The sequence below is a fragment of the Neoroseomonas soli genome (assembly GCF_018129065.1).
Classification (GTDB): Bacteria; Pseudomonadota; Alphaproteobacteria; order Acetobacterales; family Acetobacteraceae; genus Neoroseomonas; species Neoroseomonas soli.
The window spans coordinates 1-93,649 of the sequence record NZ_JAAEDM010000010.1; the positions used below are offsets into that span (position 1 = coordinate 1).

Sequence of the window (93,649 nt, forward strand, 5' to 3'; positions counted from 1 at the left end):
GGCGACGCGCTGGCGGGCCAGGCCGCGCTCGAGTTCGGCGGCTTCCTGGGCAAGGCGGGCGGCGTCGGCCGCGGCGGCCCGCTCGGCCTCGGCGGCGCGGCGGGCGTCCTGGATGGCTTCGCGGGATGGCTGGGCGTGGGCAGGAGGGAGGGTCAGGGCGGCGAGGAGGAAGAACAGGAGGGCTCTGCCCCCCTGGCCCCCCGCCAAGGGCTTGAGGCCCTTGGAACCCCCGAATCTGGGGGAGAAAAGTATGCGCGTGCCGTCCGCGGGCCTGCCCACGGCACGGGGGTCCGGGGGCCTTTCGGCCTCCGGCGGGGGTCCCAGGGGGCGGCGCCCCCTGGTCCTACTCCGCGGCCACGGCCGCACGCGTCGTCCGCAGGAGCGACTTCCCCGTCATCGCCCCCGGCTGCGCCACGCCGAGCAGCGCGAGCAGGGTCGGCGCGATGTCGGCGAGTCGTCCATCCGCCAGCCCGGCGCCCTCGGGCGCGCCGAGCAGCATGGCCGGCACCGGGTTGGTGGTGTGCGCCGTGTGCGGCCCGCCCGTCGAGGGGTCGCGCATCATCTCCGCATTGCCGTGGTCGGCGGTGACGAAGAGCGCGCCGCCGGCCGCGCGGATCGCCTCCGCGATACGGCCGAGGCCGGTGTCCACCGCCTCCACCGCCTTGGTGGCGGCGGCCAGGCTGCCCGTATGCCCGACCATGTCGACATTGGCGTAGTTCAGCACGATCAGGTCGTAGGTGCCCGAGGCGATCGCCTCGACCGCCTTGTCCGTCAGTTCCGGCGCCGACATTTCCGGCTGCAGGTCATAGGTCGCGACCTTGGGCGAGGCGACCATGATTCGGTCCTCGCCAGGGTAAGGCGTCTCCTCGCCGCCGTTCAGGAAGTAGGTGACGTGCGGGTACTTCTCCGTCTCCGCCATGCGCAACTGCTTCAGCCCGGCCGCGGACACGACGGCGCCGAGGATGTCCGCCATGGACTGCGGCGCGAAGAGGGTGGCGAGGTGGGCGTTCAGCGCCTCGCTGTATTCCGTCATGCCAGCCGCGGTGGCGAAGCGGATGACGCGCTTGCGCGCAAAGCCGGCAAAGGCCGGGTCCAGGAAGGCGGTCAGGATCTGCCGCACCCGGTCGGCGCGGAAGTTGAAGCACAGCAGCCCATCGCCGTCCTTCATGCCGGCGTAGTCGCCGATGACGGTGGCGGGGATGAACTCGTCCGTCTTGCCGGCGGCGTGGGCTGCGGCGATGGCCGCCTGCGCGGTCGCGGCGCGCGCGCCCTCGGCCGCGGCCATGGCGTCATGGGCCTGGCTCACGCGCTCCCAGCGGTTGTCGCGGTCCATCGCGAAATAGCGGCCGATGACGGTGGCGATGGAGACGCCGGGAAGGCCGGCGATGTCGGCCTCGAACTTCGCGAGGAAATCCGGCGCCGCCTTGGGCGCGGTATCGCGCCCATCGGTCAGCGCATGGATCGCCACCGGAACGCCCGCCCCGGACAGGATACGCGCCAGCGCCACCGCATGGTCCTGGTGCGAATGCACCCCGCCCGGGGAGAGCAGCCCCACCAGGTGGCAGGTGCCACCCGAGGCCTTGAGCGCCGCGATCAGCCCGGTCAGCGCCGGCAACGCCGCGATCGATCCGTCGGCGATCGCATTGCCGATGCGCGGGAGGTCCTGCATCACCACGCGCCCGGCGCCGATGTTGAGATGCCCGACCTCCGAATTGCCCATCTGCCCGCCCGGCAGGCCGACATCGCCGCCCGAGGTGCGCAGGAAGGCATGCGGGCAGGAGGACCACAGCGCGTCGAAGGCCGGCGTGCGGGCCTGGCGCACGGCATTGTCGGCGCGGTCCTCGCGCCAGCCCCAGCCGTCCAGGATGACGAGCATGACAGGGCGGGGGCGGCTGGCGGACATGGCGGGTTCCTCGGTTCCGGGGCGGGATTTGCCCTCCCCGGGCTCCGCCCGCAAGGCCGCGGCGCGGTCACGGAGCGTACGGATTGCGCGGGACAGTGTCACCGCGCGGGCATGGGGGCGGCCTCGGCGGGAAGGGTCACCCCGCGACCAGGACCGGCACACCCATCAGCGCGCGGTGCCCATGCAGCAACGCGGCCCAGAGGATCAGCCCCGCGAGCGGCGCGATCCAGCCGATCTCCCGCGCCGCGAAGCCCGTGCGGCCGGCCAGGATCGCCCCGAAGGGCAGGATGGAGGTCGCTGCGGCGAAGCCGGGCCAGGCGTCGGGGTGGCGCGCCGCCATCTTGGCGTCGATCGAGGGCATGCCCGCGAGCGCCGTCACCAGGAAGGCGCCGAAGAAGATGACCGCCGCCGTGTCACCGTTGCCGATGACGTGAACCGCGGACCAGATGGCGAAGGACCACAGCATCGGGTGGCGGGTGACGCGCTGGATGCCTCTCGGCCCGCGCGCCAGCAGCGAGGCGCCGCCGACCGCCGTCGGGTTGCCGAGCAGCGAGCAGGCGAAAAGCAAGAAGGCCGGCAGCATCGCCAAGGCCAGGATCCAGCGCAGCCAGCCGGGGGCGAACCAGAGCGGTACCGTCTCCGCCCCCTGCCAGGCGCGCACCAGCAGCGCGATGGCGACGACGGAGGCGAGCGAGAAGGCCGCGCGGAACCCGCCTTCCCCGAGCCTCGCCACAAGCCTGCCGCGCAACGGGGTGCCGGCGATGCCGACATGCACACCGATCCAGACCAGCGCGGCGAGGATGAGCAGGGCCATGCCGGCAGTCTCGGCGCGGCTGGGCCCCGCCGTCCAGCGTCACGGCCGCCAGGCACGGTGATAGGGGTGGTTCTGGCGGATCGCCTGCGCGCGATACAGTTGCTCCGCCAGCATCCCCCGCACCAGGAAATGCGGCCAGGTCATCGGGCCGAGGGCGATGCGGCGATCCGCCCGCGCCAGCACGGAGGGGTCGAGACCCTCCGCGCCGCCGATGAGGAAGCAGGGCGTGCGGCCCGCCTCCTCCCATCGCGTGAGCATGGCCGCGAAGGCCTCGCTGTCCGGTGCCTCCCCGCCCAGGTCGAGCGCCACCGCCACCCCGTCCGCCGGCAGGGCGGCGAGCAGCGCGGTGCCTTCGCGGCGACGCACCTCCGCCGCGCTGCCGCGAGCCTCGGGGATCTCCGTGACCTCGGGCGGCGGGCGCAGCCGGGCGGCGTAGTGCGCGTAGAGCGCCGCCTCCGGCCCCGCCTTCAGGCGCCCGACCGCGATGATCCTAGTCGCGCGGGGCGTCGGTCGGGTTCCCGGCCGGCGGGCTCTCCGGTCCCCACATGCGTTCGAGCCGGTAGAGCTCGCGTGCATCGGGGCGGAAAAGGTGGATCACCAGGTCGCCGGCATCGATCAGCACCCAGTCCGGCGAGGCCTGGATCGAATCCCGCCGCAGATGCAGCCCGGCTTCGCCAAGCGCCTCGTCCAGATGCGTCGCCATCGCCTGGAGCTGCCGCTCGACCATGCCGGTGGCGATGATCAGGCGGTCGGCGTAGTCGGCGCGGCCGGTGACGTCGAGCACGACGATGTTCTCGGCCTTGTCGTCCTCGAGGCTCTTCACCGCCGCCTCGCACAGCAGGGCGAGGCGGTCGGGTGCGAGCTTCTCCCGCGTCCCGGAGCGCGCCGGGCGTGGGGCGGCAGACACGGCACCGGCACCCGCCGCGGCGGCGGCCAAGGGCGTCGCCGCGGGCTCGGCCTTGGCGGCGGTCGCAGTCCTGGCTTTCGTCGCGGTGGCGGCCCTGGGCTTCGCAGCTGGCTCGGCCTTGGCGGCGGTCGCAGTCCTGGCTTTCGTCGCGGTGGCGGCCCTGGGCTTCGCAGCTGGCTTGGCCTTGGCGGCGGTCGCAGTCCTGGCTTTCGTCGCGCTGGCGGCCCTGGGCTTCGCAGCGGGCTTGGCCTTGGCGGCGGTCGCGGTCCTGGCTTTCGTCGCGGTGGCGGCCCTGGGCTTCGCGGCGGGCTTGGCCTTGGCGGCGGTCGTCGTCCGGGCCTTCGTCGCGGCGGCGGCCCTGGGCTTGGCGGCGGGCTTGGCCTTGGCGGCGGTCGTCGTCCGGGCCTTCGTCGCGGCGGTAGTCCTGGGCTTCGCGGCGGGCTTGGCCTTGGCGGCGGTCGTCGTCCGGGCCTTCGTCGCGGCGGTAGTCCTGGGCCTCGCGGCGGGCTTGGCCTTGGCGGCGGTCGCGGTCCGGGCCTTCGTCGCGGTGGCAGCCCTGGCTTTCGCGGCGGGCTTGGCCTTGGCGGCGGTCGCGGTCCGGGCCTTCGTCGCGGCGGTAGCTCTGGGCTTCGCGGCGGGCTTGGCCTTGGCGGCAGCCGTCGTCCGGGCCTTCGTCGCGGCGGTAGCCCTGGGCTTCGCGGCGGGCTTGGCCTTGGCGGCGGACGCGGTCCGGGCCTTCGTCGCGGTGGCGGCCTTCGGCTTCGTCGCCTTGGCCGCCGGCTTCGCAGCCTTTGCGGCCGGCGTCGCCTTCCGTGCGGATGCCTTCGGCGCCGCGGCTTTCGCCTTCTTCGGTGCCGTCGTGGTCTCTTCGGTCTTCGGCGTGCGGGCTATGGCCCCCTCCTCTCGCCCGTGTGGTCCGCTGCCTTCGCCGCGCGGATCGCGGTGGCGGAGGCAGCGTGCTCCCGGGCCGGAACCAAGCACCAAGCGGCGTGACAAGCAAAGGATTCTGTCAGCACCGCTCCCGGTGACCGCCGGTGATGCCGCAGCACCTGCGCCGCCCGGCCCGCGAAAGCGTGCCGCGTCCAGCCCGGACGCGGCAGCACCGCGAGTGCCGTGTTGCGCGCAATGTTCCGCCAGCCCTTCCAGAGTGGCAGCTGCACCAGATTGTCCGCGCCGATGACAAAGACGAAGCGCGCGCGCGGGAAGCGGCGGCGCAGTTCACGCAGCGTCTCCACCGTGTAGCGCGTGCCGAGCGCGCGCTCGATGTCGGTCGCGATGACCCGCCGCCCGTCCGCGATGCGCCGCGCGGAAGCGAGCCGTTCCGCCAGCGGCGCCATGCCCTTCACCGGTTTCAGCGGATTGCCCGGTGAGACCAGCAGCCAGACCTCGTCCAGCCGCAGGGCGCGAAGCGCCATCCGCGCCACGTGCAGGTGGCCCTCATGCGCCGGATTGAAGGAGCCGCCGAGCAGCCCGATGCGGACCGCACGGGAATCGCCGAAGCGCGCCGGCGTCACCGCGTGCGGACGCTCACGCCGACCGGCTGCGCGGCGAGACCTTCGTAACGCACCGTGTAGGTGCGGCCGGGCTCCAGTGGCAGGGTCGGCGAATAGCCGGCGACGGACAGCACCTGCCCGGCCTCCAGCCGCCGCCCGGCGCGGGCAAGGTCCTCGATCAGGAAGGCGACCACGTTGAGCGGATGCCCGAGCGCGGCCGTGCCGGGCGCGCGCGCGCGTTCCTGCCCGCGATCGTCGACCATCGTCACCGTCATGCCGGCCAGGCGGTCCGCGAAGGCCTGCGTCGCCTCCACCGGGATCGGCGTGCCCATCACGCCGAGTCGCGCCCCGACATTGATGGCGAGCAGCTGCGGCCCGTCGAAGCCGCCGCTCAGCACCAGGTCGGGCAGTTCGATGTACGGGATCACGGCATCGAGGTGACGCAGGATCGCGAGGTGGTCCCGCCCTGCCTGATTGATGCCGTCGTCGCGCACGCGCACCAGCAAGTCGCTCTCGATGACCGGCACCGCGCCGAAGCGCGCCGGGATCTCCGCGCCGTCACGCAGGCTGATGGAACTTTCCAGCAGCACGCCCCGCACCGGGTGATTCACGCCGAAGCGCTGCTGCACCGGCGCACTGGTGAGACCCGCCTTGTAGCCGACCGGGCGGCCCCAATGCGCGCTCAGCATCTCGACCAGTTGCTCCTGGGCGCAGAACCCGTCCTCGAGCGACGTCATCCCGGCCAGGGGCGGGCTCGGCGTATTGGCGATCAGTGCTTCGGCGAGGCGCTCGATCGCCGCCGTCTCGGGGCAGGCCGCCTGCACCGCCATCGGCAAGGCGAGCAGGGCAGCGAGCAGGGGTGCGCGCATCGGTCGTTCCTCCGTCCTGTCGCGGATGCTACCGGCGCCGCGGGCGGCGCGGGAAGGGTGGTTCAGCGGAACGCCACGCTCACCGCGCCGAGGCCCGAGACGGAGAGCCGCCAGGTCTCGCCCGCGCGCGGCGCGAAGGGGGCGGGCGCGGCGAGCAGCGCGACGTATTCCCCCGCCCGCAACGGCCGGCCTTCCGCCGCAAGCTCACCCGCGAGCCGCGCGAGCAGGTCGAGCGCCGGCGTGGCGAGCCCGAGGGCGGGCAGGCTCGCCACCACGCTGCCATCGGACTGCAGCGTCGCATCGGCCGTGAGCGCCGCGGCATCGGCCACGGGCGCGGCGGGGCCGACGATGCCGAGCCGCAGCCCGAGATTCCCGGCAATCCGTTCCATCGCGCCCGTACCCCGCGGCATCGCCGCCAGGTCGAGCAATGCGAGGTAGGGGCTGGCTGCCTCGATATGCGCGACCAGCGCCGCGGGCGCGGTGGCCTCGGTGACGTCCCGGCCGATGAGCAGCAGCAGCCCCGGGGCGACCGCGGGGCGTGCGCCGAAGCGGGCTTCCATGGTCGCGCCGGAGCGCTCGCGCAGTGCCGCGTGGAACAGCGCGCCGCGCAGCGGCGGGACGGCGTCGCCGGCGATGGCGGCACCTTCGACATCGCCCCAGGGCTGGGCGAGCATCGCGATCAGCCGGTCCCGTGCGCAGAGCGCCTCTGCTTCCGTCGTCACGTCGAAGGGGGCAGGGACGCGGCGTTCGAGCAGTTCCAGGGCGAAGCGCGCGACGGTCGCCATGTCCGGGCATGCGGCCCTCGTCGGCGTGACGCCGGCGAGCAGCGCAGCCAGGACGAGGGCCCCCGTCTTCATGGCCGTGTCTGGCCGGTCCCGATGACGTGGTAGCGGTAGGTGCAGAGCTGCTCGACGCCGACCGGCCCACGCGCATGCAGGCGTCCCGTGGCGATGCCGATTTCCGCGCCGAAGCCGAACTCGCCGCCGTCGCAGAACTGGGTCGAGGCGTTCCACAGCCCGACGGCGGAATCGATGCCGTCGAGGAAGGTGCGCGCAGCAGACTCGTCCCGGGTGACGATCGCCTCGGTGTGCTCGGACCCGTAGCGGCGGATATGCGCGAGCGCATCGTCAATGCCGTCCACCACCTTCACCGAGAGGACGGCGTCGAGCCATTCGGTGGCGAAGTCCTGCTCCGTGGCCGCGGGCAGATCGGCGACGATGGCGCGCGCACGTTCCTCGGCGCGGAAGTCGCAGCCAAGGGAGCGCAGGTCCGCGACCAGGAGCGGCAGCAGCGAGGGCGCGATGGCGGCGTCGATCAGCAGCGTCTCGGTGGCACCGCAGACGCCGGTGCGGCGCATCTTGGCATTCGCCAGGATGCTGCGCGCCATGTCGTGATCGGCCGCCGCGTGGATGTAGGTGTGGCAGAGGCCCTCGGCATGGGCGAGGACCGGCACGCGCGCCTCCTCCAGCACGCGCGTCACCAGCCCCTTGCCGCCGCGAGGCACGATCAGGTCGATCAGCCCCGAGGCGCGGAGCATGGCCCCGACGAAGGCGCGGTCGGCGGTTTGCGCGACCTGCACCGCTTCCTCCGGCAGCCCGGCGGCACGCAGGCCTTCGACCAGGCAGGCATGGATCGCGGCGGCGGAGCGCGTGCTCTCGGACCCCCCGCGCAGGATCACCGCATTGCCCGATTTCAGGCAGAGCGCCGCGGCATCGGCCGTCACGTTCGGGCGGCTTTCGAAGATCATGCCGATGACGCCGAGCGGCTGTGCGATGCGGCGGATGACGAGGCCGTTGGGCCGTGCCCATTCCGCCAGCACCCGGCCGACCGGATCGGGCAGGGCGGCGACTTCCTCGAGGCCCTTGGCCATCGCCTCGATGCGCGCGGGCGTCAGGGTGAGACGGTCGCGGAAGGCGGCGGTGAGGCCGGGCGCGGCCTCGATGTCCGCGGCATTGGCGGCGAGCAGCGCGTCGGTCCGCGCGCGCAGCGCGGTGGCGGCGGCATGGAGCGCGGCGTCCTTCACCGGGGACGGCGCGCGCGCGATCGTGCCCGCGGCGGCGCGGGCGGCGCGGGCGGCGGTCTCGAGCTGGCGGGCGGCGTCCTGGGCGATGGCGTTCACGGCGGTTCCACTCCTGCCCGCCGGGACGGACGGGCGGCATTGCACGCGGTGGTCATAAGGCAAGCGCGCCCCGGAACATAGGGTGGCGCTTCGCGGGCGGCATGGGGTGCGGCCGGCAATATGGGCAAGCGTAACAACCTGGGCTGTGGCGCCGAATAGATCCTCGGCACGCAAACAGTGCCGTCGAAGCCCCCCCCGACCAAGGAGTCCAGGATCATGTCCACCCGCACCCTGCGCCTCGCCGCCATCTTGCTCGGCGGTCTCGCGGCGACGCCAGTGCTGGCCCAGACCGCCACCACGCCCACCCCGGCCTCCCCTGCGGCCACGGCCACGGCCCAGCCCCGGCGCTTCGCCATCTTCGTCGGCGGGGGCGAGAGCCAGCAGGTCATCTACGTCGATGCCAACATGGCGCCGCGCACGGCGGTCGCGGGTGCGCCCGCGCCATTGCCGATGGGGCCGCTGGAGGCGGTGACCATCGGCTACGGCGAGAGCGCCATGACCGTCTATGTCGACAACATGGGCCGCATGGCCATGCAGCAGTCGGCCCTCCGGAGCGCACCCGCCGCAATCGGGCAGCGGCAGGCGGTCTATCTCGGCGGCGGCGAGAGCGCGATGGTCGTCTATGTCCAGGAAGTCGAAATGACGCCGGCGCGCCGCTGAACGCCGCGTCGTGCCGGGCAGGCGGCGGGGCCCTGGCCTCGCCGCCGCGCCTTCATCGCGCCGGCAGGCGCATCCCGGCGATGCGGATGATGCCGTGCGGGTTCGGGCGGCCGGGCCGGATGATGATGTTCGCGGCGTCGTGGTCGCCGCGGCGGGTGGAGGCGAGCATGGTCCTCGCCTCCAGTGTCCGGATGCGGATGCCGAAGCCGCCTGCGGCCACCTTGGTCCGGAAGATCTGCGCGGCCTGCGCCTCGGCCAGGCTTTCAGGCTCGAGGCGAGGCTGTTGTGCCCGGCCGCGCGCAGCCGGGCACGGCCTGCGCTACTCCACGCGGATGCCGCTCTCGCGGATGATCGGCTCCCACTTCGTGCGCTCGCGCGCCCAGGCGCCTGCGAACTCCGCCGGCGTGGTCGGCATGGGCTCGAGGCCATTGCGGGCGAGGTTGGCGATCACCTCGGCATCCGCGAGCGCGGTGCGCATCGCGGCATTGAGCCGTGCGATGGCGGCCTCCGGCGTGCCGCGCGGCGCAACCACCGCATACCACCCCGGCACGTCGAAGTCCGGCACGCCGGATTCCGCGACCGTCGGCACCTCGGGCAGCAGGCGGGAGCGGCTGATCGTCGGCACCGCCAGCGCGCGCAGCCGCCCGGACTGCACATGCGGCAGCACCGAGGGCGCCGTGGCGAAGGAATAATCGAGGCGGCCCGAGAGCAGGTCCGTCGCGACCATCGCCCCGCCGCGGTAGGAAACCGGAATGGTCTCGATCCCGGCCATCTTGTCGAAGAGCAGGCCCGCAAGGTGCGGCCCGCCCGCGATGCCGCTGTGACCATAGGAAAGGCGGCCCGGCGCGGCCTTCGCCGCGGCGATGAGGTCCGCGACATTGCGCCAGGGGCGCTCCGCCGGGATCACCAGGATGTTGAAGAGGTCCACCGCGATCGAGACCGGCACCAGGTCGCGCTGCGGGTCGAAGGACAGGCGCATCACCATCGGGCTGACAACCAGCGCACCGATGGTCGCGAGCAGGATGGTATGCCCGTCGGCGGGGCTGCGCACCGCCGCTTCGGTCGCGATGTTGGACCCGGCGCCGGGGCGATTCTCCACCACTACGGGCTGGCCCAGCGCTTCCGCCATCTTCGGCGCGAAGGCCCGCGCGGAGATGTCGACCGCACCGCCAGGCGTGTAGCCCACCAACAGCCGGATCGGCCGGTTGGGGAAGCTGTCCTGCGCGAGGGCAGGGCGGGCGAGCGGCAGGGTGGCGGCGGCGATCAGTGCGCGCCGCGGCAGGGGATGGTTCATGGCATTTCGTCCCGGAGTCGCGGCGTGGTGTTTCGCACGACCCCGCGGTGCCACGGAAGCCCGGGGACTACAGCAGGACGAGATCGTCGCGGTGGATGATCTCGTCCCGGCCGCGCCAGCCGAGGAGTGATTCCAGTTCCTCGCTGCGGTGGCCGGCGATCAGGCGTGCGGCTTCGGCATCATAGGCCGAGAGGCCGCGCGCGAGTTCCTGGCCTGCCTCGTTCCGCACGCTGACGGGGTCGCCGCGTGAGAAATCCCCCTGCACGCCGCGCACGCCGGCCGGCAGCAGGGAAGACCCTCGGGCGAGCGCGCGCGCCGCGCCCGCATCCACCACCAGCGTCCCGAGTGGCGCGATGCTGCCTGCGATCCAGCGCTTGCGTGCGGTGCGTCCCTCCGGGGCCGGAAGGAACCAGGTGCAGCGCGCACCGTCCACCAGGGCCGCGAGGGGATGGTCGCGCTTGCCGAGCGCGATCGCCATCGCGCAGCCCGCGCCGGTGGCGATGCGCGCGGCGATCAGCTTGGTGCGCATGCCGCCGGAGGAATAGCCGGGCGGCGGTTCGCCACCCATGGACATGATCTCGTCCGTGATGCGCTCCACCGCGGGAATGTGCGCGGCCTGCGGGTCCTTGCGCGGATCGGCGGTGTAGAGGCCGTCGATGTCGGAGAGGAGCACGAGCGCGTCGGCGCTGATCATCTCCGCCACGCGCGCGGCCAGGCGGTCGTTGTCGCCGAAGCGGATCTCCGCCGTGGCGACGGTGTCGTTTTCGTTGATGACGGGCACGCAGCCGAGGCCGAGCAACGTGCTGATCGTCGCGCGCGCGTTCAGGTAGCGGCGGCGATCCTCGGAATCCTCGAGCGTCAGCAGCAGCTGAGCCGCGTTCATGCCGTGCGCGGAGAGCGCTTCCTGCCATGCGCCGGCCAGGCGGATCTGGCCGACGGCGGCTGCGGCCTGCTTCTCCTCCAGCCGCAGCTTGCGCCGGGTCAGGCCCAGCGCCCGGCGCGCCAGCGCGATGGCGCCGGAGGAGACCAGCACGACCTCCGCGCCGCGCTCGCGCAGCGCCGCGACATCGGCGGCGACCGAGGACAGCCAATCGGCGCGCGGCGTGGCCGTCGCTTCGTCCACCACGAGGGCGGAGCCGATCTTGACGACGATGCGCTTCGCGGCGGCGAGCGACGGGGAGGCGATATCGGACATGGCAGGCGCCTGTAGCATGTGGCGCCGCGGGCGTTCAGTCCCCGCGACGGTGCGCGGCGATGGTGTCGGCGAGGGCGCGCAGCGCGTCCGGCACGCCGTCCCCGGTCGCGCCGCTGATGACCAGCACCTTCTGCCCGCAGGCGCGCTCGAGCGCCTTGATGCGGGAGGCGCGGGCCTGCGCCGTCATGGCATCCGCCTTGTTCAGGGCGACGATCTCGGGCTTGTCCACGAGGCCGTTGCCGTAGCCGGCGAGTTCGTTCCGGATGGTTCGGTAGGCCTTCCCCGGATCCGCCTGGGTGCCGTCGACCAGATGGAGCAGCACGGCGCAACGTTCCACATGGCCGAGGAAACGGTCGCCGAGGCCGGCGCCCTCGTGCGCGCCTTCGATCAGGCCGGGGATGTCGGCGAGGACGAATTCCTCGGTCGCGTTGAGGCGCACCACGCCGAGCTGCGGATGCAGCGTGGTGAAGGGGTAGTCGGCGATCTTCGGCCTCGCGGCCGAGACGGCGGCGAGGAAGGTGGACTTGCCGGCGTTCGGCAGGCCGACCAGGCCGGCATCGGCGATGAGCTTCAACCGCAGCCAGAGCCAACGTTCCTCACCGGGCCAGCCCTTGTCGGCGCGGCGCGGGGCGCGGTTGGTGCTCGTCTTGTAGTGGGCGTTGCCGTGGCCGCCGTCCCCACCGCGCGCGATCACGATGCGCTTGCCCGGCGCATCGAGGTCGGCGATCAGGGTTTCCTTGTCCTCGGCGAGGATCTGGGTGCCCACGGGCACTTTCAGCACCACGTCCTCGGACCCGGCGCCGGTGCGGTCGGAGCCGGCGCCGTTGCCACCCTTCCGCGCCTTGAAATGCTGGGCGTAGCGGTAGTCGATGAGGGTGTTCAGGCCTTCGACAGCCTCGGCGACGACGTCGCCGCCCTTGCCGCCGTTGCCGCCGTCGGGGCCGCCGAACTCGATGAATTTCTCACGCCGGAAGGCGATGACGCCGTCGCCGCCGTCGCCGGCCTTCACCCAGACCTTGGCTTCATCGAGGAATTTCATGGTTCAGGGTGCCCGAAACGGAAACGGGGGCCGTGAGGCCCCCGCCAACGCGCAACGCGTATACGTGCGGTTACTCAGCGGCCTGGGCGTCGGCCACGACCGTCACGTGCACGCGGTCGTCGCCCCTGCGGACGAAGCGGACGCGGCCGTCGATCGCGGCGTGCAGGCTGTGCTGGCGGCCGGCATAGACATTATCGCCCGGGATCATCTTCGTGCCGCGCTGGGTCACGATGATGGAGCCGGCGTTCACGGTCTGGCCGCCGAACAGCTTCACGCCGAGGCGCTTGCCTTCGGAGTCGCGGCCGTTGCGGGACGAGCCGCCTGCCTTCTTGTGTGCCATGGCTTCTCTCCTTCCGCGATCAAGCCGCGGTGATCGCGGCGATGCGCAGCACCGTCTGGTGCTGGCGATGGCCGTTCTTGCGCCGGCTGTTCTGGCGGCGGCGCTTCTTGAAGATGATGACCTTGTCGCCGCGGTTCTGCTCGACGACCTCGGCGGTGACCGAGGCGCCGGCCACGGTCGGGGCACCGATGGTCAACCCGGCCTCGGTCGCGACGGCGAGGACGTCGTTGAAGGTGATGGTCGTGCCCGGGGCAGCGTCCAGCTTCTCGACCGCCAGGGTGGCGTTCGGGGTGACGCGGTACTGCTTGCCGCCGGTGCGGATCACTGCGTAGGTCATGACAGGTCCTGATGCCTTCCCGCCGCCCCGGAGGACCGGGAACAAACGAGCAAAACGCTTGCGGCGGAGCATGCACCCCGCCGGGAGCGGGGCGTATAGCGGCGGGCGGGGTCGCGCGTCAACGGGCGGGGGAGGAATTCTTCCGCGCGGAGCCTTCCGGGATGGCCCGACAAGGGGGGGCGTTGCTTCCGGGCAAGACTACCATTATAGGCCCGGACCCCGTGGAGAGGTGCCGGAGCGGTCGAACGGGTCGGTCTCGAAAACCGAAGTACGGGCAACTGTACCGTGGGTTCGAATCCCACCCTCTCCGCCAGTTCCCATGCGCGTCGCGTTCTCGGGTTGTTCGACGACCGCGCTGAGTGGCAGGTTTCCGCGAGGTTCTCGGGATAGGCCTGTTGACCACCAGAGCCCACAGACGCCTGAAAGTCGCTCTCCGGCGTCTGGTTCTCTCCGAACCTGTTGCCTTGGCCGATCAAGTACGCTTCTGAAAAACCTTGGTCAAAGGCCGATTTCGGCGCGCCTGGCACTGGTCCGAGTTCGCATTCCACTTGCCCAAGATCCGTACTTCGCAAGCGAACACTCGGTACGGAGCCGAAGCCGGGTCTGCGGATTACGCCGTGGTGCTGCGGCAGTCGATCAGACAAAACGCGGCGGGATGGTTTAGCGAGGGCGATTGCTCTCGGGTTAGTGGTGTTCCGTCAATTAACGCGCGATAATCTATCCGAGATGGCAACCTTCGACGACATCAAAGCCGGAGCGCGGCTTCGCGGTCTGGACGCCGCAGGCGTGGCCGAAATCGTCCAAGTGGCGAGGTTCGGCCCCGATGCGCTGAACCTGGTCTTCCGCGTGAACGGCCGCGTGGGCGAGCGGCTGGTCTATCGCGGGGAGGAGGCCGGCTTCGAGTTCCTGGAGGCAGGCCGAGCCTACGCCTTCGACGCTGACGGCAGCCTGCTGCGTCTCGCGTCGGAGGCCTACCGCCTCCGGTTAGCCCACCTCTTCGACCCCTACCTGGCCGTCAGCGCGTCCCAGATCGAGGCGCTCCCCCATCAGATCACCGCCGTCTACGGCGACATGCTGCCGCGGCAGCCATTGCGCTTCCTGCTCGCGGACGACCCGGGCGCCGGCAAGACGGTCATGGCGGGGCTGCTCATCAAGGAGCTCCTGATCCGTGGCGACCTGGAACGCTGCCTGATCGTCGCACCGGGGAGCCTCGTCGAGCAGTGGCAGGAGGAAATGGCCGAGAAGTTCGGCCTCCCCTTCGATCTCCTGTCGCGAGACCAGATCGAGAACTCGGTCACCGGCAACCCCTTTGCCGAGCGGAACCGCTTGATCCTCCGCCTCGACATGGCCGCCAGGTCCGACGAGCTGAAGGCGAAGCTGAACGCCGCGCCGGAATGGGACCTCGTGATCTGCGACGAGGCCCATCGCATGGCCGCGTCGTACTTCGGGGGCGAGGTCAAGGAGACGCAGCGGCACAAGCTCGGTCGGCTGCTGGGCGGCATGGCCCGTAACTTCCTGCTCATGTCCGCGACGCCGCACAACGGTAAGGAAGCGGACTTCCAGCTCTTCATGGGGCTGCTCGACGCTGATCGCTTCGAGGGACGGTTCCGCGAAGGCGTCCACAAAGCCGACGTCTCCGACATGATGCGTCGCCTCACGAAGGAGGAGCTCTACCGCTTCGACGGAACGCCCCTCTTCCCCGAGCGGCGTGCCTACACCGCCAGCTACGAGCTCTCGCCCGCGGAGTCGGCTCTCTATCAGGCCGCCACGTCCTATGTGCGAGAGGAAATGAACCGCGCCGATCGCTCCGGCGACGGCAAGCGGCAGAACAGCGTGGGCTTCGCCCTGCAGATCCTGCAGCGGCGCCTCGCTTCCTCCCCGGCTGCGATCCACCGCTCCCTGGAACGACGCCGCAAGCGCCTGGAGGAGCGGCTGCGCGATGAGAAGCTCCTGCGGCAGAATGGCGGTGTGCCACTCAGCCGCGTGCCTGTCCTGCCCAGCTTCGACGCCGACGACCTCGAGGATGCGCCCGGCGAAGAAGCGGAGGCCATCGAGGAGCAGATCGCCGACCAGGCGACCGCCGCCGCCACCCTCGCCGAACTCGAGGCCGAGATCGTCATCCTCAAGGATCTCGAAGCGCAGGCCCTGCGCCTCAAGCTGTCCGGCCAAGACGCCAAGTGGCGCGAGCTCGAGGCCATCCTCGACGACCCCATCATGCTCGATCCGGCGACCGGGCTGCGGCGGAAGATCCTGATCTTCACCGAGCCCAAGGATACGCTGGAGTACCTGCAGCAGAAGATCGCCGCCCGTGTCGGCGATCCGGCCTCGGTGGTCGTCATCCACGGCGGCATCGCACGCGAGGCTCGGCGCGCGGCGATCGCGGCCTTCAACTCCGACCCGGTCGTGCGGGTGATGATCGCGAACGACGCCGCCGGCGAGGGCGTGAACCTCCAGCGCGGCGCCCACCTCATGGTCAACTACGACCTGCCGTGGAACCCGAACCGCCTGGAGCAGCGCTTCGGGCGCATCCACCGCATCGGCCAGACCGAGGTCTGCCATCTCTGGAACCTGTGCGCGACCAACACCCGCGAGGGCGAGGTCTATCAGCGCCTTCTGGAGAAGCTGGAGCAGGCCCGGGCGGCCCTGGGCGGCAAGGTCTATGACGTCCTTGGCGAGCTGTTCGAGGGCCAGGCCCTTCGCGACCTCCTGGTGGACGCCATCCGCTACGGCGACGCTCCCGAGACCAAGAGCCGCCTGTTCCAGAAGGTGGACGATGCGGTGGACGTCGATGCGATCGAACGCCTGGTCGCCGAACGCAAGCTGACCTCGGAGGGCATGGATCCCAACGCGGTCGCCGCCATTCGCGAGGAGATGGAGCGCGCCCAGGCCCGCCGCCTGCAGCCGCACTTCATTGGCGCCTTCTTCCGGGAGGCATTCCAGCTCCTGGGTGGGCGGATTGCCGAGCGCGAGAAGGGCCGCTTCGAAATCCTGCGCGTGCCGCCGGTGCTCAAGCACCGTGATCGGCTGATCGGTCGCGGCGATCCCGTGCTGGACCGCTATGCCCGCATGACCTTCGATAAGGGTCTCGTGCCCGGCAAGCCGCAGGCCGAGCTCATGGCCCCCGGCCATCCGTTGCTCGACGCCGTTCTGGATATCATTCTGGAACGCTTTCAGCCGCTGCTTCAGCAGGGCGGCGTGCTGGTGGATGAAGGCGATGAAGGCCTCTCGCCACGACTGCTCGTCTACCTGGAGCACGCGATCCGGGACGGCCGGGTAGCAAAATCGGGCGAGCCCCGTGTCGTGTCGCAGCGCCTGCAGTTCATCCATCTCCGCGAAGACGGGACGGCCGCCGACGGCGGACCTGCGCCCTACCTCGATTGCCGCCCCATCACGGCCGAGGAACGTGATCTGGTCGCAGATGCGATCACGGCGCCATGGCTGTCGGGTCGCGTTGAAGAGCAGGCGCTCGGCTACGCCATCGCGAAGCTGGTCCCCGAGCACCTTGGCGAGGTGAAGCGCCGCCGGCTGGCCGAGATCGACAAGGTGGAGCGGGAAGTCAGGTCGCGCCTCACCCGCGAGATCAACTACTGGGATGCCCGTGCGGCACGGCTCCGCGAGGAGGAGCGCGTCGGCAAGGAACAGCGCATCAATGCCAGCAACGCGGAGGCTACGGCCCAGCGGCTCGTCGAGCGCCTGCACAAGCGCCAGGAGGAACTGGCCCGCGAGCGGCAGATCACCGCGTTGCCGCCGGTCATGAAGGGCGCCGCGCTGATCATCCCGAAGGGCCTCCTCGTTGCGCGGAACCAGCCGACGCGCACTCCCGTTCCGGCGGGCTTTGCGGAGGACGCGACCTCGCGCGCTGAGGTGGAGCGCCTTGCCATGGAGGCTGTCATGGCCGCGGAGCACGCGCTCGGGCATGTGCCGCGCGACGTCTCGGCCGAGAAGAAGGGCTGGGACATCGAGAGCCGCGACATGAAGTCCGGCCACTTGCGCTTCATCGAAGTGAAAGGGCGGCACATCGACGGCGACGTGATCATGCTGACGAAGAATGAGCTGCTGGCGTCACTCAACAGCCCCGAGGCATTCATCCTGGCCATCGTGCTCGTGGAGGCGGGGTTCGCCCGCGAGCCCGCCTATGTGCGCCGCTTCTTTCAACGCGAGCTTGGCTTCGCCGAGACTGCCGTGGCGTTCCATGTCGGCGACCTGCTTACGATCGCGGGGAGGCCCGGGTGACAGGGTCCGCCGCCCCGGAACTCCGGCTCGACCTGCTCTTGGGGCAAGTCATCCCCGATACGCGGGTTCTGGACGGTTCGCGCCAGTATCCCAAGCCAACGGCGCTCTCCGAGGTCTTCGACAAAGCAACCCATGTGCGGGGCCTGCTCTCAGGTCTCGATCACCGGGGGGTAGAGTGGCTTCGGCACGTCGCGAGCAAGCCAACCCTGGAGGCGTGCTCCATCGTATTGGGCCTGTATCCGGGGTGCCCGACCTGGGACGACGTTCTTCTTGACGCCCTCGACATCCAGCAGCAGTCCGCCGGACGGGTAAGCTTTCGTGTCCGTGCACGGCGTGATGGGTTGAACCGTCCAGGCAATCTGCTCTGGGTCAACCGGGGGGACGAACCCGGAGTTCTGGTGACCGGAAACCTCGGGAATGGCCTCATCACCTCCCGATGGGACGCGACCGATGCGAACCTCGTTCTGCCGCTCACTGACGTCGCCGAACAGGCACTCGTCAACTGGTTCGACTTGCTCCACGGCAACAGTCGCCCGTTGACACCTGACGCGGCGACGGCCCCGAGGCTCCGTCTTCCGGATGGCTCCGAGGAGGGCGCGCGCCTTTGGCGTGATTACCTCGCAAAGCTAGCCGCAGCTGAGGCGGAGCAGCCAGCCCCGGTCGTGGATTCGGAGACTGGCGCGGTCGACCACCCGACCGATCCGCCGCCGTCGAAGCAAGTGGTGACCGTGGCGGGCATCGTCCGGCGTATCTTCCCGCGACCCGATCCCGTCTTGTTGTCGCTGCAGGCCGCGCTGGCCAAGGGATCGCTCGTTTCACTGGATCGAGTGGATCGGATTCCGCCGCTCGATATGCCGATCCGTCCCGAGATGCTCGGTGAGATCGGCACGCGCCGTGTCGGTGGTGCATCGCGGCGTGTGGCTTACCGCGTCAGCCTGTTCGACGAGAAGACGCAGAAGCAGCTGAACAATCGGCACGGCGACGCCTCCACTCGCTTGTCGGCCTTCAGCTTGATGCTCCGCGACGGACAGCGCTGGATGCCGGAGAAGGCGTTCCCGCTTTTCGAGCAGGAGCTGGCGGCGTCGCATGAGAAGGCGACCAAGGCGCTTCTGGCGGCTATTGGCGGCAAAGCTGCAGCCGATGTCGTGACCGCGCTTTCCGACAAGGTCGCACGCGATCTGCGCGAATTGGCGAAGCAGGCCGGCCTGACCACCGCACCACCTGATAGTCTCCTGGATGAAGTGCTCGCCGGTCTACGGAAGCGGCTCGAAGCCCATCTGGGCAAGGAGGCTGCGCCCGGGATCGCCCGCATGGAGGCTCGGCTCGATGCGCGCGAGGATGCGCATCACTCCCCTTGGGGTACGGTCCAGACCTTCCTGGTCTCGGCAGCGCGGCTGCCGCGCGAGGTGATGAGCGACCCCTTCCGCATGCGCGGCCTGACTACCGAGGCCGACGCATTGCTGCGCGCCTTCGACATCTTCGGCGATGCTCTCGTGAAGCGGCATCTCGACGGCGGTCGGGTCGAGAATCAAGCCAGGCAGGAGCTGGAGATCATCGAGGAAATCCTGAGCAAAGAGACAGCCACGCCCTGGCACCGCGCCCAGGCGCTGCACCGGCTCATCACAGGCCAGGGCCCGGATGCAGTGCGCGCGGCGATGACCGAGGAAAGGACGCCAGCGGTCGCACTCACGCCGGGGAATCCACCTCAGTGAATGCCGGCCCGCCCGTCATGGAACGGCTGCTCAACGAGCGTGAGGCGATCTATACCCAATTTCATGGATCGTCCGCCGGGCCAGCACACTTTTTTCTCGATCAGAATGCTGAGGATTACGCCGCTTACTACACCGCCATGTACCTGATCCAAGATACCGGCGAGGCGATCTACACGCATGCCAAGCAGGGCTTCGCCGCGTCGAGCATGGCAGCCTACATCGAGTTCTGGGGCGTGATGCAAGCCACCCAGATCCAACAGGACGCCATCGTCGAACTTCGCCGCGCGATCGTCGGACCACAGCCAAGGCTCTCCCTTGGCCCGGGATGGAGGAAGCTCCGGGACTTTCGGAACCTCGTCGCGGGACACCCAGCCAACAGGTCCCACGGCGTCCCAGCCACTCAGCGCGCCTTCATGGGACGGACGCCCTACAGATACGATCGCCTGAGCTACGAGATGTTCGACGCCGCGGCGGCCAGAAACCCGTCGCCCGCCGCCGGACCTATCCCAGGGATCTCACACCCTGTCGTCGATCTGAGGCAGATGATCAGTGACTATGAATCCGAGGCGGTGCCGATTCTCGGCACTGTTCTCTCCTCGCTGCGCGCGCGTTGGCCCTGAAAGACGAGCATGTCCACTACCCCACGCAAGAAGCTCATCGAAGTCTCCATCCCGCTCGAGGCGATCAACGCTGCCTCGGCGCGGGAGAAGTCGATTCGTCACGGGCATCCCTCGACGCTGCACCTCTGGTGGGCGCGGCGCCCGTTGGCGGCGTGCCGGGCGGTGCTGTTCGCGCAGCTTGTGGACGATCCCTCCTCCTGGCCCGACCGCTTCCCCACGCCCGAGGCGGTAGAGGCGGAGCGGCGCCGACTGCACCACGTGATTGAGCGCCTGGTGCCCTGGGAGGCCTCGAACAACGAGGAGATCCTGAACGCGGCACGGTGGGAGATCGCGCGCAGCGTCGCCTGGGGCCTCGGCGAGGAGCCGCCGGCGAAGGAGGATGGCGCAGCCATCCTGGCCTACCTCCAGGCCAAGGCGCCGCCGGTCTATGACCCCTTCTCGGGCGGCGGCTCGATCCCGCTGGAGGCGCAGCGGCTGGGGCTGCGCGCCTATGGCAGCGACCTCAATCCTGTGGCGGTGCTGATCGGCAAGGCGCTGGTGGAGATCCCGCCGAAGTTCGCTGGCCTTCCGCCGGTGAACCCGGCGTCCCGCGCGGAGCGCGCGCGGGGCGGGCGCTGGCAGGGGCGCGGCGCGCAGGGGCTGGCCGAGGATGTGCGCTACTACGGCGCATGGATGCGGGAGGAGGCGGCGCGGCGCATCGGCCATCTCTATCCCGAGGCGACGCTGCCGGATGGCGGCAAGGCGACCGTCATCGCCTGGCTCTGGGCGCGGACGGTGCGCAGCCCGGATCCGGCGGCTAAGGGCGCGATGGTGCCGCTGGTATCGTCGTTCATGCTCTCGACCAAAGAGGGCAAGAAGACGTGGGTCGAGCCTCTGCTCGATCCCACCTCCCCCGATGGATGGCGGTTTGAGGTGCGAACCGGAAAGCTGAGCAAGGCAGACGAAGACCGCTTGAAGAGTGGGACGAAAACGGGGCGAGGCGGGTTCACTTGTGTTCTGACCGGTGCGGCGATCCCATTCGACTACGTTCGTAATGAGGCTGTTGGACAAGGACTCGGGCAGCGCTTGATGGCTGTCGTCGCGGAAGGTGCTCGATCGCGCATCTACTGCTCAGCCAGTCGGGACCAGGAAAGGGTTGCGCGATCTGCAGACCCGGCTTGGGGCCCCGAGGAGCTAGTTACGACCCCTAGTCACGATGTTGACCGTCTGCCGATGTATGGAATGCCGCGGTGGAGGGATGCCTTCACACCTCGCCAGCTTGTTGCGTTGACGACGTTCTCCGACCTGGTGGCTGAAGCGCGGGATACTGTACTGGCCGATGCGCGGGCAGCTGGACTACCTCATGATGGTCTAACGCTCGCCGAAGGAGGCAACGGAGCCGCTGCTTACGCCGACGCCGTCGCAACGTACCTTGCGTTCGTCATTAATCGCAGCGTGGATCGTGGATCGTCTATTTGCTCTTGGGACAGCAGCCCGAAGATGGAGGCGCTGCGCAATACGTTTGCCCGACAGGCACTGCAGATGACTTGGGATTTCGCAGAAGGTAGCCCATTCTCAAACTCGTCCGGCAACTTCATCTTCAATGTCGAATGGACCGCTGACGCGCTTAGCCGTGTCCCGGCGGTTGCGAATGGAGCGATCCACAACATAGATGCGGCCAAAAATTCCTTTCCGGTTCGACCAATACTTATCTCTACAGATCCACCATATTTCGATAACATCGGCTATGCGGATCTGTCCGATTTCTTCTACGTATGGATGCGCCATTCGCTTTCTGGCATTTGGCCTGACCTATTCCGTCGCCTGACTACACCCAAGGCTCGGGAACTGGTCGCTACTCCCTATCGGCACGGCGGAAAGAAGGAAGCGGAAGACTTCTTCATGCAGGGCATGTCGGAGGCGCTGGTCGCGATGCGCAAGGCAGCGATCGAGGACGCGCCGCTCGCCGTCTACTATGCCTTCAAGCAATCCGAGGCGGCGCAGGATGGAATCACCTCCGCCGGCTGGGCATCCTTTCTGCAAGCTGTGGTGGATGCCGGCCTTGCCTTGGACGGCACCTGGCCGGTGCGAACCGAGCTCGCAAACCGGATGATCGGCAGCGGCACCAACGCCCTCGCCTCGTCCATCGTTCTGGTGTGCCGAAAGCGCACGCAAGGTGCCAGCGTCGCAACCCGCGCCGAGTTTGTACGCGCCCTCAAGCGCGAGATGCCCGACGCCATTGCTGCCATCCGCAAGGCCGGCGTCGGCCCGGTGGACATGCAGCAATCCGTCATCGGCCCCGGCATGGGCGTCTTCACCCGCTTCGCCAAGGTGCTGGAGGATGACGACAGCGCCATGCCGGTGAAGACCGCGCTCTCCCTCATCAACCGCGTCTGGGACGAGATCGAGAACGAGCTCAGCGAGGCCTTCGACGCGCCGAGCCAGGTCGCGCTCGCCTGGTTTGCCACCTACGGCTTCGACGCCCGCCCCTCGGGCGAGCTCATCACGCTCGCCAACGCCAAGAACGTCCCGCTCGCCACACTCTTCGCTTCCGGCGTCTTCCAAGATTTGCGCGGAAAGGCCGGCCTCGTTGCGCGGGAGAACCTGCCCGCCGGCTGGTCCCCGACCAACGACAAGGCGCCCACGGTCTGGGAATGCGTGCAGCACACCATCCGCGTGCTGAACGCCGAAGACGGCGGCGCCGAGGCCGCCGCAGCGCTCGTCGCGCAGATGGGCCCTCGCGCCGAGGACGCCCGCGCGCTCGCCTACCGCTTGTTCGAGATCGCCACCCAGAAGGGCTGGGCCGCCGAGGCACTGGTCTACAACGCCCTGGCCCAGGAATGGCCGCGGCTCGCGGACATGGCGCCCGAGGTCATCGCGCGCGGCCCGGTGGCCGCGGCGCAAGCCTCGCTGTTCTGAAGGAGCCCGGCATGCGTTTTCGAGTGTTCGGCCCATTCACGATTCCGCGGAACACGAACGGCCTCATCTCGTTCAACAAGGACGCCAAGCGCGAGTTCTGGGAGGGCGTCGAGTCGGCGTGTGAGGGCGTCTCGTCAGGCTGCGGCTGCTACATCGTCGCGGCGGCTGGCGGGAACGGGGCCAAGCCCCACTATGTAGGCCTAACGGTACGGCGCTCGTTCAAGGCGGAGTGCTCCGCAGCCCACGTGATCAACCACTTCAATGAGGTTATCGCCGGGAAGCCCAAGCTTCGGCCGCAGCTCTTCCTCATCGCGAAGCTCACGCCAACCGGTCGCTTCGCAAAGCCGTCCTCGTCCGGACATGCCGACATCAGGTTTCTTGAGAACTACATGATTGGCCTGGCTCTCGACCGGAACCCGGAGCTGCGCAATCAGAAGCAGACCAAGCACCTGAAGGACCTCCACGTCGAAGGCTTCCTCAACACCGGCCAAGGCAAGCCGAGCCCGAGCGCGAGCAGCCTTCGAACTCTTCTCGGACGTAAGGCGGGCAAGAAGAAATGAGCGACGAAAAGGAAACGCTCCGCCGGGTGCAGGATGCCCTGTTCCACCTGCGCAAGGGGTTGGCGCCCTTCGTCGCCGCGCGGATGTCGCGCGCGCGCGGTCCCGACTGGCTGCGCCTGGCGAGCCGCGCGACGGGCGCTTCGCCGGATGAGGCGCTCGACGCCTATGGCCTGCTCAAGACGATGATCGACAACTGGCGCGATGCCTTCGACGAGGCGTTCAGCCGGAACGACAAGCACAAGGCCCGCAACTTCGCTTCCATGGCGCTCGAGGCGCGCAACGCTGCCTCGCACCTCGCCATCCCGATGGCCGATGACGAGGCGCTCCGCTACCTCGACGCCATCCATCAGCTTCTGCGCCTGGTGAAGGCGCCAGAAGCCGAGGTGGCCGAGGCGAAGAAGCTCTACGAGGCTCAGCGCCATGTCGGCGTTGCCGCGGCGCCCGCCACGCCGCAGCCCACGCCTGCGCCGCAGCGGCTGGAATTGCAGTCGGCGGATGGACCTGCGAAGGCCCTCAAGCCATGGATCGAGGTGGCGCTGCCCCACCCCGACGTCATCGCGAATCGATTTAAGGAGGCCGAGTTCGCCGCGGACCTCTTCGCGGTGGATGCGGGCCACGCGACAGACGGCTACGCCACGCCCGCGGACTTCTTCGGCATCACCTTCCTGACGGAAGGGCTGAAGCGCGTGCTGACCTCGGCGCTGCAGCGCCTGTCGGGCGCGGGTGGTGATCCGGTGATCGGCCTGCAGACCGCTTTCGGCGGCGGCAAGACGCACACCATGCTCGCCATCTATCACCTGGCGAAGCATCTGCGCGAAGGCGGCGACCCCGCCGCGCTCGGCGGCATGGCGCCCCTGGTCGAGAAGCTCGGAATTACTGCCTGGCCGAAGCCGCGCGTCGCCGTCTTCGTTGGTTCGTCGAAGGGGGCGGATGTCTCCTTGACCTTGGGTGGCGGCCCGCCCGTACGCACGCTGTGGGGCTACATCGCCTGGCGCCTGGCAGGTGAGGCTGGGCTGAAGCTGGTGGCGGAAGCCGAGGCTGCCCGCACCAACCCGGGCTCCGAATTGCTGGTCGCACTGTTCAAGCTGGCGGGACCGAGCGTCATTCTGCTCGACGAGCTGACGATGTTCGCGCGGCAGCTCGACGACGACCGCTTCGAGGCCTTCCTGTCCTTCATCCAGTCGCTGACCGAAGCGGCGAAGATGGTGCCGGGCATTCTCATTGTCGGGTCGCTGCCCGAGAGCCGTGCGGAAGCCGGTGGTCCGCGCGGCGTCGAGGCGCTGCTGCGGCTGGAGAAGGTCTTCGGCCGTGTCCAATCGGCCTGGCTGCCGGCCTCCGGCAACGAGACCTACGAGATCGTCCGTCGCCGCCTGTTCCAGCCGCTGGATGCGGATGGCGAGCGCGCCCGCGAGGAGACGATCAAGGCCTTCCACGATCTCTACAAGAAGAACCCCGCCGAGTTTCCGCCCGAGGCGAAGGAGCCGCGGTATCTCGAGCTGCTGCGCCTCTCCTACCCAATCCATCCGGAGCTGTTCGAGCGGCTGGCGAAGGACTGGTCCAGCCTCCAGAAGTTCCAGCGGACGCGCGACGTCATCCGCTTCATGGCGAACGTGGTCGGCGTGCTGTGGCACGGGCAGACGCGAGACCCGCTAATCACTCCGGCCCGCGTGCCGGTCGCGCATGAGAAGGTGCGCACAGGGGTGCTCTATCCCCTCGATCCGGCCTTTGGGTCTGTGGTCGACAAGGAGGTGGACGGCGACGGGGCGTTGCCGGCCCGTATGGAGGCCAATCCGTCCCGCCGAATCTCTCAGCTGCGGGCTGCCACGCGAGCGGCGCGCTCGGTCTTCCTGTGTTCAGCGCCGTCCGTCGGGCAGCCGAATGCGGGGCTGACAGGCCAGGGTTTGCGCTTGGCCTGCGCCGAGCCGGGCGATCAGCTGGCCATCTTCGGCGAGGCTCTACGCGAGCTCAGCGAGCGGGCGACCTACCTCTACGAAGAGGCCGGGCGCTACTGGTTCTCCACTCAGCCGACCCTGAACCGGCTGGCGGATGATCGGGCCAAGGCGTTCCTGGATCAGGTGCACGAGGTGGATGCCGAGATCGTTCGCCTCCTGACGGAGGATGCCGGGACAAAGGGCGGCTTCCATCGCGTCTTCGCCGCGCCCGATGACCCCGTGACGATCGATGAGGCACAGGCCCTATCCCTCGTCATCCTGGGGCCGAGCACGCCGCATGCCGGGAAGGGCGCGACGAAGTCGGCAGCGTCGGATGCGATCGCGGAGGCGCTGATGCGTTGCCGCGCGTCGCAGCGCCGCTTCCGCAACACGCTTCTGTTCGTCGCGGCTGACGAAGCGAACCTGGCGACGGCGCGCGAGGTGATCGCCAAGGCGATGGCCTGGGACTCCATCGTGAAGGACAGCCGCCTGCAGCAGCAGATGACGAATGCGCAGGAGGCGGACGCGAAGGACAAGGCGAAGACCCACGGTGACGGTGCGCGCCGTGCTGTCCGGTCCGCCTGGAGCCATGTCTTCTATCCGGTGAAGAGTGAGACGGCGGGAAAACCCTTCGACCTCGAGCACACGCTGATCTCGTCGCGCGACCGGGCCGCAATCCCGGCTGTCGTGTACGAGAAGGCGAAGGGCGACGGCATCGCGCTGGAGAAGCTCGGGACGGAGCGGCTTTGGCTGGCGCTGAGGCCTATATGGCCGGAGGACCGCGCCCATCTGCCGATCGCCGAAGTGGCGGATTGGTTTGCGTCCTACGTCTACCTCCCGCGGCTGCGGGATCGCGTCGTGCTAGAGAACACCATCCGCGACTCGGTGGCGAAGCTCGATCCCGAGTTCGGCTACGCCGATAGCTACGACGAGGCGACGGGGCGGTACCGCAACCTCGTCTGGGCGAAGAACCTCACCGAGCTCCCCTCCGCGAATGCGATCCTGGTGCGCGCAGCGGAAGCACGAGCTCAGCTCGCAGAGGCGCAGGCAAAGCCAGATGGAGTTCCCGCGGGCGCTGATCCGCGGCCGCATCCCGGATCAGGGAATGCGAATGGAGGGCGTGAGCCGACCGCCTCGCCCCCGACCTCGGCGCCACAGAAGCCGCGTCGCTTCTACGGTTCGGTCGAGATCGACATGGTCCGCCCGATGAAGTCGTTCGATGCGATCTTCAATGCGGTGGTCATGGAGTTGCAGCGGACAAGCGGTGCGAAGGTGAAGCTCACGCTGGAGATTGAAGGGGAGGCGCCGGAGGGATTCGACGAAAGCGAGGTCAGCGTCGTGCGTGACAACGCGAAGCAGCTGAAGTTTAGGCCTGAGTCGACGGGGTTTGAGGAGTAGAGCTCGCTTTCGCTCCGGAAGGCGCCGTCTTGTTCCTCCGCGAATAAGCGGCACGCACCGCCGGCATGTCGGCGCTCACCTTTGTTTTGTGGAGGGCGTCCAGCGCCTTCTGCGAGTAGCGGGGATGCTTCGACGCGCCGATCTTCAAGACCTTGAACGCCTCGGGATCGCTCTTGAGCCCGAGGTGATAGACCAACGCACTCGCCTCGAACTCATTCAAGGCCAGCTTCTTGGCCAGGTCCTTGAGACCAAGTGTGAAAATATCGGTGTCGTTCACTCGGCGGATCGCTATGGCGGCGCCTCCAGGCTCTCCATCCTTCGTGACCTTGACCGCGACGCCTTCCTGCTTCGAAAGCCGAAGGCTGAGGGTTGGGCCGCTACCGTCTGCGGTGATGTTGACCGCGGCGACACCTGGAAAAAGATCCTTCCAAGACCGACCCTGCCGAACGGCTTGTGAAAGCGCCTTCAGTTGCGCCGCGGTCGGTTGGCCTTCCTCGCCCTTGATCGCTCGATCCAGGATGGACATTGCGCGGAGGCGCTGCTCCGCGAGCTGCGCTTTCCGACTGCCTGGTCGCAGCAGTTGCCGGACCGCCTCGTGTTCCTGTGCGAATAGCGTCATCAGATCCACGGGCGGCGTGGTCGATACCGGAAGTACTCGCGCGGGCATCATGGACACGAGCTTCCGCCCAAAAACCTTGTCCAACAGGTCGCGAAACAAGGTCACGCCAGTTTGGGCATGGAGGTAAAGGCTGGCCTCCGAAAGGGTGACGAGGTGGTGCTGGGCTGCGTCCCGAAGGCTATTCAAGGCCTGCAGCGTAATCGACTGCTCCTCGGTCAAGAATGCAATTTTCGAATCGCTCAGCGCCCGTCGAACGCAGAGGGAGAAGCCAATCGTCTGGTTCTCGCGGCCCGTCTCGCGGATCGAACCACCCCGATGGAGGATCGCGGCCTTCAGCAGCATTTCGAAGGCGTGGTCCATCAGGATCAGTGTGGCTGCCACTCGCCCTCTCTCGTGGGGGCGATTGAACACCTCGATGCCGAGCAGGAGTGAGTCGCCCGCCTTGTCGAGAAGTTGCCGTGCCTCCCGCCGCATCCGGTTAGCGTTCCCTGATAGGTTGCTGGTTCGTTATAGCGGCGCGGCGGGCAGAAACGCCAAGGAGCCACGAATCGGAACCCTGAACCCAAAGAGTAACAGATCAGGAGGACGGAGTAGCGATGTGCTGCGACTGCCCCTCCCACTTCACCGGAAACGGCTGCATCAGGGCTGGCAGCGCCATTCCCTCCGGTTGCCGTCCGTCCAGGATCGCCTCGACGATGTCCGGTGCCAGTAGGGTCAGCCGCAGCACACGAGAGACGTAGGACGAGTTGATCTTCTCCGCCGCGGCCAGTTCGTTGATGGTGGAGAAGCGGCCCGTCTCCAGCATCCGCCGCCACCGGAACGCCCGCGCCACCGCCTTGATGAGCGTGATGTCCTGCCGGCGCTCCAGTGCCAGCACGCCCGGCGTGACCATCGCCTTCCGCCCGCCCCGTGGCTTCACCCGGAGCGGGATAACCACCGTGAGGGTCTGCGCCGCGTCGCTCACGCCGCCGCCCTCCCGGCTTCGGGCGCCTGGGCGGCCAGGTCGCGCACCAGGCTGCCGAGCCCGTCCAGCCGCAGCCGTACCGCGGCGCCCTCGGCCCGGACGTCGATGCGGTCCACCAGCAGCCGCACGATGCGCGCCCGTTCGGCGGGGAACAACTCGTCCCACAGTGGCTCGATCCGCTCCAGCGCCAACAGCACCTCCTGCTCCGTCACGTCCGGCGCTGTGGCGCGCGCCGCCCGCCAGGTGCCGACCACCATCTCCGGCTGCCGCAGCAGCGCGCGGACCTGAGCGACCACCGCCGCCTCGATCTCGCCGGCCGGAACCCGAGGGATTTTCGGCCGCTCCGTCGCGCCGACCTTCAGCACGCCCTGGCTGACATAGTAGCGGTACATCTGCCCGCCCCGGCCGCGGCTATGGCTCGGCGACATGGCGCGACCGTCGCTGTCGAAGATCAGCCCGCGCAGCAGCGGCGCGGTGGTGTTCCGTGTCCGGTTGACCCGCACGCGCGGGCTGACCTGTAGGACGGCGTGCACCGCGTCCCACTGCGTCTGCGCGACGATGGCGTCGTGCTCGCCGGGATAGGCCGTGCCCTTGTGCACCGCCTCGCCGAGATACACGCGGTTGCTCAGGATCCGGTAGACGTCGCTTTTCGTCAGCGGCCGGCCCCGCTTCGTGGTGGCACCCTCGGCGCGCAGCACCTGCACCAGCCTGGTGCAGGACTCCAGCTCCACGAAGCCCTGGAAGATCCGCCGCACCAGCGTGGCCTCGGCCTCGTTCACCATCAGTTTCCGCTCGCGCACGTCGTAGCCGAGCGGCACGAAGCCGCCCATCCACATGCCGCGCTTGCGCGACGCCGCCACCTTGTCGCGGATGCGCTCGCCGATGACCTCTCTTTCAAATTGCGCAAAGCTGAGCAGGATATTCAGTGTCAGCCGGCCCATGCTGGTCGTCGTGTTGAAGCTCTGCGTGACCGACACGAACGTCACATTGTTCGCATCGAACACCTCGACCAGCTTGGTGAAGTCAACCAGCGAGCGGCTCAAGCGATCGATCTTGTAGACCACCACCACATCCACCAGCCCCTCCTGGATGTCAGCGACGAGGCGCTTCAGGGCGGGGCGTTCGAGTGTTCCGCCGGAGATGCCACCGTCGTCGTAGCGGTCGCGGACGAGCACCCAGCCCTCGGCGCGCTGGCTGGAGATGTAGGCCTCGCAGGCCTCGCGCTGCGCGTCGAGGGAGTTGAACTCCATATCGAGGCCTTCCTCGCTCGACTTCCGGGTGTAGACCGCGCAGCGCAGCTTCCGGACGGTCGCCGGCATGGCGGCGGCCGGCTTCGCGTCCCGCTTCATGCCGCACTCCGGCTCGGGCGCAGCCCGAAGAACACGCGCCCGTTCCAGCGCGTGCCGGTGATGGCGCGGGCAATGGCGGAGAGCGACTGGTAGGGCTGGCCGCCGTACTCGTAGCCGGCGCGCGTCACCGTGACGATGTGCTCGACGCCCTGATACTCGCGGATCAGCTGCGTTCCGGCGATCGGCTTGTCCTCGCCGCGCATGCGGCGGACGCTGACCTTGCCGCCGTCGAGCTGCTCGCCGAGCGCCTCAAGCCGGGCCACCGTCTCTGGCTTCAGCCCGCCGTAGGCCAACTCCTGGATCCGGTAGGCGAGCCGGCTCTCCAGGAAGCGCCGGTTGTAGGGCGGCGGTTCCGTGCCGAAGAGCTCCCGCCACTGCTGCTTCAGCGCGGGCGTGGCGGCCGCCTTCAGGGCAGCGAGCCGGCCCAGCACGTCGGCCGGCGGGATGGCAGGTGCGGTGAACGCCGGCGGGGTGGCGGGCTTCGGCTTCGTGGTGCGCGTCATGCGTCTCTCCGGGTGGTCCGGTTTGCATGCAGGCGCTGGGCGGCCGGGAAGTGTAGCAACCGCTCTCCGCGGTCCGCAGCGTCGCGCGCAGCTTCCGCGGCAGCGCGGCTGCGCAGCCGCAGCAGGCCGCGCGCGAGAACGTCGCACACCTCGCGGAGGTGGGGTGGGAGGTGGTGATTGGTCGAGGTCGGCAGGGGCATCGCGATCCAACACGCATGGTCCTGCCTGTTATGTACGGATTTGGGGTGGTGCCGTTCTCACGGCACCACGCGAAGCACCCCGATCACGCCGCCTTCCGCTTTGCCTCCGACCCGAAGATGGCCCAGACATCGCGCAGCCGACGCTTCATCGTGCTCTCGTCGGGCACCCTGCCGCCCTTCTCGGCAAACCAGCCCTGCACATGCCGGATCAGGGCGCCGAAGGATTCCGGCACGCCCTCGAAGTAGATCAGACGGCACGCCTCGAGCCGAGCCGCGTCCCAATCATAGATCGCTTGCGAACCACGGGACGTCCCGATCTTCGTACCGATCGTGATGTCATCCAGCGCTTCTTCTGTGGCCGCGTAGCGCGCGAACTCCTCGTGGCGCACGCCGACCTCGTCACGAATGACGGTGTAGCCGCGATCCTCTTCGCTCGTGCTGACCAGGCGCCGATAGCAGCCCGGCTCGGCGGCCAGCCAGAAGATAGTCTGAGATCCATGCCGCAGAACGAACCAGGCATCGTCGGGCTTCAGGTCGACGAGACCTTGCATACGAAGGCGGTCATCCGGGATCGGCGCGGCATCACCATCGAGGGCGACCTCGTAATGGCCATCCTCCACCAGCAGGCCAGCCACGGCGGTGCATAACTGGATCTTCCGCTCAGATACCAGCACAGACATGTCGAGCAGCGACAGCCCAAGCCGCTCGCACACTTCGTCGATCTGATAGAAGACCTTCTTCTTCGGCGGGTTTGCCATCGCCTCCTCCCTCAACCAGCACGCATGCTGCGCAGGCGCCGATAGGCCAGCACGACACGACCCATGTCCTTGCGCATGTCGGGCGGCAGGCGCTCCGCCTCGACGAACAACGCGTCGAGTGGAATACCGAGAATCGCCGCGGCGCGCTGGACCACCTCATCGCTCGGTGGCCTGTCGAGATTGCGCTCGATCCGAGACCAGTAGCCAGGGGAGATGCCCATCCGCTCGGCCAGGTCATTGAGCCCGATCGCGAGCTCCGTGCGCCGGGCGCGCACCACATCGCCGAACGCCATCACACGCCTCCTTCCACCAAGCCGTAGCGCGACAGGCGCACGGCGATGAACCGCTCCGACACACCGAAATCGCCGGCCAGCGCCGCCAGCACGCCGGCCAGGACATCGGACGGATTGCCGGCCGCGACGATCGGACTGGCCGGTCGGCCCTGGTGCGGCCCGCGGCAAAGCCGGAGCCCTTCGCTGCGCGCATAGGCCAGCAATCGCGTGTGCAGCGGCACCGGCGGCGCCAGCAGAGCGCCCATGAATTCATTGGCGCGGGCCTCGGCGCCACGACCCTGGCGTTCGAGCGCCCGCGGGGAACTGGCCACCGCATGATAGCGCTGGTCTCCCCTGGCCAGCGCAGCCGGCACGTCGAACAGCAAATGGCCGAGCTCATGCGCCGCCGTGCTCAGCGCCAGGTCAGGGCGATTGGCTGTCATCGGTCCATTGACCGCGATGTAGGCCCAGCCCGGTTCGTGCGCATCGATGTCGCAGAGGCCGAGCACCGTGTGGCCGAACTCGTCGCGCAGCGCGCGGCCCAGCTCCCAGGACACGGACAGGCGCTGCTCGTTCACCTCGACCGCGCGACAGGCGTCGATCAGTGCCGGGAGGGTGAGCGCGAGGCTGTCGGGCTCGCGCGGGATCTGGCGTCGGACCTGGGCGGCGACGGTACGAATGGCTGGGGCAGCTGCGTCCTGGCGCGGGCTGAGCGCCGCGGCTGCGGGATAGGCGATCGCGATGGACATAGGAACCAGGTCCCTGGCTTAGAGATGATCGGGCAACAGTAAGTTCACTTTATGTTCCCGTCCGTGGAGGTGTCCAGCGGTCGCGACGGGAGGGGGTGCGGTGATCGCGGCGATCCCGCACCCCCTGGTGCGTAAGTGATTGATGGGCAGTGCTAACGCGTTGACTTGTTATGGGGTGCGATGATCGGCGGGGGCGTTCAACGCACCCCTGCGCACCCCCTTGCCCTAGCCGCACCCCCGACCGCGGCGCTGATCTCGGCTCATCGCAATCAACCGAGGCGGAAGGGCCGTGGGATGAGAGAGAAACAGAAATCGCAGGCACATCTTCCTGAAAGTTGGGATGAACGTCAGGTCCGCGTGGCTCTGGCGGCGGCTCGCTGCCACGCCGCGCGTTTCGCCCGACAGCGTCGCCTGGCCCGGGAGGACCGGGAGGACCTGACCCAGGACATCCTGCTGGTCATCCTCGAGGCGGGCCAGCGCTTCGACGCCACGCGGGCGTCCTGGGCCACCTTCGTTGCGGTGCTCGCGCGGCGTGCCGTCATCGAGCGGGCGCGGCAGCCATCGCCGCCGGCGTGCGTGTCCCTCGATGGCGAGTTCGCTGCCGACATCCGCAGTTCGCTCGCGGTGCCACAGGCGGATCCCGACATCGCCGTCGCGTTCGGGCGCGTCGGCGAGGATCTACCACCGGCACCGCGAGCGCTGCTGCGGCGGATCATCCTGCACCGTGATGTCGCAGCGGCGCGCGACGCCGGCGCTGTCTCTCCCGCCACTTTCTATCGCGAGCTGCACGACCTGCGCTGCTGGCTGCGTGCGCTCGGCGTGCGTCCTGCGGCGGCAGCACCCATGCGTGCGACGGCGCCGATGCGATCGGGGCCGTGAGAAGGATTTCGCGCAGATCCGTAAATAACAAAGTGAGCACCACGCGTCGAAGGGAGCCCCACACGATGCACTTCACATCCCCCGAATTGCTGTCGAACGAGATCCTGCTGAGCATCGAGGATCTGCTTGACGTCGTGCTGACCGAGAATGGGCTGTGCGACCGCTACGCCGATGCGTCGCCCGGCGAGGCGATCGTCTATCACATCGGCCTGCTGGCCCGCGATCGCGACAAGGTCGCGTCCGAACTGTCGGCCGAGCGCCGCGAGGATCTCGAAGCCGTCGCGCGGCGCGTCTGGGCGATGGCGGAAGCCGGTCTCGGTCATCTCGTGCAGCGCCGCGTCGCCGAGGGGCGCTGCGCCTATCTGCTGATCGTCCGGCCGCGGCCGCTCAGCGCCCGGAGCGCGGCCGGCTACGTGCTGGCCGACCTGCTCGGCCGGGAGGCGGCGTGATGGAAGCAGCCCGCCGCAACCAACCCACGATCGACGACACGCGCCTCCTGCCAATCGGCCAGGTGATCGACCTGCCGGCCGAGCATCTCGCCCTGCTGCAGGAGGAGGCGCGATCCCGTCTCGACATCGCCAAGCGCGCGCTCGACTGGATCGAGGGTGCCATCGCCATGCGCTACGAGCAGCGCGCCATCGGTGCCCGCGCCGCGGCCGGCAAGGATACCGGCACCGTCCGCTTCCAGGACGGCAACGTCGAGGTCACCGCCGATCTGCCGAAGAAGGTGGAATGGGACCAGCGCCGGCTCGCCGCGCTCGCCGAGCAGATCCGCGCCGGCGGTGAGGATCCCGGCGACTATGTCGAGGTCAGCTTCAAGGTGGCCGAGCGCGCCTATGCCGCCTGGCCGGAGCGCATTCGCGGCGCGTTCGAGCCGGCGCGTACGGTGCGCACGGGCAAGCCGACCTACCGGCTCACCATCCTCTCCGACACTGAGCGGCGCGACAGCCCGCACGCCGATGTCCCCGCGACCTTCGGGAGGATCGGCTAATGGCCCTGCGCATCATCACCGCCGACGAGCGGCTGGCCGAACCGCGCGGCGTCAAGGCCGTGATCTTCGGCAAGAGCGGCATCGGCAAGACCTCGTTGCTCTGGACGCTGCCCGCAGAGAGCACGCTGTTTATCGACCTCGAGGCCGGCGATCTCGCGGTGCAGGGTTGGTCCGGCTCCTCCATCCGACCGCGGACCTGGGAGGACTGCCGCGACCTCGCGCTGTTCCTCGCCGGGCCGAACCCCGCGCTACGCGACGAGCAGGCCTACTCGACCGCGCAGCACGCTCGCGTGCTGCAGGAGTACGGTGATCCCGCGACGACGGAACGCTTTTCGACGATCTTCGTCGACAGCATCACGGTCGCGGGGCGGCTGTGCTTCCAGTGGTGCCGCGGCCAGCCCGAGGCGTTCTCTGAGCGCACCGGTAAGCCCGATGTGCGCGGCGCCTACGGGCTGCACGGGCGAGAGATGATCGCCTGGCTCACGCATCTGCAGCACGCGCGCGGCCGCAACGTGATCTTCGTCGGCATCCTCGACGAGCGCACCGACGACTTCAACCGCAAGGTCTTCGCGCCGCAGATCGACGGCAGCAAGACCGGCCAGGAACTGCCGGGCATCGTCGACCAGGTCATCACCATGGCCGAGGTCAAGGACGAGGCAGGCGCGCCGCACCGCGCGCTGGTCTGCCAGACCATCAATCCCTGGGGTTTCCCGGCCAAGGACCGCTCCGGCCGCCTCGACCTGATCGAGCCGCCGCATCTCGGCCGCCTGTTCGAGAAGATCGCCGGGCCCGCGCGCCCGCCGGCAGAGCGCCTCGCCTTGTCAGCGCCGACGCTCGCCGTCCCCGACACCTCCTCCACCACGCCCAGCACCTGACGGAGATCCCGCATGGCTTCCTGGAACGACTACAACGACGCGCGCCAGAACCCGAACCTAATCCCCAAGGGCACCATCGCGAAGGTCCGGCTGACGATCCGCCCGGGCGGCTTCGATGATCCGAGCCAGGGCTGGACCGGCGGCTACGCCACGCGGGGCAGCACCGGCGCCGTGTACCTCAACGGCGAATTCACCGTGTCGGAGGGACCCTACGCCAAGCGCAAGATCTTCACGCTGATCGGCCTCTACAGCCCGAAGGGCCCGGACTGGGCCAACATGGGCCGCTCCTTCGTGCGGGGGATGCTCAACTCCGCGCGCGGCATCTCCGACAAGGATGTCTCGCCCCAGGCGCAGGCGGCCCGGCGCATCGGCGGCTTCGCGGATCTCGATGGCCTCGAGTTCGTCGCCAAGGTCGATATCGGCACAGACGCCAACGGCGAGGAGAAGAACGAGATCCGCATGGCGGTGACGCCCGACCACCGCGGCTATGCCGAGGCGATGGGCGCACACCGCATGTCCGCCACGGCGCCGGCCTACACGCCGCCGGCGCAGCCGCCCAGCCAACCGGCTGCGCCGATCCCCCACGGCGCCTTTCCCGCCGCGGCCTCCGCGCCGCCCGCCGGCAACGACCCGCGCCCGGCCTGGGCGCGCTGAGGGGAGGCCCGGCACGCATGCTGCTCCGGCCGCGACAGAAGGTCTTCGTCGAGCGCAGCCTGCGTGCGCTCGGCGAGCACGGCAACACGCTCGGCGTCGCCCCGACCGGCGCCGGCAAGACGATCATGCTGTCGGCGGCGGTGGGCGAGCACATCGATGGCAGTGCCGCCAAGGCCGCCGTCCTCGCGCATCGGGATGAGCTGACGGCACAGAACCTGGCGAAGTTCCGCCGCGTGAATCCCGACGTCATCACCTCGGTCGTGGATGCGGGCCAGAAGTCATGGGCCGGCCAGGTCACCTTTGCCATGGTGCCGACGCTGACGCGCGCGGCGAACCTCGACGCGATGCCGGCGCTGGACCTGCTGGTGATAGACGAGGCGCATCACGCCGTCGCCGACAGCTACCGCCGCATCATCGATCGGGCGCTGCAGCGGAATCCGGACTGCCGGATCTATGGCGTCACCGCCACGCCGAACCGCGGCGACAAGGTCGGGCTGCGCCAGGTGTTCTCGAACGTCGCCGACCAGATCCGGCTCGGCGAGCTGATCGCCTCCGGCCACCTGGTGCCGCCGCGCACCTTCATCATCGATGTCGGTGTGCAGGACGAGCTGCGCGCGGTGCGGCGCAGCGGCGACGATTTCGACATGGGCGCGGTCGCCCGCGTCATGGACACGGTGCCGGTCACCGACGCGGTCGTGAAGCACTGGCAGGAGAAGGCCGGCGGCCGCCAGACGGTGGCGTTCTGCTCCACCGTCGCCCATGCGGAGCATGTCGCCGCTGCCTTCAACGCAGCCGGCGTCCCCACCGTCTTGGTGACCGGCGACATGCCCGAGGGGGAGCGGCGCTCCGTCCTGGCCGCCTACGCCAGGGGCGAGGCGCGCATCGTCGTCAACGTGGCAGTACTGACCGAGGGCTGGGATCACCCGCCAACCTCCTGTGTCGTGCTGCTCCGGCCGAGCTCCTTCAAATGCACCATGATCCAGATGGTCGGCCGCGGGCTGCGCACCGTGGATCCCAACGAACATCCCGGCATCGTCAAGCGCGACTGCATCGTGCTCGACTTCGGCACCTCCTCGCAGATCCATGGCTGCCTGGAGCAGGACGTCGATCTCGATAGCCAGCCCGGCGAGGGCGAGCCGCCCACCAAGGCCTGCCCCTCCTGCGACGCCGAGGTGCCGATCGCGGTGATGGAGTGCCCGATCTGCGGTCACGCCTTCGAGCCCCGCGGGCGCGAGACGGCGCCGCTCGCCGACTTCATCATGACGGAGATCGACCTCCTCCGCCGCTCCGCCTTCCAGTGGTGCGACCTGTTCGGCGACGACGCCGCGCTGCTGGCCAATGGCTTCAACGGTTGGGCCGGTATCTTCTTCCTGAACGGGGCGTGGCACGCGGTCGGCGGGGCGAAGGAGGAGCGGCCGCGCCTGCTGTCCATCGGTGAGCGGCTGGTGGCGCTGGCCGCGGCCGACGACTGGCTGAACACCCACGAGAGCGACGAGAGCGCCCATAAGAGCCGGCGCTGGCTGCGCGAGCCGCCGACCGAGCGGCAGCTGATTCACCTGCCCCCGGCAGCCCGGGCCGATCTCGGCATGACACGCTACCAGGCCTCGGCGCTGCTGACCTTCAAGTTCAACCGCCAGGCCATCCAGCATCTCGTGCGCAGCGCCCAGCCCGCGGCGCTGAGGCAGGCAGCATGAGTCATGATCCGCGCCCCCGAGATGCCCTGCGCGGTCTGCTCCCGCCCGGCGCGTGGCTTTGGCTGGTTCGACCCGGCGCCACGGAAGAAGCCGCGGCCCTCGGCCTGCTTCTGCTGCATCGCTTGCCAGGGCTTCTGGTCGCGCTTGGCGGGGAGGTCGTCCGCCGTGGTTGACCTCACCGAGCAGGAGAAGGCCGCCATGCGGGCCGCGCTGCGCCCCCTGGGCGAGATCATGGCTGAGATCGGCTGGGGCACGCGGCTCCAGGACCTCACCGGGCCGCAAGTGCTGACGTTGATCGAGGTTGCGGTCGGCGCCTTCCAGGAGGCGATGCAGGCGATTGCCCGCGGCCAGACCATCGAGGAGCTGTCCCTCTGATGCTCGACTTCAACAGCCGGGGTCAGACCGCCCTGTACGTCAACGCGGCGATCGACGCGGCCCTGGTCGCACGCCAGGCCGCCACCCCACCACGGACCTATCTCGGCGGCTCCCGGCTCGGCCATTCCTGCGAGCGCGCCCTGCAGTTCGAATTCCTGCAGGCCCCGAAGGATGAGGGTGCGGAATTCGACGGGTGGATCCTGCGCATCTTCGGCATCGGCCACGCGCTGGAGGATGTCGCGGTCGATTGGCTGCGCGCCGCCGGCTTCGATCTCTACACCCGCAAGGGCAACCGGCCGGATGGCGATCAGTTTGGCTTTGCCGTGGCGGGCGGACGCATCCGTGGCCATGTGGACGGCATCCTCGCCGGTGGCCCCGCGATCCCCGGGATGGCCTTCCCCGCTCTGTGGGAATGCAAGACCATGAGCGCCAAGGCCTGGCGGGAGACGTCGAGCAAGGGCGTCGCCTCGGCCAAGCCGATCTATGCGGCGCAGATCGCGGTCTACCAAGCCTATATGGACGCGACGGTGCCCGGCGTCGCCGACCATCCGGCGCTGTTCACCGCCATCAACAAGGATACCGCCGAGCTGCACCACGAGCTGGTGCCCTTCGATGCAGCGCTGGCGCAGCGCATGTCGGACCGGGCGGTGCGGGTGCTCAGGGCGTGCGACGCAGGCGACCTGCTGCCGCGCATCGCCGCGCAGCCTGACTTCTATGAATGTCGCTTCTGCCCCTGGGCCAAGCGCTGCTGGGCGCAGCCGGCATGAGCGCCTGGGGCGATTTCAACGATGCGCCGAGCCTGCCCTGGGAGGAGGAGGGATCGGCGATCAACCACGGCGCCATCGCGACCTTCCTCGAGGTGGTGTTCGGCTATTGCGACGGGCTGATCCCCATCCGCGGCTTCGTCGATCAGGGACAGGGCCTCGAGACGCGCCCGCACAACATCTGGATCCCGGCCGACGCTGCTGCCGCGGAGCTGCTTGGCACCTACGCGAACTGGGCGGCGCGCGAGGGCACGGCGGTCTATGTCATCCCCGGCACGGTGGCCGAGCAGGGTCAGGCCCGCGCCGAGCATGTGCGGCAGATGCAGGCCGTTGTCGTCGATCTCGATACCGGCGACGTCGAGGCGAAGCTCGCGCATCTTATCCAGCACCTCGGACCGCCGACGCTGGTGGTGCAGAGCGGAGGTCGCACGGCCGAGGGTGCCGCCAAGCTGCATGCCTGGTGGCGGCTGACGGAACCCGCGGAGGGGCAGGACCTGATCCGGCTCTGTGCCCTGCGCGGGGAGATGGCCGACAAGGTCGGCGGCGATCCGCATTTCCGCTCCGCGCATCAGCCGATCCGAGTGCCCGGCACGCTGTATCGCAAGGGTGGTGCCGAGCGCGTCGTCAGCATCCGCCAGCATCATGCCGAGCGCGAGGTGGATCTCGCCGAGTTCGCCGAGGCGGTCGCCGCCATGCCCTTTCTGCCGGGGCAGGAGCGTCATCACAGCCTGGCACAGGGCGAACGGCCGAGCCTCGACGCCATCCTCACCACCCCTGTCCGCGAGGGCGCCCAGGATGGCTGGACGCGCTTCCAGGGCGCCAGCGCCGCCATCGGGCACTTCATTCGGCAGGTCCACGAAGGGCGGCTCAACCGAGATCAGGGCTGGGAGGCGATCTGCGGTTACAACGCCGCCTGCCTGCGCCCAGCCTGGCCGCTCGATCGCCTCAAGGCCGAGGCCGACGCGTTGTGGGCGCTCCATGTCGATCGCAACGGGCCGCCGCTGCTCAGAGCTGATGGCGCGGCTCCCGCTTCCGTCCCGGCGCATACGCTCGGTGCCCTGCTCGACGACACCTCGCCCATGCCGGACGACCTGATCGGTCCCCGCGTGCTGACACCCGGCGGCATGCTGGTGCTCGGCGGCGCGCCCAAGGTCGGCAAGTCCGACTTCCTGATCAGCCTGCTGGTGCACGCCGCTGCTGGCGCGCCGTTTCTCCGGTTCACCGCGGCGCGGCCACTACGCGTCTTCTATCTGCAGGCGGAGATCCAATACCACTACCTCCGCGAACGCCTGCAGCAACTCCGGCTCGACCGCGACGTCGTCGCCCGTGCGCGCGACACCCTCGTCGTCACCCCGAAGCTGCGCATGCTGCTCGACGAGCAGGGTGTGCCCCTCGTCGCCGCTGCCATCCGCCAGGCCTTCCCCGACGCGCCGCCGGACGTGATCTGCATCGACCCGATCCGCAATCTCTTCGATGGCGGGCCAGGCGGCGAGGGCGAGAACGACAATGCGGCGATGCTGTTCTTCCTGCAAAGCCGCGTCGAGGCGCTGCGCGACCAGGTCGGGCCCCAGGCGGGCATCATCCTCGCCCACCACACCAAGAAGCTCGCGAAGCACCAGGTGAAGGACGATCCTTTCCTGTCGCTGTCCGGCGCCAGCGCGCTGCGCGGCTTCTACACCTCGGGGATGATCCTCTTTCGGCCCGACGAGGAGGAGACGCCGCGCGAGCTGCATGTCGAACTCCGCAACGGGCCTGCGCTCTCACCGCTGCTGATCGACAAGGCCTCCGGGCGCTGGGTGGAGTTGGACCGCCGGGCGGAACGCCTGGTGCGGAAGGACATCGGCCGCAAGCTCGATGCGGAGCGCACCCGCCGCCACGACGTGATCCTCCGCCTCATCGCCGAGGAGGCGGAGGAGGGTCGGCTCTGCACCGCGAACGCCTTCGCGTCGAAGTTCGAGAACAAGCATGGACTGGGCGGCAAGGACAACATCCGCGAGCGGATCGGCGTCCTGGCGACCAAGGGCTACATCAAGTACCGGCGTGATGCCCGCGACCTCGGGCAGCCCTACACCAAGTCGAAGAACGGCTACCTCGTCGTCCAGGAGATGCTCCTCGCCACCGGGGAGGAGATCATCGATCCGGAGACCGGCGAGATCATCCCGGCCACCGTCCGGGTGCTCCCGAGCCACTTCCAGTGCCCCCAGAGCGAGGCGCTGCTCGAGGTCGAGAACCCCGAGGTGTGGGTGTTGCACGACCTCGAGGAAGGGGCGGCCTGATGCGATCGGACCGTAACGGCACTGACCGAAACTGCTCCCGAATCTGCACAGTTTCGGTCCGAATCTGCTCCCCCGCCAAAACTGCCAAACTGCTTTTCGCCAATCGGATCAATGACTTCTGGCCGAACGCAGTTTCGCGTAACGAATCTGCTCGAAACTGCTCCGAATCTGCTTTTTCCGATTTCAAATCAGTGACTTGGAGCAGTTTGGCAGATTCGGTTTTTCGCCTCCCCCTACGGGGGGTGTGCGTGCGCGCCTCAACGGCGCACGCACACCACACCTCGGGCGCCTGGTTCGGGTTCGGGGACCACCCCCCACCAGGGCCATTTCGACCCCAAGCCGGGCAGCGACGGCGAGCTCCGCCAAGAACCGCGCCGCCGCCGCCCTCACCACGATCATCCCCTCTCGGAGACCATCATGGCTTTCACGACTCTCGCCACGCCCACCGCCAATGCAAGCCTGCCGCCCGGCATCGATCCGTCGCTGCGGCAGACCGGGAACACTGTCCTCGCCATCGATCTCGGCACGACCGTGGGCTGGGCGCTGCGCATGGGTGACAGCACGATCCTCTCGGGCATCCAGACCTTCCGTCCCGGCCGCTTCGAGGGAGGCGGCATGCGCTATCTCCGCTTCACCGACTGGCTGGTCGAGATCGCCATGCGCGCCCATGGCATTCGTCGCCTCGTCTTCGAGGAAGTGCGACGCCACGCTGGCACCGACGCGGCCCATGTCTATGGCGGCTTCCTCGGCACGCTGACCGCCTGGTGCGAGGAGCACGAGATCCCCTACGCGGGCGTCCCGGTCGGCACGATCAAGCGCTTCGCCACGGGCAAGGGCAATGCCGACAAGGCGGCGATGATTGCGGCCATGCGGGCCCGCGGCTTCGCCCCCGCCGACGACAACGAGGCAGACGCGATCGCCCTGCTGCTCTGGGCGACCGAGCCCACGGGAGGCCGGGCATGAGCATGCACGGTGCACCGCTGGCGCCCCGCTCCTGCCTCAACCGTGGCACGCGAAGCCCGACCAGCGACACGGAGGTCAACGCCATGCGGGCCGCCGCGTGGCATCGGCACGGCGTCGCCGCCATTCCTGTGGACGATGTCCTGGATCCCTGGCTGCGCCAGGCGATCACCAACGAGGCCAACCGGCGCTGGGGCCGACGCAACGGGGAGATCCACCATGGCCGGTAAGCGCAGGACCAGAGCCGCAAAGCCGAAAGGCGAGGATCTTGCGCAGCCCTCGAAGTGGCGGCTGCAGCACGGGCCGGTGGGGGAGCCGATGCGGGAGGCCGATCCCGAGACTGGCCTGCCGGTCGTGCACCGCCGCACGGTCGACACCCTCGGCCAGATGCTCGCCAACGGCACCATCACGCAGGAGATGCACGACGCCGGCGCCGTGTTCCGCCGGCAGTTCCGCGTTGCGGCGCTCGACCAGCTGCGCGCCATGCCGCTGATCCGCATTCCTGGCGGTTCTGGCGATTCCCTCACCGATCGCCAGGTCGCAGCACGCGAGCAGGTCGCGCATGCCATGATGGCCCTGGGCGGCTTCGAGAGTGCGGCTGGCTCCTGCGTCTGGCACGTGGTGGGGCTGGAATGCTCCGTACGCGAATGGGCGCTGCGTCAGGGCTGGGGCGGGCGCAGCGTTGGCCACGCGCAGGCGCAGGGCATGCTCGTCGCCGCACTCGGTGTTCTGGCAGCGGTCTATGGTCTGGTGCCGGCCCGGCGAGCGGCGTGAGCCGGTCACTCCATGCCCAGCACGAAGGCGGCGGCCTCGCCGATCAGTGTGAATGGCAGGGCCGGATGATGGGCCAGGATGGCGTCGTGCACCGCCCTGCTGGTGTCGACCCTGGTGAAGGGATCGGGAGGTCGCCGCGCAGCCCGCGCGGCGGCCAGCGTCGAGACGCTCAGCCACAGCGGAGGGAGGCGGGGTGGCTCGCCATCGGGCATGCGGACGCATATCGCCCCTATGAGAACAATACAAGAACATGATAGTCTGACTGCCCCAAACGGAGGATGGTCATGGCAGCACGTCGCCGGGCAGCGACACGCCCCCTCGACGCGGCGCTGGTGCGCCTACAGACAATGGCTGCGCGTGGGGTCCAGTCGACCCGCATAGCGCGTGAGGTCGAGATCATCGTGGGTGAATGGCTTGGTGAGGCGGATGCCGATCCGGCTGATGTCAAAACCCGGCTCGACGAATTGCACGAGCAACTGGCTTCCGGTGTCGTCGATGCCGAGGAGCAGGTGTCCTACGTCGATCCCGACGAGGCACCTGCCGTGAAGCAGGCCGGCGTCACTTTGGCCGCGCTGGTCGCGACGCGGGATGCGGTGGAGCGGGCGCGCGACACGCTGTAGCGACGGCGCCGCTGCAGCGTGCTGCGCTGTTACAATTCACCCGCTGGCGGAGCGGAATCCGCATCTCGTAGACTCTCCCCACGATGATGAATTGCGGGTGCAGCTATCTGCACCGCGGCTCATCAGCCACAGCGCGGCTGAGCAGCCACTGTGGCTCGCGAGCTGCAGGGTCCTTCCTGGGCCCGACGTATGCGGGGGGCGGAAGCGCGCAACGCGTCTAGCGTCAGCCCCGTTTTCCAGGTTGCCAGCGCTGCCAGGTTGCCAGCCGCGGCGCCTTTCATTCGAACATCACGCAGGTGCAGATGCTCCAGGCCCCATGGGCTGCGAGCGCCGTTGAGGCGCGCGCGGTCGCATCCCTGCTGCCCTATGCCGGCAATGCGCGCACGCATTCCGCCGAGCAGGTGGCGCAGATCGCAGCGAGCATCCTCGAGTTCGGCTTCGTCGCGCCGGTGCTGATCGACGAGCGCGGCGAGATCATCGCCGGCCACGGACGACTGCTGGCCGCGCAATCCCTCGGCCTCGAGGTCGTCCCCACCATCATCCGCGCGGGGCTGACCGACGCCCAGAAGGCCGCGTATCGGCTGGCCGACAACCGCATTGCGCTAAGCGCCGGCTGGGACGAGGCGCTGCTTGCCGCCGAGGTCGCCAAGCTGCAGGAGATGGGGAGCATCGACCTTGCGCTGACCGGCTTCGATGGCACCGAGATCGAGCGTCTGCTGGCAGGGCTGGAAACCGAGACTGGCAACCTTGCCAGCCCGGCGGTTGCCAGCGCGGCCGAACCGTCAGCTGGCAACTCGGGCGTCGATCCGGACGCCGACGGCGAACCGAATCCCGCCGACGCGGAACCCGATCCGCCACGTCAGGCCGTCACGCGCCCCGGCGACCTCTGGTTGCTCGGCGAGCACCGGCTGCTCTGCGGCGACAGCACCGATGCCGCTAGCGTCGCGCGGCTGATGGGCGACGAGCGCGCGGCGCTGCTCTTCACCTCCCCGCCATATGGCAACCAGCGTGCATACACCACGGGTGGCGTCTCGGACTGGGACGCGCTGATGCAGGGCGTGTTCCACCATGTCGACGCGGCCCTGCGGCGCGATGGCCAGGTGCTGGTCAATCTCGGCCTGATCCACCGCGAGGGCGAATGGCAACCCTATTGGCAGGGCTGGCTCGACTGGATGCGCGCGCAGGGTTGGCGTCGCTTCGGGCTCTACGCCTGGGACCAGGGTCCCGGCTTGCCCGGCGACTGGAACGGCCGCCTCGCACCGGCCTTCGAGTTGGTGTTCCACTTCAATCGCGAGGCGCGGCCGCCCAACAAGATCGTGCCCTGCAAATGGGCCGGCACGCCGAACAAGGGCAGCGGGCTGCGCGCCGCCGACGGCGAGGTGAAGGCCTACACCCATATCGGCCTGTCGGTGCAGGAGATGCGCATCCCCGACAGCGTGCTGCGCATCACCCGCCACAAGGGCCGGGGGATCGAGACCGAGCATCCGGCAGTGTTCCCGGTGGCGCTGCCGGAACTGCTCATGCAGACCTATGCCAATCTCGGTGACGTCGTGTTCGAGCCCTTCGCAGGCTCCGGCACCACCATCCTCGCCGGGCAACGGACGGGCCGGAAGGTGCGGGCGATCGAGCTCGCGCCCGCCTATGTCGACCTCGCCATCGCGCGCTACCGCATGCTGTTCCCTGAGTTGAGCGTCATGCTCGACGGCGACGGACGCGGCTACGACGCGGTCGCCGCCGAGCGGGCCGCGGAGGTCGCGGCGCATGCAGCCTGATCTGCGCGTCGAGACGATGCCGGTCGCCGCGCTCGCACCCTATGCTGCCAACGCCCGGCTGCACCCGACGGAGCAGGTGGCGCAACTCGCCGCCTCGATCGCCGAGTTCGGCTTCAACGTGCCGGTGCTCGTGGATGACGCCGGGGTACTGATCGCCGGGCACGGCCGGGTCCTGGCCGCCAGGGTGCTCGGGCTGCAGGAGGTCCCGGCCATCCGCCTCGGACATCTGACCGAGGCGCAGGCACGGGCCTATCGCCTGGCGGACAACCAGCTGGCGCTGAATTCGGCCTGGGACGAGAGCCTGCTGGCGGCCGAACTGCGATCACTGCGCACCGAAGAGTTCGACCTCGGGCTGATCGGCTTCGATGGGGCGATGCTGGATCGGCTGCTGTCTGAAGCGTCACCCGAGGTGTCGGCTACGTCCGCGGGCGATCCCGACGCGCCGGCGCCGGAGCCACCGGCGGCGCCCGTCACGCGCCTTGGCGACCTCTGGCTGCTCGGCCCGCATCGTCTGCTCTGTGGTGACAGCACCAACGCTACGGACGTCGCGCGGCTGCTCGATGGCGCCCGGCCACATCTGATGGTGACCGACCCGCCTTACGGTGTGAACTATGATCCGGAATGGCGCAACGAGGCCGGCGTCTCGGCCACGATGCGCACCGGCAAGGTAGCGAATGACGACCGTGCCGACTGGCGCGCGGCGTGGGCGCTGTTCCCCGGCGACGTCGCCTATGTCTGGCACGCGGGCGTGCATGCGCGCACCGTCATTGAGAGCCTCGAGGCAGCCGGCTTCGCGGTGCGCAGCCAGATCGTCTGGGCGAAGTCCCGCTTCGTGCTGGGGCGCGGTGACTACCATTGGCAGCACGAGCCCTGCCTTTACGCCGTGCGCAAGGGTGCGACCGGCCATTGGCAGGGCGCCCGCGACCAGGCGACGCTCTGGTCGATTGCCAACGGCGGCGACGAGGACGCCGCCACCGTGCACGGGACGCAGAAGCCGGTCGAATGCATGCGCCGGCCGATGGTCAACAACAGCGCCGTGGGCGATGCGGTCTATGAGCCGTTCTGCGGCAGCGGTAGCACCATCATCGCGGCGGAGACGACCGGGCGGCGTTGCTACGCGGTGGAACTCGATCCGCGCTATGTCGACGTCACCGTCCTGCGATGGCAGGCGCTGACCGGGAAGGCCGCGGTGTTGGTGGGGGAAGATCGGACCTTTGGTGATCTCGCCGCCGTCCGGGCGATGCGAGCGGCGTCGTGAATGCACGCCAAGGCATACATCGATCGCGCGTACACAAATCACCGAACTCTCTGCTGTGAGGCTGCCCTCTCCTTCGCTAGAATTTCCTGCGAGATCGGGCGCGCGCATAGAGCGGCAGGTCGTCCGTCTCTTGCGCGCGGAGGACGTGCCATGTTGAGCGACCGCTACGGGCTGTCCATGTCCACGACGTCGCAGGCATCCCGAGACTTCTACGCCGAGGGCTGCGACTGCCTTCTCCGCCTCTATCCGGGCGCCCTCGCCGCTTTCGAGCAGGCGATCGAGAGTGACCCAGATTTTGCCCTCCCTCACGCGGCGCGGGCACGCGTGCTGCAACTGGGCGGCGACATGCCCGGCGCGCAGGCGGCCGCGGCGAGGGCCGCGGAACTGGCCGCCACCCAGTCGGAGCGGGAGAACAGCCACGCCGCCGTCTTCGTCCATCTGGTGAACGGGCGCTCCGCTGCGGCGCTCGATGCCGTCCGCGCCCATGTCGCGCAATGGCCGCGCGATGCGCTTGTCGCGAGCACGGCGGCGAACCAGACCGGGTTGATCGGCACCTGCGGCCGTGCGGGTCGCGAACAGGAGCAACTGGATTTCCTCGCCGCGCTGGCTCCGCACTACGAGGACGATTGGTGGCTCGACAGCCACTATGCGCTGGCGCTGTCGGAACTCGGCCATTGGGCCGAGGCGCGCAGGCGGGTCGAGCGCTCCCTCGCCCGGCAGCCCCGCAATGCCGCCGCCGCGCATTCGATGGCGCATCTCCAGTACGAGACTGGCGAGCCGGAAGCCTCCATCAACTTCCTGTACGGATGGCTGGCAGAATATCCGCGGAACGGTGCCTTCCGGGGTCACCTCAGCTGGCATCTTGCCCTTGCGCTGTTGGGCGAGCAGCGCGTCGAGGAAGGCTTTGCGCTCTTCGAGGATGCTTTCGCGGCGGAGGAGTACCCCGGCCCGAAGGTTGTCAAGCTCATGGACGCTGCATCCTATCTGTGGCGGGTGGAGCTGGCAGGGCATGCGCGGAACGAGGCCCTCTGGCGGCGTGTGCACGAATTCGCGCACCAGACTTTTCCGCGTCCTGGGATGGCCTATGCGGACTGGCACGTCGCACTGGCGGATGCCGTTGCCGGTGATGCTGAGGCGGCGGAGGCTCGTGCGCAGGAACTGTCGGCCCTCGCTGAGGCCGGGCGGTATCCGGCAGGTCCCGGCATGGCTGCGATCGCGCGCGCGGTCGCGGCATTCGAGCGCAAGGACTATGCCGCTGCAATCGCCGCGCTCGAGCCAGTATTGCCGGAGCGCGAACGCTTCTCGGGCAGCCGCGCTCAACTCGATCTGCTCGAGTTCACACTGCTCAAGGCGTATCTCGACTCAGGTCGGTTGGAGGAAGCGCGTCGACTGCTGACTACACGTCGGCCCGGCCCAAGGGGGGTCCCGGTGGCCGGCGCTGAGACCCTGCATTGATCCGGCGCGATCGATTGGACAACGGAATCGGCACCCATCACACACGCAATGCGCCAGGAAGCAAACTTCCCGGCGCACGCATCGCTCTCCGAACAAGCGAGCCGCTATTGGGAGACTCGATAGACGCTGTAGGATCCGCGGGCGCCCTCCTTGTTCGGCCCGACCTGGCGGACGCGCTCCATCACCTGCACCTCGATCCCTTGCCGCTTCTTCAGGCCGGCGAAGAACCCGCGGACCGTGTGCTGCTGCCAGCCCGTCGCCTCGCAGATCTGCGCGATGGTCGCGCCCTCCTCGCGGCGGAGCATGGCCAGCACCGTCTCCTGCTTCGTGCCCTCGCGCGGCTTGCGCGGCGCACCCGCCTCGCGTTTGGGTCCGCCCGGCTTCGTGGCCAGCGCGACGCGCAGGGCGTCGATCGCGCTCGGCAGGGCAGTGCGCTGGTTTGCTTCGTCGTCCCAGACGTCGAGAATGCGCTGCGCGACCTCCCGCAGCGTGACACTGCGCGCCTGGCGCGGGGTTGCGAGCGCCTGGTCCAGTAGCGCCACGTCCTCCCTACGGGCGGGGTAGAGGGCGGCCTCAGCATTCGCCGCGGGGGTGTCCTGCGGCAGGGCGTCCTTCCCGCCCGTCGGCGCCGTGTCGGCAACCGTGGCAGGCTCAGCGACCTCCTCGCCGCCGTCGATCAGGCGGGGATCCACCCCGTTGCGCTCGTCGCGCGGGCGGGTGTCCTCGACCTCCTCCGCCACGCCCTCCGGCGTGACGCCGATGGCGCGCAGCCCGGCCTCGGTGATGCGCAGCAGGCGGGTCCGGCCGTCGATCTGCCAGGCGTCCCGCGCGTTATAGGCGCTGGCGTGCTCGTCACTGACAAACCCCTGCTTGATCAGGGCCTTCGCCACCGTCTGCCGCGCCGCGGCGGGCAGGCGCTCGGGCGGGATGGCCAGCCGGTCGTCGCGCTGGCTCGCCTGGCTGAGGATGATGCGCTGGGTATCGGAGAGCTTCATTTCGGGGCTCCTGGTTCGGCACCCGAGGATCCGGGTGCTACGGCCCCGAGCCCCGTGCGGGGCGATGCTGCGCCGGTCTGCGGCGCGTGACGCATGCTTCGCGCTGCGGCGGGGGCTGAGCCAAGCGCCATCGGCGCTGCGTTGATGGCGTTGTTCGAGGGATTCCGATCACATCATGATCGCCACCGCGCCGCCGGGCCGCGTGGCCTCGCAGCGCGAGGTGGCGCGCCGCCTCGGCATCTCCCATACGGCCCTGCAGAAGGCGCAGCGCGCCGGCCGCATCGCCCCCGAGGCCGATGGCGCCTGGGACGTCCAGAAGGTCCGGGCACGGCTGGCGGACAGCAGCGATCCCGTCAGGAAGACGGCGACGCTCGTGCAGCAAAAGCCGGCACCATCTCGGCCAGCAGCGCCACGGCCGCCTGTCGCACCGATGCCGCAGGCAGCTGATCCGCTGCCGCGCGCCGCCCAGAACACGTTCCACGACGCCCGCACGGCAAACGAGGTGCTGAAGGCGCAAGAGCGCCGGCTGCGGCTCGACGAGCGCAAGGGCAAGCTGGTCGACAAGGCCCGGGCGCTGCTGCTGGTGCACCGCCTCGCCAAGGAGGAGCGCGACGCCATCCTCGCCTGGCCCGCCCGGGTCGCCGCCGAGATGGCGGCCGAGCTCGGCGTCGATGTGCATCGGCTGCAGACCATGATGGACAGCCGGCTGCGCCAGCATCTCGCCGCCCGCCACGATGTCCGCGTGCAGGTGTCGTGATGGCGGGCGAGCATTTGCTGGAGGAACTCGGCCGCTTCGACGGCGACGCCGAGATCCTGCAGGCCTGGCGCGACGGCATGGCACCCGAGCCGGCTCTGCTGGTCTCGGAATGGGCCGACCGCCACCGCCTGCTCGGCTCGCGAGGTTCCGCCGAGCCGGGACCCTGGCGCACCGCGCGCACGCCCTATCTGCGTGAGATCATGGACGCGCTGTCGCCGGCGCATCCGGCGCGGCGGGTGGTGTTCATGAAAGGTGCCCAGGTCGGCGGCACCGAGTGCGGCAATAACTGGATTGGCTACGTCATCCACCACGCCCCCGGGCCGATGCTCGCGGTGCAGCCGACCACCGAACTGGCCAAGCGCTTCTCGGACCAGCGCATCGACCCACTGGTCGAGGAAACGCCGGCCATCCGCGAACGGGTCGCGCCCGCGCGGTCACGGGACAGCGGCAATCGCCAGCTCAGCAAGGAGTTCCCCGGCGGCCAGCTGGTGATGACCGGCGCGAACAGCGCGGTCGGCCTGCGCTCCATGTCGGCGCGCTTCCTGTTCCTCGACGAGATCGATGCCTATCCCGGCGATGTCGAGGGCGAGGGCGACCCGATCGCGCTGGCCGAGGCCCGGGCGCGGACCTTCGGCTGGCGGCGAAAGGTGCTGCTGGTCTCGACGCCCACGATCGCCGGCCTGTCGCGCATCGAGCGCGAATACCTGGCGTCCGACCAGCGGCGCTACTTCGTGCCGTGCCCGCATTGCGGGGTGATGCAGTGGCTGCGCTTCGAGCGGCTAGTCTGGGATGAGGGCCAGCCAGAGACGGCGCGCTATCTCTGCGAGGCCTGCGACCAGGCGATCGGGGAGCAGCACAAGGCGGCGATGCTGGCCGGCGGGGCCTGGCGAGCGACCGCGGAGCCCACCGATCCCCACGCGGTCGGCTTCCACATCTCGGCGCTCTATTCGCCGCCCGGCTGGATGCCCTGGTCGGAAATCGCCCGGCTCTGGCTCGCCGCGCAGGGCGACGACCGGGCGATCAAGACCTTCCGCAACACCGTCCTCGGCGAGACTTGGCAGGAGGCGGGCGAGGCGCCGGACTGGCAGCGGCTCTATGACCGCCGTGAGCATTGGCCGGTTGGCACGGTGCCGATGGGCGGGTTGCTGCTGACCGCCGGCGTCGACGTGCAGCGCGACCGCCTCGAGGCCAGCATCTGGGCCTGGGGGCAGGACCGCCAGTCCTGGCTGGTCGAGCACCGCGCCCTCGCGGGGAACCCGTTCGAGGCGGCGCTGTGGGAGGAGTTGCGGCGGCTGCTGGGCGAGACCTGGCGGCATGCCTCGGGCCACCGCTTGCCGATCGCCATGGCGGCGATCGACAGCGGCGACGGCATGACCACCGCCGAGGTCTACACCTTCGTCCGGCGCGCCGGGGCCGGCCGCGCCATCGCGGTCAAAGGTCAGGACGGGCTGCGCGCCGCGGTCGGCCAGCCGGCGGCCACCGAGGTGCGGCGCAACGGGCGCAAGCTCGGCGGGCTCAAGGTCTGGCCGGTGGGCTCGTCCTTTCTCAAGGCCGAGACCTATGGCTGGCTCAAGCTCGATCGCCCCACTGAGGAGAGTGAGGATCCCTTCCCCGCCGGCTTCGTACACCTGCCTGTCCATGCCGCCGGTGAGGAATTCTGTCGGCAGCTGACGGCCGAGCAGCTGGTTGCGCGGGCCGGGCGGAACGGCTTTCGCCGGCTCGAATGGGTCAAAACCCGCGAACGTAATGAGGCGCTGGACTGCCGCGTCTATGCGCGCGCCGCCGCGGCCGCCCTCGGGATGGATGGCTGGGGCGAAGGTCGCTGGGCACGGATGGCAGATGCGCTGTCTCTGCCCGCCGACGAACCATCCTCCGCAGCGGCGCAGGCATCGTCCGCCGCTGTACCGCCGACCCGCCCTCGCGCCTGGCTTGCCCCGCGTGGCGGCTGGCTGCGCTGACACTGGAGATCTCCATGACCGCCACCATCCCGGTGCGCACCAGCATCGCCGCCGGCCAGGTGCTGAGCGGACCCGTCGCGAGCGTCGGCTATGGCGTCTGCCTGCTGCTGCTGCCCGCCGCCTGGACCGACGCGCCGCTCACTTTGCAGGGCTCGCTGGACGAGGGTGAGCCCACCTTTTGGGCCGATCTCTACGACCATCTTGGCAACGAGGTGGTGCTGACGGTCGCCGCCGGCCGCGCGCTCACCCTGCCACCGACGCTGCTGCTCGGCTGGCGCTGGCTGCGCCTGCGCTCCGGCCTCGCCGCCGCGCCGGTGAACCAGGCGGCGGAGCGCCTGCTCACCCTCGGCATCCGGCCGCTCGCATGACCGCACTGTTCCAGCACTACCTGCCCCCGGCGCCGACGATGCTGCCCTATGTGTCGGGGCGCTTCTACGCCTCGCAGCATGCGCGCGCGGTCGGCGGCGCCGTCGCGATGACGGCGAACCGGCTCTACTGCGTCCCCTACGTGCTGGCCCGGCCCGGGCTGTTCTCGGCCATGGCGGTGAGCATCACCACCGGCGCCGCGGGCGTCCTGCGCATGGCGCTGGCCGCCGACAATGGTGCCGGGCGGCCGGGGGGCGTCGTCGAGGAGCCGGTGGTGGACGCCGACACGACCGCGGTCGGTAGTGCGATCTGTCCATTTGCGCAGCCGCGCTGGATCCCGGCCGGGATCTGGTGGCTGCTGCTGTGCTTCTCGGGGGCGCCCTCGGTGCGCGGCACCAGCACGCAGGCGTTCAGCGGGGGGAACACGCTGCTGCTCGGCTCGTCCGCGGCGGATGGTGGCGCTGGTGGCGGCACCGGGAGCGAGAACGGGTTCTTCGCGGCGCTGCCGCACCAGACCGGTGTGCCGATCATGCCCAGCCCGCCGGGTGGGCTGTCCTATCTGGCCAACGCAGCGACGCCGCTGCCGACGCTGCGGGCGGCCTGATGGACCCGACCGTCCTGGCCTGGGCGCTGGCGCAACCGGCCGGCAGCCGCGCGACGGTGCTGGCCGCGGCCTACACCGGTGGCACCACGCGCGTGACCTTCGACGGCCGCACCGTGGAGTACCGTAGCCTCGACGAGCTCGGCCGGGCGATTGCGGCGCTGCATGGCGCGGAGAACAGCGCGGCGCGGCGGCCTTCAATGACGCTGGCAAGCTTCACCCGCGGAGGCAATGCGTGATCGACCGCATGACCCGCCGCCTCCGCGATGCCTGGTCGGCGCTACGCGGCTATGCCGCGGCGCAGGACCATCGCGCCTCCGCCTGGGCGCCCTCCGGCGGCAGCGCCAATGCGGAGGTCGGCCTGGCCGCGGCGACAGTCGCGCGCCGTGCCCGCGATGCCGTCCGCAACGATCCCTACGCGTGCCGCATCGTCGATCTCTGGACTGGTAATGCCGTCGGCGCAGGGATCACGACGCGCTGGCCCGACGATGCGCACGGCCGGGTGTGGCAGCGTTGGGCGGAGAGCACCGCCTGCGATGCCGAGGGCCGGCTCGACCTTTATGGCTTGCAGGCGCTGGTGATGCGGGCGGTGGTCGAAAGCGGCGAATGCTTCGTCCGCTTCCTGATGGTGCCGCCATCGCCTGCCAATCCGATCGGCCTGCGCCTGCAGGTGCTGGAAAGCGACCACCTCGACACCGCGCGCAATGGCATGGTGGAGGGCGCGCCGACGATCCAGGGCATCGCCCTCGGCGAGGCCGGTGCGCCAATCGGCTACTGGCTGCATCGCGTCCACCCCGGCGCGGCATGGATCCTGCCCGGCGCGACCTGGCAGAGCAGCGAGCGGATCCCCGCGTCAGAGGTGCTGCACATCTATCGTAAGCGCAGGCCCGGCCAGTTGCGCGACGTCTCCTGGCTCGCGCCCATCCTCCTTCGCCTGCGCGACCTCGGCGACTACGAGGCCGCGTTGCTGATGAAGGCCAAGATCGAGGCCTGCCTCGCGGCGGTGGTCACGGAGGAGGGGGACGAGGCGCTGACCGGCGCCGCCGCCGGCCTGCTGCGCGACGCCCAGGGCCGCACCGTCGAGAGCTTCGAGCCAGGGATGATCCTGTATCGCCGCGGCATGGGCTCGGTTGAGGTGGTGAACCCCTCCGGCGGCGGCTCACATGCCGCCTTCGCCCGCCGTGCGCTCGAGGCCGCCGCGGTCGGCGCGGGCCTCACCTACGACCAGGTCTCGGGCGACCTGACCCAGGCGAACTACTCCAGCCTGCGCGCCGGCAAGATCGAGTTCCGCCGGCTCTGCGAGCAGGTCCAGTACGGCATGCTGATCCCGATGATGGTCCGGCCGATCGCGGAGCGCTTCCACGCGCAAGGTGCTCTGCTCGGGCTATGGGGCGCGGAGATGCCGGGCGGCGTCAGCCACGTCCCGCCGGCGCACGAGATGATCGACCCGCTGAAGGACACCACGGCGCTGATCGCCCAGGTCAGGGCGGGCTTCGTGCCGCAGCCCGAGGCGGCCGGGGCCTTCGGCTACGACTTCCGCGCCGCGGTGGAGATGATCCGTGAGGCCAACGCGCTGCTCGACGAGGCCGGCCTCGCGCTCGACACCGATCCGCGCCGGGTCGCGAAATCAGGCGCGGCGCAGGATGCTGCGCAGATCGCGGCCATTGAGATTGCCGCAACAGGTGCCGCTGCGCCCGCTGGGCAGAACGCTGCGACGTCCTGAGCCGCGCGGCGCAACAGAGGTGTTAGCGGGCCTTGCGAGCCGTGCGCTGTGAACGGGCCTTGCCGGCTGTCCGCGCTGCAGAGGCGGGTGCTTGCGCCTTTCGCTTTGGGCCCGTGCTGCGGCGCTCAGCGCGTGACCGAAGCTGAGCAACGGCCGGTGCAGCTGACTTGCGCGGCGTCGCCGCCGCGAGCGGTGTAGGAGCATCCGCGTGCGGTACTGAGCTCGTCGGCAGCGCAACGCGAAATTGTTCAACGTTACCCTCTACCGCACTGAGTGCGGCAGGCGCTGCTTTGGAGGCGAGTTGCGCCATCCAGGGGGTGGTCCAGAAGCGCATCGCCTGCTTGCTCATCTCAGCGGCCATCGCCGTCTGCTGGCGGTGCATTTCTCCCATCCAGTAGCCTCGCATGGTGCCTGCGGTCGCATTCGCGGCGCTGAGCCAATGGCTCATGAACGGGTTGGTCAGGAACGTCGGGTTCCTTGTCATCGGTTTTCTCATTTGATTGGTGAACACCTTACATGGTGCGCCGCAGCATGAATTGCGACCTCTTGCTGCCCTCGGAAGCTCGAAAGACGCAGAGCAGCGGCCAAGCGCCAATCGGCTGCTCCGAGACCCGGACGTCATCAAGACAAGGCTGACGAATGCACGACACCACGAACGCGGACGCGGGCCCCCTCGCGCCGGCGCCTGCGGCTGCGTCCTATCGACCTCCCATCGCTGGGCAGTTGATCGTGGCCCAGCGCGCCATCACCGCCCCTGCCACCGTCGACCGCGCCGCCCGCACCGTCGACGTGGTGTGGAGCACCGGCGCGCGCGCCCGCAACTTCGTCCCGGCCCTCGGCCTCATCACCGAGGAGCTGGAGATGTCGCCCAATGCGGTGCGGATGGAGGCACTGCGCTCCGGCCGCGCCCCGGTGCTCGACACGCATCGCCGTGGCGGTGCGCGCGACGTGCTCGGCCGCGTTACCGCCGCCCGCCTCGAGCGCGGTCGCGGCTATGCCACGCTGCAGTTCAGCACCGCGGCCGACGTCGAGCCGGTCTGGCAGCGCATCGCTGACGGCACGCTGCGGGCGGTGAGCGTCGGCTATCGCGTGCATCGCTACGAGCCGCGGCCCGACACCGCCACCGGCGAGACCGTCCACCGCGCGGTGGACTGGGAACCTTTCGAGATCTCCGTCGTGCCGCTCCCGGTGGACCGCGATGCGGCGGTGCGTGGCGAGGCGCCGCAGGGCGCGCCCGCCATCGCCATCGAGCCTGCCCTGCCTGACGAGGATCCACCCATGCCCGAGACGACGCCGGAAGCCCCGGCCACGCCGGCGCCGTCTGCGCCGCCCGCCACCCCGCCCCAGGAGACCACCGTGACCACCAGCCCCGCACCGGCCGCTCCGTCCGCGCCCGCCACGCCGCCCGAGCCGACCCGCGCCGCACCGGACCTCGACGCGGTCCGTGCCGAGGCCCAGCGCGCCGAACGCGAGCGCATCGCCGGCATCGACGCCGCGGTCGAGGCCGCCCGCGCCCTGCTACCGGTGGATCGCATAACGCCGATCCGCGCCGAGGCGATCTCGACCGGCTGGACCGGCGACCAAGCCCGCCGCGCCCTGTTCGACGCCCTCGTCGCGCAGGGCCCGCGGCCGTCCGTTCCCGCTCGGCCGGAGACCGGCCCCGGCCACGACGACCCGGCGCAGATCCTCGACGCCATGGCCGAGGCACTCGCCGCCCGTGCCATGGCCGGCTATCAGCCGCAGGGGGCGGGACGCCACGCCGAGTTCATGGGCTGGCGCCCCTCCGACATGCTGCGCGAACTGCTCGCCCGCCGTGGCGATCGCAACCCGCCCCGCAACCCGACCCTGCTCGCCGAGCGCGCCTTCCACACCACCTCTGACTTCCCGGCGCTCCTCTCCGCCGCCGCCAACAAGATGCTGCTCGCCGCCTACCAGCCCGCGCAGCCGACCTACCGCCAGATCTTCCTCCGGCGCGACTTCCGCGACTTCAAGCCGCATCGGCACCTGCGCGTCGGCGACTTCCCGACCCTGCTGCCGCTGCTGGAGAACGGCGAGATCCAGGCCGGGACGATGTCCGAGAGCCAGGAGATCGTGCTCCTGCAGACCTTCGCGCGCCGCATCCGGGTCACCCGGCCGATGCTGGTGAACGACGACCTGGGCGCCTTCACCGACTTCGCCGCCGCCATCGGCCGGCGCGTCGCCGAGTTCGAGAACGCCACCGCCTACAACCTGCTGAACAGCGCCAATGGTGACGGCCCGACGCTGACCACCGGCAGCGCGCCGGTGTTCGCCACCGGCGCCGCGCGGGCCAACAAGGCCAGCACTGGCACGGTGCTCGACACCTCGACCATCGGCGCCGGCCGCACCGCCATCATGAAGCAGCGCACGCTGGACGGGCTGCCGATCTCGATGGGCCAGACCATGCGCCTGCTGGTCGGGCCGAACCTCGAACTCGCCGCGCGCCAGGCGACGGTGGTGGTGCAGGCGAGCGAGATCGGCAAGGCGAACGTCTTTGCCGGTTTCGTGCAGCCGGTAATCGAGCCGCTGATCCAGGCGAACCGCTGGTACCTCTTCTCCGACCCGGGCGCGGCACCCGTCTACGTCTATGGCTACCTGAACGGGGCGGAGGGGCCGCAGGTGACCACCGGCCCGGTCCAGGGCGCCGACGGCATCGAGGTCAGCGTGATCTTCGACTTCGGCGTCGGCGCCATCGACTGGCGCGGCGCCTGGTTCAACCCGGGCACCTGAGGACGAGGTAGTCGGGTGGTGCTGTGTGCGCTGACGATGGGCGAGGATTGTGGCGATCTCGCCCATCGCTAAGGTGCGAAAAGTAACCTTGGATTCGGCTGCCATGCGCGTCGCCACTTGGAACATTAGGCATGGCGGCGCCGCCGGTGACGGACATCGCCGCGTTGTCGGCACGCTGCTGGGATTTGATGCCGACGTCCTCGTTGTTACGGAATTTCGCACGAACGACCGTGGTGCGGCGATCGTCGTGGCTCTTCAGAAAGCCGGGTACTACACCACCAACCCCGACTCGCCTCCCAACCGAAACTCAGTCCTCATCGCCAGCCGAACGCCGATCGCGACAACCCAGTCGCTGGCGTCCTCGCTTCCCGATCCCTGGCGGCTGTGGATGGCGGACCTCGGATGGGGCCGTGTGACGGGCGTCTACATGCCGAACCAGGAGCGCAAGCTGCCGTACTGGGACAGCGTTATCAGTGCCGCATCCGGCCCCAACTCTCCATGCCTCTTGATCGGTGACTTCAACACCGGGCGCAACGATTTGGATAAGGCGGACAACGCGACCGCCCTCATCGGGGCCGAGTACATGGACCGCATCGGCGAGGTGGGCCTCATCGATCTCTGGCGATCGCGTCATCCCGATCGGCGCGAGTACTCCTGGTTCAGCACGCCGTGGAACAACGGCTTCCGCCTCGACCATGCCCTTGGGACCAGTCGCATCGCTGCGATGGTCACCGACTGCCGATACGATCACGCACCGCGTCTGGAACGCATTTCCGACCACTCGGCATTGATCGTCGAGTTGGCGGTGACCGGAACAGCGACCAACGCACGCTGAACTTTGAACCGGCGCCATGGGGGCGCCGGCCATTTCGAGACATCGCAGAACCAAGCACGGGGCGCCCTTTCGGGCGCCCTTCGTGTTTCCGAGGAGTTTTCATCACCATGCGCAACTGCATCCGCACCGACGCCCGCTCTGTCCCGATGGTGGTGCCCTATGCCGGCGGGATCCTCTCCGGCCAGGGCATGATGGTCGGCGCCTTCTTTGGAGTGGCAGCGTCCGACGCCGCCCAAAACGCCAGCGTCGAGTGTGAGACCCGGGGCGAGTTCGAGCTGACCAAGGAGCCCTCGCTCGCCATCAGCCAGGGCGCGCGGGTGTTCTGGGACAACACCAACCGCCGTATCACCACCACCGCCACCGGCAACTTTCAGGTCGGGCTCTGCACCGTTGCGGCGCTGGCGGCCGATGCCACGGTGCGGGTGATGCTCGCCCGCGTGCCGGCCTCGGGGGCGTGATGGCTGCGCTGCTGCCGCGCGACCACGTGCGGCTCGAGGGCGTGCATCGCGACCTGGTGCGCGTCGTCGAACGGGCCCGCCAAGCGGTGCCCTTCATCGTCACCGAGGGGCTGCGCTCCCGCGAGCGGCAGGCGCGGCTGGTCGCGATCGGTGCCTCGCGCACCATGAACAGCCGGCACCTCACCGGCCACGCCGTCGATCTGGCCTACTGGCTCGACGACGGCGACGGTGCGGTGGAGCAGGGCGAGATCCGCTGGGATTGGTCCCTGTACGAGCAGATCGGCGCGGCGATGAAGGCTGCGGCGAAAGAGCTCGGTGTGGCGATCGTCTGGGGCGGCGACTGGCCCTCCTTTCGCGACGGCCCGCACTTCGAGCTCGACCGCACGGCCTATCCCTGATGGGCGCGGCCATCCTTGCGCTGCTCGGCCGGCACGCCGTGCCGATCGGTCTGGCAGCAGCCGTTGCCATGATGGCGCTGACCGCCTGGCACTTCCGATCGCAGCGCGACGCCGCCCGGCTGGATGCCGCGACGGCCACGCGCACCGCCGAGGCCAATGCGGCCGCGCTGGCCCGCGCCACCGCCGAGCACGCGCGCCACATCGTCGCGCTGACCGGCGAGGCCGAGCGCGCCCGCGCCCAGGCCGTGCGCCTCGGCGCCAACCTGGAGGCTCTGCGCCGTGACCCGAGCCACGCGATGGGCGCTGCCCCTGTGCTGCGCGATGCTGTTGAGCGCCTGCGCGGGAACCGCACCGCCGGAGATCCGGCTGTTGCCGCTCCGCCTCCCTGACGCGCTGCTGGTCTGCGCGGCGGCGCCGGCGCTTCCCAACGCAGACCGGCTCACGCAGGGCCAAGTGGCGGAGCTGCTGCTCGCCTATGACGCGGCCCATGCCGACTGCGCCGGGCGGCTCGCCGCGGTGCGGCGGCTCAACCCGGCCGACGGGGGCGAGCGGTGAACGCCTTCGCCGATGCGATGACGGCGCTGGTCGCCGATCCGAACCTCGGCACCGAGGCGGTCTATCGGCAGGGCGGTACGGGCGCGCCCGTCGCCGTCAGGGTGCTGCGGTCTTCCCCGGACCGTGTCGCCGATGCCTTCGGTACCGAGATCCTCGCGGCCACCGACATCCTCTCCATCGCCATCACCGTCCTGCCCGACGTCGCCGCCGGCGACAGCTTCGCCCTCGGCCCTGACCTGCTCACCGTGACCCATGCCGAGCGTGACGCCTCCGGCACCGCCTGGCGCGTGCTCTGCCAGCGATAGGAATCCCGCCATGCCGCAGAACGCCCTGACCCTGCTGGAGATCCTGCGCGACCTGCTGCTCGGTGCCGCCGCCGGCCTCGCCGGCGGCTTCGTGCGCTGGAACAACCCCGAGCGTCGGCGTTTTGGCTGGTGCCTCGCGTGGGAGGTGCCCTCCGCCGCGCTGGTCGGCAGTGCCGGCTATGCCCTCGGCGGCTTCCTCGAGCTCAACGAGTACGGCCGGTTCCTCTTTGCCTTCGTGTTCGGCTACCTCGGCCAGGCCGCGCTGCACGACCTTGCGGTCGCTATCATCCGCCACCGCACCGGTCTGCCGCCGGGCGGCGGCACGCCGTGAGGCTCGCGGTCCGCATCGTCGGCGACCTGCGGCAGCTTCTCGCCGCCGAGGTCCGCGCCAGCGAGCGCGCGGCGATGACGGCGATCCGCGCCGAGACCGAGCAGGTGAAGCAGGAGCTGCGGCGGCAGGTGACCAGCAGCTTCGGCGGCAACGCGAGGGGGATCGCCAATGCCTGGCGCTCGCAGGTCTTCCCGCGGTCGGGGCAGTCGCTGCGTCCCGCCGGGTTGGTCTGGACCAAGGTGCCAAACGTCATCGATGCCTTCGAGCGCGGTGCGCTGATCCGCGCCAAGGGCGGGCGGAAGTTTCTCGCCATCCCGACCGGCTTCAACGCGGCACGAGGACGCCGCGGCCGCGGCGAGAAGGGGCTGCGTGTCACGCCGGCGCAGATAGTCGCCTCCGGCCAAGGATTCTTGCGGCCGTTCCAGTCGGGCCGAGGCTTCGTGTGGTGTCTGCCGCTGCGCCAGGGTGAGCAGACCGGCCGGCGGCGCCGCACCCGGCTCGTCGCCGGCGGCCTCACCGAGATCGGCACCGGCAACCGCAAGGGCCGTGAGGCCTGGGCGCGCGGCATGCTCCAGCGCGGCATGGTGCCGATGTTCCTGCTGCTGCCGCAGGTGAAGCTCGCCAAGCGGCTGGACGTGAAGGGCGCTGCCGAGCGCGGCCTGCGCCGACTGCCCGCCCGCTTCGTCGCGGCCTGGGAGCGCGAGAGTCGGGGATCGGCGCCGTGAGCATACGCGAGGCCGCGATCGCGGCGCTGCACGGCCGGCTGGCGGCGGCACTTGCGCCCAGGAACCCTGCGCCTCTGGTACTGCGCGGCGAGACCGTGCCGCAGCGCCTGCCACCGGGCGGCCTCGTTGTCATCCGCGACGGCGAGACCATCGACGAGACGGCGATCCTGTCGCCGCTCGCCTGGGCCATCGAGCACCGTGCCGAGGTCGAGGTCACCGTCGGCGGCGTGACGCCGGCGGCCCGGACGGCGCTGTTCGACGCTCTGCTGGTGGACATCGCTGCCGCCATCACCGCCGACCGCACGCTTGGCGGTGCGGTGGAGTGGGCGCAGCCCGGTGCGCCCGACTTCGAGGACGTCGAGTTCGAGGGCGCCGCTGCAGCACGCGCTGCTTCCGTCCCCGTCGCGCTGTTCTTCACCGTCGCCGGCTCGCCGCTGGCCTGACGCTTCTCCCTCTCGCTGATCCCGGAGACCACCGATGCCCCGTGCCATCGGCGCCAATTGCCGTCTGCTCATGATCCCCGAGGCGACCTACGGCACCGCGCCCGCGGGCGACTGGCTGCGCATGCCGTTCCTCTCCTGCGACCTCGGCGCCGAGCAGCCGCTGCTCGATGCCGATGTCATCGGCGTCGGCAGCAGTCGCGATCCGGCCGCGCCCTTCCTCGACACCGTCACCGTGCAGGGCCAGGCGGTGGTGCCGGTGGACCTCAACAACATCGGCCACTGGCTGCGCCTGTTGCTCGGCCCGCCGACCACCACCGGCACCAGCCCGAACTTCATCCACAGCTTCGGCTCGGGCGCGGCGGCGCTGCCGTCGAACAGTATCGAGATCGGCTACCCCGACGTCCCGAACTACGATCTCTGCACCGGCGTGCGGGCCGACACGCTGGAGATCGACTTCTCGCCGACCGGCCCCGCCACGGCGACCTTCGGGCTGATGGGGCAGGGCTCGACGCGCGGCGCATCGAGCTCGGGCGGCACGCCGACCAGCGCCGCCTACAACGCCTTCAACAAGGCGCAGGGGGCGATCAGCCGGAATGGCTCGGCACTCGCCCAGGTGACCGGGGCACGCATGACCTACGCCAACGGCATGGAGATGGTGCGCACCATCCGCGCCGATCGGAAGGTGGAGGGCGTGGATCCCGGCATCGCGCGCGCCACTGGCCAGATCACCGCGCGCTTCGCGGACACCACGCTGCTGACGCAGGCGCAGAACAACGCGTCGGCGGAGTTCGCCTTCAGCTACACGATCGATGCGAACCGCAGCCTCACGTTCACTCTGCATGAGGTCTACCTGGCGCTGGCCAAGACACCGGTTGAAGGGCCGGGCGGCGTCGAGGCGAGCTTCGACATCCGGGCAGCCTACAACGCCGCGGCGACGCGGATGATGACCGCGGTGCTGCAGAACCAGCAGGCGGGGACGGCGTACGCGTGAGGTCTATCGCGATTCTTGAGGATGACGCTCGCTAAAGCAGGCGCGGCCCATTGGAATCCATCGTCCAGATTGGTTTATCAGGGAAGGCCGTGCGCACCTCGGCGAGGCAGATGCGCTTTGGGGCGATGATTGTTTCTGTTCCCCAGGGCAATTCGCATTGGGCCTTGTGCCGGACCTCGATGTTTGCCGGATCTTCTATGAACAATCCTACCGGCTTGGCACCACGCACCCGCCATTCGTTATACGACCCCGGCGCGACCCGATTGAGCGACGCATCGAACGATGCGGCCGACAACAGTTCACCTAGTGAGTGATTGTTGCTCCCTTCGGCGTATGCGCCGGCATCGTCGTGATAGACGCGCAGCACGTCCTCGGCGGTCCTGGGTTCAAGCACCACTCCGACCGATCCTACTACCTTCATTCGATGCCCCGGGGTTAGCACTGAGCAGGAAAGCGGCCACGCTTCCTGCTCAGCGAACACTTGCCGGAGATCGGTTGGATAGACCAGCTCACCGCGCATGGCCGCGTGATGCGAAAAGTGCACGATCAGCGCCTGCCGCGCCTTGAGTCGTGCGCGGAGTTCATCGTAGGTCATGGCGCCCAGTCCCCGTGCGCATCGCCGCGTAGATCGTCGAGCCCGGGTTCAGCCTGCATGTCCGAGGCTTGTCTCGACGGACGCACGCCGCGCCGCGGCAACGATGCGACCTGCGAAACAGACAGGCAGCGTCACAAGTTGGTCCTGCGCGGCGGCCACGTCAGCAGAAGCCAGCGCGCCGGTGATCCGGACGCGATGCTGTTGACCCTCGGGCACCAGCACCAGACGCCCGGCGTCGAATAGTACGTGCATGTGAATCGTCAGCAGCAGCCCGTTATCTGGGGAGTTGTCGTCAAATCCATCCAGGGAGGTCATGATGTGCGCGGCGTTCAGCAGAAGTGGATCGTCGCAGCCGGTGATCGCGCAGCGTCGACCGAACAAAAGCATCACCTGTCGTCGGAATTGCCCCTGACCAGGACGCAGCATCGTCGACCCCTGTACACGGGCCAGTGGCGGTCGAGCCATCGGCGCTTCGATCTGGGGCGGTGCGGGGACGTCATCAGGGTCACGTGGAACTGGGAGTAGGCCGTGGGCGGAAGTCCACTGCCGATAGTTCTCGGCCATTGGGTTCGACGGGATCAGCGTTGCAATGGCGTGCAGCGGCACAGATTCGATGTGGAAGGTCGCGCCTGTGAGATCGGGGCGCCACATCGTGCGGGCAATCTTGCCGCTGTCCTCGCTGATACGGACACCTTTAAAGACCCGGGATGTGTAGTCATCAATCACGCTCGGAGCGAACGCGTGATCCGGAATGACGAATGGATCGCGACGAGGATCGTTCGGGAACCAGTCAACGATGTCGCGATGTTCCATCGGCCCCGTGGGCGTCGCGACGAATGCGATCTCCGCAACATTCGAGGCGATCTTGATGGCGTGAATGAGGTGCGTCTTGCGGACATAGACGCGCGCAAGATCATGGGAACTGGCAAACTCCAGCAGATGCTGCGACTGAGGGTCGTCCAGCGGTGCGCGGGCAGCCGCGATGATCCGCTGCTGATGCTCCCCCTGACGGACATGGACGCAGAGCCCCCACGTCGTTGGATCGAAGCCCAAGGCACGAATTGAGTCGCCCAATGGATTCTGGAAGTCGATGTAGACGCGGTCGTCTTCGACGCGTGGTGAGAAGGTGGCCGAGACGGGGATGATGTCGTCGCCGCCGTCTTGGCGGCTTGCGGGTGAAGTCGCCTGCGTCGGAAGAAAACGCCTATAGTCGTCGAAGTCTGGTGTGTCTTGCGCGTCCTGCCACTGCGCGTCGGTGATGGACGTGGCAATCCTGCGCCAGTCAGCAAAGGCGCGTACCTTCGTCATGGCAAAGGCGACCGCGTAAGGTGGCAGATCGACGCGGGAATCGGTTGCGCGGACTACCTCGTCGATCATTCGCGCCCGATCACCCGGCTCGCGAACGAGCCAGGGAATGAGCACCGGGCCCAAGCCGATACTAGGTTGGCCAGTGGCTTCGTTCACAACAATCACACTCAGCGGCGGGACGTTAATTCCCTGCTGCTGACCGACTTCCCATAGCAGATGACCAAGGATGCCGATTTGCCTGCCAACTCCCAGAGAATGTAGCGCCAAGCCGTACTGACGACGCAGTCGATTAGCGACGTCGCCATAAGTGATCTCACGCCGCTGCTCCAACGACGTGATGAGGATGTCGAACAATGGCTTGGTGAAGTTGGTCATGGTGAATATTGGCCCGCGACCCAAAGCGATCGCAACTATCGGACTGCCTGGAACGGGCCGCCGCAGGCCACTTCGCTGCGGCCAGCGGAAAGTCGATCGACTGGCGCGACGACAAGAGGGGGTGGCGGTGTGGGCTAGCGACAGTCGGATGCCCTCAATCTCGCTCACTGCGCTCACCCCGCGCTGACGCGCATTGCTCTGCTTCCTTCCTTCCACATGGAGACGTCCATGCTCACCCTCGACCTCCCGGCCGAGCCGTATTGGCTCGACCTGCCGCGCGGCGTCCGCGTGGAAATCCGACCCGTGACCACCGCCGTCATGGCCGCCGCGCAGGCCGCCGCGGCCCGCCGTCTCGCCGCGATACGCCTCGCCGATCCGGATCTCGATCCCGACATGTCGCGCGGCCTCTCCTTCGCCTTCCTGGTCAAGGCGCTCGCGCGGCACGCCGTCACCGCCTGGGAGGGCGTCGGTGATGCCGCCGACCAACCGCTGCCGCTTTCGCCCGAGGCGGTGGAGCGCCTGATGGACCTCGACGACATCGCCGCGTCCTTCTGGGATCGTGCCACGGCGCCCGTCGCCGCGGTGGCCGTCGAGGGAAACGGCTGAGGGCCCGCGCCGCCTGGCACTTCGGCCGCGGGCCCGAATACTGCCGCGGCTGCGCCGCCCTGGAGCGCGACTGCGGTGCTGCGTGTCCCTATGCCGCGCACGCCCCCACCAGCCTTGAGAGCCACGCCTGCTGGGCTGCCGGCACAGGATGCGCCGAGTCCACCATGGCTGGCCTGACACTCGACACCGCCGGCGCACTGGCGGCCGCGCGCGAGTTGGGCGCCACCGGCTGGGCCGCCGCCGAACTGCTGCTCGCCATCCGCATCGGCATGGCCGAGGGCGCCGCCGCCAGCCGCGACGGGGAGACAAGCTGAGATGGCCGACGCCACCCGCCGCGTCTCCGTCCGCCTCTCGCTGGACGACGCCGCCCGGGTCAAGGCCGGGCTGCGCGAGGTCGGCGAGACCGGCCAGCGCTCCCTCGACCAGATCAAGGGCGGCGCCGAGCGCGCCTCCCGCTCGCTGGACCTGCTCGACGTCGCCACCCGCGGCATCCAGCTCGCCGGCGTGGCGGTCGCCGCACGTGCCCTGGTCCAGGCGGGCGACGCGCTCACCCAGAGCCTCTCCCGGCTGCAGAACGCCACCGGCTCGGTCGAGCGCGCCGGTGCGGTCTACGAGGCGCTGTACCGCAACGCGCTGTCCACCGGCGTCGCGGTCTCCGAGAGCGTCGATGCCTTCCAGCGCTTCTCGATCGCCGCCCGCGAGATCGGTGCCACCTCCGACCAGGTGGTCCGCCTCGTCGGCGGCCTGCAGCGCGTCGCCATCGTCTCCGGCGCCTCCACGCAGGAGATCTCCTCCGCCACGCTCCAGCTCGCGCAGGCGCTGGCCTCCGGCGTGCTGCAGGGCGACGAGCTGCGCTCCATCCTCGAGGCCATGCCGCTGCTCGCCGAGGGCCTGGCCAAGGAACTCGGCGTCTCGATCGGCGAACTCCGCAAGCTCGGCTCGGAGGGCAAGCTCACCGCCGAGCGGGTCTTTCCCGCGCTGCTGCGCGCCACCGAACGCCTCGGCGCCGAACTCGACCGTGCGCCGCTCTCTCTCGGCCGCGCCTTCGGGCAGCTGACGGCGGCAACCGAGAATTTTCTGGGCCAGCTCGACCGCGCCATCGGCCTGTCCAACGCCCTGGCCCGGGCGCTGTCGGCCGCCGCCCGGGCGGTGGACGGCGTCCGCCAGGGCGCCGGCCTGCTCAGCGAGGAGGAACGCTTCGCCGGCATGCGCCGCCAGGCCGAGGCGCTGGCGGCGCAGATCGCCCGGCTGGAAAGCCAGCAGGACGGCCGCGCCAGCCTCAGCGCCCCGGTCCGCCGCGGCAGCATCCGCCCCGGCCTGGTGGGCACCGCCGAGCAGCAGGCCGGCGTCGATCGTGCAGCCCGGCTGGAGGAGCTGCGCCGGCAATACACGGAGCTCCAGGCCGAGATCACCCGCGGCGAGCAGGCCGCCGGCGAGCGCCAGCGCAGCGAGCAGGAGGGCGCCGCCAACGCCGCGGCCGAGGCCCGGCGCCGCCGCGCCACCCAGGACGTCCAGGAGCTCACCCGCGACCTCGACGACCGCTTCCGGATCAACCGGGAATACGAGGAGCGCGTCCGCCGCCTGCGCGAAGCCGAGGCGGCGGGCGGCGTCACCGCCGCCGAGCGCACTCGCCTGGAAACCCTGGCGCTTCAGGAGCGCGACGAGGCGCTGCGCCGGCTGGAGCCCCGCGTCGCCGCCGTCCGCCGCGCCAGCAACGAGGGCGCGCGGGAGGCGCGCGAGGCCGAGCGGGAGCTGAACGAGCTGCTGCGCGAACGCGAGCGGCTGATCCAGCAGAACGAGACCGCCTATGAGCGCTACCAGCGCCGCCTCGCGAACCTCTCCAGCCTGGTGGAGCGGGCGGAACGAGCCGGCCGGGCGGTGCCCGACGAGACCATCCAGCGCGAGGCGGTCGCGGCGATGGAGGAGCTGGAACGTGCCGAGCGCCGCGTCGAGGAGGGCGCCTCGCGCACCTCGGACGTCGTGCGCGAGCTCGGCCTGACGTTCTCCAGCGCCTTCGAGGACGCCATCGTCAAAGGCGAGAAGTTCTCCTCCGTGCTGGAGGGGCTGCTGCAGGACATCACCCGCATCCTCGCCCGCAAGATCATCACCGAGCCGCTGGGCAACGCGGTCTCGGCCGGACTGTCGGGCATCTCCTTCGACAGCCTGTTCACCGATGTGGGGTCCTGGCTGGGCGGGCTGTTCCGCGCCGGGGGCGGGCCGGTTGCCGCCGGCCAGCCCTACATCGTCGGCGAGCGCGGGCCGGAATGGTTCGTGCCGCGCCAGGCCGGGACCGTGCTGCCGAACGGTGTCGCCCCGGGCGGGGGCGGCCCGACCATCCACACCAGCATCACGATCGACGCCCGTGGTGCGGACGCCGGCGTCGAGGCGCGGCTGCGGCTGCTCGCCGGGCAGATCGCGCGGCAGGCCTCGGCGATGACGCTGGATGCGATCCGCCGCGGCGGCGCCGCCTACGACACGGTGCGCGGGTAGCGGGGAGGGGCGCGCATGACCGAATACGCCTGGCCCGCCGCGCTGCGGCCGTCGCGGTTGAGCTTCTACCTGCAGCACAACACGCTGCGCTTCATCTCGCCGGTCAGCCGCGCCACCCAGGTGCTCCGCCGCGACGGGGCACGCTGGATCGCCGAGGCCAGCTTCGATCCGCTGAACCGTACCCAGGCCGGCGTGCTGGAGGGGCTGCTGGCAGCGCTCGCCGGCTCGGCCAACACCATCCGCATCTGGGACTGGCGGCGCGAGTACCGCACGGGTGATCCCCGCAGCCAGGGCGAGGTGCCCTCGGGGCCGTACTCCTTCTCCGACGCCACCATCTTCACCGATGGCACGGGGCTGGTCGTCGGCAGCGGCACACCCTCGCTCGCTGCTGGCGCGGCGCGCGGCGCCCTCGCCCTGCAAACCCAGGGCTGGTGGCCCAACGCGGTGGCGGTCGGCGCCGGCAACCATATCGGCCTCGCCGGCCGGCTCTACATGGCAACCGAGACGGTGGTCGCCTCCGGCACCGGCACGGCGACCATCCCGATCGCCCCGCCGCTGCGCACCGCCGCCTCGCTCGCCGAGCCGCTGGTGCTGACCACGCCGACCGTCGCCATGCGCCTCGCCTCCGACGACGAGGGGGCGAACCCCACTCGGCCGGGGCGCTTTACCGCCATCACCATCCGCCTCGAGGAGGCCTTGCCATGACGGACGGCATCACCGCCACGCCGCGCCTCTCGCCCCAGGCCGCGGCGGCCGCCACGGCACCGGTGGCGACGCCGGTGGTGCTGGTCGAACTCGACTTCGCCTCGGGCCCCATCCGCGCCTGGACCGGGCTCGGCCCGCTGCATTGGGCGGGGACAGTCTACGAGGGCATGGGGACCATCGGTGCGGTCTCCGACATCGAGGAGACCGCCGAGCTCCGCGCGGTGCGCATCACCCTCACGCTGTCGCCGGTGCCGCAGGAGGTGGTCGACATCGCGCTGGCCGAGCAGTCCTTCCGGCTGCGCCCGGCACGTCTGTGGGGCGCGTTGCTCGATGCCGAGGGGGCCTTCGTCGCCGACCCGTTCCCGCTCTGGGCCGGGCTGATGGACACCATGCAGGTGGCGGACGGGGCGGAGCCGCGCATCTCGCTCACCTGCGAGAGCCGCCTGGTCGACCTCGAGCGTGCCGAGGTACGGCGCTACACCGATGCCGACCAGCAGGCCGAGTATCCGGGGGATCGCTTCTTCGAGTTCGTCCCCGCCCTGCAGGAGGCGGAGATCCGGCTGCCGGCCAGCTGATGGCCCGGCTGCCAGATTGGCACGCGCGGCTAGCAGCGCTGCTGGCCGCGGCGGAGACGCGCCCGTTCCACGCCCATCGCTGGAACTGCGGGCGGTTTGCCTTGGCCGCGGTGCGCGCCAGCACGGGGAGGATCCCCGCCTGGCGCAGCCTGCCGACGCTGGAGGCGACTGCCGACAGCGCTGGCTTCCCGCGCATCCCGCCGGCCTTCTCGCGGGCGGGGGATGTCGTCCTGGCGGGTGACCCGCCCCGGCTGGGCGTCGCGGTCGATGGCGGCCGCGCCGCCTTCGTCGGACCCCGCGGTCTGGTCCGCCTCCCGCTTACCAGCTGCAGCACTGCCTGGAGGATCGCCTGATGCCGGCTGCAGTGCCGCTCATCGCCGTCGCTGCGGCCGGCGTCGCCTCCGCCGCGGTCGGCGGCGGGATCATCGGTGCCGTGGTCGGCGCCGGCGCCGCCTTCATCGTCTCGGCCATCGGCCAGTCGGTCTTTCCACAGAAGCAGAAAAAGCAGGCCAGCCTCAGCCCGCAGGCCGCGGCGATCGCCGGCTTCGATGCCGGCCAGCCCGGCGCCGGCCGCACCCAGGCGTTTCGCCAGCCGGTCACCGAGCACCAGATCATCGTCGGCCGCTGCAAGGTGTCCGGGCCGATTGTCTTCCTCCACTCCGCCACCGACGACGAGGGCCGCGCGGACGGCTACTTCTATTCGGTGGTGGTGCTGGCTGCGCACCGGGTGCGGGCGATCGGCGAGATCTATCTCGGCGACAAGGTCGAGAGCGATGGGTCGTTTTCCGGCCTCGTGCGCATCGACCGCCACCTCGGCGATCCCGACCAGGCGGCCAACGCCAACCTGATCGCCGAGACCGGCGGCCAATGGACCAGCGAGCATCGGGGCCGCGGCCGGGCCTATGTCGCCGTCCGGCTCAAGCTCACCGCCGAGGCGTTTCCCGCCGGCCCGCCCAACATCGCCGCCATCGTCGAGGGCGCCGACACCATCCTCGACCCGCGCACCGGTGCAACAGGCTGGTCCGACAACCCGGCCCTGCTGCTCGCCTGGTACCTCACCGCGCCGTTCGGCTGGCGCGCATCCTGGTCCGACATCGACATCCCGGCGCTGATGGCCGCGGCCAACGTCTGCGACGAGCTGATCGGCACCCGGGCCGGGGTCTACGAACGCCGTTACACCGCCAACGGCGTGCTGTCGCTGGCCGAGGGCAAGATCGCCATCACTCGCAAGCTCGCCGCCGCCATGGCGGGCGCGCTGGTGGTGAGCGGGGGACGGTTCTTCGTCCATGCCGGGGCGCCGGCGCTGCCGGCGGCGATGCTCACCTCGGACGACCTCCGCGGTGACGTCACCATCCAGGGCGCCCGGCCCCGACGGGACCTCTTCAACGGGGTGAGGGCCGTCTATGTCGAGCCGGCCGCCAACTGGCAGCCGACCGACGCGCCACCGCTGCTCGCCAGCAACTACGTCGCCCAGGATGGCGGCGAGATGATCTACCGCGACCTCGAATTCCCGCTCACCACCTCGGTCAGCACCGTGCAGCGATTGATGAAGGTCGAGCTGGAGCGCAACCGCCGCCAGCGCACGGTGGCCTTCCCGGCCAACCTTTCCGCCCTGCGCCTGCGGCCGTGGGAGGCGGCGACGGTCGCCCTCGACCGCCTCACGCCCTTCCCGGCGCGGGTCACCGCCTGGTCGCTGGCCGCCGAGGGTGGTGTGGATCTCACCTTGGAGGAGGAGGACGCCGCGGTGTGGGACTGGAACCCGGCGGTCGATGAGCGTGCCACCGGGTCGAATCCGGCGGTGGTGCTGCCGAACCCGGGCGTCATCGCCGCACCCGCCAGCATCACCGTGGAGACGCCGCCGGCCACGGCCTTTGCCGTCCTGGCTGTCTCCTGGGCCGCGGTCGGCTCCTCGCACCTTGCCGGCTACCAGGTCGAGTTCCTACCCGCCTCCGTCGTGGCCTGGCAGGGCTACGGCGGCTCCCTGGGTGCGACCGCGGCCGCGATCCCCACGGCCGAGCCGACCGGCTTCCGGGTGCGCGCCGTGGCGCGCAGCGGGGCGGTGTCGGGCTGGCGGCAAGCCCTCGTCCCGCCGGCGGTAGCGGCGCCCACGGCGACGGGGATCGCCGGCGGCATCCGCCTCTCCGGCGGCTTCCCGCCCGATGCCGTCCGCCTGCACGTCTTCGAGGCCACGTCGAACAGCCTCGCTGTCGCGGCCAAGCTGCCGGAGGAGCCGACCAGCCTCTTCTGGGACCGCACCGGCCTCAGCGCCGGCGACAGCCGTTGGTACTGGCTGCGCGCCGTCTCCGCCGAAGGCAATGTCTCGGCCTTCGCCGGGCCGGTGACAGCGACTTCGCTGTAGGGAAAACCGCCATGCCCGCCCGCATCGACGACCTGCTGGTGCTCGACACTGCGGTCAGCAAGACCGATCTCGCCAAGTACCTACGCGACCGCGAGACCGTGCTGCCCGCCGACTTCGGCGGGCTTGGCGACGGTGTCGCCGATGATCGCGCTGCCATCCAGGCCGCCTTCGATCGTGCCGCCGCGGACCAGAAGTTCGCCGTCATCCCGCCTGGCACCTGGAACGTCTCCGCCGGGGTGGTCCTCGCAGGTGGCGCCCGCGGCCTGATCATGCACGGCATCATCCGCTACATCGGCACCGCCCCGGCCACCGTGCTGACGCTGGGCGATGGCGGCACGGTCCGCAACGGCGAGAAGCACTATGCCGGGCTGCAGGTAGTGCGCGCCGCCCAGTCGGACTGGCTCGACGAGGCCGACATCGGCATCCTGGTACGCAACATCGATGCCTCGGTCGTCGAGTTGCGGCTCGTGTCGGGCTTCACCATCGGCATGCGGACGCTGGGCGATGGCCGCGGCGTCGAGGACAGCACCTTCCACCTCGGCCGTATCCTCAACAACCGCATCGGCCTCGATATCCGCTGCGCCACCGCGACTGCCTGGAACACGTCTGTCCGCTACTACGGCGGCCACTTCGCCATCGCGACGGGGATCAACCCCGCGGTCGACCGCTTCGGGATCCGGCTGTCCAAGGCGGACGGCGCCTACAACAACCACAATCGGCACGTCTTCGACGCGCCGAACTTCGAGCTGCGCCAGCTCGACCCCAACGTCGCCATTCCCTTCCTGAATGAAACCAGCGGCTCGGCGATCATTGGCCGGGCGCTGCGCATGGAGGCCTGCTCGCCGATCGTTGCCCGGCACACCGCCGCGGCGCAGGATTGCGAGTACGAGGTCGCCTGGTCCAACACCTACCAGGTCGGCATCGACTACACGGCCACTGCCACCCGCTGCGGCAACACCGTGCTCAACCGCCACCGCGCGCCGGCCTCGCGGCATCTCCGGCTGCTCGGCTCCGTCCCGAATGTCCGGGCCAAGGCCTTCCGCCACAGCGCCACTGAGATCGGCGTCGAGGGGCTGGCGGTCGTCGCGACCGCGACCACCAGCGCCACGACGTTGGCGGGGCTGTCCTTCAATGGGCTGGACGACATCACGCCGACCTCGCGCGGGCTCCTGCTCGAGGCGCAGCGGGGGTTGGCCTTCGTGGTGGACTGCGGGCAGGCCAAGGAGTTCGCCCTGGTGCATTCGCTCGTCGGGGGCGCGGATGGCGGGCGGATCTTCGTGCGGTGCTTCGATGCGGCGATGAATGTGCGGGAGAATGTCGCCGGCGACGCGCTGGCTTCGATCACCACGCTGCTGTGGAACGTCCCGTCCAAGGCCTGGACCGGCGGTGCGGCCATGGCCGACGCCTCGCTGAACAAGCGCATGACGATGCGGCTCGGACCGAGCGTCGCCTTTGCCCAGATCGGCATCGTCGGCTTCGACGGACAGATCGAGGTCGAGGCGCTGCGGCTCTACGGGCTGCCGGAGGCGGCACCGGCGCTGCTCTGCGGCACCCCGGCCCTGCCGGTCGGGCAGCGGGAGTTCGCCGCCGAGGTGGCGTGGGATCTGCCGAACTTGGCGCCTGGGGCGACCAGTCTGCTCGACGTCACCGTCACCGGCGCGCGGCAGGGGGACCTCGCCCAGGCTGCGCTCGCTTCCTCGACGCGCTTCATTGAGCTCGATGCCGCGGCGTGGTCCAACAACGCCGTGCGCGTTATGGCCAGGAACGTCTCGCCGGCCACGTTTGATCTGGGCTCGGCAACTCTATCGGTGCAGGTCACGAAGCGACGGGTACCCTGAGTGGGATGGCGGGTGCGGTGCTATCGCCTCCGCACCCGCCTCCAACCATGCGGCCGGTCCCATGGCGGCCGGCCTGGTGGGCACCAGCGGGTTCGCCGCCATTCCCACCACCGCCCTCGATCCGCCCCACCGTGCGGCGTCTCCGGCGGTCCCCGCGCTTTCGGGTCCGGGTCCCCATCTCAGTAGCCGGCCCGGCCCGGCCGCACAGGCGCTACGCCACAGCCGTTTGGCCATCCACCAGTTTGCGAAACTCGGTGAGCATCTCCGGCTGGTGCTGCTGGAGCCAGCGCTCGACCCGCGCATTCGCAACGAGCTTGGTCAGATAGGTCCGCGCAAGCACCATCCGCAGGTGATCCGGGCCATAGGATTGCTCCGCGACCTTGATCTCCCGGTCGAGCCGCGCCGTCTCGCGCTCCATCAGAACCACCTGCTCGCGGGTCAGGGCCTTCGGCGCCTTCGGCTTGCCGTCCTGCACCAGCTGGTCTTCCGGTGTCGCGACCAGCAGCGCCTGGACGTAGCCCTTCGAGTAGCGGTTCATGCCCACCATCATCTCGGCAGCTTCCATCTGTCGCAGCGGCATCATGCGCCGCAGGATGGAGAACACGCTAAGCGAAATCGGCTTGTCCTTCAGGATCTCGACGGCCTCCGGGCAGATGCCTTGAAGGGCCCGCTTCTTCTGGCGCAGCGTGCTGATGTCGATGTTGAGCGCTCGCGCCAAGCGTTCTTCGGGAACGTTCCGGTCGACCGCCTGCAAGATCATGCGATGCTCCTGCACCGCGGCGAGGCGGCTGATGCGCTTATTGTAGGTGAACGCCTCGTCGTCAGTCGCGACGAGGCAGAGGACATCGATAGCGCCCCGATCGCGCAGGATTTCGACCCGGAGATGACCATCTAGCAGTAGGTAGGCGTCCGGCTCCGACGGATGGCGCACCACGATCGGCGGCTCAATCAGGCCCACCTCGGCCACTGAGGCAGCGATCTGCGCATACTTCGTCGATCTCCGCGTCTTCCCGGAGACCGGGCGCAGCGGGCGGATCCGCTCCAGAGGAACCTGGATGCTGGTGGCCTCGAACGCACTCTTGATGCGCGGCGGCTTGTGCTCGGCGACCATCTCATGCCTCCCCGGGCGCGGGACCAACGCGTTCGGCAAGTTTGGCCGGCATCGTATAGAGGCCTTCGGCGCGCAGCAGATTCACGAAGCCCTCATCGGCTCGAAGGGCCCGCAGCGCTTCCACCACGAACAACAGCATGCCCCGCGTGTTCGTCGCATCGCGCACGATCATGCGCTTCTTGTCGACATCCTGCCGGTAGGTCCGCAGCAGGGAGTCCACCGAGAGCGGTCGCAGCCGACGACGCTCGTTGGCTTTCACCCGCGGGCCCTGGCTGCGGCGCACCTCGATCAGACGCTTCGCGGACATCAGGTTGTGGCCGCGCAGCAGCTTCTTCTCATAGGCTTCGTGCAGCACGCGCTGGACGTTGGCGTCCTCTGCCTCCGCGATCTCAACGGCGACGCTGACCGGCATCTGTCCGGCTTCCACCGCCCTCAGGAGGCGCGTTTCGCCGCCCGTGAGAAGCCGAAGAACGCCACGGACGTACTCCAGCGAGAGCCCAGTCTTACGGGCGATCTCGGGATCCGAATGGCCGCGCCGCCGCATGCCGTCGATATCGTGCAGCAGATCGATGGCTTGGTGCTGACGCCGGGCCACATTCTCGACCAGGCTCATCACGAGGCAGTCCTCGGTTTCGGCGTCCACCACCACGGCCGGGATCTCCACCTGGCCGAGTTCCCGGAAGGCTTCCAGGCGTCCCTGACCACAGATGAGGTCGTACCGGAGGCCCTGAGGACCTTGCCGCACGGCGACAGTGATGGGGCGCTTCAGGCCGATAGCAGCAATGCTGTCGAGCATCTCCCGGAACACCTTCCTGTTACGGGCACGCGGATTGATCACGTCGATCAGCGCGATCGGGACGGATTGTACCTTCGCAGCGGCAGGGACAGGCATCAGGCAGCCTCCATGATGCTGACGCGCCGCGCCAGGTCGGCGAGAGCGTCCAGGGTGTCGAAGCGGAAGGCCTCGAGCAGAAGGTCGTTCGTCTCTCCGATGCGCAGCCGATCCAGCGTCGCATCGCGGCGAGGCAGGAGGTAGTAGTCGCGGATACTCGCATTGCCGGGTGCCATGCGGACCGCGACGGTGATGTCCGGTGCGAGGCCCGTATCGAGGCGGATGTGCCAGCGCACCGTCCCCGAAAGCGTCTCCTGGCAGCGCGCGAGAACGATGGATACCGTGAACTCGCCATTCACGGTCAGAAGGTCTGTGGCCGGATCCTGCTCGACGGCTCCTCCGACATGCCGGATCCCCGCCATTGCCTGAGCGACGATCTCCGGATGGAGCCTGCGCAAGGCACGGTTGACCTCGACATACCGGTAGTCGCGGTCCGGCGAGAAGCCGACGAGCTGGTATGCCCGCAGGAGGCTCCCGAAGCGGGACCGGTAGGCCGAACTGGAGGGGGCTCCGTCCACTTCGTCGATGACGAGGCCCGACAGGTAGCCGCGATTTGCGAGGATGGTCCGCAGAACCTCAAGCATCTCCTCATCCGTGAGGCGTCTTGATCGTTCTCGAATGATGATCTGCGCTGCCTCGAACAGCATATGGTCGACGAGAGGCTCGAAGGCGCCGTCCCGCCGTATCCACATGTCCGGGCGATTTCGCACCCGCGCGCCCTGCAGCTTGCACGAGACGCGGTTCCAGACGTTGTCGCCGACATACTTCTCGTTGATGAGGATCTGGTGGACGGTGCCGCGCGTCCAGGGCCGCCCCAAATCCGTGCGGATGCCCTGGGCGTTCAGCAACGCGGCGATCTCGTTCTCGCTGCGCCCCTCCTCGACGAAGCTGCGATAGATCCAGCGGACCGCATCCACCTCCTCGGGAGGCCCCGGCACGAGGATCACGCGGTCCGTTTGAAGGCTCTTGTGCTCGCCGCGGGCCAGCGGTGCCTTGCGGTTCCCGGCACCATCCAGGAGATGGCGGCGCAATCCGAACCCGGCCGGACCGCCCTGGCGGAACCCAAGCTCGATCAGCCGGCCCTGCCCGGCAAAAACACGGACGGAGAGCAGGCGGCTACCCTCGCCAGCAAGCGCGCGCTTGACGCCTTTCACGATGGTGGCAACCGGGCTGCCGTCGTTTTCGAAGCCGTCAATGCAGTACTCAACCTGGATGCCGGCCTTGCGGCACTGGTACTCGTAGAAGGCGCTCTCGTCGGCGTCCTGGAAGCGTCCCCAGCGGCTGACGTCGTAGACCAGGATCAGGTCGAAATCCGCCCGCCCGGCTCGAACATCGTCGATCAGGCTCTTGAGGCCGGATCGGCCAGCGAGGCTCAGGCCGCTCTTGCCGTGGTCGGCGTAGGTGCGGACGATCTCGATGCCGCGTTCCTCCGCATACTTCCGGATCGCCGCCGACTGGTTCTCGGTGGAGTAGCGCTGGTGGTCGGTCGACATCCGGACGTATTCGGCCGCACGCCGCCGGACGCCTTCTGAATCGCCTGTGCTTTCCGTGGACGACCTCACACGCAGGCTCCCTGTCGCGAGCGCCGGCAGGCCGGCGATCACCCTTCCAGCCGTGGTGCAAGGAACCAGCGAAGCCGCGGTGATGTCGCACCCTGCGCCGACATTAGCGCAGGGACTTCAGCCACATGGGGACGGAGAAGGGCGGAACTCCGCCCGAATTGGGCGGAAAACTGCACCATTCACAAAATGACGTGGAGGCACAGCCTCGGCACGCGTCATTGCTGACCGAGGCGCTGCGTCGGGAGGCTCGCCGGGAACGAGGTGCCGTAAAGCGGCTGATGCGGTGGAGCGGCGCCAGCGAGGGTGCAGTCAAGGCTTGGCTGCGGGGCGACAGCCAGCCACGGGCGGATCATCTCATTGCCTTGATGGCGCACTCGGATCAGATTTTGGACGCCGTGCTGGCCGCAGCAGGCCGCGCGTCCACCCTCCCTGTCGCGGAGCTCATCGTGGTACGTCGTCTCGTTGGTGAAGCCGCGGACAGGCTGGATGCTCTCGTCATCGGGCTCTAGAATATGCGCTTGAAATTGTAGAACCTGGAGGGCATATTCCGGTGGCCCCATGGGCGATTGAGTTTCACGATGAGTTCGAGCCGGAATTCGACGCTTGGACAGAGGCTGTGCGGGAAGAGCTCCTGGCGCATGCCTTGTTGCTCGCGGAGTTCGGGCCCCAACTGTCTCGGCCTCACGCGGATACGCTTAACGGGTCGACCTACTCGAACATGAAGGAACTCCGCTTCAGGGCTGCGGACGGCGTGTGGCGCGTTGCTTATGCGTTCGATCCGGACAGGAAGGCGATCCTGCTGGTCGGCGGAAGCAAATCGGGCGTGTCCGAGAAGAGGTTCTACAAGAGCCTCATTGAACGGGCCGACGCGCGGTACGCAACGCATTTGAAGGGCCGGAGGGCGAGGAGCAAGGAGCGGTAGCGATGGGTAAGACCTTAGAAGCCAAGTTGGCGGAACTCGCCCCCGAGTCGCGTGCCCGCGTGGAGAGCCGAGCGGCCGAATTGATCGCTGAGGAGGCCTCTCTTCGCGATCTGCGGAAGGCAATGTCGAAGACGCAGACCCAGGTTGCTCGAAAGCTCAAGATTGGTCAGGTGGCAGTCTCTCGGTTGGAGCAGAGGGCCGATCTCATGCTCTCGACTCTCAGGGGCTATCTGAACGCCATGGGCGCCGAGCTCGAGGTCCGGGCGGTGTTTAAGGGCCGCCCGCCTGTTCGACTGGTCGGCTTTGATCAGATTGCGCCGAAGGCAACGAAGCGCCCGCCTGCGCGGAAGGCCCCCTCAGGTTCCACCGCGCGGCCGCGGGCGCGGTCAACGCGAACGTCAGCGAGCGCCTAAGATACACGCCGTTCTCCAGGCAATAGGTCGGCGAAGGTTCGTATGCTGGTCGTCGGCATCCCGCAGAGCTGGCGGATCAGCGGAGCGATCAAGACGCTGGAGCGCAAGCTGCGGCGCCACTCTCTGGCATCCAGGTCAGGCGTTGATGGTGTGGCGCGTCGGCAACTAATATCAGTGTGCGGCGGGAAAACCTTTCAGAGCCCGGCAGTAACAGGGCCCGGACACCGGCATGAGGACCCTCGCTCGGTTACAGAAGCTGAGCTAAACTTCAGCTTGGAGAGCCTCAGGGAGGCGGGCTGCCATGACGGGAAGCTCTTCACGACCATCGCCGTTTCAGTGGCCCCGCGGGCCGCGATCGAGCTTCTCCCTGGGAAGGGAGACCGGTGTCTATGCTCTGTTCCTGCGAAGCGGATCGAGGCTTCCGGGAGTGCAGCCGGGTGAGGAAGGGCTGCTCTACATTGGCCGCGCCACAAGTGCGGCAGGCCTTGAGGGTCGTTGCCATTTCTGCGGGAACACAGCGGGTCACTCGCCTCGGCGGAGTTTGGCTGCGCTACTGATTAAGCAACTCGATTTAGTGCCGGTCTTTGTTCCAAAGAAAAAATCGGACACGTGGCGTCTCGAATCGAAATCTGAGGCAACGCTAAACAAATGGATGCACAACAATCTCGACCTCGCCATTGAGATCTGCAGCGATCCAATCGATCGAGAGGCGCAGTTAGTTGGCTCCCTTGCGCCCCCGCTGAACCTCAAGCAGTGTGGGCAGAGTCCGCAGCACTGCATGATTTCTCGTGCGCGTGAAAATGTTCTGGCAGAGGTACGGCGTGCTTTCAGCGGCGCGAAGAGGGACGAATTATTACGGCATACAAGCCGGCACATGCCCTCACGCAGTAGCAAGCAGCGGAATCGAGATTGTGGTCCAGCGGACATACTACTGGCGGGTCCGGACGCAGCTACCATGGACACGGCCGAGGCAATCGCGGCGTACTATGCTCTGAATCCGAAGAGCTTTCGCCAAAGGCTGAGAGACAGCATCAACTGGTACCGCAAGCCGCAGAATTGGACGTTCCCGTCTGGTAGCAAAGAGTGGCAGGACATGATCACTGTCGCTGAGGAGATGACGAAGCGGCGATGCTGAGCCGTAGCACGTTCGCCGCTGACGCTTTTCCACGACGGACATGGCCGGCGCCAATCGCGCCTCCAGATTGCGCGACGACAGCTCCGCCGCATTGAAGGCGGCTACCAGCGGGTCGATCTTCGCCTTGCCGGCCGCCCATTTGGTGATGGTGATGGTGATGGCGTTGCGGCGCGGCTCTCCAGGCAATAGGTCGGCGAGGGTTCGAATCCGGGTGCACTCCCTCCGCCATTAACCCCCCCCGAAGATCAATGCGTTAGACGCCGCGCCGTCCAGGGTCCGCAATTCAATACACAATTGCGGCTGAGGCGTCCGGAGATGCCACGAGACGTTCCGGCAGCCCGCACCCCTCCCCACCGGTCGTCCGCGGCGAACCGAAGCGACGCTCGCCATGACACGGCCGCGCATGGGAACTTGCGGGGCCATGATCCTGTCGGAAGCCGTGCCCGAGAATGGCTGACTCCGCGCCGCATGGCCGCTTCGTCGCGCTCGGCGGCCTGATGGCGCTTGTTGCGCTGCCATTCCTGCTCGCCGGGCTGCGGGCCGGCTCGCCGGCGCCACGGGCGGCGGAGCGCGCACGCACCGGCTTCGTTGGCTCCGCCACCTGCGCATCTTGCCACGCTGCCGAAGCCTCCGCCTGGCGATCACGCCCGTGCCATGGCCGCGGCGACGCCGGCGAATGTGCTTGGCGACTTCTCCGGCGTGACCAGCACGGACGGTCGCCACACCGCGACCTTCCGGCGCGAGGGCGACCGCTACGTCATCCGTACCGACGGGCCCGGCGGCGCAGTCGCGGACTTCACCATCACCGAGACCTTCGGCGCTGATCCTCTGCAGCAATACCTGCTGCTGTTTCCCGATGGCCGCCGCCAGGCCCTGCCCTGGGCGTGGGACACCCGGTTGCGTGAAGAAGGCGGGCAGCGCTGGTTTCACCTGATGGCACAGGAGCCGCTGCCCACGAACGATCCGCTTCATTGGACCGGACGCGAGCAGACCTGGAACTTCATGTGCGCCTCCTGCCACTCGACAGGGCTGGTGCGCGGCTACGACGAAGCGACGGACCGCTACGAGACCACCTGGACCGAGATCAGCGTCGGCTGTGAGAGCTGCCACGGGCCGGGCGCCGCGCATGTCGCCTGGGCGCAGCCGGGCGCGCGCAAGGACGATTCGCATCGCGCCCTCCTCGTCCGCCTGCGTGACCGGTCGGGCGGCGCCTGGCGCTTCGTCGCGGACGATCCGCGCGCGCCGATGACGGGATCCACCCAACTCGTTGACGAACTCTGTGTCCGTCCGGGCAGCCGGCCGGGATCGAGCCTGAGTTCCGTGTCGAACCACCAGCCGCGGATGCCCCCGCCCAGCTCAATGCGTCCGGCCGACCCATCCAGCACGGTATAGAGGCCGATGGCGGAGATCTCCGCCGACCGACTGGGTCCGCGCGCTGCCGCCGCTGTAGGCGCCGAAGCCCGGCACCGGGACGCCCTGCTCCAGGTTGAGGTACATGATGTCGGTGACGAGGCTGAAGTTCCCCCGTCGCGCCTCGGCCAGGCCCATGAAGGAGAACTTCATCGTGTCGAAGATGTCGCCGAAATCGGCGCTGAAGGTCTCCGCCCTGTGCGGGCCCCTGACCTCGCCGCCGAGGCCCGAGAACCAGACATAAGGGGACACCGTAAACGCCCACGCATCGGCGGGCTGATCAGGCGTCTGCGCCGCGGCGGGGGGCTGCCACGAGCGCCAGATTGGCCAGCGCTCCAGCCAAGGCCCCCTGTTGCCGCGAAGCGGAATTTCGGCGTCATCCTGGCCCCCTTCCATCGCATTGGCCGCCGCCCGGGAGAGCCCGGCCGCGGGAATGATCCGACCCCTGTTGCAGCGCGAGACTGCCGGTTGCTCGCGGCGTGCCCACAACGGGCGGGGCGTGGTGCGTCCCTTCCGCCGTCATGCCCGGCTGCATGGATCGATCGCCCGCGCGGTCTATCATTCCAATAAAGAAAGGATCGATCGCAAGTGGCAGATGCGCGTTGATCCGTATCAATATCGCGCGCCCGGGCCTGCCGAAGCACGGCACGCACCTGCTCATGGGCGAGGAGTTCCCGCGGGAGGTCGCGAACCAGGCGGCGCAGCCGCGTCACGCGCAGCCCGGCATCGGCGAGGAGGCGGTTGTTCGAGGCCTGCATCAAGGCGAGATGGAAGCCCGAGTTCAGTTCGAAGACCTCGTGCGGGTCGGGCTGCTCGCCGACCCGGCCCTCGGGCGAGAGCGCAAGACTTGAGATCCGCCCCGGAGCAGCGGTATCGCCAAATCGGAGGGATTGCCGCAGTATTCACGGCCGTATGCATGTTCGATGGAGAATTATGCAAGAGATCGACCGTACCGACCGGATGATCCTGAACATCCTCCAGCGCGAGGGCCGGATCACCAATCTCGAACTCGCCGACCGCATCGGCCTCTCGCCGACCGCGACGAGCGAGCGGACGCGACGGTTGCTGAAGGACGGCCTCGTCACGGGGTTCGGGGCCCGCCTGGACCCGCATCGGCTCGGTCTCGGGCTGCTCGTCTTCGTCGAGGTGCTGCTGGACAAGACCACGCCCGACGTCTTCGACCACTTCGCGGCGGCGGCGCGCCGGGCGCCCGAGGTGCTGGAATGCCACATGGTCGCGGGCGGCTTCGACTACCTGCTCAAGACCCGCGTGCGCGACATGGCGGCCTACCGCACCTTCCTTGGCGGGGTGCTGCTGGGCTTGCCAGGCGTGAGGGAAACACGGACCTACGCCGTCATGGAGGAAGTGAAGACCGACGGACCGCTCGCTCTGTGACCGCGGGCGATTGGCAAGGCCCACGGCGGGCCAGGGTCATCGAACTTCCCTGCGCCCGGGACATTTCATCCGCCGGCTCCTGCCGCGGCGCCGTCTCTTCCGCATAAGCGAGCCAGTTTCGACCCGATGGATGGGATCGGGGTCTCGGCCTTTCCCGATCCTTTCCGGCCGTCCGTTGGGCACCCCCGGCCGCGCGGGGCAGGCGCGGCCGGGAAGCGGTGGTGTGGGTCAGTCCGGGCGGATGTTGTTCCGCCGGATCACCTCGCCCCATTTCGCGTTCTCGCTGCGGATGAAGGCGCCGAATTCCTCCGGGTCGTTGCCGCCGGGGATGGCGCCCTGCTCGTTAAGGCGGCGGCGGACATCCGCATCCTGCAGGGCGGCGATGGCGGCGCGACGGATCGCCTCCAGCGCGCCGGGCTGCGTGCGCACCGGCGCGACGAGCCCATGCCAGTTGCTCGCATCCACCGACGGCAGGCCGAGCTCGCGGAAGGTCGGCACATCCGGCAGCCAGGAGAGGCGCTCCGGCGTCCCGACGGCCAGCGCGCGCATCGCCCCGCCATTGATCTGCGGCAGCAGCACCGGCAGGTCGGCGAAGCCGAGCTGCACCTCGTTGCGCAGGATGGCGGTCGCGAGCTGACCGCCGCTGTTGTAGGCGATCTGCACGATGTCGAGCCCCGCGGCTGCGCGGAGCTGCTCGGCCGCAAGATGCGGCATGGAGCCGTTTCCGGTCGAGCCGAAGTTCAGCGCCCCCGGCCGCGCCCGCGCATCGGCGATGAGGTCCTGCAGCGTGCGATAGGGCGAGGCGGAGGGTACGACGATCGGCTCCGGCACCAGGACGCCCAGCGTGATCGGCGCCAGGTCGCGCACCGGGTCGTAGGGCGTGCCGCGGCCGAGGTTCGGAGAGATCGCGAGCGCGCCGGCGCTGCCGATGCCGAAGACGTAGCCGTCCGGCGCCGCCTTCGCGACGACGTCCACGCCCGTGACGCCGCCGGCGCCGGGGCGGTTGTCCACCACCACCGGCTGGCCCAGCGCCTGCTGCATGTGCGGGGCCAGGATGCGCGCGACGATGTCGCTGGGACCGCCGGCGGCGAAGGGCACGACGAACCGGATCGGGCGGCTCGGGTAGGTTTCCTGCGCCACGGCAGGCAGCGCGGCGAGCGCCCCGAGCAGGGCGGCGATGGCGATGCGTCTCATGGGCGTTCCTCTGCGTTGTCGTTGTTCAGGCGATGTCGGGCAGCCGGTAGAAGCGCGCGGCGCTGCGCCAGAAGAGATCGGCCTTCTCCGCGGCGCTCGCGCCGGCGGCGATGCGCTTCATCGCGTTCCAGCCGACGCCGTAGGCGTAGCCGCCCTTGTCCACGGGGAAGTTGCTCTCGAACATGCAGCGGGTCGTGCCGAAGGCGCCAATGCAGCGTTCCATCCAGGGTCGCCAGGCGTCGGCGAGTTCGGTCGAGGACGGCGCCCGCTCGCGCGTCTCGAAGCCGAAGCCGGGCAGGCGCATGCCGAGGCCACCCAGCTTCACCATGACGTTCGGGCAGGTGGCGAGATCGCGGATCGCGGCCGACCACTGCTGGAAGACCTCGTCGCTCCTGCCCTCGTAGTGCCCGATGCCGAGGATGCCGCCGCAATGGTCGAGCACCATCGGCACCTGCGGGAAGGCGCGGGCGAGCGCGGTCAGTTTCGGGATCTGGTGGAAATACATCCAGGCGTCGAAGGACAGGCCGCGCCTGCCGAGTTCCGCTATGCCGGCGCGGAAGCCCGGGCTGTCCAGCATGTCCTCCGCGGGCTGGTAGGCCGGGTTCAGAATCTCGGGATCGGGGTCCCAGGTGGCGATGTGGCGGATGCCGCGGAAGCGGCCATTGCCGGCGGCGATGTGTGCATCCAGCACCGCGCCCGCCGCTTCGCCGCGCGTGAGATCCGCGAAGCCGACGATGCCCTGGCAGACGCGGACCTTGCCGTAGGTGCCGCTCTCGCACATCGCGGCGATGCCGGCGGAGAACTGCGTCTCGCCGACCGGGCGCAATTCCTCCGGCCCGTCGGCGCGGTGGAAGGCGCGGGCCTGCACCAGCACCGTCGCGCGCACGTCATGGCCGCTGGCGATGTCGGCGAGGATGTCGTCGAGCAGGTAGCGCCAGCCCGGCCGGTCCCACAGATGGTGGTGCGGGTCGATGATGGGCTGCGCGGGATCGAGCGGGTCCTCCGGCGTCGTCGCCAGCCAGTCGGGACGGACGGCGATGTAGTGCTGCTGCTTACCGGTGCTCATCGACTGGCCTCCGCGAAATCGGGATCGTTCAGCTCGGGGGCGATGCTGCCGGGAATGCCGAGCTCGAAGGTGTTCAGCGTCAGCGCGACGAGGCAGTAGTAGCCGAGGATGCCGACCAGCTCGACCATGCCGCGCTCGCCGAGTGCCTCGACGCCGCGCGCGTAGATCGGCTGCGGCACGCGGCCCGTGGCGAGCAGCGTGGTCGAGACGTCGTAGACCGCCTGGTCCCGCGCGTCGCGCAGCGCCGGCGTGCGACGCGCGGCGATGGCGGCGATCACCTCCGGGTCCATCCCGGCCTTCAGCCCCTCGCGCTTGTGCGCGGTCCATTCGTGGTGGGAGGTCCAGTGGCGGCCGCAGACCAGGATCGCGAGTTCGGACAGGCGCGGTTCGAGGCTGGTCTGGTAGCGCAGCAACTCGCCGAGCTTCTGGGCGCGGCTGGCGAGTTCCGGGTTCTGCAGCCAGGCGACCATCGGCGCGGGCACGCGGCCGCGGATGCCGGCGACGGCCTCGCTGACGGCGGCCTTCTGCGCCTCCGTCATCGCCGCTTCCTGCGGCAGCTCCAGGCGGGGCATGGGCGTTCCTCCTCTTGGTGTCAGGCCTGGGCCGCGATGGGCGCGGGATCGCCGCCCAGGGTGCGCGTCAGCGCGACGGCTTCGCGCAGCACGAGCGGCAGGCAGAGCGCCTCCGCCGCCGGATCGAAACGGTAGAGCGGCATGGTGATGCCGATGGAGCCGGCGACACGGCCACGGGCATCGAGCACGGGTGCAGCGATGGCGGCGACCTCCGGCAGGCGCTCGCCGCGGCTGACGATCGGCAGGCGGGGGCGCGGCTCGGTCTCCAATGCCACCAGTGCGCGGCCATGGGCGCCGATGCCGAGCGGCGCGACCTCCCCCACGCGCGCGATGGTGCGCACCGGCTGCGGGCTGTCGAGACGGAAGAGGCAGCGCCGCGCCGTACCCTCACGCACGAAGAAGGCCGCGCTCTCGCGGCTTTCGCTGCGCAGCCGGTCGAGAGCAGGCATCACCTGGTCCTCGAGCCGCAGCCCGCGCCGGAAGCGTTCCCCGAGCACGAGCAACTGCGGGCCGAGCGCATAGCCGCCGCCGGCGAGGCGCTGCACGAAGCCGTGGCTTTCGAGTGTGCCGAGCAGGCGCAGCGCGGTCGTCATGTGCAGGCCGGCACGGCGGGCGATCTCGGCCAGCGGAAGGGCGGCGTCCCCATCCTCGAAGGCGAGCAGCAGGGCGAGCGCACGGTCCACCGCGCGCACATTGCCGTCGGGTTCCGCGGCATCGCCCCTTGGGGTGGAGCGGACGGCCGTCGCGCCTGTGCTTCTCGTCGGTTTCCTCACCCGGTTCTCTTAGATGTCAATTTCACGGAATGGAAGAGAATTGCACTGGGTGGATATCGCGGGTAATGCCCCGCCCGGGATGAAGCACCGGAGCAATGCCATGCACGCCACCACGCGCCGAACGGCCCTGGGTCTCCTGGGAGGGATCGGGCTGGCGCGGCAGTCCCGCGCGCAGACGAGCGCGGCGCGGCCGATGACCTTGCTGGTGCCCTTCGCGCCCGGCGGCGCCTCCGACATCGCGGCCCGGGCCTTCAGCACCCAGCTTGCCGAGCGCCGCGGCCAGCCCGTGGTGGTCGAGAACCGGCCCGGTGCGAATGGCCAGCTCGCAGCGCGGATGCTTGCCCGGGCAGCGCCCGACGGCACGACGCTGATGGTCGGCTCGATCGGCGTCTTCGCGCTGAATGCCGTGCTCTACCGCAACTCGGGCTATGACCCGCTGACGGATTTCGCGCCGGTCACGCTGGCGGTGACGACGCCGAACGTGCTCGTCGTGAATCCGAATGTCGCGCCGGTCGGGAACCTCGCTGAACTGGTCGCCTGGATGAAGGCACGGCCGGGCAGGGTGTTCCACGCCACCAGCGGCATCGGTTCGTCGCCGCACCTGACGATGGAGCTGTTCAGCCAGCGCACGGGCGCGGAGGCGACCCATGTCCCCTCGCGCGGCGGTGCGACGGCGGTGATGGACCAGCTTGCGGGGACGGTGCAGATCTCCTTCCAAGGGCTCGGCTCCATCATCGGGCCGGTGCGCGAAGGCCAGCTGCGCGCCCTGATGGTGACCGCCGGCGAGCGCAGCCCCCTGCTGCCCGAGGTGCCGACCGCCGCCGAGGCGGGCCTGCCCGATTTCGAGGTGAGTTCCTGGCAGGCCGTGATGGCGCCGGCAGCGATGCCCGCGCCCCTGCGCGAGCAGCTTGCCGCCGAGATCACCGCCATCCTGAGGCAGCCGGCGACCGCCGCGACGCTGGCTCAGGGCGGCTACACCGTCGCCGGCGGAACGCCGGAGGAATACGGTGCCTTCCAGCGCGCCGAGATCGAGCGCTGGCGCCGCGTTGCCCAGGCCGCGAAGATCGAGCTCGACTGAGAGGGGGGCGGGTCGATCCGTCGCCCCGCCCACCGGCCGGTGCTCGCGCATTGGCGCGAGGCGACCGAGGCCGCCAACATCCGCGTGGAGTGAGAGATGTCGCAGCGTTTCACCGACCAGGTCGCGATCGTCACCGGGGCCGGCTGCATCGGCCCCGGCTGGGGCAACGGGCGCGCCGTCGCCGTCGGCCTGGCGCGCGAGGGCGCCATCGTCGTCGGCGTGGATCGCAATGCAGGGTCGATGACGGAGACCGCCGAGCGTATCGCCGCGGAGGGCGGGCGCTTCGAGACGGCGACGATCGACGTGACCGACGGCGCCGCGATCGCGGGCCTGGTCGCGGATGTCGTCGCGCGGCATGGCCGCATCGACGTGCTGGTGAACAATGTCGGCGGCTCGGCGGCCGGCGGGCCGGTCGAGATGAGCGAGGAGGTCTGGGATCTCCAGATCGACACCAATCTCAAGAGCGTCTTCCTCACGCTCAAGCATGTGCTGCCGGTGATGGAAAGGCAGGGCGGCGGCGCGGTGGTGAACCTCGCCTCCACCTCCGGCATACGCTGGACCGGCGCGGCGCAGGTCGCCTATGCGGCGTCGAAGGCCGGCGTGATCCAGCTCTCGCGCGTGGTGGCCGTGCAGTACGCGGCGAAGGGCATCCGCGTGAACACGGTGGTGCCGGGGCAGATGCACACGCCGATGGTCGAGGCGCGGCTCGCCGGCCAGCGCGCCGGCGGCGACGTGGACGCGCTCATCCGGCAGCGCCTGTCACGCATTCCGATGGGCTTCGCCGGAGACGGCCGCGATACGGCGAATGCCGTGCTCTTCCTGGCATCGGGCGAGGCGCGGTTCGTCACGGGAACCGAATTGGTCGTGGATGGCGGCATGTCGGTGCGGTGCGGATGATGGCGTGGTGCCGCGAACGCACTGATTGAACAGTCCAGGCGTGGCCTGCGATCGATCCGCCCCTTCACCTGGGCGGCGCGACCGCAGGCCTCATGCGGGCGGCAGCGATCGCCGACCCGTGGTCGAAGGCCACCGCGGCCCGCATGCCCCTTGTCTTGCACGCGGCCGCCCCACCAGCCTCGCGTGCGGATACGCCCGGCAAGGATGCCTGGCGTACCGGCCGCCGCATCGATCGCTCCGCCACAGGCGGCATCTTCGGCGGCCTGTCAGGCCCGCGCCGGCTGCTGCACGCGCTGGCCCAGCGCCGCGAGCGCCGTCGCCACGATGTGCGGCGCGTTCAGACCGGCATCGTCGTACTGCCGGCGCGGTGTGTCGTGCTCGATCAGCCGGTCGGGCAAGCACATGGGGCGAATCTTCAGCCCGGCATCGAGCAGCCCGTGCGTCGCCAGGTGCTGCAGCACGATGGCGCCGAAGCCGAGCATGCCGCCTTCCTCGATGGTGATCAGCACCTCATGCTCGCGCGCCAGGCGCTCGACCAGCGCGGTGTCCAGCGGCTTGGCGAAGCGGGCATCGGCGACGGTGCAGGAGAGGCCGTGGGTGGCGAGCTCGTCGGCCGCCTTCAGGCATTCGGGCAGGCGCGCGCCGTAGGACAGGATGGCGATGGAGCTGCCCTCGCGCAGCACCCGGCCGCGGCCGATCTCCAGCGCCGTGCCCTGCGCCGGCAGTGCGAGGCCCAGCCCTTCCCCGCGCGGATAGCGGAAGGCGGAGGGGCGGTCGTCGATCACCGCGGCGGTGGCGACCATGTGCATCAGCTCCACCTCGTCCGCCGCGGCCATCAGCACGATGTTGGGCAGGCATCCGAGATAGGCGATGTCGAAGGCGCCGGCATGCGTCGCGCCGTCGGCGCCGACCAGCCCGGCGCGGTCCATCGCGAAGCGCACCGGCAGGGATTGCAGCACGACGTCGTGCACCACCTGGTCGTAGCCGCGTTGCAGGAAGGTCGAATAGATGGCGCAGAAGGGCTTCATGCCCTCGGTCGCCATGCCGGCGGCGAAGGTCACGGCGTGCTGTTCGGCGATGCCGACGTCGAAACAGCGCTTCGGGAACTTCTTCGCGAAGAGGTCGAGCCCGGTGCCCGACGGCATGGCCGCGTTCACCGCGACGATGCGCTCGTCCCGTTCCGCCTCGGCGATCAGGGCGTTGGCGAAGACCTTGGTGTAGGAAGGCGGGCCCGGCGGCGCCTTGGCCTGCTCCCCGGTGACGACGTTGAACTTCTGCACGCCGTGGTACTTGTCGGCGGACGCCTCGGCCGGCGCGTAGCCCTTGCCCTTCTGCGTCACGACATGCAGCAGGATCGGGCCTTCATGCTCGGTGTCGCGCAGGTTGCGCAGCACCGGCAGCAGGTGGTCGAGACTGTGCCCGTCCACCGGGCCGACGTAGTAGAAGCCCAGCTCCTCGAACAGCGTGCCGCCGGTCAGCAGGCCGCGCGCGTATTCGTCGGCGCGGCGCGCTGCGCGCTCGAGCGGCGCGGGGAAGCGGCGGGCCACGCGCGCCATCAGCTCCCGCAGGCTGAGGAAGGGACGCGAGGAGATCAGGCGCGAGAGATAGGCGCTCATCGCGCCGACCGGCGGCGCGATGGACATGTCGTTGTCGTTGAGGACGACGATCAGGTTGGCCTTGGACGCGCCGGCATTGTTCATGGCCTCGTAGGCCATGCCCGCGCTCATCGCGCCGTCGCCGATCACGGCGATGACATTGCGGTCGTCGCCCTTGAGGTCGCGCGCGACCGCCATGCCGAGGCCGGCGGAGATGCTCGTGCTCGAATGCGCGGCGCCGAAGGGGTCGTATTCGGATTCCGACCGGCGGGTGAAGCCGGACAGCCCGCCGCCCTGGCGCAGCGTGCGAATGCGGTCGCGCCGCCCGGTCAGGATCTTGTGGGGATAGGCCTGGTGGCCGACGTCCCAGATCAGCCGGTCCTTCGGCGTCTCGAACACCGCATGGATGGCGACGGTCAGCTCCACCACGCCGAGGGAGGCGCCGAGATGCCCGCCGGTGACGGAGACGGTGTCGATCGTCTCCGCGCGCAACTCCTCGGCCAGCCGCTTGAGCTGGTCGGCGGACAGGTTGCGCAGGTCGGCCGGGACGCTCACGCGGTCCAGCAGGGGGGTGGCCGGACGGGTCATCAGTTCCTCCGCTCGATCGCGTAGTCCGCGAGCGCCCGCAACAGATCGGCACGATCCCCCAAGGCGTCCAGATGTCCGGCCGCCTGGGCGGCGAGTCGTTCCGCCTGCGCCCGGGCGCGCGGGATGCCGAGCAGCCCGACCAGCGTGGCCTTGCCCGCCGCCTGGTCCTTGCCGGTGCGCTTGCCCGCCTCCGCCTCGGAGGCGGTGGCATCCAGCAGGTCGTCGGCGATCTGGAAGGCGGCGCCGAGGTCGCGGCCATAGCCGGCGAAGGCCTGCCGCAGCTGCGATGGCGCCTTGCCGAGGATGGCGCCGGCCTCGGCCGCGAATTCGATCAGCTTGCCGGTCTTGAGCAGCTGGAGCCGGCCGATCTCGGCTTCCTCCAGCGTGCCGCCGGCCTCCTCGGCCAGCATGTCCAGCATCTGCCCGGCGCACATGCCGCGCGGGCCGGCGGCGCGGGCCAGGCCGCGGCAGAGCTCGGCGCGCACCGCGGGGTCGGGATGCGTCTCGGGTTCGGCCAGGGCGTAGAAGGCATTGGCCTGCAGCGCATCGCCCGCCAGCACCGCGGTCGCCTCGTCGAAGGCCTTGTGGACGGTGGGCTTGCCGCGGCGCAGGTCGTCGTCGTCCATGCAGGGCAGGTCGTCATGGACCAGCGAATAGGCGTGCAGCATCTCGATCGCCGCGGCGGTCCGCAGGGCGGATGTGCGCGCCACGCCGAACTGCCGGGCGCCTTCCAGCACCAGGAAGCCGCGCAGCCGCTTGCCGCCGCCGATGGCGGCATGGCGCATCGCCTGGAAGAGCCGCGCCTCCCCGCCTTCCGCGTGGGGGATCAGCATGTCGAGGGCAGCGTCGATCTCCGCCGCCGCCTCGGCCATCGCGGCGCGCAGGGCCTCGGCGGTGAGGTCGGCCGGGGTGGTGTCCATGCCTATTCGACGTCCCTGAGGGTGAGGCCCGCCGGGCCCTCCACGATCGCCTGCACCTTCTGTTCGGCTTCCGCGAGCTTGCGTTCGCAATGGGCGCGCAGCGCCGCGCCGCGCTGGTAGGCGGCGACCGAGGCCTCGAGGGCCCCCTGTCCGCTTTCCAGCGCCTTCACGATGCCTTCGAGCTCGGCCAGCGCCTGCTCGAAGGTCAGGGTTTCGATGTCGGAGGGGATCTCCCCCTCCGCCTTGGGTGTCCTGGCCATGTCAGGCCATCCTACCAGCCAACCGGCCCCTCGGGCTATTCGGGCTCGATGCCGGCCTGGCGGATCGCGTTGGTCCACTTGACCGTCTCGGCGCGGACGAAGGCCACCGCCTCCTCCGGTGTCGAGGAGCGGATCGCCATGCCGAAGGTGCCGAGGCGCGTGCGCGTCTCCTCCGCCGCCAGGGAGGCGGTGACAGCGCGGTTCAGCCGCGCCACGCGGTCCGCCGGCGTGCCGGCCGGGACAAAGAGGGTGAACCAGGCGATCACCTCGTAGTCCGGCAGGTTGCCGGCCTCGCGCACCGTCGGCACGTCCGGCACGGCAGGGGACCGTTCGGCCGAGGTGACGGCGAGGATGCGCAGCGCGCCGGCCTGGGCCTGCGGCAGGATCACCGCCTGGTCCGCGATGAAGAGGTCCACGCGCCCCGACAGCACGTCCTGCACCGCGAGCGGCGAGGAGCGGTAGGGCACATGCAGCATCTTGATGCCCGCCATCGCGGCGAGCGACTCGGTCGCGACGCGCTGGGAGGAGGAGGCGGAGGCATAGGTGATGCCTTCCGGCCGCGCCTTGGCCGCCGCGATCAGGTCCGCGAGCGTCCGGTAGGGGCTGTCCGCCTTCACCGCCACCAGCAGCGGCACGGTGGCGATGGTGGAGACGGGGATGAAGCCGTTCTCCATGTCGAAGGGCACGCGGCGGAACAGGGCGTTGGCCGCGGCGTTGGTGGAATTGGTGCCGATCAGCACCGTCATGCCGTCCGGGGCGGCGCGGGCGACGGCCTCGGCGCCGATCAGGCCGTTGGCGCCGGCGCGGTTCTCCACCACGACGGGCTGGCCGAGGACCGGGCGCATGCCGTCGGCGACCACGCGGGCGACCGTGTCGGTCGCGGAACCGGGGGCGAAGGGCACGATGGCGCGCACCGGGCCGGGCGGCCAGTCCTGGGCGCCGGCGGCGGCGGGCATCAGGGCGGCGGCCGGCAGGGCGGCGAGCAGGGCGCGGCGGTTCATGATGTCTCCTTCCCGGTGGGCGCGGCGCGGGGAATAGGCCCGCGCGGCCACAGGCGGCAAGTGGCGGGCGCCGGCACCGCCCGCGTCAGCCCTGCCGCGTCGCTCGGTCCCAGAGCGCCCGATCGACGCGCCGGCCATGCGCCTTCAGCCAGAGGCGGCGACGCCAGGCCAGACGGGCGACGACCGCGACGCCGGTGGGGTTCGTAAGCGCCTCCAGGAGGTTCAGCGGGTGGTGCCCGAACTGCGATCGGTCGTCTGCGCCAACCCCCGCCCCACCCGGCAGCTCCCAGACGCCGCCCAGGGGCCATTCCTCCTTGAACAGCCAGAGGGCCGGCGTGTCGGGATGGCGCCGGAAGCTCTGCAGGAGCGCAGCGTCGTCCCAGATGCTCACGCCCGCATCAGCGCCCTGACATGCGCCGCCGTCGACCGGCCCAGCGCCTCGAGGTCGTAGCCGCCTTCCAGCAGCGACACGACCCGCCCGCCGCAGCGGCGGTCCGCCACGGCGCAGAGCGCTTCCGTCACCCAGGCGAAATCGGCCTCCCGCACGCGCAACTGCGCCAGGGGATCGGCGGCATGGGCGTCGAAGCCGGCCGAGATCACCAGCAGGTCCGGGGCGAACTCGTCCAGCGCGGGGATGATCTGTTCCCCCCAGGCGGCTCGGAAGGCGGCGCCATCGGCCCCCGGCGGCAGCGGCACGTTCAGGATATTGCCGACCCCGTGCTCGCTGGCGTCCCCCGTGCCCGGATAAAGCGGCCATTGGTGGCTGGACGCGTAGAACAGGCTCGGGTCGGCCTCGAAGCAGGCCTGGGTGCCGTTGCCGTGGTGCACGTCGAAATCCACCACCGCGACGCGCTTCGCCCCGTGCTCCGCCTGGGCATGGCGCGCCGCGACGGCGGCATTGGCGAACAGGCAGAAGCCCATCGGCCGGGCGGGCTCGCAATGATGGCCGGGCGGGCGGGTGGCGCAGAAGGCGCGGCGGAATTCGCCCTTCATCACCGCATCCACCGCGGCCACGGCGGCGCCGGCCGACCGCAGCGCGGCCTCGGCGCTGCCCCAGGACATGACGGTGTCGCCGTCCAGGGGCACGTGTTCGTCCGGCTCCGGCCGGATCGCCAGGATGGCGGAGACGTAGTTCTCGGGATGGACGCGCGTGAGCTGTTCCACCGTCGCGAGCGGCGCCTGGTCGCGGATCAGGTCCGCGAATTCCCCCGCATCCAGCGCCTTGAGCACCGCCCGCAGCCGGTCCGGGCATTCGGGGTGATGCGGGCCGGGGTCGTGGTGCAGGCACGCGCGGTGGGTCAGCAGCAGCACGCTCACGCCGGCGGGTCCTCGCGCTTGCGGATGACGAAGCGGTAGGCGCCGGATTCCTCCCCGAAGGCGACCAGGGCGTGCCCGGTTTCCTTGCAGAAAGCCCGGAAATCGGCGACCGAGGCCGGGTCCGTGGCGAGCACGGTGAGCCGCGCCCCAGCCGGCAGGCCGCGCAGTGCCTTGTTGGCCTTCAGCACCGGCAGCGGGCAGGTGAGGCCCTTCACGTCCAGCAGCGTTTCGCTCATGGCCCTGAGTCCAGCACCCCGCGCACGCGGCGTCCAGCGCCGCGGCAGCGGGCGGGGGTTGCGGCACGGGCGACCCCTGGCCACCCTGGCGCCATGCGGCTCGGAATCGACCTCGGCGGAACGAAAATCGAAATCGTCGCGTTGGATCGCGACGGCGCGGTGCGGCTGCGCCGGCGCGTGCCCACGCCCTCCGACTACGCCGCCGCGGTCGAGGCCATCGCCGCCCTCGTCCACGGCGCCGAGCGGGAGACCGGGGAGCGCGGCACGGTCGGCGTCGGGATTCCCGGCAGCCTCAGCCCGGTGACGGGCCTAGTGCGCAACGCCAATTCCCAGGCGCTGAACGGCCAGCCGCTCGACCGCGACCTGGCCGCGGCGCTGGGGCGCGAGGTGCGCGTGACCAACGACGCCAATTGCCTGGCCATGAGCGAGGCGGCCGACGGCGCCGGCGCCGGCTACCGCACCGTCTTCGCGGTCATCATGGGCACGGGCTGCGGCGGCGGCATCGTCAGCTCGGGCCGGATCCTGGACGGGCCGAACGGCACCGGCGGCGAATGGGGCCATACCCCGCTGCCCTGGATGCGGCCGGAGGAATTCCCCGGCCCGCGCTGCTGGTGCGGCCGGCATGGCTGCCTCGAAACCTTCCTCTCCGGCCCCGGCCTCGCGGCCGACTGCGACGGGCCCGGCGCGCGCGACGCCGGCAGCATCCCCGCCCGCGCCGCGGCGGGGGAGGCGAAGGCCGCCGCCGCGCTGGCCCGTCACGCGGACCGGCTGGCGCGCGCCCTCGGGATGATCGCGAACATCCTCGACCCCGACGTCGTCGTGCTCGGCGGCGGGCTGTCGAACATGGAGCACCTCTATCGCGAGGTGCCGCCGCTGATGGCGCGCCATGTCTTCGGCGATGTGGCGCGCACGCCGGTCGTGCGGGCCAGGCATGGCGATTCCTCCGGCGTCTTCGGCGCGGCGCGGCTCTGGGATTCGGGGTGAGCACGGCCGGCGCGGGGCTGCTCTACGGCGGGCTCGCCTTCGCGGCCGGGATGGTGCTGGGTCCGGCGCGGGAATTGCTGCTGGCGCCGCGAATCGGCGCTGTGCCCGCGGCCCTCGTCGAGGCGGCGGCGATGGCGCCGCTGCTCCGGGTCGCGGCGCGCATCGCGTTGGCGCGCCTTTCCGCGCCGGTGGCGGGCGGCCAGCG

At 69.7% G+C, this 93,649-nt stretch carries 99 protein-coding genes and 1 tRNA gene; 60 read left to right on the plus strand and 40 right to left on the minus strand.

All coding sequences use genetic code 11. The features are described 5' to 3' along the window. The 9 genes from GXW76_RS05855 to GXW76_RS25620 form a co-directional block, all read right to left on the minus strand. Positions 1-279: hypothetical protein (locus tag GXW76_RS05855; protein WP_211861060.1), on the minus strand; the 279-nt coding region annotated here is incomplete at its 3' end. Positions 280-343: 64 nt separating this feature from the next. Beyond that, positions 344-1,903, minus strand: a complete 1,560-nt coding sequence (gene gpmI / locus GXW76_RS05860; protein WP_246513960.1) for a 2,3-bisphosphoglycerate-independent phosphoglycerate mutase — start codon at positions 1,901-1,903, stop codon at positions 344-346. A 136-nt stretch (positions 1,904-2,039) separates the two neighbouring features. After that, complete coding sequence (locus GXW76_RS05865) at positions 2,040-2,717, minus strand: NnrU family protein (RefSeq protein ID WP_211861061.1); 678 nt, start codon at positions 2,715-2,717, stop codon at positions 2,040-2,042. A gap of 39 nt (positions 2,718-2,756) precedes the next feature. Beyond that, positions 2,757-3,206 (minus strand): 23S rRNA (pseudouridine(1915)-N(3))-methyltransferase RlmH, encoded by a 450-nt coding sequence (locus tag GXW76_RS05870; protein WP_338150899.1) that lies wholly within the window; start codon positions 3,204-3,206, stop codon positions 2,757-2,759. Between the two features lies 1 nt (position 3,207). Further along, positions 3,208-4,620 (minus strand): ribosome silencing factor, encoded by a 1,413-nt coding sequence (gene rsfS, locus GXW76_RS26115; protein ID WP_246513961.1) that lies wholly within the window; start codon positions 4,618-4,620, stop codon positions 3,208-3,210. Then, positions 4,512-5,138 carry a nicotinate-nucleotide adenylyltransferase gene (locus tag GXW76_RS05880; RefSeq protein WP_211861063.1) on the minus strand — a complete coding sequence of 209 codons (627 nt, stop codon included), beginning with the start codon at positions 5,136-5,138 and terminating at the stop codon, positions 4,512-4,514. Before GXW76_RS05880 ends, rsfS begins: the two co-directional genes overlap by 109 nt. Continuing rightward, positions 5,135-5,986: a 2-keto-4-pentenoate hydratase gene (locus GXW76_RS05885; RefSeq protein WP_211861064.1), complete on the minus strand. Its 852-nt coding sequence runs from the start codon at positions 5,984-5,986 to the stop codon at positions 5,135-5,137. The genes GXW76_RS05880 and GXW76_RS05885 overlap by 4 nt, the downstream gene beginning before the upstream one ends. Before the next feature lie 62 nt (positions 5,987-6,048). Further along, entirely contained in the window at positions 6,049-6,843 is a 795-nt protein-coding gene (locus GXW76_RS05890) for a hypothetical protein (protein WP_211861065.1), read from the minus strand. Further along, on the minus strand, positions 6,840-8,105 hold the full coding sequence (locus tag GXW76_RS25620) for a glutamate-5-semialdehyde dehydrogenase (protein ID WP_338150896.1): 1,266 nt from the start codon (positions 8,103-8,105) through the stop codon (positions 6,840-6,842). Before GXW76_RS25620 ends, GXW76_RS05890 begins: the two co-directional genes overlap by 4 nt. A gap of 216 nt (positions 8,106-8,321) precedes the next feature. Between GXW76_RS25620 and GXW76_RS25625 the strand changes: the two genes are divergently transcribed. Then, positions 8,322-8,765, plus strand: a complete 444-nt coding sequence (locus GXW76_RS25625; RefSeq protein WP_246513962.1) for a hypothetical protein — start codon at positions 8,322-8,324, stop codon at positions 8,763-8,765. A gap of 319 nt (positions 8,766-9,084) precedes the next feature. Here the strand turns inward: GXW76_RS25625 and GXW76_RS05900 are convergent, their stop codons facing one another. From GXW76_RS05900 to rplU, 5 genes are all read right to left on the minus strand, one after another. Then, positions 9,085-10,059 carry a Bug family tripartite tricarboxylate transporter substrate binding protein gene (locus GXW76_RS05900; protein ID WP_211861067.1) on the minus strand — a complete coding sequence of 325 codons (975 nt, stop codon included), beginning with the start codon at positions 10,057-10,059 and terminating at the stop codon, positions 9,085-9,087. Between the two features lie 67 nt (positions 10,060-10,126). Beyond that, a complete protein-coding gene (gene proB, locus GXW76_RS05905; protein ID WP_211861068.1) occupies positions 10,127-11,254 on the minus strand; it encodes a glutamate 5-kinase in 1,128 nt (375 codons plus the stop codon). Between the two features lie 34 nt (positions 11,255-11,288). Beyond that, on the minus strand, positions 11,289-12,293 hold the full coding sequence (gene obgE / locus GXW76_RS05910) for a GTPase ObgE (protein WP_211861069.1): 1,005 nt from the start codon (positions 12,291-12,293) through the stop codon (positions 11,289-11,291). A gap of 70 nt (positions 12,294-12,363) precedes the next feature. Further along, positions 12,364-12,633, minus strand: coding sequence for a 50S ribosomal protein L27 (gene rpmA, locus GXW76_RS05915; RefSeq protein ID WP_211861070.1), 270 nt, complete (start codon positions 12,631-12,633; stop codon positions 12,364-12,366). A gap of 19 nt (positions 12,634-12,652) precedes the next feature. Beyond that, positions 12,653-12,970, minus strand: a complete 318-nt coding sequence (gene rplU, locus GXW76_RS05920; RefSeq protein WP_211861071.1) for a 50S ribosomal protein L21 — start codon at positions 12,968-12,970, stop codon at positions 12,653-12,655. A gap of 223 nt (positions 12,971-13,193) precedes the next feature. On the opposite strand from rplU, the gene GXW76_RS05925 reads away from it, so the two are divergent. The 7 genes from GXW76_RS05925 to GXW76_RS05955 all read left to right on the plus strand — a co-directional run bounded on the left by GXW76_RS05925 (position 13,194) and on the right by GXW76_RS05955 (position 26,322). Beyond that, positions 13,194-13,283 (plus strand) — tRNA-Ser (locus GXW76_RS05925). Between the two features lie 413 nt (positions 13,284-13,696). Further along, complete coding sequence (locus GXW76_RS05930; protein ID WP_211861072.1) at positions 13,697-17,203, plus strand: protein NO VEIN domain-containing protein; 3,507 nt, start codon at positions 13,697-13,699, stop codon at positions 17,201-17,203. Next, positions 17,200-18,915, plus strand: a complete 1,716-nt coding sequence (locus tag GXW76_RS05935) for a hypothetical protein (RefSeq protein WP_211861073.1) — start codon at positions 17,200-17,202, stop codon at positions 18,913-18,915. The genes GXW76_RS05930 and GXW76_RS05935 overlap by 4 nt, the downstream gene beginning before the upstream one ends. 17 nt (positions 18,916-18,932) lie before the next feature. Then, a complete protein-coding gene (locus GXW76_RS05940) occupies positions 18,933-19,535 on the plus strand; it encodes a hypothetical protein (protein ID WP_211861074.1) in 603 nt (200 codons plus the stop codon). Positions 19,536-19,544: 9 nt separating this feature from the next. Continuing rightward, the gene (locus GXW76_RS05945; protein WP_211861075.1) at positions 19,545-22,433 is read left to right on the plus strand and encodes a DUF1156 domain-containing protein; all 2,889 of its coding nucleotides are present in this window, start codon (positions 19,545-19,547) and stop codon (positions 22,431-22,433) included. Between the two features lie 11 nt (positions 22,434-22,444). Continuing rightward, positions 22,445-22,993 (plus strand): hypothetical protein, encoded by a 549-nt coding sequence (locus GXW76_RS05950; RefSeq protein WP_211861076.1) that lies wholly within the window; start codon positions 22,445-22,447, stop codon positions 22,991-22,993. Next, entirely contained in the window at positions 22,990-26,322 is a 3,333-nt protein-coding gene (locus GXW76_RS05955) for a DUF499 domain-containing protein (RefSeq protein WP_211861077.1), read from the plus strand. The genes GXW76_RS05950 and GXW76_RS05955 overlap by 4 nt, the downstream gene beginning before the upstream one ends. On the opposite strand, the gene GXW76_RS05960 is transcribed toward GXW76_RS05955, so the two are convergent. The 7 genes from GXW76_RS05960 to GXW76_RS05990 all read right to left on the minus strand — a co-directional run bounded on the left by GXW76_RS05960 (position 26,291) and on the right by GXW76_RS05990 (position 31,736). Beyond that, positions 26,291-27,415: a DUF3644 domain-containing protein gene (locus GXW76_RS05960; RefSeq protein ID WP_338150897.1), complete on the minus strand. Its 1,125-nt coding sequence runs from the start codon at positions 27,413-27,415 to the stop codon at positions 26,291-26,293. The genes GXW76_RS05955 and GXW76_RS05960 overlap by 32 nt on opposite strands. Before the next feature lie 103 nt (positions 27,416-27,518). Continuing rightward, on the minus strand, positions 27,519-27,905 hold the full coding sequence (locus tag GXW76_RS05965; RefSeq protein WP_211861079.1) for a hypothetical protein: 387 nt from the start codon (positions 27,903-27,905) through the stop codon (positions 27,519-27,521). Further along, a complete protein-coding gene (locus GXW76_RS05970; RefSeq protein WP_211861080.1) occupies positions 27,902-29,254 on the minus strand; it encodes a recombinase family protein in 1,353 nt (450 codons plus the stop codon). The genes GXW76_RS05965 and GXW76_RS05970 overlap by 4 nt, the downstream gene beginning before the upstream one ends. Then, entirely contained in the window at positions 29,251-29,757 is a 507-nt protein-coding gene (locus tag GXW76_RS05975) for a DUF2924 domain-containing protein (RefSeq protein ID WP_211861081.1), read from the minus strand. Before GXW76_RS05975 ends, GXW76_RS05970 begins: the two co-directional genes overlap by 4 nt. 283 nt (positions 29,758-30,040) lie before the next feature. Continuing rightward, positions 30,041-30,715, minus strand: a complete 675-nt coding sequence (locus tag GXW76_RS05980; RefSeq protein WP_211861082.1) for a hypothetical protein — start codon at positions 30,713-30,715, stop codon at positions 30,041-30,043. An 11-nt stretch (positions 30,716-30,726) separates the two neighbouring features. Beyond that, positions 30,727-31,008 (minus strand): helix-turn-helix domain-containing protein, encoded by a 282-nt coding sequence (locus GXW76_RS05985; RefSeq protein WP_211861083.1) that lies wholly within the window; start codon positions 31,006-31,008, stop codon positions 30,727-30,729. Next, a complete protein-coding gene (locus tag GXW76_RS05990) occupies positions 31,008-31,736 on the minus strand; it encodes an ImmA/IrrE family metallo-endopeptidase (protein ID WP_211861084.1) in 729 nt (242 codons plus the stop codon). The genes GXW76_RS05985 and GXW76_RS05990 overlap by 1 nt, the downstream gene beginning before the upstream one ends. A gap of 294 nt (positions 31,737-32,030) precedes the next feature. On the opposite strand from GXW76_RS05990, the gene GXW76_RS05995 reads away from it, so the two are divergent. From GXW76_RS05995 to GXW76_RS06050, 12 genes are all read left to right on the plus strand, one after another. Then, the gene (locus GXW76_RS05995) at positions 32,031-32,615 is read left to right on the plus strand and encodes a sigma factor (RefSeq protein ID WP_211861085.1); all 585 of its coding nucleotides are present in this window, start codon (positions 32,031-32,033) and stop codon (positions 32,613-32,615) included. Between the two features lie 65 nt (positions 32,616-32,680). Continuing rightward, positions 32,681-33,064 (plus strand): hypothetical protein, encoded by a 384-nt coding sequence (locus GXW76_RS06000; RefSeq protein ID WP_211861086.1) that lies wholly within the window; start codon positions 32,681-32,683, stop codon positions 33,062-33,064. Further along, positions 33,064-33,606 (plus strand): hypothetical protein, encoded by a 543-nt coding sequence (locus GXW76_RS06005; RefSeq protein WP_211861087.1) that lies wholly within the window; start codon positions 33,064-33,066, stop codon positions 33,604-33,606. Before GXW76_RS06000 ends, GXW76_RS06005 begins: the two co-directional genes overlap by 1 nt. Further along, positions 33,606-34,481 (plus strand): ATP-binding protein, encoded by an 876-nt coding sequence (locus tag GXW76_RS06010; protein WP_211861088.1) that lies wholly within the window; start codon positions 33,606-33,608, stop codon positions 34,479-34,481. The genes GXW76_RS06005 and GXW76_RS06010 overlap by 1 nt, the downstream gene beginning before the upstream one ends. A gap of 12 nt (positions 34,482-34,493) precedes the next feature. Further along, positions 34,494-35,135 carry a hypothetical protein gene (locus tag GXW76_RS06015; RefSeq protein WP_211861089.1) on the plus strand — a complete coding sequence of 214 codons (642 nt, stop codon included), beginning with the start codon at positions 34,494-34,496 and terminating at the stop codon, positions 35,133-35,135. A 17-nt stretch (positions 35,136-35,152) separates the two neighbouring features. Continuing rightward, a complete protein-coding gene (locus tag GXW76_RS06020; RefSeq protein ID WP_211861090.1) occupies positions 35,153-36,829 on the plus strand; it encodes a DEAD/DEAH box helicase in 1,677 nt (558 codons plus the stop codon). Between the two features lie 3 nt (positions 36,830-36,832). Continuing rightward, positions 36,833-37,204, plus strand: a complete 372-nt coding sequence (locus GXW76_RS06025; protein ID WP_211861091.1) for a DUF6511 domain-containing protein — start codon at positions 36,833-36,835, stop codon at positions 37,202-37,204. Beyond that, a complete protein-coding gene (locus GXW76_RS06030; RefSeq protein ID WP_211861092.1) occupies positions 37,204-37,971 on the plus strand; it encodes a hypothetical protein in 768 nt (255 codons plus the stop codon). Before GXW76_RS06025 ends, GXW76_RS06030 begins: the two co-directional genes overlap by 1 nt. Next, positions 37,923-40,244, plus strand: coding sequence for an AAA family ATPase (locus tag GXW76_RS06035; RefSeq protein ID WP_246513963.1), 2,322 nt, complete (start codon positions 37,923-37,925; stop codon positions 40,242-40,244). The genes GXW76_RS06030 and GXW76_RS06035 overlap by 49 nt, the downstream gene beginning before the upstream one ends. Positions 40,245-40,661: 417 nt before the next feature. Further along, a complete protein-coding gene (locus GXW76_RS06040) occupies positions 40,662-41,207 on the plus strand; it encodes a crossover junction endodeoxyribonuclease RuvC (RefSeq protein ID WP_211861093.1) in 546 nt (181 codons plus the stop codon). Further along, the gene (locus tag GXW76_RS06045) at positions 41,204-41,434 is read left to right on the plus strand and encodes a hypothetical protein (RefSeq protein WP_211861094.1); all 231 of its coding nucleotides are present in this window, start codon (positions 41,204-41,206) and stop codon (positions 41,432-41,434) included. Before GXW76_RS06040 ends, GXW76_RS06045 begins: the two co-directional genes overlap by 4 nt. Further along, positions 41,424-41,978 carry a hypothetical protein gene (locus tag GXW76_RS06050; RefSeq protein ID WP_211861095.1) on the plus strand — a complete coding sequence of 185 codons (555 nt, stop codon included), beginning with the start codon at positions 41,424-41,426 and terminating at the stop codon, positions 41,976-41,978. The genes GXW76_RS06045 and GXW76_RS06050 overlap by 11 nt, the downstream gene beginning before the upstream one ends. A gap of 5 nt (positions 41,979-41,983) precedes the next feature. On the opposite strand, the gene GXW76_RS06055 is transcribed toward GXW76_RS06050, so the two are convergent. Next, entirely contained in the window at positions 41,984-42,190 is a 207-nt protein-coding gene (locus tag GXW76_RS06055) for a hypothetical protein (RefSeq protein ID WP_211861096.1), read from the minus strand. Between the two features lie 72 nt (positions 42,191-42,262). On the opposite strand from GXW76_RS06055, the gene GXW76_RS06060 reads away from it, so the two are divergent. The 4 genes from GXW76_RS06060 (at position 42,263) to GXW76_RS06075 (ending at position 47,083) form a co-directional block, all read left to right on the plus strand. Continuing rightward, entirely contained in the window at positions 42,263-42,598 is a 336-nt protein-coding gene (locus GXW76_RS06060; RefSeq protein WP_211861097.1) for a hypothetical protein, read from the plus strand. Positions 42,599-42,900: 302 nt separating this feature from the next. Next, a complete protein-coding gene (locus GXW76_RS06065; protein WP_211861098.1) occupies positions 42,901-44,370 on the plus strand; it encodes a site-specific DNA-methyltransferase in 1,470 nt (489 codons plus the stop codon). Then, positions 44,360-45,628 carry a site-specific DNA-methyltransferase gene (locus GXW76_RS06070; protein ID WP_211861099.1) on the plus strand — a complete coding sequence of 423 codons (1,269 nt, stop codon included), beginning with the start codon at positions 44,360-44,362 and terminating at the stop codon, positions 45,626-45,628. The genes GXW76_RS06065 and GXW76_RS06070 overlap by 11 nt, the downstream gene beginning before the upstream one ends. A 150-nt stretch (positions 45,629-45,778) precedes the next feature. After that, a complete protein-coding gene (locus tag GXW76_RS06075; protein WP_211861100.1) occupies positions 45,779-47,083 on the plus strand; it encodes a hypothetical protein in 1,305 nt (434 codons plus the stop codon). A gap of 104 nt (positions 47,084-47,187) precedes the next feature. Here the strand turns inward: GXW76_RS06075 and GXW76_RS06080 are convergent, their stop codons facing one another. After that, positions 47,188-48,078: a DUF3489 domain-containing protein gene (locus GXW76_RS06080; protein ID WP_211861101.1), complete on the minus strand. Its 891-nt coding sequence runs from the start codon at positions 48,076-48,078 to the stop codon at positions 47,188-47,190. Positions 48,079-48,253: 175 nt separating this feature from the next. Between GXW76_RS06080 and GXW76_RS25630 the strand changes: the two genes are divergently transcribed. From GXW76_RS25630 to GXW76_RS06165, 17 genes are all read left to right on the plus strand, one after another. Then, a complete protein-coding gene (locus GXW76_RS25630; RefSeq protein ID WP_246513964.1) occupies positions 48,254-48,835 on the plus strand; it encodes an elements of external origin in 582 nt (193 codons plus the stop codon). Next, complete coding sequence (locus GXW76_RS06090) at positions 48,835-50,793, plus strand: phage terminase large subunit family protein (protein ID WP_211861102.1); 1,959 nt, start codon at positions 48,835-48,837, stop codon at positions 50,791-50,793. The genes GXW76_RS25630 and GXW76_RS06090 overlap by 1 nt, the downstream gene beginning before the upstream one ends. Positions 50,794-50,807: 14 nt before the next feature. Beyond that, the gene (locus GXW76_RS06095) at positions 50,808-51,161 is read left to right on the plus strand and encodes a hypothetical protein (RefSeq protein ID WP_211861103.1); all 354 of its coding nucleotides are present in this window, start codon (positions 50,808-50,810) and stop codon (positions 51,159-51,161) included. Further along, a complete protein-coding gene (locus GXW76_RS06100) occupies positions 51,158-51,763 on the plus strand; it encodes a hypothetical protein (RefSeq protein WP_211861104.1) in 606 nt (201 codons plus the stop codon). The genes GXW76_RS06095 and GXW76_RS06100 overlap by 4 nt, the downstream gene beginning before the upstream one ends. Beyond that, positions 51,763-51,999, plus strand: coding sequence for a phage head-tail joining protein (locus GXW76_RS06105; RefSeq protein WP_211861105.1), 237 nt, complete (start codon positions 51,763-51,765; stop codon positions 51,997-51,999). Before GXW76_RS06100 ends, GXW76_RS06105 begins: the two co-directional genes overlap by 1 nt. A gap of 8 nt (positions 52,000-52,007) precedes the next feature. Further along, on the plus strand, positions 52,008-53,483 hold the full coding sequence (locus GXW76_RS06110; protein ID WP_211861106.1) for a phage portal protein: 1,476 nt from the start codon (positions 52,008-52,010) through the stop codon (positions 53,481-53,483). Positions 53,484-54,212: 729 nt separating this feature from the next. Then, positions 54,213-56,231, plus strand: a complete 2,019-nt coding sequence (locus tag GXW76_RS06115; RefSeq protein ID WP_338150898.1) for a prohead protease/major capsid protein fusion protein — start codon at positions 54,213-54,215, stop codon at positions 56,229-56,231. A gap of 103 nt (positions 56,232-56,334) precedes the next feature. After that, positions 56,335-57,066, plus strand: a complete 732-nt coding sequence (locus GXW76_RS06120) for an endonuclease/exonuclease/phosphatase family protein (RefSeq protein ID WP_211861107.1) — start codon at positions 56,335-56,337, stop codon at positions 57,064-57,066. A gap of 107 nt (positions 57,067-57,173) precedes the next feature. Then, a complete protein-coding gene (locus GXW76_RS06125) occupies positions 57,174-57,524 on the plus strand; it encodes a DUF2190 family protein (protein ID WP_211861108.1) in 351 nt (116 codons plus the stop codon). Continuing rightward, positions 57,524-57,922 carry a M15 family metallopeptidase gene (locus GXW76_RS06130; RefSeq protein WP_211861109.1) on the plus strand — a complete coding sequence of 133 codons (399 nt, stop codon included), beginning with the start codon at positions 57,524-57,526 and terminating at the stop codon, positions 57,920-57,922. The genes GXW76_RS06125 and GXW76_RS06130 overlap by 1 nt, the downstream gene beginning before the upstream one ends. Further along, positions 57,922-58,311 (plus strand): hypothetical protein, encoded by a 390-nt coding sequence (locus tag GXW76_RS06135; RefSeq protein WP_211861110.1) that lies wholly within the window; start codon positions 57,922-57,924, stop codon positions 58,309-58,311. Before GXW76_RS06130 ends, GXW76_RS06135 begins: the two co-directional genes overlap by 1 nt. Continuing rightward, the gene (locus tag GXW76_RS06140; RefSeq protein ID WP_211861111.1) at positions 58,292-58,477 is read left to right on the plus strand and encodes a hypothetical protein; all 186 of its coding nucleotides are present in this window, start codon (positions 58,292-58,294) and stop codon (positions 58,475-58,477) included. Before GXW76_RS06135 ends, GXW76_RS06140 begins: the two co-directional genes overlap by 20 nt. Continuing rightward, entirely contained in the window at positions 58,474-58,782 is a 309-nt protein-coding gene (locus GXW76_RS06145) for a head-tail joining protein (RefSeq protein WP_211861112.1), read from the plus strand. Before GXW76_RS06140 ends, GXW76_RS06145 begins: the two co-directional genes overlap by 4 nt. Before the next feature lie 10 nt (positions 58,783-58,792). Then, positions 58,793-59,113 (plus strand): phage holin family protein, encoded by a 321-nt coding sequence (locus GXW76_RS06150; RefSeq protein WP_211861113.1) that lies wholly within the window; start codon positions 58,793-58,795, stop codon positions 59,111-59,113. Beyond that, positions 59,110-59,838 (plus strand): DUF6441 family protein, encoded by a 729-nt coding sequence (locus GXW76_RS06155; protein ID WP_211861114.1) that lies wholly within the window; start codon positions 59,110-59,112, stop codon positions 59,836-59,838. The genes GXW76_RS06150 and GXW76_RS06155 overlap by 4 nt, the downstream gene beginning before the upstream one ends. Continuing rightward, on the plus strand, positions 59,835-60,281 hold the full coding sequence (locus GXW76_RS06160) for a hypothetical protein (RefSeq protein WP_211861115.1): 447 nt from the start codon (positions 59,835-59,837) through the stop codon (positions 60,279-60,281). The genes GXW76_RS06155 and GXW76_RS06160 overlap by 4 nt, the downstream gene beginning before the upstream one ends. Before the next feature lie 34 nt (positions 60,282-60,315). Then, positions 60,316-61,272 carry a phage tail tube protein gene (locus GXW76_RS06165; protein ID WP_211861116.1) on the plus strand — a complete coding sequence of 319 codons (957 nt, stop codon included), beginning with the start codon at positions 60,316-60,318 and terminating at the stop codon, positions 61,270-61,272. A gap of 31 nt (positions 61,273-61,303) precedes the next feature. Here the strand turns inward: GXW76_RS06165 and GXW76_RS06170 are convergent, their stop codons facing one another. Then, complete coding sequence (locus tag GXW76_RS06170) at positions 61,304-61,867, minus strand: hypothetical protein (RefSeq protein ID WP_211861117.1); 564 nt, start codon at positions 61,865-61,867, stop codon at positions 61,304-61,306. Positions 61,868-61,915: 48 nt separating this feature from the next. Next, positions 61,916-63,550 (minus strand): HNH endonuclease signature motif containing protein, encoded by a 1,635-nt coding sequence (locus GXW76_RS06175; RefSeq protein ID WP_211861118.1) that lies wholly within the window; start codon positions 63,548-63,550, stop codon positions 61,916-61,918. 228 nt (positions 63,551-63,778) lie between these two features. On the opposite strand from GXW76_RS06175, the gene GXW76_RS06180 reads away from it, so the two are divergent. The 8 genes from GXW76_RS06180 to GXW76_RS06215 all read left to right on the plus strand — a co-directional run bounded on the left by GXW76_RS06180 (position 63,779) and on the right by GXW76_RS06215 (position 72,123). Beyond that, complete coding sequence (locus GXW76_RS06180; RefSeq protein WP_211861119.1) at positions 63,779-64,156, plus strand: hypothetical protein; 378 nt, start codon at positions 63,779-63,781, stop codon at positions 64,154-64,156. A gap of 164 nt (positions 64,157-64,320) precedes the next feature. Next, positions 64,321-64,470 (plus strand): hypothetical protein, encoded by a 150-nt coding sequence (locus GXW76_RS06185; protein ID WP_211861120.1) that lies wholly within the window; start codon positions 64,321-64,323, stop codon positions 64,468-64,470. Between the two features lies 1 nt (position 64,471). Next, positions 64,472-66,646, plus strand: coding sequence for a tape measure protein (locus GXW76_RS06190; RefSeq protein ID WP_211861121.1), 2,175 nt, complete (start codon positions 64,472-64,474; stop codon positions 66,644-66,646). A gap of 15 nt (positions 66,647-66,661) precedes the next feature. Further along, positions 66,662-67,351: a hypothetical protein gene (locus GXW76_RS06195; protein WP_211861122.1), complete on the plus strand. Its 690-nt coding sequence runs from the start codon at positions 66,662-66,664 to the stop codon at positions 67,349-67,351. Further along, positions 67,348-67,926: a hypothetical protein gene (locus GXW76_RS06200; protein WP_211861123.1), complete on the plus strand. Its 579-nt coding sequence runs from the start codon at positions 67,348-67,350 to the stop codon at positions 67,924-67,926. The genes GXW76_RS06195 and GXW76_RS06200 overlap by 4 nt, the downstream gene beginning before the upstream one ends. Then, positions 67,926-68,279, plus strand: a complete 354-nt coding sequence (locus tag GXW76_RS06205; protein WP_211861124.1) for a DUF6950 family protein — start codon at positions 67,926-67,928, stop codon at positions 68,277-68,279. The genes GXW76_RS06200 and GXW76_RS06205 overlap by 1 nt, the downstream gene beginning before the upstream one ends. Then, positions 68,279-70,285: a phage tail protein gene (locus GXW76_RS06210; RefSeq protein WP_211861125.1), complete on the plus strand. Its 2,007-nt coding sequence runs from the start codon at positions 68,279-68,281 to the stop codon at positions 70,283-70,285. The genes GXW76_RS06205 and GXW76_RS06210 overlap by 1 nt, the downstream gene beginning before the upstream one ends. A gap of 11 nt (positions 70,286-70,296) precedes the next feature. Next, positions 70,297-72,123, plus strand: coding sequence for a hypothetical protein (locus GXW76_RS06215; RefSeq protein ID WP_211861126.1), 1,827 nt, complete (start codon positions 70,297-70,299; stop codon positions 72,121-72,123). A gap of 211 nt (positions 72,124-72,334) precedes the next feature. On the opposite strand, the gene GXW76_RS06220 is transcribed toward GXW76_RS06215, so the two are convergent. From GXW76_RS06220 to GXW76_RS06230, 3 genes are read right to left on the minus strand one after another with little or no spacing between them, the layout of a single operon-like run. Next, positions 72,335-73,234, minus strand: a complete 900-nt coding sequence (locus GXW76_RS06220; RefSeq protein ID WP_211861127.1) for a plasmid partitioning protein RepB C-terminal domain-containing protein — start codon at positions 73,232-73,234, stop codon at positions 72,335-72,337. Position 73,235: 1 nt separating this feature from the next. Beyond that, positions 73,236-74,126: a plasmid partitioning protein RepB C-terminal domain-containing protein gene (locus GXW76_RS06225; protein WP_211861128.1), complete on the minus strand. Its 891-nt coding sequence runs from the start codon at positions 74,124-74,126 to the stop codon at positions 73,236-73,238. Continuing rightward, positions 74,126-75,688, minus strand: a complete 1,563-nt coding sequence (locus GXW76_RS06230) for a recombinase family protein (RefSeq protein ID WP_338150900.1) — start codon at positions 75,686-75,688, stop codon at positions 74,126-74,128. The genes GXW76_RS06225 and GXW76_RS06230 overlap by 1 nt, the downstream gene beginning before the upstream one ends. A gap of 125 nt (positions 75,689-75,813) precedes the next feature. Here GXW76_RS06230 and GXW76_RS06235 point away from each other — a divergent pair, with 125 nt between their 5' ends. From GXW76_RS06235 to GXW76_RS06250, 5 genes are all read left to right on the plus strand, one after another. Then, positions 75,814-76,197 (plus strand): hypothetical protein, encoded by a 384-nt coding sequence (locus tag GXW76_RS06235; protein ID WP_211861130.1) that lies wholly within the window; start codon positions 75,814-75,816, stop codon positions 76,195-76,197. A gap of 41 nt (positions 76,198-76,238) precedes the next feature. After that, positions 76,239-76,610, plus strand: coding sequence for a type II toxin-antitoxin system RelE/ParE family toxin (locus GXW76_RS06240; protein WP_184487314.1), 372 nt, complete (start codon positions 76,239-76,241; stop codon positions 76,608-76,610). A gap of 2 nt (positions 76,611-76,612) precedes the next feature. Then, positions 76,613-77,023, plus strand: coding sequence for a helix-turn-helix domain-containing protein (locus GXW76_RS26250; protein WP_211861131.1), 411 nt, complete (start codon positions 76,613-76,615; stop codon positions 77,021-77,023). Positions 77,024-77,324: 301 nt separating this feature from the next. After that, the gene (locus GXW76_RS26255) at positions 77,325-78,158 is read left to right on the plus strand and encodes a GIY-YIG nuclease family protein (RefSeq protein WP_408904310.1); all 834 of its coding nucleotides are present in this window, start codon (positions 77,325-77,327) and stop codon (positions 78,156-78,158) included. Positions 78,159-78,812: 654 nt separating this feature from the next. Then, complete coding sequence (locus tag GXW76_RS06250; RefSeq protein ID WP_211861132.1) at positions 78,813-79,550, plus strand: multiheme c-type cytochrome; 738 nt, start codon at positions 78,813-78,815, stop codon at positions 79,548-79,550. Here GXW76_RS06250 and GXW76_RS06255 read toward each other — a convergent pair. Then, positions 79,515-79,820, minus strand: a complete 306-nt coding sequence (locus GXW76_RS06255; RefSeq protein ID WP_211861133.1) for a hypothetical protein — start codon at positions 79,818-79,820, stop codon at positions 79,515-79,517. The genes GXW76_RS06250 and GXW76_RS06255 overlap by 36 nt on opposite strands. A gap of 350 nt (positions 79,821-80,170) precedes the next feature. Here GXW76_RS06255 and GXW76_RS25635 point away from each other — a divergent pair, with 350 nt between their 5' ends. Further along, entirely contained in the window at positions 80,171-80,419 is a 249-nt protein-coding gene (locus GXW76_RS25635) for a hypothetical protein (protein ID WP_246513965.1), read from the plus strand. A gap of 82 nt (positions 80,420-80,501) precedes the next feature. Beyond that, a complete protein-coding gene (locus GXW76_RS06265) occupies positions 80,502-80,963 on the plus strand; it encodes an Lrp/AsnC ligand binding domain-containing protein (protein ID WP_272876022.1) in 462 nt (153 codons plus the stop codon). A gap of 228 nt (positions 80,964-81,191) precedes the next feature. Here the strand turns inward: GXW76_RS06265 and GXW76_RS06270 are convergent, their stop codons facing one another. The 4 genes from GXW76_RS06270 to GXW76_RS26120 are packed head-to-tail and all read right to left on the minus strand — an operon-like array spanning position 81,192 to position 84,478. Next, positions 81,192-82,157 (minus strand): Bug family tripartite tricarboxylate transporter substrate binding protein, encoded by a 966-nt coding sequence (locus GXW76_RS06270; protein WP_211861135.1) that lies wholly within the window; start codon positions 82,155-82,157, stop codon positions 81,192-81,194. A 25-nt stretch (positions 82,158-82,182) separates the two neighbouring features. Next, on the minus strand, positions 82,183-83,223 hold the full coding sequence (locus GXW76_RS06275) for an amidohydrolase family protein (protein ID WP_211861136.1): 1,041 nt from the start codon (positions 83,221-83,223) through the stop codon (positions 82,183-82,185). Beyond that, a complete protein-coding gene (locus tag GXW76_RS06280) occupies positions 83,220-83,795 on the minus strand; it encodes a carboxymuconolactone decarboxylase family protein (protein ID WP_211861137.1) in 576 nt (191 codons plus the stop codon). The genes GXW76_RS06275 and GXW76_RS06280 overlap by 4 nt, the downstream gene beginning before the upstream one ends. A 20-nt stretch (positions 83,796-83,815) precedes the next feature. Beyond that, on the minus strand, positions 83,816-84,478 hold the full coding sequence (locus GXW76_RS26120; protein WP_211861138.1) for an IclR family transcriptional regulator: 663 nt from the start codon (positions 84,476-84,478) through the stop codon (positions 83,816-83,818). A gap of 190 nt (positions 84,479-84,668) precedes the next feature. Between GXW76_RS26120 and GXW76_RS06290 the strand changes: the two genes are divergently transcribed. Both GXW76_RS06290 and GXW76_RS06295 read left to right on the plus strand, forming a co-directional pair. Next, positions 84,669-85,646 carry a Bug family tripartite tricarboxylate transporter substrate binding protein gene (locus GXW76_RS06290; protein ID WP_211861139.1) on the plus strand — a complete coding sequence of 326 codons (978 nt, stop codon included), beginning with the start codon at positions 84,669-84,671 and terminating at the stop codon, positions 85,644-85,646. A 96-nt stretch (positions 85,647-85,742) separates the two neighbouring features. Beyond that, complete coding sequence (locus GXW76_RS06295; RefSeq protein WP_211861140.1) at positions 85,743-86,543, plus strand: SDR family NAD(P)-dependent oxidoreductase; 801 nt, start codon at positions 85,743-85,745, stop codon at positions 86,541-86,543. A 266-nt stretch (positions 86,544-86,809) separates the two neighbouring features. Here the strand turns inward: GXW76_RS06295 and dxs are convergent, their stop codons facing one another. The 7 genes from dxs to GXW76_RS06330 all read right to left on the minus strand — a co-directional run bounded on the left by dxs (position 86,810) and on the right by GXW76_RS06330 (position 92,460). Further along, entirely contained in the window at positions 86,810-88,726 is a 1,917-nt protein-coding gene (gene dxs / locus GXW76_RS06300) for a 1-deoxy-D-xylulose-5-phosphate synthase (RefSeq protein ID WP_211861141.1), read from the minus strand. Then, entirely contained in the window at positions 88,726-89,646 is a 921-nt protein-coding gene (locus GXW76_RS06305; RefSeq protein ID WP_246513966.1) for a polyprenyl synthetase family protein, read from the minus strand. Before GXW76_RS06305 ends, dxs begins: the two co-directional genes overlap by 1 nt. A gap of 2 nt (positions 89,647-89,648) precedes the next feature. Then, positions 89,649-89,906 carry an exodeoxyribonuclease VII small subunit gene (locus GXW76_RS06310; protein WP_211861142.1) on the minus strand — a complete coding sequence of 86 codons (258 nt, stop codon included), beginning with the start codon at positions 89,904-89,906 and terminating at the stop codon, positions 89,649-89,651. A 35-nt stretch (positions 89,907-89,941) separates the two neighbouring features. Continuing rightward, positions 89,942-90,907 carry a Bug family tripartite tricarboxylate transporter substrate binding protein gene (locus GXW76_RS06315; RefSeq protein ID WP_211861143.1) on the minus strand — a complete coding sequence of 322 codons (966 nt, stop codon included), beginning with the start codon at positions 90,905-90,907 and terminating at the stop codon, positions 89,942-89,944. Positions 90,908-90,992: 85 nt separating this feature from the next. Then, the gene (locus tag GXW76_RS06320) at positions 90,993-91,298 is read right to left on the minus strand and encodes a hypothetical protein (RefSeq protein ID WP_211861144.1); all 306 of its coding nucleotides are present in this window, start codon (positions 91,296-91,298) and stop codon (positions 90,993-90,995) included. Further along, the gene (locus GXW76_RS06325) at positions 91,295-92,224 is read right to left on the minus strand and encodes a histone deacetylase family protein (RefSeq protein ID WP_211861145.1); all 930 of its coding nucleotides are present in this window, start codon (positions 92,222-92,224) and stop codon (positions 91,295-91,297) included. Before GXW76_RS06325 ends, GXW76_RS06320 begins: the two co-directional genes overlap by 4 nt. Further along, positions 92,221-92,460 (minus strand): sulfurtransferase TusA family protein, encoded by a 240-nt coding sequence (locus GXW76_RS06330; protein ID WP_211861146.1) that lies wholly within the window; start codon positions 92,458-92,460, stop codon positions 92,221-92,223. The genes GXW76_RS06325 and GXW76_RS06330 overlap by 4 nt, the downstream gene beginning before the upstream one ends. A 93-nt stretch (positions 92,461-92,553) precedes the next feature. Here GXW76_RS06330 and GXW76_RS06335 point away from each other — a divergent pair, with 93 nt between their 5' ends. Together GXW76_RS06335 and GXW76_RS06340 are read left to right on the plus strand one after the other, a co-directional pair. After that, positions 92,554-93,444, plus strand: coding sequence for an ROK family protein (locus GXW76_RS06335; RefSeq protein ID WP_211861147.1), 891 nt, complete (start codon positions 92,554-92,556; stop codon positions 93,442-93,444). Further along, positions 93,441-93,649 (plus strand): hypothetical protein (locus GXW76_RS06340; protein ID WP_211861148.1); only part of this gene is annotated, 209 nt, incomplete at its 3' end. The genes GXW76_RS06335 and GXW76_RS06340, both read left to right, overlap by 4 nt.

Bases quoted from the DNA above. Each gene is read 5' to 3' on its own strand.
- gpmI (WP_246513960.1), bottom strand. From the start codon at position 1,903: ATGTCCGCCAGCCGCCCCCGCCCTGTCATGCTCGTCATCCTGGACGGC.
- GXW76_RS05865 (WP_211861061.1), bottom strand. From the start codon at position 2,717: ATGGCCCTGCTCATCCTCGCCGCGCTGGTCTGGATCGGTGTGCATGTC.
- GXW76_RS05885 (WP_211861064.1), bottom strand. From the start codon at position 5,986: ATGCGCGCACCCCTGCTCGCTGCCCTGCTCGCCTTGCCGATGGCGGTG.
- GXW76_RS05890 (WP_211861065.1), bottom strand. From the start codon at position 6,843: ATGAAGACGGGGGCCCTCGTCCTGGCTGCGCTGCTCGCCGGCGTCACG.
- GXW76_RS25625 (WP_246513962.1), top strand. From the start codon at position 8,322: ATGTCCACCCGCACCCTGCGCCTCGCCGCCATCTTGCTCGGCGGTCTC.
- GXW76_RS05900 (WP_211861067.1), bottom strand. From the start codon at position 10,059: ATGAACCATCCCCTGCCGCGGCGCGCACTGATCGCCGCCGCCACCCTG.
- proB (WP_211861068.1), bottom strand. From the start codon at position 11,254: ATGTCCGATATCGCCTCCCCGTCGCTCGCCGCCGCGAAGCGCATCGTC.
- obgE (WP_211861069.1), bottom strand. From the start codon at position 12,293: ATGAAATTCCTCGATGAAGCCAAGGTCTGGGTGAAGGCCGGCGACGGC.
- rpmA (WP_211861070.1), bottom strand. From the start codon at position 12,633: ATGGCACACAAGAAGGCAGGCGGCTCGTCCCGCAACGGCCGCGACTCC.
- rplU (WP_211861071.1), bottom strand. From the start codon at position 12,970: ATGACCTACGCAGTGATCCGCACCGGCGGCAAGCAGTACCGCGTCACC.
- GXW76_RS05930 (WP_211861072.1), top strand. From the start codon at position 13,697: ATGGCAACCTTCGACGACATCAAAGCCGGAGCGCGGCTTCGCGGTCTG.
- GXW76_RS05940 (WP_211861074.1), top strand. From the start codon at position 18,933: ATGGAACGGCTGCTCAACGAGCGTGAGGCGATCTATACCCAATTTCAT.
- GXW76_RS05945 (WP_211861075.1), top strand. From the start codon at position 19,545: ATGTCCACTACCCCACGCAAGAAGCTCATCGAAGTCTCCATCCCGCTC.
- GXW76_RS05950 (WP_211861076.1), top strand. From the start codon at position 22,445: ATGCGTTTTCGAGTGTTCGGCCCATTCACGATTCCGCGGAACACGAAC.
- GXW76_RS05955 (WP_211861077.1), top strand. From the start codon at position 22,990: ATGAGCGACGAAAAGGAAACGCTCCGCCGGGTGCAGGATGCCCTGTTC.
- GXW76_RS05960 (WP_338150897.1), bottom strand. From the start codon at position 27,415: ATGCGGCGGGAGGCACGGCAACTTCTCGACAAGGCGGGCGACTCACTC.
- GXW76_RS05970 (WP_211861080.1), bottom strand. From the start codon at position 29,254: ATGAAGCGGGACGCGAAGCCGGCCGCCGCCATGCCGGCGACCGTCCGG.
- GXW76_RS05975 (WP_211861081.1), bottom strand. From the start codon at position 29,757: ATGACGCGCACCACGAAGCCGAAGCCCGCCACCCCGCCGGCGTTCACC.
- GXW76_RS05980 (WP_211861082.1), bottom strand. From the start codon at position 30,715: ATGGCAAACCCGCCGAAGAAGAAGGTCTTCTATCAGATCGACGAAGTG.
- GXW76_RS05985 (WP_211861083.1), bottom strand. From the start codon at position 31,008: ATGGCGTTCGGCGATGTGGTGCGCGCCCGGCGCACGGAGCTCGCGATC.
- GXW76_RS05990 (WP_211861084.1), bottom strand. From the start codon at position 31,736: ATGTCCATCGCGATCGCCTATCCCGCAGCCGCGGCGCTCAGCCCGCGC.
- GXW76_RS05995 (WP_211861085.1), top strand. From the start codon at position 32,031: ATGAGAGAGAAACAGAAATCGCAGGCACATCTTCCTGAAAGTTGGGAT.
- GXW76_RS06000 (WP_211861086.1), top strand. From the start codon at position 32,681: ATGCACTTCACATCCCCCGAATTGCTGTCGAACGAGATCCTGCTGAGC.
- GXW76_RS06005 (WP_211861087.1), top strand. From the start codon at position 33,064: ATGGAAGCAGCCCGCCGCAACCAACCCACGATCGACGACACGCGCCTC.
- GXW76_RS06010 (WP_211861088.1), top strand. From the start codon at position 33,606: ATGGCCCTGCGCATCATCACCGCCGACGAGCGGCTGGCCGAACCGCGC.
- GXW76_RS06015 (WP_211861089.1), top strand. From the start codon at position 34,494: ATGGCTTCCTGGAACGACTACAACGACGCGCGCCAGAACCCGAACCTA.
- GXW76_RS06020 (WP_211861090.1), top strand. From the start codon at position 35,153: ATGCTGCTCCGGCCGCGACAGAAGGTCTTCGTCGAGCGCAGCCTGCGT.
- GXW76_RS06025 (WP_211861091.1), top strand. From the start codon at position 36,833: ATGATCCGCGCCCCCGAGATGCCCTGCGCGGTCTGCTCCCGCCCGGCG.
- GXW76_RS06030 (WP_211861092.1), top strand. From the start codon at position 37,204: ATGCTCGACTTCAACAGCCGGGGTCAGACCGCCCTGTACGTCAACGCG.
- GXW76_RS06035 (WP_246513963.1), top strand. From the start codon at position 37,923: ATGTCGCTTCTGCCCCTGGGCCAAGCGCTGCTGGGCGCAGCCGGCATG.
- GXW76_RS06040 (WP_211861093.1), top strand. From the start codon at position 40,662: ATGGCTTTCACGACTCTCGCCACGCCCACCGCCAATGCAAGCCTGCCG.
- GXW76_RS06045 (WP_211861094.1), top strand. From the start codon at position 41,204: ATGAGCATGCACGGTGCACCGCTGGCGCCCCGCTCCTGCCTCAACCGT.
- GXW76_RS06050 (WP_211861095.1), top strand. From the start codon at position 41,424: ATGGCCGGTAAGCGCAGGACCAGAGCCGCAAAGCCGAAAGGCGAGGAT.
- GXW76_RS06055 (WP_211861096.1), bottom strand. From the start codon at position 42,190: ATGCCCGATGGCGAGCCACCCCGCCTCCCTCCGCTGTGGCTGAGCGTC.
- GXW76_RS06060 (WP_211861097.1), top strand. From the start codon at position 42,263: ATGGCAGCACGTCGCCGGGCAGCGACACGCCCCCTCGACGCGGCGCTG.
- GXW76_RS06065 (WP_211861098.1), top strand. From the start codon at position 42,901: ATGCTCCAGGCCCCATGGGCTGCGAGCGCCGTTGAGGCGCGCGCGGTC.
- GXW76_RS06070 (WP_211861099.1), top strand. From the start codon at position 44,360: ATGCAGCCTGATCTGCGCGTCGAGACGATGCCGGTCGCCGCGCTCGCA.
- GXW76_RS06075 (WP_211861100.1), top strand. From the start codon at position 45,779: ATGTTGAGCGACCGCTACGGGCTGTCCATGTCCACGACGTCGCAGGCA.
- GXW76_RS06080 (WP_211861101.1), bottom strand. From the start codon at position 48,078: ATGAAGCTCTCCGATACCCAGCGCATCATCCTCAGCCAGGCGAGCCAG.
- GXW76_RS25630 (WP_246513964.1), top strand. From the start codon at position 48,254: ATGATCGCCACCGCGCCGCCGGGCCGCGTGGCCTCGCAGCGCGAGGTG.
- GXW76_RS06090 (WP_211861102.1), top strand. From the start codon at position 48,835: ATGGCGGGCGAGCATTTGCTGGAGGAACTCGGCCGCTTCGACGGCGAC.
- GXW76_RS06095 (WP_211861103.1), top strand. From the start codon at position 50,808: ATGACCGCCACCATCCCGGTGCGCACCAGCATCGCCGCCGGCCAGGTG.
- GXW76_RS06100 (WP_211861104.1), top strand. From the start codon at position 51,158: ATGACCGCACTGTTCCAGCACTACCTGCCCCCGGCGCCGACGATGCTG.
- GXW76_RS06105 (WP_211861105.1), top strand. From the start codon at position 51,763: ATGGACCCGACCGTCCTGGCCTGGGCGCTGGCGCAACCGGCCGGCAGC.
- GXW76_RS06110 (WP_211861106.1), top strand. From the start codon at position 52,008: ATGACCCGCCGCCTCCGCGATGCCTGGTCGGCGCTACGCGGCTATGCC.
- GXW76_RS06120 (WP_211861107.1), top strand. From the start codon at position 56,335: ATGCGCGTCGCCACTTGGAACATTAGGCATGGCGGCGCCGCCGGTGAC.
- GXW76_RS06125 (WP_211861108.1), top strand. From the start codon at position 57,174: ATGCGCAACTGCATCCGCACCGACGCCCGCTCTGTCCCGATGGTGGTG.
- GXW76_RS06130 (WP_211861109.1), top strand. From the start codon at position 57,524: ATGGCTGCGCTGCTGCCGCGCGACCACGTGCGGCTCGAGGGCGTGCAT.
- GXW76_RS06135 (WP_211861110.1), top strand. From the start codon at position 57,922: ATGGGCGCGGCCATCCTTGCGCTGCTCGGCCGGCACGCCGTGCCGATC.
- GXW76_RS06150 (WP_211861113.1), top strand. From the start codon at position 58,793: ATGCCGCAGAACGCCCTGACCCTGCTGGAGATCCTGCGCGACCTGCTG.
- GXW76_RS06165 (WP_211861116.1), top strand. From the start codon at position 60,316: ATGCCCCGTGCCATCGGCGCCAATTGCCGTCTGCTCATGATCCCCGAG.
- GXW76_RS06170 (WP_211861117.1), bottom strand. From the start codon at position 61,867: ATGACCTACGATGAACTCCGCGCACGACTCAAGGCGCGGCAGGCGCTG.
- GXW76_RS06175 (WP_211861118.1), bottom strand. From the start codon at position 63,550: ATGACCAACTTCACCAAGCCATTGTTCGACATCCTCATCACGTCGTTG.
- GXW76_RS06180 (WP_211861119.1), top strand. From the start codon at position 63,779: ATGCTCACCCTCGACCTCCCGGCCGAGCCGTATTGGCTCGACCTGCCG.
- GXW76_RS06185 (WP_211861120.1), top strand. From the start codon at position 64,321: ATGGCTGGCCTGACACTCGACACCGCCGGCGCACTGGCGGCCGCGCGC.
- GXW76_RS06190 (WP_211861121.1), top strand. From the start codon at position 64,472: ATGGCCGACGCCACCCGCCGCGTCTCCGTCCGCCTCTCGCTGGACGAC.
- GXW76_RS06195 (WP_211861122.1), top strand. From the start codon at position 66,662: ATGACCGAATACGCCTGGCCCGCCGCGCTGCGGCCGTCGCGGTTGAGC.
- GXW76_RS06200 (WP_211861123.1), top strand. From the start codon at position 67,348: ATGACGGACGGCATCACCGCCACGCCGCGCCTCTCGCCCCAGGCCGCG.
- GXW76_RS06205 (WP_211861124.1), top strand. From the start codon at position 67,926: ATGGCCCGGCTGCCAGATTGGCACGCGCGGCTAGCAGCGCTGCTGGCC.
- GXW76_RS06210 (WP_211861125.1), top strand. From the start codon at position 68,279: ATGCCGGCTGCAGTGCCGCTCATCGCCGTCGCTGCGGCCGGCGTCGCC.
- GXW76_RS06215 (WP_211861126.1), top strand. From the start codon at position 70,297: ATGCCCGCCCGCATCGACGACCTGCTGGTGCTCGACACTGCGGTCAGC.
- GXW76_RS06220 (WP_211861127.1), bottom strand. From the start codon at position 73,234: ATGGTCGCCGAGCACAAGCCGCCGCGCATCAAGAGTGCGTTCGAGGCC.
- GXW76_RS06225 (WP_211861128.1), bottom strand. From the start codon at position 74,126: ATGCCTGTCCCTGCCGCTGCGAAGGTACAATCCGTCCCGATCGCGCTG.
- GXW76_RS06235 (WP_211861130.1), top strand. From the start codon at position 75,814: ATGGGGACGGAGAAGGGCGGAACTCCGCCCGAATTGGGCGGAAAACTG.
- GXW76_RS26250 (WP_211861131.1), top strand. From the start codon at position 76,613: ATGGGTAAGACCTTAGAAGCCAAGTTGGCGGAACTCGCCCCCGAGTCG.
- GXW76_RS26255 (WP_408904310.1), top strand. From the start codon at position 77,325: ATGACGGGAAGCTCTTCACGACCATCGCCGTTTCAGTGGCCCCGCGGG.
- GXW76_RS06250 (WP_211861132.1), top strand. From the start codon at position 78,813: ATGGCCGCGGCGACGCCGGCGAATGTGCTTGGCGACTTCTCCGGCGTG.
- GXW76_RS06265 (WP_272876022.1), top strand. From the start codon at position 80,502: ATGCAAGAGATCGACCGTACCGACCGGATGATCCTGAACATCCTCCAG.
- GXW76_RS06270 (WP_211861135.1), bottom strand. From the start codon at position 82,157: ATGAGACGCATCGCCATCGCCGCCCTGCTCGGGGCGCTCGCCGCGCTG.
- GXW76_RS06275 (WP_211861136.1), bottom strand. From the start codon at position 83,223: ATGAGCACCGGTAAGCAGCAGCACTACATCGCCGTCCGTCCCGACTGG.
- GXW76_RS06280 (WP_211861137.1), bottom strand. From the start codon at position 83,795: ATGCCCCGCCTGGAGCTGCCGCAGGAAGCGGCGATGACGGAGGCGCAG.
- GXW76_RS06290 (WP_211861139.1), top strand. From the start codon at position 84,669: ATGCACGCCACCACGCGCCGAACGGCCCTGGGTCTCCTGGGAGGGATC.
- GXW76_RS06295 (WP_211861140.1), top strand. From the start codon at position 85,743: ATGTCGCAGCGTTTCACCGACCAGGTCGCGATCGTCACCGGGGCCGGC.
- dxs (WP_211861141.1), bottom strand. From the start codon at position 88,726: ATGACCCGTCCGGCCACCCCCCTGCTGGACCGCGTGAGCGTCCCGGCC.
- GXW76_RS06305 (WP_246513966.1), bottom strand. From the start codon at position 89,646: ATGGACACCACCCCGGCCGACCTCACCGCCGAGGCCCTGCGCGCCGCG.
- GXW76_RS06310 (WP_211861142.1), bottom strand. From the start codon at position 89,906: ATGGCCAGGACACCCAAGGCGGAGGGGGAGATCCCCTCCGACATCGAA.
- GXW76_RS06315 (WP_211861143.1), bottom strand. From the start codon at position 90,907: ATGAACCGCCGCGCCCTGCTCGCCGCCCTGCCGGCCGCCGCCCTGATG.
- GXW76_RS06330 (WP_211861146.1), bottom strand. From the start codon at position 92,460: ATGAGCGAAACGCTGCTGGACGTGAAGGGCCTCACCTGCCCGCTGCCG.
- GXW76_RS06335 (WP_211861147.1), top strand. From the start codon at position 92,554: ATGCGGCTCGGAATCGACCTCGGCGGAACGAAAATCGAAATCGTCGCG.